This window comes from Paraprevotella clara YIT 11840 (assembly GCF_000233955.1).
Classification (GTDB): domain Bacteria; phylum Bacteroidota; class Bacteroidia; order Bacteroidales; family Bacteroidaceae; genus Paraprevotella; species Paraprevotella clara.
In genome coordinates this window covers 57672-155403 of record NZ_JH376581.1, presented here as the reverse complement: position 1 = coordinate 155403, position 97732 = coordinate 57672, and the positions used below count along the sequence as shown (strand labels likewise).

Annotated in this window: 65 protein-coding genes, 2 tRNA genes and 1 pseudogene (1 of these 68 running past the window's edge); 30 read left to right on the top strand and 38 right to left on the bottom strand. The window is 46.8% G+C overall.

Annotated elements, in window-relative coordinates; translation table 11 throughout:
• Positions 1-455 precede the first annotated feature (455 nt).
• Genes HMPREF9441_RS02265 through HMPREF9441_RS02250 form a run of 4 tightly spaced genes read right to left on the bottom strand, consistent with a single transcriptional unit; the run spans position 456 to position 5653 of the window.
• Positions 456-2033 (bottom strand): S41 family peptidase, encoded by a 1578-nt coding sequence (locus HMPREF9441_RS02265; protein ID WP_008617491.1) that lies wholly within the window; start codon positions 2031-2033, stop codon positions 456-458.
• Between the two features lie 22 nt (positions 2034-2055).
• Positions 2056-2514 carry a pantetheine-phosphate adenylyltransferase gene (gene coaD, locus HMPREF9441_RS02260; RefSeq protein WP_008617490.1) on the bottom strand — a complete coding sequence of 153 codons (459 nt, stop codon included), beginning with the start codon at positions 2512-2514 and terminating at the stop codon, positions 2056-2058.
• Between the two features lie 10 nt (positions 2515-2524).
• Complete coding sequence (locus HMPREF9441_RS02255) at positions 2525-4492, bottom strand: DNA topoisomerase IV subunit B (protein ID WP_008617489.1); 1968 nt, start codon at positions 4490-4492, stop codon at positions 2525-2527.
• Positions 4493-4501: 9 nt separating this feature from the next.
• Complete coding sequence (locus tag HMPREF9441_RS02250) at positions 4502-5653, bottom strand: hypothetical protein (RefSeq protein ID WP_008617488.1); 1152 nt, start codon at positions 5651-5653, stop codon at positions 4502-4504.
• A 205-nt stretch (positions 5654-5858) separates the two neighbouring features.
• Between HMPREF9441_RS02250 and HMPREF9441_RS02245 the strand changes: the two genes are divergently transcribed.
• Positions 5859-7013 (top strand): OmpA family protein, encoded by a 1155-nt coding sequence (locus HMPREF9441_RS02245; RefSeq protein ID WP_244949575.1) that lies wholly within the window; start codon positions 5859-5861, stop codon positions 7011-7013.
• A gap of 50 nt (positions 7014-7063) precedes the next feature.
• Here the strand turns inward: HMPREF9441_RS02245 and HMPREF9441_RS02240 are convergent, their stop codons facing one another.
• The 4 genes from HMPREF9441_RS02240 to HMPREF9441_RS02215 form a co-directional block, all read right to left on the bottom strand.
• The gene (locus HMPREF9441_RS02240) at positions 7064-8272 is read right to left on the bottom strand and encodes a THUMP-like domain-containing protein (RefSeq protein ID WP_008617486.1); all 1209 of its coding nucleotides are present in this window, start codon (positions 8270-8272) and stop codon (positions 7064-7066) included.
• A gap of 5 nt (positions 8273-8277) precedes the next feature.
• Positions 8278-8952 (bottom strand): M15 family metallopeptidase, encoded by a 675-nt coding sequence (locus tag HMPREF9441_RS02235; protein WP_008617485.1) that lies wholly within the window; start codon positions 8950-8952, stop codon positions 8278-8280.
• 676 nt (positions 8953-9628) lie between these two features.
• Positions 9629-11386, bottom strand: a complete 1758-nt coding sequence (locus HMPREF9441_RS02220) for a 1-deoxy-D-xylulose-5-phosphate synthase (RefSeq protein WP_008617481.1) — start codon at positions 11384-11386, stop codon at positions 9629-9631.
• Positions 11387-11525: 139 nt separating this feature from the next.
• Positions 11526-13469, bottom strand: a complete 1944-nt coding sequence (locus HMPREF9441_RS02215) for an alkyl/aryl-sulfatase (protein ID WP_008617479.1) — start codon at positions 13467-13469, stop codon at positions 11526-11528.
• Between the two features lie 138 nt (positions 13470-13607).
• Here HMPREF9441_RS02215 and HMPREF9441_RS02210 point away from each other — a divergent pair, with 138 nt between their 5' ends.
• Entirely contained in the window at positions 13608-14459 is an 852-nt protein-coding gene (locus tag HMPREF9441_RS02210) for a helix-turn-helix domain-containing protein (RefSeq protein WP_244949574.1), read from the top strand.
• 281 nt (positions 14460-14740) lie between these two features.
• A complete protein-coding gene (locus HMPREF9441_RS02205) occupies positions 14741-17089 on the top strand; it encodes a TlpA family protein disulfide reductase (protein ID WP_244949573.1) in 2349 nt (782 codons plus the stop codon).
• Between the two features lie 121 nt (positions 17090-17210).
• Here HMPREF9441_RS02205 and HMPREF9441_RS02200 read toward each other — a convergent pair whose 3' ends face one another.
• From HMPREF9441_RS02200 to HMPREF9441_RS02185, 4 genes are all read right to left on the bottom strand, one after another.
• Positions 17211-20336 carry a fibronectin type III domain-containing protein gene (locus HMPREF9441_RS02200; protein WP_008617475.1) on the bottom strand — a complete coding sequence of 1042 codons (3126 nt, stop codon included), beginning with the start codon at positions 20334-20336 and terminating at the stop codon, positions 17211-17213.
• A 416-nt stretch (positions 20337-20752) separates the two neighbouring features.
• Complete coding sequence (locus HMPREF9441_RS02195; RefSeq protein WP_008617472.1) at positions 20753-21277, bottom strand: hypothetical protein; 525 nt, start codon at positions 21275-21277, stop codon at positions 20753-20755.
• On the bottom strand, positions 21240-21974 hold the full coding sequence (locus HMPREF9441_RS02190) for an ImmA/IrrE family metallo-endopeptidase (RefSeq protein ID WP_008617471.1): 735 nt from the start codon (positions 21972-21974) through the stop codon (positions 21240-21242). The genes HMPREF9441_RS02195 and HMPREF9441_RS02190 overlap by 38 nt, the downstream gene beginning before the upstream one ends.
• Positions 21961-22314, bottom strand: a complete 354-nt coding sequence (locus tag HMPREF9441_RS02185; protein WP_008617470.1) for a helix-turn-helix domain-containing protein — start codon at positions 22312-22314, stop codon at positions 21961-21963. Before HMPREF9441_RS02185 ends, HMPREF9441_RS02190 begins: the two co-directional genes overlap by 14 nt.
• Positions 22315-22587: 273 nt before the next feature.
• Here HMPREF9441_RS02185 and HMPREF9441_RS02180 point away from each other — a divergent pair, with 273 nt between their 5' ends.
• Positions 22588-23811 (top strand): site-specific integrase, encoded by a 1224-nt coding sequence (locus HMPREF9441_RS02180; RefSeq protein WP_008617469.1) that lies wholly within the window; start codon positions 22588-22590, stop codon positions 23809-23811.
• Between the two features lie 224 nt (positions 23812-24035).
• Positions 24036-24527 (top strand): hypothetical protein, encoded by a 492-nt coding sequence (locus HMPREF9441_RS02175; protein ID WP_172634903.1) that lies wholly within the window; start codon positions 24036-24038, stop codon positions 24525-24527.
• Positions 24528-24536: 9 nt separating this feature from the next.
• On the opposite strand, the gene HMPREF9441_RS02170 is transcribed toward HMPREF9441_RS02175, so the two are convergent.
• From HMPREF9441_RS02170 to HMPREF9441_RS02160, 3 genes are all read right to left on the bottom strand, one after another.
• Entirely contained in the window at positions 24537-25619 is a 1083-nt protein-coding gene (locus tag HMPREF9441_RS02170; protein ID WP_008617467.1) for a competence protein CoiA family protein, read from the bottom strand.
• The gene (locus HMPREF9441_RS02165) at positions 25619-26050 is read right to left on the bottom strand and encodes a hypothetical protein (protein ID WP_244949572.1); all 432 of its coding nucleotides are present in this window, start codon (positions 26048-26050) and stop codon (positions 25619-25621) included. Before HMPREF9441_RS02165 ends, HMPREF9441_RS02170 begins: the two co-directional genes overlap by 1 nt.
• 550 nt (positions 26051-26600) lie before the next feature.
• Positions 26601-26674, bottom strand: a tRNA-Ile gene (locus HMPREF9441_RS02160).
• Between the two features lie 170 nt (positions 26675-26844).
• Between HMPREF9441_RS02160 and HMPREF9441_RS02155 the strand changes: the two genes are divergently transcribed.
• Genes HMPREF9441_RS02155 through HMPREF9441_RS02140 form a run of 4 tightly spaced genes read left to right on the top strand, consistent with a single transcriptional unit; the run spans position 26845 to position 31855 of the window.
• Entirely contained in the window at positions 26845-29469 is a 2625-nt protein-coding gene (locus HMPREF9441_RS02155) for a calcium-translocating P-type ATPase, PMCA-type (RefSeq protein WP_008617465.1), read from the top strand.
• 1 nt (position 29470) lies between these two features.
• Positions 29471-30082 (top strand): HAD family hydrolase, encoded by a 612-nt coding sequence (locus tag HMPREF9441_RS02150; protein WP_008617455.1) that lies wholly within the window; start codon positions 29471-29473, stop codon positions 30080-30082.
• A gap of 12 nt (positions 30083-30094) precedes the next feature.
• Entirely contained in the window at positions 30095-31039 is a 945-nt protein-coding gene (gene ribF, locus HMPREF9441_RS02145; protein WP_008617454.1) for a riboflavin biosynthesis protein RibF, read from the top strand.
• An 18-nt stretch (positions 31040-31057) separates the two neighbouring features.
• Positions 31058-31855, top strand: a complete 798-nt coding sequence (locus HMPREF9441_RS02140; protein ID WP_008617452.1) for a CPBP family intramembrane glutamic endopeptidase — start codon at positions 31058-31060, stop codon at positions 31853-31855.
• Positions 31856-31911: 56 nt separating this feature from the next.
• Here HMPREF9441_RS02140 and HMPREF9441_RS02135 read toward each other — a convergent pair whose 3' ends face one another.
• From HMPREF9441_RS02135 to HMPREF9441_RS02085, 11 genes are all read right to left on the bottom strand, one after another.
• Positions 31912-32409 (bottom strand): M48 family metallopeptidase, encoded by a 498-nt coding sequence (locus tag HMPREF9441_RS02135; protein ID WP_008617450.1) that lies wholly within the window; start codon positions 32407-32409, stop codon positions 31912-31914.
• A 112-nt stretch (positions 32410-32521) separates the two neighbouring features.
• Positions 32522-33556 (bottom strand): glycoside hydrolase family 43 protein, encoded by a 1035-nt coding sequence (locus HMPREF9441_RS02130; protein ID WP_008617448.1) that lies wholly within the window; start codon positions 33554-33556, stop codon positions 32522-32524.
• 235 nt (positions 33557-33791) lie between these two features.
• Positions 33792-34289 carry a DUF4252 domain-containing protein gene (locus HMPREF9441_RS02125; RefSeq protein ID WP_008617446.1) on the bottom strand — a complete coding sequence of 166 codons (498 nt, stop codon included), beginning with the start codon at positions 34287-34289 and terminating at the stop codon, positions 33792-33794.
• A 1-nt stretch (position 34290) separates the two neighbouring features.
• A complete protein-coding gene (locus tag HMPREF9441_RS02120; RefSeq protein ID WP_008617445.1) occupies positions 34291-34806 on the bottom strand; it encodes a hypothetical protein in 516 nt (171 codons plus the stop codon).
• On the bottom strand, positions 34796-35305 hold the full coding sequence (locus HMPREF9441_RS02115; RefSeq protein WP_008617444.1) for an RNA polymerase sigma factor: 510 nt from the start codon (positions 35303-35305) through the stop codon (positions 34796-34798). Before HMPREF9441_RS02115 ends, HMPREF9441_RS02120 begins: the two co-directional genes overlap by 11 nt.
• Before the next feature lie 81 nt (positions 35306-35386).
• On the bottom strand, positions 35387-36160 hold the full coding sequence (gene argB / locus HMPREF9441_RS02110) for an acetylglutamate kinase (protein WP_039864803.1): 774 nt from the start codon (positions 36158-36160) through the stop codon (positions 35387-35389).
• A gap of 2 nt (positions 36161-36162) precedes the next feature.
• Positions 36163-38055: a biosynthetic arginine decarboxylase gene (speA, locus tag HMPREF9441_RS02105; protein WP_008617442.1), complete on the bottom strand. Its 1893-nt coding sequence runs from the start codon at positions 38053-38055 to the stop codon at positions 36163-36165.
• 8 nt (positions 38056-38063) lie between these two features.
• Positions 38064-38591 carry a shikimate kinase gene (locus tag HMPREF9441_RS02100; RefSeq protein WP_008617441.1) on the bottom strand — a complete coding sequence of 176 codons (528 nt, stop codon included), beginning with the start codon at positions 38589-38591 and terminating at the stop codon, positions 38064-38066.
• The gene (gene topA / locus HMPREF9441_RS02095) at positions 38588-40936 is read right to left on the bottom strand and encodes a type I DNA topoisomerase (protein WP_008617440.1); all 2349 of its coding nucleotides are present in this window, start codon (positions 40934-40936) and stop codon (positions 38588-38590) included. The genes HMPREF9441_RS02100 and topA overlap by 4 nt, the downstream gene beginning before the upstream one ends.
• 124 nt (positions 40937-41060) lie before the next feature.
• Positions 41061-41591 (bottom strand): NUDIX domain-containing protein, encoded by a 531-nt coding sequence (locus HMPREF9441_RS02090; RefSeq protein WP_244949571.1) that lies wholly within the window; start codon positions 41589-41591, stop codon positions 41061-41063.
• 284 nt (positions 41592-41875) lie between these two features.
• On the bottom strand, positions 41876-42178 hold the full coding sequence (locus HMPREF9441_RS02085) for a hypothetical protein (RefSeq protein WP_008617432.1): 303 nt from the start codon (positions 42176-42178) through the stop codon (positions 41876-41878).
• Positions 42179-42340: 162 nt separating this feature from the next.
• Here HMPREF9441_RS02085 and HMPREF9441_RS02080 point away from each other — a divergent pair, with 162 nt between their 5' ends.
• The 4 genes from HMPREF9441_RS02080 (at position 42341) to HMPREF9441_RS02065 (ending at position 49637) form a co-directional block, all read left to right on the top strand.
• Positions 42341-44023, top strand: coding sequence for a hypothetical protein (locus HMPREF9441_RS02080; RefSeq protein WP_244949570.1), 1683 nt, complete (start codon positions 42341-42343; stop codon positions 44021-44023).
• 75 nt (positions 44024-44098) lie between these two features.
• Complete coding sequence (locus tag HMPREF9441_RS02075; RefSeq protein WP_008617429.1) at positions 44099-45562, top strand: hypothetical protein; 1464 nt, start codon at positions 44099-44101, stop codon at positions 45560-45562.
• Between the two features lie 162 nt (positions 45563-45724).
• Positions 45725-48418: a TonB-dependent receptor gene (locus tag HMPREF9441_RS02070; protein ID WP_008617428.1), complete on the top strand. Its 2694-nt coding sequence runs from the start codon at positions 45725-45727 to the stop codon at positions 48416-48418.
• Between the two features lie 52 nt (positions 48419-48470).
• Positions 48471-49637, top strand: coding sequence for a hypothetical protein (locus HMPREF9441_RS02065; RefSeq protein WP_008617427.1), 1167 nt, complete (start codon positions 48471-48473; stop codon positions 49635-49637).
• Positions 49638-49724: 87 nt separating this feature from the next.
• Here HMPREF9441_RS02065 and HMPREF9441_RS02060 read toward each other — a convergent pair whose 3' ends face one another.
• Positions 49725-50945, bottom strand: a complete 1221-nt coding sequence (locus HMPREF9441_RS02060) for a DUF4861 domain-containing protein (protein ID WP_244949569.1) — start codon at positions 50943-50945, stop codon at positions 49725-49727.
• 12 nt (positions 50946-50957) lie between these two features.
• A complete protein-coding gene (locus tag HMPREF9441_RS02055; RefSeq protein ID WP_008617424.1) occupies positions 50958-52379 on the bottom strand; it encodes a glycoside hydrolase family 88/105 protein in 1422 nt (473 codons plus the stop codon).
• Between the two features lie 192 nt (positions 52380-52571).
• Here HMPREF9441_RS02055 and HMPREF9441_RS02050 point away from each other — a divergent pair, with 192 nt between their 5' ends.
• From HMPREF9441_RS02050 to HMPREF9441_RS02020, 7 genes and pseudogenes are all read left to right on the top strand, one after another.
• The gene (locus HMPREF9441_RS02050) at positions 52572-55196 is read left to right on the top strand and encodes an exo-rhamnogalacturonan lyase family protein (protein ID WP_008617423.1); all 2625 of its coding nucleotides are present in this window, start codon (positions 52572-52574) and stop codon (positions 55194-55196) included.
• A 34-nt stretch (positions 55197-55230) separates the two neighbouring features.
• Positions 55231-55677, top strand: a complete 447-nt coding sequence (locus tag HMPREF9441_RS02045; protein ID WP_008617420.1) for a LexA family protein — start codon at positions 55231-55233, stop codon at positions 55675-55677.
• Positions 55674-56954 carry a Y-family DNA polymerase gene (locus HMPREF9441_RS02040; RefSeq protein ID WP_008617419.1) on the top strand — a complete coding sequence of 427 codons (1281 nt, stop codon included), beginning with the start codon at positions 55674-55676 and terminating at the stop codon, positions 56952-56954. The genes HMPREF9441_RS02045 and HMPREF9441_RS02040 overlap by 4 nt, the downstream gene beginning before the upstream one ends.
• Before the next feature lie 152 nt (positions 56955-57106).
• Positions 57107-58564 (top strand): PI-PLC domain-containing protein, encoded by a 1458-nt coding sequence (locus HMPREF9441_RS02035; protein ID WP_244949568.1) that lies wholly within the window; start codon positions 57107-57109, stop codon positions 58562-58564.
• 1482 nt (positions 58565-60046) lie between these two features.
• Positions 60047-62971, top strand: a complete 2925-nt coding sequence (locus HMPREF9441_RS02030) for an N-6 DNA methylase (protein ID WP_244949567.1) — start codon at positions 60047-60049, stop codon at positions 62969-62971.
• 2 nt (positions 62972-62973) lie between these two features.
• A complete protein-coding gene (locus HMPREF9441_RS02025) occupies positions 62974-63756 on the top strand; it encodes a hypothetical protein (RefSeq protein ID WP_229057256.1) in 783 nt (260 codons plus the stop codon).
• A gap of 2 nt (positions 63757-63758) precedes the next feature.
• Positions 63759-64785, top strand: a pseudogene (locus tag HMPREF9441_RS02020) (virulence RhuM family protein).
• 383 nt (positions 64786-65168) lie between these two features.
• Here HMPREF9441_RS02020 and HMPREF9441_RS02015 read toward each other — a convergent pair.
• The 6 genes from HMPREF9441_RS02015 to HMPREF9441_RS01990 all read right to left on the bottom strand — a co-directional run bounded on the left by HMPREF9441_RS02015 (position 65169) and on the right by HMPREF9441_RS01990 (position 71037).
• Positions 65169-65639, bottom strand: a complete 471-nt coding sequence (locus tag HMPREF9441_RS02015) for a type II toxin-antitoxin system HicB family antitoxin (RefSeq protein WP_008617397.1) — start codon at positions 65637-65639, stop codon at positions 65169-65171.
• Between the two features lie 21 nt (positions 65640-65660).
• Positions 65661-65846, bottom strand: a complete 186-nt coding sequence (locus HMPREF9441_RS02010; protein WP_008617395.1) for a type II toxin-antitoxin system HicA family toxin — start codon at positions 65844-65846, stop codon at positions 65661-65663.
• Positions 65847-66241: 395 nt separating this feature from the next.
• Positions 66242-66323, bottom strand: a tRNA-Leu gene (locus tag HMPREF9441_RS02005).
• 45 nt (positions 66324-66368) lie between these two features.
• Positions 66369-67385, bottom strand: coding sequence for a S41 family peptidase (locus HMPREF9441_RS02000; RefSeq protein WP_039864795.1), 1017 nt, complete (start codon positions 67383-67385; stop codon positions 66369-66371).
• A 12-nt stretch (positions 67386-67397) separates the two neighbouring features.
• Positions 67398-68300 (bottom strand): DUF3316 domain-containing protein, encoded by a 903-nt coding sequence (locus HMPREF9441_RS01995; protein ID WP_008617391.1) that lies wholly within the window; start codon positions 68298-68300, stop codon positions 67398-67400.
• A 1-nt stretch (position 68301) separates the two neighbouring features.
• On the bottom strand, positions 68302-71037 hold the full coding sequence (locus HMPREF9441_RS01990) for a DNA gyrase/topoisomerase IV subunit A (protein WP_008617390.1): 2736 nt from the start codon (positions 71035-71037) through the stop codon (positions 68302-68304).
• 101 nt (positions 71038-71138) lie between these two features.
• Between HMPREF9441_RS01990 and HMPREF9441_RS01985 the strand changes: the two genes are divergently transcribed.
• Entirely contained in the window at positions 71139-72680 is a 1542-nt protein-coding gene (locus HMPREF9441_RS01985; protein WP_008617389.1) for a glycine--tRNA ligase, read from the top strand.
• Positions 72681-72705: 25 nt separating this feature from the next.
• The gene (locus HMPREF9441_RS01980) at positions 72706-73368 is read left to right on the top strand and encodes an FKBP-type peptidyl-prolyl cis-trans isomerase (protein WP_008617387.1); all 663 of its coding nucleotides are present in this window, start codon (positions 72706-72708) and stop codon (positions 73366-73368) included.
• A gap of 95 nt (positions 73369-73463) precedes the next feature.
• On the opposite strand, the gene HMPREF9441_RS01975 is transcribed toward HMPREF9441_RS01980, so the two are convergent.
• The 4 genes from HMPREF9441_RS01975 to HMPREF9441_RS01960 all read right to left on the bottom strand — a co-directional run bounded on the left by HMPREF9441_RS01975 (position 73464) and on the right by HMPREF9441_RS01960 (position 81377).
• Complete coding sequence (locus HMPREF9441_RS01975) at positions 73464-75590, bottom strand: hypothetical protein (protein WP_008617385.1); 2127 nt, start codon at positions 75588-75590, stop codon at positions 73464-73466.
• A gap of 71 nt (positions 75591-75661) precedes the next feature.
• The gene (locus HMPREF9441_RS19155) at positions 75662-78367 is read right to left on the bottom strand and encodes an FN3 associated domain-containing protein (RefSeq protein ID WP_008617383.1); all 2706 of its coding nucleotides are present in this window, start codon (positions 78365-78367) and stop codon (positions 75662-75664) included.
• 122 nt (positions 78368-78489) lie between these two features.
• Positions 78490-79923, bottom strand: coding sequence for a family 43 glycosylhydrolase (locus tag HMPREF9441_RS01965; RefSeq protein ID WP_008617382.1), 1434 nt, complete (start codon positions 79921-79923; stop codon positions 78490-78492).
• A 14-nt stretch (positions 79924-79937) separates the two neighbouring features.
• Entirely contained in the window at positions 79938-81377 is a 1440-nt protein-coding gene (locus HMPREF9441_RS01960) for a carbohydrate-binding protein (protein ID WP_008617377.1), read from the bottom strand.
• 414 nt (positions 81378-81791) lie between these two features.
• Between HMPREF9441_RS01960 and HMPREF9441_RS01955 the strand changes: the two genes are divergently transcribed.
• From HMPREF9441_RS01955 to HMPREF9441_RS01920, 8 genes are all read left to right on the top strand, one after another.
• Entirely contained in the window at positions 81792-85892 is a 4101-nt protein-coding gene (locus HMPREF9441_RS01955; protein WP_008617375.1) for a hybrid sensor histidine kinase/response regulator transcription factor, read from the top strand.
• 286 nt (positions 85893-86178) lie between these two features.
• On the top strand, positions 86179-89157 hold the full coding sequence (locus HMPREF9441_RS01950) for a SusC/RagA family TonB-linked outer membrane protein (RefSeq protein ID WP_253270808.1): 2979 nt from the start codon (positions 86179-86181) through the stop codon (positions 89155-89157).
• An 18-nt stretch (positions 89158-89175) separates the two neighbouring features.
• Entirely contained in the window at positions 89176-90741 is a 1566-nt protein-coding gene (locus tag HMPREF9441_RS01945; RefSeq protein WP_008617372.1) for a RagB/SusD family nutrient uptake outer membrane protein, read from the top strand.
• A gap of 57 nt (positions 90742-90798) precedes the next feature.
• Complete coding sequence (locus HMPREF9441_RS01940) at positions 90799-91605, top strand: hypothetical protein (RefSeq protein ID WP_008617371.1); 807 nt, start codon at positions 90799-90801, stop codon at positions 91603-91605.
• Positions 91595-92638 carry a DUF5007 domain-containing protein gene (locus tag HMPREF9441_RS01935; RefSeq protein ID WP_253270807.1) on the top strand — a complete coding sequence of 348 codons (1044 nt, stop codon included), beginning with the start codon at positions 91595-91597 and terminating at the stop codon, positions 92636-92638. The genes HMPREF9441_RS01940 and HMPREF9441_RS01935 overlap by 11 nt, the downstream gene beginning before the upstream one ends.
• Before the next feature lie 21 nt (positions 92639-92659).
• On the top strand, positions 92660-95854 hold the full coding sequence (locus tag HMPREF9441_RS01930; RefSeq protein ID WP_008617369.1) for a SusC/RagA family TonB-linked outer membrane protein: 3195 nt from the start codon (positions 92660-92662) through the stop codon (positions 95852-95854).
• Positions 95855-95880: 26 nt separating this feature from the next.
• Positions 95881-97425, top strand: a complete 1545-nt coding sequence (locus HMPREF9441_RS01925) for a RagB/SusD family nutrient uptake outer membrane protein (protein WP_244949564.1) — start codon at positions 95881-95883, stop codon at positions 97423-97425.
• A gap of 18 nt (positions 97426-97443) precedes the next feature.
• A protein-coding gene (locus HMPREF9441_RS01920; protein ID WP_008617367.1) for a fasciclin domain-containing protein crosses the window boundary here: on the top strand, positions 97444-97732 show its 5' end (the start). Its footprint extends 479 nt past the window's final position; the window shows 289 of its 768 coding nt (coding positions 1-289); it begins with the start codon at positions 97444-97446; the stop codon falls past the right edge of the window.

Sequence of the window (97732 nt, the reverse complement as noted above, 5' to 3'; positions counted from 1 at the left end):
TGGAAAGAAAGTTTCGGTGAAGTTTTGATAAGGTGTCCCTCGTGACGGGACAAAGATTAGCCTCCGCAAGAAGCTGCGTTTGCAAGCCTTTTTTGTGGGGGCTTTTATTACATTTGCTCCTCCTGCGTGTCGGCATTCTCCCCCTCCAAGAGTTTTGTAAAAAGGTCTTTCATCTTTCAGGTCGCATGTCAACTGATTGTCATATAATGGATTATGGAATGAAGGATGTTTCAGGCATCTTTCAGAATTCTTTCATGGCGGAAAGCGATAAAAAGTTCTCAGCCGAACGATTTGTCAATCTCAGCCGAATGATTTTGCGTTCTGCGCCAAACGAAATGAAGCATGGCTGAAGGATACCTGAAGCATCCTTCAGCCTGTAATGTTAATATTATGAAGGACTTATCATACAAACTGAAAGATGAAAGCCCTTTTTTACAAAACTCTTTTGTCGGGTATTATCGTTCAAGCAGTTCGATAGCCTTTTTCACGAATGGATTCTCTTCGTACATGACGGCGAAGTATTCCGACATATCCCAGATGTCCCGTGCAATCAAGGCTTTCATCTGAAGTTTCAGTTCCGGTAATGTCTTTTGCAGTTCTTCCTCGTCTTTGGGCTTCACGCCGACTTTTTCACCTTCTGCGAGCACCAGGTCGATGAGTTCCTGGGGTGTTTCAAAACGGGTTTTGAATTTGTCGAATGAAGCGTATTCGCGCCGGATCTTCTTACGGTATTTATCAATAAACTTGAGGTCGGCGTTGACGATGGCACCTTTGGCCGTCAGTTCGCGATGGAACTTGGTGTATCGTGTCGTATCCAACGGTATGAAATAGTCCGGCATGATGCCTCCTCCTCCATAGACGGTACGTCCTTTGCGCAAAGTCTTATATTTTAAGGAGTCGGGGAAGTGGATGCTGTCTGCGTTGGTCAGTTCGCCATGGTTGTAACGTTCGATGACGTCCATGTTATACTTCATCTTATCCCCCATGGTGTAGGGCTTTTGGATGCAGCGTCCGCTCGGGGTATAATAACGTGCCACGGTCAGCCGGATCATAGAGCCGTCGGGCAAGACGAAAGGTTTTTGTACCAGACCTTTGCCAAACGTGCGGCGACCTACCACCAAACCGCGGTCTTGGTCTTGGATGGCTCCCGTAACGATTTCGGAGGCCGAGGCTGAATATTCATCCACCAATACGATGATTCTTCCTTCGCGGAACAATCCCGGGCCTTGGGCGCGGAATTCTTTATAGGGAGTGCGTAATCCTTTGGTGTAGACAATCAAATCGTTTTTGGGCAGGAACTCACTGGCTATACCCGTCGCGGCATCCATATATCCGCCGCCGTTCTGCTGCAAATCCAGTATCAAGTCCTTCATGCCTTGGTCTTGCAAGTCCTTGATGGCTTTCTTCACTTCATCATGGCTCGTGCTACCGAAACTGGACAGACGGATAAGTCCCACGGTAGGGGTTACCATGAAAGCCGCATCTACGGTAGATACAGGAATCTTGTCTCGCGTGACGATGAATTCCAATCGGTCTTTGATACCGTTCCGCACCACACCCAATTTTACTTTTGTGTCTCTCGGGCCGCGCAACCTGCGCATGATTTCCTCACGGCTCATCTTCACACCGGCAATGGCTGTGTCGTTCACGCTGACGATGCGGTCGCCTGCCAGGATGCCCACCTTTTCCGACGGTCCTTTGGCCACGGGCTGAATGACGACAAGCGTGTCTTCCAGCATGTTGAATTGTACGCCGATACCGTCGAAATTACCTTGCAACGGTTCGTTCATTTTCTTGGTCTCCTCGGCGTTGGTATAAGAGGAGTGCGGGTCCAGTTTGGAGAGCATCCCGTTGATAGCGTCCTCCGTCAGTTTCACTTCGTCTACACTGTCCACGTACAGGCTGCTGATGGCCAACTGGGCCATGGAGAGTTTACGCATGGACTGTTCCATTTCCGACATGTTCCCTTTCCGTTGTGCCGGAGCTGTCCACGGAAGGCAGAAGAGCAAGGCTGCCCAAAGAGTTTTTTTCATGATGTTTGTGCTGAGTTGTTGTTTATTCGTATTCCAGCCCTTCCGGGATATAAGGCGAGATGTCCTTCCCGAAGTGCATAAGTTCTTTCACCATCGTGGAACTGATGAACGCCCATTCCGGTTCTGTGAACAGGATTATAGTCTCCACGCCTGTCAACCGTCGGTTCAGGTCGGCTATGTTCATTTCATATTCATAATCCTTGATGGAGCGTATGCCGCGCAGGATGAAGCGGGCGTGATGGCGGGCTGCGAAATCTACGGTCAAGTCCGAGTAACCCTCCACCTGGATACGTTCGTCCCCGGCAAAAAGCTTGCGCAGGGCGGCAATGCGCTTTTCCGTACTTTGTTCCATACGCTTGTATTCATTGATGCCCACGCCGATAATGATGCGGTCGAAGAGCGTAAGTCCCCGTCGTAGCAGAGATTCGTGTCCTTTGGTAAAGGGATCGAAACTACCGGGGAATATGGCTATTTTTTCCATTGATGAATCTTTATATAGCGGTTTCTGCGGTTTCGTCTTCTTCCGCACGGTCTTCCTCAATGACCAGATTGTTGATAATGAAGTTTTGTCGTTCCATGGTATTCTTGCCCATGTAATATTCCAATAGCTCTTTCACTTGGTCGCTCTTATGCAACGACACTTGTTCCAGACGGATGTCCGGACCGATGAAGTGTTTGAATTCGTCGGGAGAGATTTCCCCAAGCCCTTTGAAACGGGTGATTTCCGGGTCGGGACCTAAGGCTTCGATGGCCGCCACACGCTCCTCGTCGGAATAGCAATAGCGGGTGATGAAGTCCGATTTGGCAGCCTTGGCTTCTTCTTCCAGTTCCTTCAGTTTTTGCTTGCCGATTTTGTTTTTGCGGTTGCGTACGCGGAAGAGGGGAGTCTGGAGAATATATACGTGTCCTTTCTTAATGAGTTCGGGGAAGAACTGGAGAAAGAAAGTAATCATCAGCAGGCGGATGTGCATGCCGTCCACGTCGGCATCGGTAGCCACGATGACTTTGTTATAGCGTAGCCCGTCCAGTCCGTCTTCGATGTTCAGGGCGGCTTGCAGGAGGTTGAACTCCTCGTTTTCGTACACCACCTTCTTCGTGAGGCCGAAACAGTTCAACGGCTTGCCGCGCAGACTGAATACCGCTTGGGTCGTCACGTCGCGGCTCTTGGTGATACTGCCGCTGGCCGAGTCGCCTTCGGTGATGAAGATGCTGCTATCCTCCTTCAAGTCGCCTTTGGCATCGTTTAGGTGGATGCGGCAGTCGCGTAGCTTGCGGTTGTGCAGATTAGCCTTTTTGGCCCGTTCGCGTGCCAGTTTCGTCACGCCGGCGATGGCTTTGCGTTCCTTTTCGTTTTCGGTGATTTTCTGTATGATAATGTCGGCGATGTCCGTATTCTTGTGCAGATAGTTGTCCACCTGTTCTTTGACGAAGTCGCCCACGAACTTGTCTATGCTGATTCCGCCGTCGGGTATGGTGGTCAGCGACCCTAATTTGATTTTCGTCTGGCTTTCGAAGAGCGGTTCTTCGATGTTGATGGCGATGGCCGCCACCAGTCCGTTACGGATGTCGCCGTAATCGAAGTTCTTGCCCGAGAAATCTTTGATGGTCTCGGCAATGTGTTTCTTGAAGGCACTTTGGTGCGTGCCCCCTTGGGTCGTATGCTGTCCGTTGACGAACGAATAATATTCCTCCCCGTATTGTCCCGTGTGGGTAAAGGCTATTTCTATGTCTTCCCCTTTCAGGTGGATGATAGGATAGAGCCCGTCGTTGGTCATATTGTCGTTCAACAGGTCTACCAGACCGTTGCGGGAATGGATGCGGCGTCCGTTGAACATGATGGTCAGTCCCGTGTTCAGGTACGTATAGTTGCGCAACATCGTTTCGATGAATTCGGTACGGAACGTATAGTTCTTGAACAAAGCACTGTCCGGTTCGAAATAGATGAAAGTTCCGTTTTCGTCGGCTGTCGGTTCCGTTGATTCGCCGGTCAGGATTCCGCGTTCGAAAGTGGCCCGGCGCATTTCGCCGTCGCGATGGCTTCGCACTTCGAAGTGCGAGCTGAGCGCGTTGACCGCTTTTACACCCACTCCGTTCAGTCCCACGCTCTTCTTGAATGCCTTGGAGTCGTATTTGCCGCCCGTGTTGAGCATGCTCACCGCTTCGATGAGTTTGCCCAAAGGAATACCGCGGCCATAGTCGCGTACGCTGACCCGCAAGTTGTCCTCTACGGTGATTTCTATCCGTCGGCCGGCGTTCATTTTGAACTCGTCGATGCTGTTGTCTATCACTTCCTTCAAAAGCACGTAGATACCGTCTTCGGCATGAGAACCGTCGCCCAGCTTTCCGATGTACATGCCCGGACGGGTACGGATATGTTCCATGTCCGACAAGTGGCGGATGTGGTCTTCGGTATATTCGGTAAGTATCGGTGCTTCGTTTGGTTTCTCTTCTTCTGCCATAGTGTGTTTCTATTTAAGTGACTTCTGATAGCAACGTCTGTGTTTATGTACCTCTGCGTCTAAGTAAGCCCATTGCCCCTGGCTTTTTTCGTTGGTCTCCAGTTGCGGATGCGTTTCGCCGAACTTAAAGCCCATCTGCTGGCAAATGGGGATGAGGTCGGCGAAGAGCATGGCATTGACCCCTTTGTTCTGATATTCCGGAAGGACGGCCACGAGCAACAAATCTATGATGTCCGAATGCTTGAAGAACAGCGCCTTGACCAAATGGTACCAACCGAAGGGGAACAGGCGGCTCTTGGCTTTCTGTAAAGCATGCGAGAGGGAAGGCATACCCACCCCCATGGCTATGATGCGTCCTTCGGCATCTTCTACGACCGTGACCAGCCGCATGTCTACGAGCGGAAGGTAAGTGTTGACGTATTGGGCAATTTGCCGCTCGTTCATCTCGGAATAACCGTACAGCGGGGCGTATGCTTTGTTGACTACGTTGAAAATCTTGGGTCCCCATCCTCCCCTGCGTATTTCGCGGGCGCTTTTGAATTTGCGTACGTGAAGGTTGTAGCGTTTGGCGCTCATTTCCGCCACGCGGAAATATTTGTCCATGTGTGCCTGATGACCGCGGTCGGGTACGCGTATCTTGCGTTCCACCCAGTCCACTTCTTTCGTATACCCCAAACGTTCCATGTGTGTCGGGTAATAAGGGTAGTTATACGTGGTGGACATCGTGCTCAACTGGTCATAGCCGCCGGTGAGCATGCCTTCCGGATCCATGTCCGTAAACCCTAAAGGCCCTACCAGCTTGTCGCATCCGTGGGCACGTCCCCAGGCTTCCACCGTGTCCATCAGGGCGCGGCTCACTTCCGGGTCGTCCGTGAAGTCGATCCAACCGAAACGGGCGTTGTTCGTCCCCCATGTCTGATTGGCCTTATGGTTGATGATGGCAGCCACGCGCCCCACGATTTTTCCTTCGCGCAGAGCCAGGAAATAATCCACGTCGCAGAAATCGAAGGCTGCGTTTTTCTGCGGGTTGAACGTGTCGAGCGTGTCTTCCAAAAAGTCGGGCACGGCGTACGGACAGTCCTTGTACAGTTCGTAGTTGAAGCGTATGAACGCTTTCAACTCACGGCGAGTCGATATTTTTTTAATGGTTACAGCAGACATGTCATATATGTAAAATGGTCAATAAATTGCGGCGATGCACAAACGTGCAAATATAGCCTTTTTTTTATTAACAGTTGAGTAAAATGCTCCGCTTTTCGCTTATCCTCCCTTTTTTTTAAGAAAAAGTTAAAAAAGATTGTTAGCTTCTCGTATTTATCTTATATTTGTGAACTTAATCCAAGTTGAATCATAAAAATATAGACTGATGAGAAAGATAAGATGTATGCTCGCGGTTATGGCTATGGCCATAGGCACGGGAGTGGCTTATGCCGGAGAAGGAAACAGTGAGAAAGATTATCGTCCGTATCCGCACATGTTCTTCGGGTTGAACGGGGGCGCGCAAGTGTCTTTTACTCATTATGATTTCAGCAAGTTGATCACACCGAGTTACGGCGTTTCGTTCGGTGCTTATTTCAATCCGGTCATCGGGGCACGTTTGCATGTGAGCGGTTATGAAAACAAAGGCGGCATCAAGTCTTTGAATGAAACTTACGATTTCAATACGGTGACGGGTAGTGCGGACTTGCTGTTGAACGTGACCAACATGTTCCGTAGCGATAAAGATCGTGTCTTTAATCTTATTCTTCTTGGAGGTGTAGGGTTGGCAGGCGCATGGGACAATGACGATTTCCACGCGTTGGCTGCCAAAGCAGCCGAAAACTATCCGATGGCATGGCAGGACCGTAGGCTTTCGCATAATGTGCGGTTGGGAATGCAGCTCGATTTCAATATCGCCAAACATTTCGGACTGAATCTGGAATTGGCCGCTAATAACAGAGCCGACCGTATCAATTCTAAAACGACCGACCGAAATGACTGGGCTGCCACAGCTTCTTTAGGTCTGATTTTCAAGTTCGGGCAGAAGAAGACCGAGAAGATGGCGGAAGAGCCGGTTCCGGTGGCAGAGGAATGGGCTACGCGTACGGATACCGTTTGGTATGACGACATCACGTATAGGGACGTGCCCGAAAAAGTCATTTATGAGGACAATATTTACTATAAAATCCGTTTGAGCGAACCGGATCCGGCTTCAAAGATTCAGAAGATAGCCGATTTCGTCAAGGCGCATAAGAATTGCAGCGTGCAGGTAACCGCTTATGCAGATAAAGCCACGGGAACACCGGAGTTGAATATGCAATATTCCAAGGAACGGGCGGAGAAAGTCGTTGCGGCATTGGTGAAGGCCGGTGTGAGCCGATCTGTCATTACTTCCGAATATAAGGGCGACACCGTGCAACCGTTTGCCGAGAACGACAAGAACCGTGTAGCTATCGTAAAAGTCACGGGTGAGGGTGTGAAGAAGGAACAAGTGAAGACGAAGAAATACAGATTGGAAGAGACCCGTTACAGGGTAAAGTAACAGAGTAATTTTTTTCATGAGGAAGGGGTCGGCTGTGAAGCCGGCCTTTTTTATTGGGGTTCCGCTTTCCGGCACCGGAGCAGCACATGCCGTCCGTCGGCCAACGTCGTGGCGAAGAGGTAAGCGTTGCCTCCTTCTCTCAGTTTGAGGCGTTTGCGGAGCCCGGCTACGGTGTCCGGAAAGTTACGGACGGTCAGATTGGCTTGTCCGAGGCCGTTTAAAAGTCTTTTCAGTTCCTTTTTGCCGAACCCGCAGCAATCCTCTATGGCAAACGTCCGCCCGGGAAAATCCCTGCAGGAATGGTCTGAGGTATACAAATGGGAATTGGGATGCAGTTTCCGCAGGCCGTAACGTGTGGCCAGGCTGCGGAATCCGCCGCACTTCATCACGGAAGCATTCGGCTCGTAGAGAAATCGGCCCGGCGTGTCCGAATAAGTGCATGCGGCCTCCTCCTCTTCAGTCAAGGTGAACGTGAAGGTGGGGTCTTCCGTGCCGAGGTTGACGCAATGGCACGCTGTCTTTTCCGGCTTTTGCCGTGTCACGACCAACAGCAGTTCCTTGCATTCCCCTTGTACGCTGACAGCGTGGACTTCGGCCACGTGTGCCAAGGTGCGCAGGGCCGTCCGGATGTCCAGCATGGGGGAGAGCTTGATGAGGCTGAAAGCCGCCTTGCGGCGGATGGCTTCTTGGAGGATGGATAAATTCGGCTCGCAGTCTTCTATGGCCACCGTCTTGCGCCCGGCGGTGTCGCGTCGTGCGGGGTCGACGAAGCAACAGGCGGCGTCGGGCCATTCGTCCGGCGAAAGGGAAGAGTCGGTTTCCCGGATTTCCGCTTGTGCCAGTCCCAACGTTTTGAAGTTATGTGCTGCGATACGGCACAATTCCGGTTGGCGTTCCATGTAGACAGCCCGGTCGAACAGTGGAGCCAGAAAACTGAAATCGATGCCGAAACCTCCGGTCAGGTCCATCAGGGTATGGGGAGCCTCCGTGCCGTTGTTGTCCAACAAGCGTTTTACGAGGGCTTGTTTGTACCTTGCCGTCTGTTCCGAAGAACATTGTTCCATCGGGAGACGGGGCGGATACAGTATCCCGTCTCGTTCCGCCCATGAGGGGAGTTTGCGCCTTGCCGTCTGCCAACCCTCGATTTGTTGCAAGGCCATGCGCAGGTCTACGTTCTCCGAGGCCGGTTTCAGGGCCAGTCGGCGTACGTCCTCCTCCCGATGTGTCCGGATGAAGTCTTGTGTCTTTTCGTCCAGCATGTGTTTTACGGGATGGGTTTATAATGCGCTTTGGCTTCGGCGCGCGTGATGAAATTGAAATGCCACCATTCCGTGCGCAGGGCTTTGAACCCGGCTTGGCGCATGACCTGGCGCAGCAGTTCGCGGTTGCGCCGGGCTTCCGGCGTGAGTTTGCCCAGCTTTACCATTTCCGCCTCGTTGTCGATATGGGCCAACTTCCCTAAATAATCTATTTTCGTGCCCATGGGCAGCGTGTCGCCTTTCGCGTCGCAGAGCGTGAGGTCCACGGCCATACCGTAATTATGCAATCCCCCGCCGTTTTTGGGATTGCTCACGTAGATATTCTTCGGTGTTCCGGCCACTACGTTCCACATTTTTTGCTGGATGTGCATCGGGCGGGCTGCATCGTACACTTTCAGGCTCAGTTCAGGGTGGGAGGCTTTCAGGATTTTTTGGGCCTTGGCCAGAGCGCGTGCGGCTTTCGGGTGCAGGTAAGCTTCATGCAGGTCGGTGTAAAGCACCCGTCCCGTGAAGTTGTCCGCCCGTGCGTACATCAGGCTCACGCGTATCGTGCTGTCCATGCTGCGGACATCCACGAAGCCCGACCGTTCCATGGCTTGCGCCGTCCGTCCCGGAGTTTGAGCACAGGCGGTACTTCCGGCTAAAAAGCATGCTAAAAGGATATATGGAGTGAACGTCATATTTATGGGGTTGTCATTTTGTACCGCAAAGATACGGATTATGCCTTAATCATGGGGCGAATCAACGGGGTTTTTGCTTGCTTTTTGTCAATTTTATCCTTGTCGTTTTATGGCTTCCGGAAGTTTTGTCGGCTCATGGAACGGTCTGTTTTTCACACAATCTCCATTCTTCTGCTTCTATTGCGCATTTCCGGTTTTTAATCTCAGCCGAACTGAAAATCGTTTGGCTGAAAGAGATTTATCGTTTGGCGCAGGGCGGTGGGGAGTTGTCGATATTTGGTGCCGGAAATGCCCGTCCGGCGGCGGATAGAAAGGCTTTAAATACCTTGTAAATCTCTATTTGTAGAGAAAAGACGTACCTGAATGGAATAACAGAAAGAAAGGAAAATGTTTGCAAGGATGACGCGCCCGGGAGTTTCTTCCGCATGGTGCGGGGAGGCGGGAAACGAAATGGCAGCCGAACGGGGAAACGGCTTTCTTTCCGGGTTTCCCTGACGGCGCGAGAATCGCTTGAAATCTTCCACGGCGGATTTTCCCCGGAATACGCGCCGCATTTCGGATGGAAATGACAAAATGTCATCCGCCCCGTGAGGAGGTTCACGGGGCGGAGTAGCAGGTTTTCGGTATGGTAAACGGGGCATACGCGCAGTTGATGTTCCGTTTTACCGTATGGAGTTTATAGCTGCGCGAGAATGTCTTCGGTAATCTGTTCCGCCGTCAGGTGGTTGTCGCGGAGGAATGCCGCCACGTCGAAGCGGTCTACGAACTCTTTGCGGGCACCGAAGTTGAGTACTTTCATGGGGCTTGTGCCGTAGTAGCGGGCGATTTTCTCACCGAATCCGCCGTCCTGTATGCCGTCTTCTAACGTGGCCACGAGGGCGTGGTCGGTTTTCAGTGTGTCTAATAAGGTGTCGTCCGTTCCGGTGATATAACGCGGGTTGACGAGAGTGGCTTCTATACCGACTTTTTCCTTCAGGATATGTGCGACGGATTCGCCTAACGGGAAGAAGGAACCCAAAGCGAGCAGGGCTACTTTTGTTCCCTTCTTTACCATTTCATAGCGGTTCAATTCGCTGTAATCCGTGGCTATTTCCCGGTCGGCATGCGTCAGTCCGAGTGCCGGTACGCGGATGGCTACGGGGTGGCTGTCTTGCCGCAGGCTCCATTCCAGCATGGCGAAGTATTCTTCCTTGCAGGTCGGGGCAAGATAGACCATGTTGGGAATGTTACTGATGAGAGGGATGTCGAAGAAACAGAGGTGCGTCACGTCGTTCATGGTCGAGAGCGAACCCCAAAAGACGAGCAGCGTGGCCGGGTTGTTGTTGATGCAGAGGTCTTGCGAAAGTTGGTCGTAAGCCCGTTGGATGAACGAGCTGCATACGCCGAATACCGGTTTTCCTCCTGCCTTGGCGATGCCGGAAGCCAAAGCGACGGCGTGTTCCTCGGCGATACCCACGTCCACGAACTGCCGTCCGGCTGCCAACCGTCTGTCTTCGGTGAATCCCATGATGGTGGGTGTTCCTGCCGTGATGCCTACCACGCGGCGGTCTTCTTTCATCTTCGCCAACAGGTAGTCGGCAGTTAGCGTGCCGTAGTCTTCTCCGTCGTCGGACTTGTGTTTGGGTTCGCCGGTCGCGATGTCGAACGGAGCGCAGTAGTGCCATGGCTCCTTGTGTTCTTCGGCCGGGCGGTATCCCTTGCCTTTCAGGGTGTTGATGTGTACCACGACGGGGTGGTCGATGTCTTTCACCTTTTGGAATGCCGAGATGAGGCTTCCGATGTCGTTGCCTTGGTCTACGTACAGGTAATCCAGTCCCATGGCCTTGAAGAAGTTGCAAGGGCATGTGCCTTGGCTTTCACGCAGCTCCTGCAGGTTGCGGTACAGGCCTCCGTGGTTTTCGGCGATGGACATCTGGTTGTCGTTGACCACGATGATGAAGTTCGTGTCCAATTCTCCTGCGTAGTCCAATCCCTCGAAAGCTTCTCCGCCGCTCAGCGAACCGTCTCCGATGACAGCAATGACATTGCCTTTTTCGCCTTTCAGGTCACGGCCTTTGGCCAGTCCTCCGGCCAGGCTGACCGAGGTGGAGGTATGGCCGATGACGAAATGGTCGTGTGCGCTTTCCGACGGCTCGGAGTAGCCCGACACGTCGTCGTATTTTTCCGGATCGAGATAAGCCTCTTTCCGTCCGGTCAGCATCTTGTGGGGATAGCTTTGGTGGGACACGTCGAAGACAATCTTGTCTTCCGGCGAGTTGAACACGTAATGCAGGGCGATGGTGGCTTCCACCATGCCGAAGTTCGGACCGAAATGGCCGCCGTGGTTGCTCAGGCGGTGCAACAATGCTTCGCGCATTTCTCCGCTCAGCAGGTTGAGTTCTTCCAGAGACAATTTTTTCACATCTTCCGGAGAGTTGATGTTTTCTAATACCATAAACAGATAAATTTGTCGTTTTGAAATGATGGTGCAAAGATACGCGGTTTTACCGGGAAGCCTGCTATCCGGATTACAGGTTTTTTTACCTGGATTACGGATAGTGGCCTTCTTCTGTCTATAGGTTGGAATATCCGGCTTATGGTATTACGATATTGAAGTTCGGATGGGCAGTTTCTACGCACGATGTCAATATGTCGATAGTTTCTTTGCACCCGTTTGCCGAAGCTTTCTGATCTTGGCATAACTCTTTCAGGTTAGTTGCGCCGAAGAACAGGCTGACGAAATCCTTTTTTGAGAGGGTCAGGTCAAGTGGGGCATCTTTCTCGTGACGGTTTAGCCTATGGTTTAGTACGCTGTTTTTCAGGATGAGTGAGGCATCTTCTCCTGTATCGCTGAAATGTAAGTTCAAGACAACTTCTTTCCCTTCAGCTTTATTCTTGTTGATTTGTATGGCACAAAAGTCGAACAGCGTCTCAGTATCCATTTGCGAGATGGTCTGATAGTTGGTCAGTACCGGGGTGTAAGGCTTTTCATTGCGGGTCAAGTCTTTGGCTCCGGTCAGGTAGAAGTTGCGCCACGGTCCACTTTCAGCCTGATAGCCCAACTGCATATAAGTGTCGGCCAGAAGCTTCCTGGCTGCCCGGTTTTCCGGTTCAGCAAAAACAAGGTGGTCTAAGAGAGTGGCTACCCATCGGTATTCTCCTGCCCGATATCCTTTTTCCGCCATTTCCATCACATGTGCAGCTCCTCCCAATGCTTCTACATACTTCTTTCCCAGTTCGGTGGGAGGCAGTGGGTTCAAGTGAGCCGGGTTACCGTCGAACCATCCGAAATACATTTGGTATTGCGATTTTACGTTGTGGCTCACCGTGCCGTAGTAGCCCCGGCAATGGAACAGGCTGTCCAAAGAGGTTGGGAGCTTCACGGCCTCGGCTATTTCTTCGGGCGTGTATCCTTGGTTGGCCAGATGCAGGGTCTGGTCGTGCAGGTAACGGTATAAGTCCCTTTGGGCTTCGAGATAAGGCAGGATGCGCTTATTGCCCCACATGGGCCAATGATGGCTGGAGAATACAACGTCGGTGTGTGCCCCATAGCGGGTAATCACTTGGTCGATGTATTTACTCCACAAAAGGCCGTTCCGTACTTTGGCCCCTCGTAGGGTTAACAAGTTGTGCATGGTGTGGGTCATGTCTTCTGCCGTGCAGAAGGCTTTCAGTTGAGGAAAGTAAATCATGATTTCTACAGGGGCTTCTGATTCAGGTGCAGAAACAAACTCCATTTGTAGTCCGTCGATGGTACGCGTTTCTCCTGTTTGCGAAATTTCATCTGTAGGGTGAGGAAGGGTTTTCTTCCCTTTTGCCAAGGTCTGTCCCAGTCCCGTACCGATAAAGCCTTGCGCATCGGGTGTCAATTGCAAGCCGTACATATAGGTGGCTCTTCTTGCCATGGCTGGGCCTGCCATGATATTTTCGTTTTGTGCGGCTTTCAGGAAACCTTTGGGTGCGATGATCTCAAAATCTTTATTGGGTGCGCCCTGGCGGATGGCCTGTAATCCTCCATAATGGTCGCTGTGGGGATGGGTGAGGATAACGGCGCGTATAGGAAAGTTGCCCACATGTTTCTTGATAAGGTCATATCCTGCCTTGGCAGACTCTTCTACTGTTAAAACATCGATGACAATCCAACCGCTGTCGGTGCGTACGAATGACATGTTAGCCAGATCGAAACCTCTGATTTGGTAAACCTTGCCGGGTATGACTTCAAACAGGCCGTGGATACTATTGAGTTGTGATTGCCGCCATAAACTTGGGTTGGCTGTGGCGGGACTGTCGTTCTGGAGGAACTCCCAATCCTTGAGGGGATATGATGTCTTACCGTTTGCCATGAAGATATTGGGTGTGTCGCTGGTGACAATGAACCCGCGTCGTGCATCTTCGAAATCCTGCCGGTTGGCAAAATTCAAGGTTTCCTGTACCGTTTGGTTAGCTTTGGCTGTGTAGGGAGTGGCTGCTGTCTGGGCAAAAAGAGAGACAGGCATGCACATGAGGCTCCATGTAAAATTGAAAAAATGTTTTCTCATTGTCTGGTTCTTTAAATAAAGTACAAAGAAAGATAAACTTGTGGCGGATGGCAATGTCTATTTCGGCCTTTTATTTGTATTTTTGTACGATTCCTAAAAGGAATAGGCCTATAAAAGGTTTTATACATGGCTTTTTGTATGAATAGAGGTGATTATACTTATGAGAAGGTTTTGGAGGGTTTCGGAAAGGAGAAGGCTCCTTTTATCATTTGGCGCGAGGAAGATTTGTTCGTTTTGCGCCCCTATCCGGTGAAGACGAAGTTTTGGGGCTTTTTCTTTTGTGTAGAAGGGCATATGGAAATTGAAATCAATTTGCGTCACCGCCTCTTCGATGCCGGGAAGATTCTTTGCTTGGCAGCGAATTATGCCGTACGGATTGTGTCGAGAAGCGAAGATTTCCGTTGTACGGGTATCTTGTTTTCGGAAGAATACTGGAAGAAAGCAGTGCTTCGCGATTATTTTTTGGGGCGGCTATCCGTACGGAGTGCTATCGTACCCATGGGAGATAAGATACAGGAAGCTTTTTCTTGTGTGCGTCGTTTGCTCCAGATTTACATGTCACTGCCCGAAGGAAACGGAAAAGAAGAAGGTGTGCGCCATTTGGTGGTCAGTGTTTTATATTTGATAGAAGAGGCATGTAGGGAATATAAAGAGACCGAAAATCCGGTCTCGCGTAACGAGCAGTTGATGTGGAGGTTTCTTGAACTGGTCTACAAGGAATATAAGTGTCACCGCCGTGTGGCTTATTATGCCGGCAGATTGTCGGTCACGCCGCGTTATCTGACCACAGTCTTGCGGCAGGTCGGTGGTCGTACGGCTTCACGTTGGATTGAAGAGTACGTGGTTCTTGAGGCTCAGGTTTTGTTGCGCAACTCAACCATGACAATAAAGGATATTGCTTACGGACTGCATTTTAACGATCCGTCTATTTTTTCCAAATACTTTACCCGCGTGGCCGGGATGTCTCCCGAGGCCTATCGGGCTTCATGAGGATGCCTTTGGCAAGACTGATTGTTGGTGCGTCGCTTCAGATAATGGCGTGCCGGAATCATCGTGCCGTTTACATTTCTGATGCCCGTATTCCGTCTGTAGGCGTTGGTTTTAGGGAGAGCGGCAGCTTGGTGGTACGTGGTTTTTCTGTTACGCGGATTACGGAATGGAAATCTTAAAAAAACAAAACGTGCCGGCTTTTCCCGACGCATGGCTTTGCCGGGCTTTGGGATATGTGTAAATTTATGCCGGTTAATTTAGATAATTCCATGATGAAACACATGAAACTGAAACTTATTGCATTGTTGTGGGTTACGTTTGCCGTGGTCTGTACTTGGGCAAGCGATTCCGTGGTTTGGCACCATCCCGTGGTGGGCTATACCCATTCTATTGTAGAGGTAACCAAGGTGGTGCTCCATGCAGACCGCACGGAAGTGTCGTGCCATGTACATTACCCTTCAGGTTATTGGATTCAAATCCTGCGCACGACGGAATTGCAAGCGGATGGCCGGAACTTTCCCGTGAGGAATGCCTCGGGCATTCCCCTTGGGGAACGGTACACGATGCCTGAGAGCGATGAAGTGGACTTTACGTTGACATTCGATGCCGTACCGCTTGGGACGGTAAAGATGAATCTGGTAGAACCGGACGGATGGGCGGTTTACAATATCCGTCCGGAGGATTATCGGCCCGAAGGGATAGAGGACACCTATTGGCGCGATGTGTGTACGGGAGATTGGTTTGTCGGCTTTTCCGGCGACGGCGTGATATACGACGGCAAGGTTTGGGACGTGGTGAGCCGAGAGGAGCGGAGAGACGGGCGTGGCCAATGGGTGATTGCCTATGGCGGAGAGCAGCTCGCTGTGGAGGTGGGCAAAGAAAAACGCGGCACGCGTCGCATCACCGTGGGCAAGGAACCGGCCGTGGAGTGCAGCCTGATTACGGGGGCGGCGTTGCCTGACTATCCCGTGGAAGACCTGCGGGAGGGGTTTAAGGACAACGGTTACCGTGCGGACGACAGCGTGACCATCGTGGGCTGGATGAAGGACATGCCTGCCGAGGCGTGGGAGAAAGGGCGAAGCGTGGAAATATTACGCAACAACATCTTTACGGACAAACAGGAATCCTTTGTGGCAGCCATGGATTCGACCGGGCGTTTCTCTGTGCGCGTGCCGTTGGTCAACACGTCGGAAATCTATATCGACATAGGGCGGAAGGGTGTCAACACGGTGGTGGAGCCGGGGGAGACTTATTTCCTGTTGCACGATTTCTCCACCGGCCATGTGCTTTTCATGGGAGAAGATGTCCGGTTTCAAAACGAATTGCAGACGCATCCTCCTTTGTACGTGGATGGTTATCTCCGGAAAGGGCAAGGGACGGTCGATGAATTCCGGACACAGATGGAGGAAAAGTACCGGCATGCGGTAGAGGAACTGTCACGGCGCGTGGGGGAGCATCCCAACCTTTCGCGGCGTTACCGTTACTTTATGGAATCTTTTGCTTTGACAGGGTTGGGCCGTTCGATGATGCAGGCGCGGTTTGCGGTGCCCGATTGGCAGTTGCCCGAAGATTACGTGGACTTTGTCCGGACAAAAGTCTGGCAGCGTCCTCCCAAACCCTATACGCTTTGCCAGAATTTTGGCATATTGATGAGGGATTATATAGGCCATTCCTCAAAGGCGAAAGACAAGGCGAGGGGCAATGCCGTATTCAATGCCTTCAAGCGTTTGCGGCAGCAAGGTGAAATCTCGATGACGGAGGAGGAGGCAAACACCGTGGAGGCTTATCGGTTGGCCATTAAGGAACTACAAGAAAAACTGAATGTGGAGCCGTCGGATTCGTTGCGTCAACGAATGGTGGTGGAGTTTGGGAAAAGTGATTTGGGGCAACGTTTCATATCGCTCTTCAAACGTTTCGAGGACGTTTTGAACGAGGAGGTATTGGCGGATAACATAGATTTCTGGAAAGAAAACGCGGAATCGGCGGGGTGCGACAGTATCCTATGCCAAATCCATTTAGCCCGGAATCTTTACAGGCAGATTGATAACATACGGAAACCCTTACCGGACAGGATGATGGCAAAGGCCGAACGGGAAATCAGGCTTGAGGGCGGATGGGATATCGTCAGCAGGGAACAGGAGAAGTACGTGGCTATCCAAAACAGGGACTTGTCCGGAGTGGGCAGTCTGAAGTCGGCAGAAGACGTGAAGGACGTGACCGGTGGCGAGGCATTGTTGCGCAAGCTCACGGAGCCTTATCGCGGCAAACTCGTGTTGCTCGACATTTGGGGCACTTGGTGCGGCCCGTGCAAGGAAGCCTTGTCCCATTCGCATGAACTGTTCGAGCGGATGCGTCCCTACGGCGTGGTGTTCCTTTACTTGGCCAACCGCTCTGCGGAAGATTCGTGGAAGAACGTCATCAAACAATACGACGTGCTGGGCGACAATGTGGTGCATTATAACCTGCCGGACGACCAACAACGAGCCATAGAACAATATTTGGGCGTGAACAGTTTTCCTTCCTATCGTCTTATCGGTGTAGACGGTCATGTGCTCGACGTAAATGCAGACCCTCGTAATCTGGACGCGTTAGAGGGGCTGGTAAAGCGGTTGGTTCTACCCGAGCAATAATCCGGTACAGACTACCGAAGGACAGTCGTAAAAACGAACAGAAAGGAAGTGCCGGAAGAGAGGCTATCAAGCCGAGGCTTCCGGCACTTCCTTTTTGGGGAAATGATATTTCCGTGTGGGATTATTCCTTGATGACTTTGTGTACGATGCAGTTGTCCGTCCCGTTGTGGAATTTGAAGATGTAAATTCCGGCAGGCAGGTCGGCGAAGTCGATAGTGCAGTTGCCTTCCGTCAAAGTCGTGCGACGCACACGGTTTCCGGCCAAGTTGAAGATGTCGGCTGTTTCATAGGTGTTACCTTCGATATGCAGTGAGCCGTTAGCATTGGGATAGAAGAGTAGTGGTCCGTCTTCATTTTTAGCTTGTCTGATGCTTGTGCCGTCCTTTATGGTGAACTGGATTCTCGGGGAAACTTCGTCATAGGAATCGTTAATGAACAGGGCGCTGAAATAGTTTCCGGGTTCGAGCGTACCGGCTTTGATGCTCACGGTTCCTTCCGTGGCTCCGTAAGTGTAATAGAAGCCGTCAAGCTCGTCCACGTTGGGGTCTTTGCCATCTTTGTAGACACCTACCCAATCTTTCGGTGTACCCGGACCGTCCTTGTAGTGGATGAGAATTGCTTCATCGGTGGAGAATTCCGTCTTGTCGGTAGACAGCGAAGATATGTCTTTGCCTACAGAGAAATAAACTCGTTCACGCGGTTCGAAGTACTGTCCCAAGGTGAAGTAATTCAAGAAATAATATCCTTTGGGCAGATCTTTCGCCAAAGTGAGTGTGCCTTCGGTGTTTCCGCCGAGGTAATCCCATGAATCGGATGTATCGGATGTACCGGGAACTTCTCCCCGCTTATAGATGCCGATCCAGTCGTTCTTCAAACCTGGTGCGTTGGAGTAGGTCACCACGATGTCTTCACCTTCTTCGAATTCGCTCTTTTCCAGACTGATTTGCGGTTCGGGACCGACATAAAACGGGATTCTTTCGCTGATTTCCGTATATCCCTCATCTTCAAATAGCACGGCATAGTATTCGTTGGTTTCGTCGATGGTGAAATTCATTGAACCGGATTGAGCCGGGGTATATTTCCATTTGTACGAAAGAACGGAATGCGGTTCTTCTCCTTTGCGGTAGATGCCGATCCATGCGTTTTGACCTTCAGGAGCATATTTGTAGTCGATGGTAATGGCTTCTCCTGGTGTTACGCTTGTGTCCGTTATGGAAATGGAAGGTTTACCTGCTATACTTCCTTCTACGGTGAACTGTCTGGTGTCCGACCATTCCGACCATTCCATATTGGTATCGCGGTATCTCATCCTTACGTAATAGGTACCGTTTATCAGTTTGTTTTTCTCAATGGTAAGTTGGGTGATGTCTATATTTTCATTGAGGTCAATGGGGATGTGTAAGGGTTTCCCCGTAGAACCGTAAAGGTCTTCGACGTCGCGTACCTTGTTGTATTCTATGGTAGAAAAGTCTTGGTTGAGTGAGAATTGGTATTGTACGCTATTTAGTTGTTCATTCGTAGTGGTTTTATATGGACTTCCTTTGAACGTATAAGGCAGGGTGATGATCTCTTCTGTTATTTCCTTGATTTCCGGCTTTTCCGGAGCAGCTTTACCCAAAGTACGACTGAAGGAGTCAATTAGAATATTGTCCACTACCAGTTCCTTGTTACCGATGGCATAGCACTCCGCCTTCATTTCTTTTTTATCAAAATCAAACTCCAGAATCTGGTAGCCCCAATAGTCAATGGTTTTTTGTACGTCGTCGTAGTCTTGTTCGGAAGACATGCCCCACATTTGATCCCAAGAGGCAGCACCGTTAATGATATGATATAGCGGATAATCGGTCAACTGCCCCCTATGGTACAAATGGTGGTGACCTCCGTAGTTCAGTACGTGCTTCGGAGTCTCGGACAGAATGGGTATGATTTCATTTCTAACCCATGCCGAGATGTCACCAACGTATTGCTCAGCTTGGATAGGCCGATGGTTTACACTGATAATGAAGTCTACAGAATCGTCTTTTTTGGCAGCATCTACAATTTTTCTCACCCATTCTTTTTGGGCGTCGCCGGTATGTTCAGTGGACAAAACAACGAAAAGGATACGGCCGGCTTGGTAAGCGTAATAGTTTTCTGTTCCACTGCTGATACCTTGGTAGGTAAGGTTCTCATAGTGGTAATGTGCGGCATATCTCTGCATACCCGGGTCGTTGTAAGTTTCATGGTTTCCCACGGCTGTCATGATGGGGAGATAAGGTGACATGAGTTGCGATTTGAACAGGTGTATCTGTTCGTATTGGTCCAATGTACCTACGTCCACTTGGTCGCCGATATTCATAATCATGTTGATGTTTTCGGTAAGGTCGCCATATTTTTCTTCGATCTTACGTTGTGCTGCTTTCATTAGCCACTCATATCCGCTTCGGCTTTTGATTTGGTGATCGCCCATTAACAGAATGCGCATGGGTTCATGGCTTTTGGGGGTCGGCATGGTGCGGAAATGGCATACTTCGCTTTTCTTGTTGTCACTGATAGCTTGGTAATAGTACACCGTGTTGGGTTGCAGGCCGGTGAGGCGGATGGAGTTCCAATAATATGGGAAACCGTCTTCTGAAAGATTGTCAATGCTACCCTCTAAGGTCTGCGTCAGTTGGTCTTTTGAAGTTCCGTAAATGACTTTAGGGGTGTTTTCGAAAGAGGTTTTCCAGCTAATCCAGATGGCGGTATCTTCCGCGCTTTGGAGGTAAGGTTTCGTCATGTCGGCGTAGCTGCCGGTTTTAGGCTCCACGGTCAGCCGGTGTGCCACGACTTGTCCACAGGCGTTTTCACCTTCGGCCGGTGTGTAGTAAATGTCAGCTTCGGAGTAATCTTTTCCTCCTATATTTATTGTCTCTCCCGGAGCAATGGTGTGATCTTGTATGCTTTGCACGTAGCGGCAGAATTTTATAGGAGCCTCCAAGGTATCTTTGTGTTCATCGGTAAACGTTCTTATCAGGCGGACCGGGCTGTCTTGTGATAGAAAGGAAGATGAAATTTCGACGGAAGGTGTTCCTTGTCCCGATACGACTTTGCAACCGATAGGAGCCGTCCAATCATAACGGGCGACAGTTTCATTCTTGGGAGCCTCGAACGTGGATGTCTCATTGATTTTCATGACAGGGTTGCCTTCTATGCGGTCGGCTTGTGCCTGGGCATATCCGCAAATTGCTAACGAAAGCAACGGAAGTGTCAGCATTCTCTTTTTCATTCTTTTTTCTTTTAAAGTTTATGTTATCAAGTTTTGATGCAACAAAAATAGAGTAAACTTATTAAGAGCCAGTTGCGTTGCTTTTACATTCTTTTTGCAGGGTAGAAATACATCTGATTTCACGTAGAATCTTCGTAAACAGCGCCGTGCGACGGGCTTGTGAAGTAATATAGTTGAAATAAAAAACGGCTTACGAATATCTTTCGTAAGCCGTTGATTTTTATAGTGGACCAGTCTGGGCTTGAACCAGGGATTTCCAGATTATGAGTCGCAAATAATTGATTTTCAGTAATTTGCTCTTCATTTCTTTTCAGGCTCATACTCCTTGATTTCCAAGCCTAAAGGTAGTATTTCTTTTTCAAATAATCTCTCTTGTTTTCTTCTATTTTCTTAAGATGTGTGCAAATTGTGTGCAATTAGATTTGCACGGTACATGTATATTGGGTTATGTCAATAATAGGAAGTTTGCTTCCTGCATCATTTACAGCTTGCATAAATTCAGTACATTCTTGTTGTGTCATTTTCTTTCTGCAATAAGCGTAATATAGAAAATCAAGAGTTGTTAAATAAGTTATGCAGTTCTTTGAACAGTAGTCCTTTATATCTCTTAAATTACTACTCCCCAATACATCTTTATTGTCCCTACAATATACCATACAGGCACTCTCTCCCTTTCCCAATACTCGTTGCAATGAAAAATATTCTTTTATTGATTCTCCTTTTGGAGCAAATGTTTCTTGTTTCAATTTTGGAAAATGGTGAAGATAGTTGTCTATGAATTTTTTCGTTTTATTATTCTTTGAAACTTCATTGTAAACCACATCCAATACTATATACTCATATTCGGGGAATATATCCGGTAATAATGAAAAGTTACCCGCTTCTATAAAATGGATAATCACATCAGCATCGAGTACTATTTTCGTTTTCTTGTGTCCCATTGATACTTATTTTACTGAGTAATTCCATATAATGGCTCTCTGAAATTTTTTCTTTATCGAATAAACTACGTGCCTTTTCTCCAAAATCACCGATAACTAACCCTTCATTTGCAGGTTCGTATAGAGCAATGTCATATCCGAAACATCTTGCAGAGTGTTTTACTCCTATTTCTGCAAGCCGGGAACGTGTATTTTCAGTTATGAGGCCAATGTTTAATAATCGATACAGCAGAGCTGAACGAGAAACAGAAAAATAGTGTTCGAGCTTTAAAATCGTTGCTATGGAAATGTTTCTGGTATTTAGTTCAGCTTCCGGTATTAACTGGCAAATTCCAGCTTCTGGCATTAATAAGGAAGAAGCAAACATATCTGCGTACTGTTCCACTTTATTTTTGCTGTGTCCTGGATTGCATTTATGTGGAGTCGGTTTTTCTTCTATAAATAAGTGGTATAATTCGTGGGCAATCGTAAAATGTTGTCTTCCTCGTGGTTGGTTAGAATTGATAAGCATAAAACGGTGTCCGGAATTATCCTTTAAACACATACCAGAAAAATTTTCAGACAGAGGTCTGAAAATAGTAAGTACGTTTAACTTTAGAAGCAGACTCTTCAATGTAATAGGCTCGGACGAGCTAAGCCCATTATCTGCGCGAAACTCTGAAACTTGTCTTTCTATAATAAATTTATTCAACTTCATTTTGGGCTATTCGTTCCATTTTAAGGTATGATTTCACAACATCCTTGAAATTGGCTATTTCTTTCAAATCGTCATCTTCTAAATCGGAAATTCTGAAAGCCGTAGCCAAAATCTCATTATCTGCTTGGACATTATCTTCAAACAGAATAAAAGGCTCACAACCAAATAGGTTTGATAGTTTTTCTAAAATATCATACGGAACTTCCCTTGTGCCTCCTTCATAATTACTATATGCAGAACGCTCAATCCCAATGGATTTAGCTATCTGCTCTTGCGTAAAACCGGATAACTCTCTAATTTTCTTTAGATTTTCTCCAATAATTTGATTAATCGTTTTCATGAGTGTTCTCCTTTAATTTCTGTGGCAAAATTACCTATAAGTTATTATATATACAAATATTGCCACAATAAGTTTGCTTATTTATAGTTATTTAGATGATTTCCTAAATAGATACACCTGAATGATGTTTTAACTTGTTCAGATAACATTTAAATCATTCAAAACCAATATTCAAAAGGCTTCAAAACGTTTTGAAACCGTTTATATTTCCCTTAAAAAATGGATATATAGATTATTGCAAGCAATTCCGCTTACATGTAATTACTAAAAATCATGTTCAATTATTCTAAAGATGGTGTCGTAGTTTCTACGGTACTGGATGCACGTACAATCAACAAGGAGGGTAAATATCCTGTTAAAATCAAGGTTTATTATCAGAAGAAGCCCAAATATTATTCCATTGGTATTTGTATGACAAAAGAAGAATGGAATAAGCTGCCGGATAATAAATCGTTTGAAAACAGAAAAATCAAACAAGCCATTGAAAGCAGTTTTTCTTTAGTCCGGATGAGTGTTGAAGCATTGGTAGAAAAGGGAACATTCTCTTTCAATACGCTCAATTTACGTTTGGGAAAAGCAACCGGAGACACTCTAAATAATGCCATAAGAGCAAAAATTGAGGAATTGAAAAGCGAAGATAGAATCGGAACAATGCAATTCTTCAAATGCACTTTAGTTATGGTTGAAGAAGTTGGAGGTAAAGATATTCCGTTCAGTGCCATTACCGTTGAATGGTTGCAGAAATGCGAGAAACTTTGGTCAAAGGCAAGAAGCGTTTCTACAATCGGTATGCACATGAGGAATATTCGTACTTTGATGAATGAAGCAAAGAGAGCTGGAGTTATCAAAGAGTCGCAATACCCATTTGGAAAAGGTTTGTTTGAGATAAAGACCGGTATTGGAAGAAAGAAAGGCTTGACAAAGAAACAGTTGAAAGCTATTTTCGATTATAAGAGCGAAAATGAAACGACTAATAGGTATAAAGACCTTTGGATATTCATTTACTTGTGTAACGGTATCAATCCGACAGACATGCTGAAACTAAAGTTCTCGGATATTGTGGACGGTGAGATATGCTTTGTGAGGCAGAAAACCGAACGTACAACAAAAAACAGAAAAGAGATACGAGCAACTATTTCAGTACAAATGCAGGCTGTCATTGATAAATGGGGGAATAAACCTCTGCCTGATAATTATATATTTCCATATATGAAAGGGAATGAAACGGCAATCGAAGCTAAGGCCATAACTCGTGGCATAGTGAAACGAATAAACAAGCGTATGAAGTTGATAGGTGAAGAATTGGGAATCGGCAACATTACCACATACACCGCAAGACACTCATACGCAACCGTATTGAAACGAAGCGGAGTCAATATCTCGTATATAAGCGAATCTTTGGGGCATACCGACCTAAGAACTACAGAGACATATCTGGCGAGCTTCGAGAAAGAAGAGCGAACTAAGAATACCAACCTTTTGACTTCGTTCTTGTAGCCTATATAGCTTATATGAGCAGTTTTTTCTCCTTGCCCGGTAATACCTACTCATTAGGATAACCGAGCTTTCTTTATGCTAAATTACCGGTGCGAGGGCTTAAATCTGATTAAGAATATAGTTAAAAAACCTTTTCCTTTTATATTCCGGCAAAAAAGTGGATATATGTATTAACCGAAAATTCAATGACTCGGGGAATTATTAATATCAAAATAAATAAAGTTATGACACGTAAGAAGAGAACCCAAGAAGAACAACCTTTGACTACTGAGGTTGTAGGAGCTAAAAAGAAATCTCCAAAGAAAAAGAAAGCAGTAGAAGAAAAGCCTGTTATTGTTCAAGAACAGGAAGCGAGCGTAAACGAGCCTATTACCCAAGAAGAAGCTGCGGAGAATACTCCAGAGAAAAGAGAGTATTCCATTGACGAGCTTATCGATATGTTAGGGCCGGATATTGAGTGTGAGGATGAAGTAGAGGTTGAAGATACTTCTTTATCAGAGAAAGAAGATAACGGGGAAGATATATTTGCCGCTTTGGATGATTGGAACGAAGATGACGATGAAGAAGAAATTTCAGATGAAATCATTGATATGTTTGATAAAACACTTGAAGCGAAAGGACTCGGTGACGTTTACTTTGAGCGGTTGGAAAGGAAACTCAAAGAACATGAGGAAGCTCAAAAGGAACGTGAACTTTATATTGATGAAGTACTATAATAAATAATATCATACATTTTTTTGGGCATCCAACACCTCTCCTTTCCAAACATCTACGTGATTCTCTTTCATATAATCATTGAAATCCGAAATTACACGCTGTATCATTTCCCTATCCTCTCCAAACATTATACATTTCGAAGCATCATTATCCTTACAATATTTGGGATTGCCACATTTCTTGTATAGTTTACAAAAGTTATCACCTGTCCAATCACTCGATTGCCATCTACATATCTGACAATCTTTCTTGAGATATCCATCCAGATAAGCTTTTACTTTGCCTACCGTATATAGTCCACCGCTATTAAGGAAATACGGAATACAATCATCGTATGGCATACTTATCTCATAAATACCTCGATGGGATAGGTTGTAATTTCTGCACGTATATCTCTCCTTGTCCACGAAACTTTTCAGAGTAGGATATAACATGTATTTTTGAAAAGGTTGTATAAAATCATCTTTCTTGAAAGTTTTGCGCTTGAAATTATACAACCGCACCATGTTTCCTTCCGTTATTTGAGTGGAATTTATGATATGCAGTATGTCTTCTTCCGACTGAATATGAAATTCAATGATGCGAATGCCTGAATCTTTCTTTTCTTGACTACACTCATGTGTCACAAAGATTTCTATAAATATGGGAGAATTCGGTTTGCCTTCACTCTCACAAAACAAATCAGCAACAAAACCCTCATATCCTCGTTCTTGGGTACATTTTGAATAATATTCTTTTAGATTGTACCGAATAGTTGTCTTACCCGTACAATACTCATCCATACGGAATATGCAGTTATCATATTTACTACATTTCTTGTAGGCATCCATTTCCAAAATAATGCTTTCTTTTTGGTTAAACCAATTCATTATCATCTTTTCGGCAATGGAATGCAAATAGCTATCGTAAGAACATTTATCTGTTTTGTGGGCAAAGTGCCATTGACGGATATTGCCACGCTTGGCTATCATTTCGTTATGGCAATGCGGACAGAAATACCGTTGCTCGCATGAACTATCGGTATTATGAATGTCAATGATGTCGTTATTAACATCAAGAGCAAAATGTTGGTATCTTTGAGAATGTTGCATCAATATACGCCTTCTTTTTCCCTGATTACGCCAATATTATCGTCCGTCAGTTCTGTCTTTGTGACGAGTATTTGGTTGAAATTCGGTTTCCCTACTTGTATCTGCCCATTAGAGAAAACATATAAAAAAGCATTTTTAAGCGTCTTCTTATAAATAGATTTACCATCCCTATCAACAACTTTCACTTTAACCCTATACTTGTCCGTTATAAAATAATCAGGCGTTATTGATTTGAAAGAGATTGTTACATTCTCATACATTTTCCCCTCAATGTCAAGAACTGCAACTTTACGAATGACCTCCATGTCTGTCAATGGCTTGGTGGTTTCAGGTTCATTTTGAGCAAATGCGAAAGTGGCTGTGAGGAACATGGTTATCAGAAATACAAACTTTCCCAATTCACGAACTCCTTTAAGATTCATTACTCCCATATTTTTCTTGTTTTTGGTTACAAAAAAAGCGCAGACAATCGCCATACGCTTCACGGTTCACCACAAACTATCATCAAATATTGGATGTCTGCGCCCGTATGGGTGCAGTCCCAATATTGATTATATGCTCTTTTTACTTGCGGTGGTGATTGTGAAGCTATTGAGCAATATGTCTTGGACATAGGTTTCCCCAATCCGAATACAAAAGTATAAAATTTTACTGAAAGACAGAAGGAAATATCCGAATTCAAGCTCCAATGTATCAACTTTATAACGCTTTATCTCTATATTAGCCTACGAATTGGTTTATTCTTTGTTTCCAACGACTTACCAATATATTTAATGGGAAATCCTGTTTTCAACTTGAAGTGTGCATTATGTTTCGCAATATCAAGTCCACAATAGGATAAAAATCGATAAAAATTCTCTGCAATCCAATGAAATTTCAGAAGGTCACTTTTATAAAGTTTCGCTTTAAAAAGGTCACCTGAAGGTCACCGACAAAAGAAAAAGCACCTACAAAATCTTTGTAAGTGCTTGATTTTCTTCGTGGACCAGCCTGGGCTTGAACCAGGGACCTCCAGATTATGAGTCTGTTGCTCTAACCAACTGAGCTACAAGTCCGAAACAACTTCTTTTTGAAATTGCAGTGCAAAAGTAATATGATTTATTGAGATATGCAAACAATAAAGGTAAAAAATGGAGGGAAAAGCTTTCAATATTGCCGGAACTATTGTATTTTCGCATCGTGGAATGATGTATGAAACAGAAATCGCATATAATTTAAGGTAAAGATGAGTACAAAAGAGACTGATTGGTTGAGTGTCGGTTTGAACGACCGGCAAGTAGAAGAGAGACGTGCCCGTCATGGGAGTAACGAACTGACCCCGCCGAAACGCCCTTCAATGTGGAGGCTTTATTTGGAGAAATTTCAGGACCCCGTAATACGGATATTGTTGGTAGCCGCCTTGTTGTCTTTTGTAGTCGCTTTTGTGGAAAATGAATTTGCAGAAACCATCGGAATCGTGTGTGCCATATTGTTGGCTACAGGCATCGGCTTTTATTTTGAGTACGATGCCGCCCGTAAATTCGATGTGTTGAATGCTTTGGGGAGCGAGGCTTTTGTACGGGTTGTACGGAACGGACAGGTGTGTGAAGTTCCGCGTAAGGAGCTTGTGGTGGGAGACATCATCATGTTGGAAACTGGAGACGAGATACCTGCCGATGCCGAGTTGTTGAAGGCTGAAAGTTTGCAGGTGAATGAATCGAATCTGACGGGAGAGCCGGTTACGCGGAAAAGTACGAGCCATTCGGATTTTGATAAAAATGCCCCGTATGCCACGAATCGATTGATGCGCGGCACGACCATTGTAGAGGGGAGTGCTACGGCTCGTGTGATAGCTGTGGGCGACCATACGGAGATTGGTCAGGTAGCTCGTGAAGCGACGGTGCTGACCGGTGAGAAGACCCCATTGAACAAGCAGTTGGATCGTTTGGCCGGTTTCATTAGTAAGATAGGCTATACCGTGGCGTTCCTTACGTTTACGATATTTACGGTACATGGTTTGATGGAATATGTCCCCAAGGTCGATGTGTGGGGGAGTGAGAACTATTGGCATGTGTTTGGGATGGTGCTGAATAATTTCATGATGGCTGTGACGTTGATTGTCATGGCTGTTCCCGAGGGATTGCCGATGGCTGTGACGTTAAGTCTGGCATTGAATATGCGCCGTATGCTGAAAACCAATAACTTGGTACGTAAGATGCATGCTTGCGAGACGATGGGGGCCATTACGGTGATTTGTACGGACAAGACAGGGACACTGACACAAAATCGCATGACCGTGTCGCAAATGCTGATGCAAGATGAGGATTCGGCACTCTTGGATGAAGCTATCGCGTGCAATACGACTGCCTTTTTAAATGAATCCCGTACGGAGGGGTTGGGAAATCCCACGGAAGTGGCTTTGTTGCTTTGGATGCAAGGGCGCGGTTCGGATTATATGAAGGTGCGCCAAGGAGCGGAAGAAGTGGCTCGTCTGCCTTTCTCTTCAGAGCGGAAATATATGGCTACGATAGTGGATTCCTCCGTGTTGGGACGAAAGGTTGTATATGTGAAAGGGGCGCCCGAAATCGTTTTGGGACTTTGCCGGGGGGTATCGGAAGAGCAAATTGCCGGGTATCATGCCCGGCTGAAAGACTGGCAGATGCACGCGCAGCGTACTTTGTTGTTGGCCTACAAGGAAGTGGCGGATACGGATGCCGATTGTGCGGCTTTGGTACAATCCGGCGGATTGACCTTGTTGGGCTTGGCGGCTATTAGTGATCCTGTGCGCCCGGAAGTGCCTCAGGCCGTGGAGAACTGCTTGAAGGCCGGGGTGCAAATCAAGGTCGTGACGGGCGACAGCACGGGTACCGCTGTGGAAATAGCCCGTCAAATCGGTTTGTGGAAAGAAGGAGACGACGAAAAGAAGAATTGCATGCGGGGTGTTGACTTTGCTGCGTTGAGCGACGAAGAAGCCCTGCAACGTATCAAGGATTTGAAGGTGATGAGCCGTGCCCGTCCGTTGGACAAGCAACGGTTGGTGAAGTTGTTGCAGACGGAGGGGGAAGTCGTGGCTGTGACCGGCGACGGGACGAACGATGCTCCGGCGTTGAACTTTGCCCAAGTCGGTCTGTCGATGGGGTCGGGGACTTCGGTAGCCAAGGAAGCCAGTGACATTACATTGCTTGACGATTCGTTCCGTAGCATCGTCACGGCTGTCATGTGGGGACGATCGTTGTATAAGAATATCCAACGTTTTGTCATGTTCCAGTTGACTATTAATTTCACCGCTTTGCTGGTCGTGCTTATCGGCGCGTTCATGGGGACGACTCTTCCGTTGACCGTTACCCAAATGTTGTGGGTGAATATCATCATGGATACTTTTGCGGCTTTGGCTTTGGCTTCGTTACCGGCCGACCCGAACGTGATGAACGAGAAGCCGCGTCCTGTAGGGCAATTCATCATCACACGTCCGATATGGACGTCGATACTGGGCTATGGGACAGCTTTTGTCGTGTTCTTGTTGGCCATGCTCCTCCGTATAGAAATCACCGGAGGAATGGATGTATATGATTTGACCCTGTTTTTCACATTCTTTGTCTTGTTGCAGTTCTGGAATTTGTTGAATGCAAAGACTTATTCTACGACAGATTCGGCTTTCAAACATCTTTCCCGGTGTGCCGGCGTGTTGACTGTATTATGCCTTATCCTCTGTGGTCAGTGGCTGATTGTACAGTTCGGCGGACCGGTATTTCGCACTGTACCTTTGGCGGCCAGGGACTGGGGGATATTGCTTGCTGTAAGCTCTCTTGTATTATGGGTCGGAGAGGCAGGCCGTCTCTTTAAACGGCTTTGCCGGAAAAAAGCAGAATGAAATGGATAAACGGATAAAAAATATTATTTTCGATTTCGGCGGTATTATCGTGGATTTGGACAAGCAGGCAGCGGTTCATGCTTTTGAGGCGTTGGGCTTTGAAGCCCACGCTTATATCAATGATTATGTGCAGGACGGGGTGTTTGCCTTGATGGAAACCGGAGAGATGTCACCGGATGAGTTTTGCACTTATGTGCGGAAGAAAGTCGGGGCGGATGTGAAAGATGAAGAAATCTTTCGGGCTTGGAATAAGATGTTGGTCGGGATTCCGGCTCGTCGCATGCAAACCATCCGTAATCTGCGGACGGATTACCGCACTTATATGCTCAGTAATACGAATGCCATGCACTGGGCATATTCATGCCGTGAATTGATGGCTTCTACTGGGTTGGAGATGGAAGATTGTTTCGACCGCATATTCCTGTCCTTCCAGATGCATTTGGCCAAACCGGACGAACGGATATTCCGTAAGGTGTTGGCCGAAGCCGGGTTGAAGCCGGAAGAGACATTGTTTGTCGATGACTCTTCCGAAAATTGCAGGACGGCAGAGAGTTTGGGTATACAGGTGTTCCATTCCCGACAGCCGGAAGATTGGTTCAGTTTGTTGGAGTAATGATGAAGGAGAATGAAGTTTATCACGCTTACTGACCCCTTACCTTATCAGGCTTGTGTCGCCACGATTGGTTTTTTCGACGGCGTGCACCGGGGGCATCGCTTTTTGATACGGCAGTTGACCCGTTATGCCGCCGGGCACGATTTGGCTTCCTTGCTGATCACTTTCCGTACGCATCCGCGTCAGGTCATGCAAGCCGCTTATCAGCCTCAGTTGCTGACCACATATGATGAGAAATGCGAGCAGTTGACTACGACGGGAGCGGATTATTGCCTGACGTTGGATTTCACCACGGCATTGGCAGCTTTGTCAGCTCGTCGCTTTATGGTTGAAATACTGAAAGAGAAGTTATCTGTAAAGGTCCTGATTATCGGATACGACCATCGTTTCGGACATGACCGTTCGGAGGGATTTGCGGAATATGTGGAATATGGACGGGAATTGGGGATGGAAGTCGTTCGTGCGGACGCCTTTGCCATGAGCGAGGTGAATGTAAGTTCGTCTATGGTCAGGGCTTGTCTGGCCGAAGGCGAGGTAGGAATGGCGGCACGTTGCCTGACCCGTCCGTACGAAATTACGGGACGTGTGGTTCATGGTTTCCACGTAGGGCATGAACTGGGCTTTCCTACGGCGAATATACAGGTTGAGGATGCACAGAAACTGATTCCTAAAAACGGCGTATATGCTGTTTGGGTCAAAGGAGGAACAGGAGGAGAGGAACACGTTTGGGGAGGGATGTTGAATATCGGTCTTCGGCCCACGATGGAAAACGGCGAGAATCGCACCATAGAAGTACATTTGTTGGATTTTGCCGGAGATTTGTACGGTTGTTGCTTGACGTTGAGTTTCGTCAGGCGTTTAAGAGATGAAAAGAAGTTCAGGAATAAAGGGGATTTGGTTCATCAGCTTCGCGAGGATGAGGCTATGGTGAGAATGATTTTAAACAAGGAGCAATAGCTTGGAAAGGAGATTGGTATGAAACGTACGGTTTGTTTGGTGATTATTTTTTTGTTGGCCCAGGTTTTGTCTTCCTTGGCAGTCTTGTTCTTTTTCAATCTTTCGGATCTGCTTCACGAAGGACGTTTGGATGTGAATGCATTGGCATCTTCTCCATCGGCCTTGGGGATTTCTCTGTTATTAAACGGGGCTGTGGTATGGTCGGTGATGACTTTGTTGAGATGGACAGACCGTAAAAGTTTCCGTTTCAGGCAAATAAAATGGCCTGTATACGCCGTCGTGGTTTTATGGATGTTGCCCGTCATATTTGTTGTGAACTTGTTATTGGAGACTTTGACATTAGAAGACTTGAATAAAGATGTATTTGCCACGCTTGTGTATAACCCTTGGGGGGTCTTGGCCATCGTCTTGGTCGGGCCTTTTACCGAAGAACTGGTGTTCCGGATGGGAATCCAGCGGCATCTTATCCGGTACAGGATGCGTCCGTGGATGGCCATTTTGCTTTCAGCCTTGATATTCGGAGCCGTACATGGCAATCCGGCACAAATACCGGGAGCCGTAGTTTTTGGTTGGGTTTTGGGTTGGTTGTACTGGCGGTCGGGTACGATTTGGATTCCGGTGGTGGCACATGTCTTCAATAATTTTGTGGGTGTTGCCATGCTTTGGTGTACGGGAGATACGGATACGACTTTGGTGGAGTTGTGCGGTGGTGCCGGCGCAGCTTCCGTTTGGGCTTTGGCAGCTGCGGTTTGCGGATATGTAGGTTACCGTTATTTAGATAAGGTGCTTGGGGTAGAGGGTGAGTCGGGACAGTAAAAAACGTGTGGGAGAACGTAAGGGATGCAGAGGCTCTCTGCCGTCTCGATGTTATCTTATCGGAATGGAGACGGGTAGTGGCGCAACTCATTTCTGAGTGTGCCGGATTGCTGTTGGGTCACTCTGTCCATTAAAGTCCAAAAGCGGGGACCGTGGTTCATCTCTTGGGTGTGGCAAAGCTCGTGGAGCAGTACGTAATCGGATAACCGGAGGGGGAGAATCATCAGGTATAGCGACAGGTTGATATGTCCTTTGCTGGAGCAACTTCCCCAACGTGTACGGGCAGAATTGATGCTGAGCCGGGTGTAATGGAATCCGTGACGGGAAGCCAATTCCTGAATCCGTGGCGGTAGTATGGCCTTGGCTTGCTTGCGCAATGCCTCCGTGACGACTTTGAAAAGCCAAGGTTGCAAATGTTCGAAATCCGTTTGCGGAGGATAGATGATTTCCACGCGGTGGGGAGTATGCTGGATGAAAAAGTCCTGCCGTTGTCCCTCCGTGAATGTGAGAGTCAGTTGGTCGGTAGTTATCTTAAAATTACCGTCTATCATCATTTTGTTGTGGGTTTGTCATGAAGATATATCACGATTCCAAAATCCCCGCCATACGGTTCTTGCGGTAAGAAACGTGGCGGGGAAGTCGGGTATTTAATATGTGTAATCTTGCCTATTTCTTTTTGAATACATCCAGATTCCATTCGGCATGCCATGGAATCGTAATTTTGTTGGTTTGCTTGTCAATCATCATAGGCAACCAGATGTAACGGCTGTCTTGCAGGTCTTTCTTTTTCCACATGTCGAAGCATGCTATGAAAGCGTTCTTCTTGCCCTGCACGGGGATAACGAAAGTGCTTTGTCCGTAGAATGTCTTTTCGGCATCCGGTCCAGTACAAGGGTCTCCCAATACCGTCCACTCTCCCATGATAGAGTCGGCCACTGCCAACTCGGCACTGTTGGGATCCCAACCGGTACAACCGCTGGAAAGCATATAATACTTGTTTCCGTGTTTGAAGACGGCAGGTGCCTCCCTTGCCATACCAACGAAACGGCGTACATATTTTCCGTCCGGTTTGGTGTAATCTTCAGTCAGCCGGTTGATGTGCATGGTCTGGTTTTCTTCTGACGAAGAGAACTGGTAGGCAGTTCCGTCATCGTCCACGAATACGGTTTGGTCACGGCTCATCGTACCGTTCGGGCGGAATCCGTTCAGATACTTAAACGGGCCTGTCGGTGAATCGGCGATGGCTACACCAGCCTCCGCTTTACTGTAGTCCGGACTGTCTATGTGCATCCACATGACAAACTTCTTGGTCTTTTTGTTGTAAACCACCTTAGGACGTTCGAGTACCTGCGTCGGGTGGATGTCGCTGTTCGGATCGTCGGTAATGGCTTTCAGGGCCACTCCTTCGAACTTCCAATTCAGTAAGTCCTTACTGGAGTAGCAACTTACACCGGTTACGTCTGTGCGATAGCGCTCCCAAGTTGCATCAGAGGGCAGGACGGTCTTACCGACCTTGTATTCACCGTACCAATAGTACATACCTTTATGGTATAAGATACCGCCTCCATGAGCGTTGATGGGGTTGCCTTCCGTGTCGTTCCAAACTTCTTTGGGACGGAAGAACTCATTTTTTTGTGCCTGAATGTGTACTGTTCCCAATGCACATACGGCCACTGCAGCAATTACAATTCTTCTTAACATAATATAATGGCCAGGTTTATAAAATTAGAATTCGCTTCAAAGATAGTATAATCTTGAGTAAAAATCAAGGTTTAGGCATGCAAAAACCGTAAAAATGAAAAAGGGCCACCTCCACAGGCAACCCTTTTCGTCGTTAGTATGTTATGAAAAAATTTGAGAGAATTGAAACTTCACAGTTTCATTGCGTTTTATTAAGCACTAACTTGTTTATATAGAAAAAGCATAAAATGTTCCATTAATCTTGTTTGAGTTTCCCCGATGAAAGTATTTTCATGAACCGGTCATCCATATCTCCTGTAAGATTGACGATGGTCAGTGTTTTCTCATCCGGATTCAGATTCAGCACGACCAGTTCCCGTATCACTTCATCGTGTTTGCGGACAAAGACTTTATTGTTTTGCCCGGGTTGGTTTTCTACCAACGGGGAAAATCTGTTTTTGTTCTTTTCTATGAGCTGTTCGGCTTCACGGAAGAGCTTCTCGCTTTGCTTTGTCGCCGTGATGATACGGGCACTTTTCAGTTTGGAAAGGAGATATTCCGGAACCTCTTCATCTCTGTCTCCATTCGGGGCCGTCATGGTGTCCATGAGTTTCTCCATCATTATCGGACTGACGGTCTGGCATTGTATATCACCGTCTTCCTTGGCACACTGTTCCATGAACTTAGACGCAAAGTCCTGCCCCCACACGTGGATAGAACATGCTATTAACAATAAGCAAAGAACGCGTTTCATTTTATTGTTCTTTTTGTGTCTCTTTAGGCTGCATTTGCAGGAGAGAATCCTGTTTGGATGCTTCGCTCAGGCTTTGCGACACCATTTGTAAGGCATCGGATATCTGATTGTAAGCCATTTCCGGATCATTGTACGAATCCTGATAGTTCTCGTAGTTGTAGTCGTTCTCCACAGTGGCTTCACGGCGGAAAGAACTTTGTGCGGCATTGCCTAACGTGAGGATGATGGCTACGGATGCAGCGGCTTTGTAGAGAGGCATCATCCGGCGTACCCACGTGATTCTACGTGCTTTCACCGGTTCGTCCTTCTCTATGTGCGCCATGATTCTTGCGTCAAAATCCTCACCCAATTTCACGTCCTGCCACATCTTTTCGCTTACAAAGAGAGGCTTGTAAGGCATGAGATGGCTCGGTATATGGGTTTGGTTGAAGAAGGTTTTCAGTATGGCTTCTTCTTCCAAGGAGGTTTCGCATTGCCAATAGCGTTCCAGAAGTTGTTCTATGTACTTATAGTCCATATCCTTGTATTTCTGTGTACTTTTGTTTGATTCGTTGTCTGGCACGGAACAGATAGACTTTCACTTGTTCTTCGCTCAGATTCAGAATTGCTGCAATCTCTTTATAGCTTTTGCCTTCTATTTCTCTCAGTTGGACGATGTCCTGTTGGGTTTGGGGCAATTCTTTCAACAGTTTTTGAAGAAGTCCAAGCCCTTCACGAGCCGTCAGGCTATCGTATGGAGTGGAAGTATCGGGGCGGCTATGCAGGCTTTCGTCCAAGGCGACATGCTGCGCTTCTTTTTTTTCGCTTCTGTCCAAGGAGAGGTGCCTGCAAATGGTCAGACAATAAGCTTCGATAGAGGTCAGTTGCGGCCATTCATCGCGCTTGTCCCACACCCTTATCAGTGTTTCTTGAACGATGTCTTCCGCTTCTGCCGTGTCGAACGTGATACGAAGAGCCAACCGATAGAGTTTGTCTTTCAGGGGCAATATATCGTTCCGAAAACTGATTTCTTTCATCTCTCTGTAATAATGACGGGCGAGTGCCTGAAAAGTTACACTCACCCGCCATTTTTTTTGAAATATTTTTTTCGTCTTATCCTATCTCTCTATAACTGTGCCGGATACGCCGTCGATAGCTGTGGCCAAAGTGATAATGACTTTGCTTACTCCGGCATGGATGGCCTCAAATGAGTTTTCCAATTTCGGAATCATTCCCCCTTGTATGATGCCTTCCTCCACGTAACGTTTAAATTCGCTTTCGTTGATATGAGGAATGAGGCTGTCATCGTCTTCTGCATCTCTCAATACGCCTTTCTTTTCAAAACAGTACATCAGGGTGACATCGAACACATCGGCCATGGCTTTGGCGGTTTCCCCGGCAATGGTGTCGGCATTGGTGTTCAGGATATGTCCCTGCCCGTCGTGCGTCAAGGGAGCCATGACGGGCACGATGCCTTTACGAATCAGGTCGGCTAAAAGCGTACCGTTTACTGCGTCTACGTCTCCTACGAAACCGTAGTCCACATCCTTTACCGGACGTTTGTGAGAACGTATCACGTCCATGTCGGCACCGGTCAAGCCTAAGGCGTTGACACCTTGTGCCTGAAGGCGTACCACGATGTTTTTGTTGACAAGTCCGCCATACACCATGGTGACCACATTCAGCATGTCTGCGTCCGTGACGCGGCGACCGTTGATCATTTGGCTTTCTATTCCTAATTGGGCTGCGACTTTGGTGGCGGAACGTCCTCCGCCATGTACCAATATCTTATGGCCTTCAACGGCCGTGAAAGCTGCCAGCAGTTGGTGGAGCGAGTCTTCTTCCTCTACGATTTTGCCGCCCACTTTGATGATGGTGAGTTTCTCTTTCATGTTCATTCCAAATAAGTATAACCATAAAGTCCCGAGCGGTAGTTGTTCAGGAACTCTTTACCCTCTTCGAGCGAAATCTTTCCGCTTTGGATGGATTTGGACACCCATATTTCGAGGCGGCGAACCAGTTTCTTCGGTTCATACTGCACGTATTCCAACACCTCGGCTACGGTTTCGCCGTCGATGATTTGGTCGATGGTATATCCTTTGTCCGTCACGGAAACATGTACGGCATTGGTGTCGCCGAACAGGTTGTGCATGTCGCCCAATATTTCTTGATAGGCACCGACCAGGAACACGGCGAGGTAATAGTTTTCGCTTTTCTTCAACGTATGCACCGGCAGGCTGTGGGAGATATGGCTGTTGGTCACGAAGTTGGCGATTTTTCCGTCCGAATCGCAGGTGATATCCTGTATCGTGGCGTGCGTGTTCGGACGTTCGTCCAGCCGCTGTATCGGCATGATGGGGAAGAGTTGGTCTATGGCCCATGTGTCCGGCAGGCTTTGGAACAGCGAGAAATTGCAGAAATACTTGTCGGCCAATAGTTTGTCGAGCGTCATAAGCTCTTCCGGTATATGTTTCTGGGTTTGTGCCAAAAGGTTGACTTCACGTGTGACGCTCCAATACATGCTTTCGATGTCGGCACGTGTCCGTAAGTCTACGATGCCGTGGCTGAACAGGTCCAGTGATTCTTCTCTGATTTGTTGGGCGTCGTGCCAGTCTTCCAGAAGGGTACGCGGGTTCAGGTTGTCCCAAATCTCATACATGTCCTTTACCAGTTGGTGAGCTTCCGGCGAAGGCTCGAAATTCTCGTCCATACGGGGAAGAGAGGCCGTTTCCAGCACTTGCATGATGAGCACCGAATGGTGGGCAGACAGCGACCGACCGCTTTCCGTAATCAGGTTCGGATGCGGGAGATTGTTTTTATTGGCAGCGTCGACGAAAGTATAGATACAGTCGTTCACATATTCCTGAATGGAGTAGTTCACAGAACTTTCGCTATTGCTGGAGCGTGTACCGTCGTAGTCTACTCCCAGTCCGCCGCCGCAATCCACAAACTCCACATCATAACCCAGATGATGGAGTTGGATGTAAAACTGCGAAGCTTCGCGCAGGGCGGTCTGTATGCGGCGTATCTTGGTAATCTGGCTGCCGATGTGGAAATGGATAAGTTTCAGGCAGTCTTTCATACCTTTGGCTTCCAACATGTCGAGTGCTTCCAGCAGTTCACTGGACGTCAGACCGAACTTGCTGGCATCTCCGCCGCTTTCTTCCCATTTCCCGCTGCCGGACGAAGCCAATTTGATACGGATACCGATATTGGGTCTTACGTTGAGTTTCTGGGCAACCTCGTAGATGGTGTTCAGCTCGTTGAGTTTCTCTACCACCAGGAAGATGCGTTTGCCCATCTTTTGGGCCAATAAAGCCAGTTCTATGTAATTATGGTCTTTGTAACCGTTGCAGATGATGGGAGAGGCTGAGTCGGTATTGACAGCGATGACCGCATGCAGTTCCGGTTTGGAACCGGCTTCCAGTCCCAAGTTGAATTTCTTGCCATGGCTGATGACCTCTTCTACCACGGGACGTATTTGGTTGACCTTAATGGGATAAATGATGAAATTCTCTCCTTTGTAGTCATATTCCTTGGCAGCCTTCTCGAAGCAATTGCTGGTTTTCTCGATACGGTTGTCCAGAATGTCGGGAAACCGTACCAATACGGGAGCCGACATGTCCCGAATGGCCAATTCGTCCATCAGTTCCCTTAAATCGACTTTTACGCTATCCTTTCTCGGGGTTACGTAAACGTGCCCTTTTTCGTTGATTCCAAAATAGTTGACTCCCCATCCGTTGATGTTGTACAATTCTTCGGAGTCTTCAATACGCCATTTTCTCATTACGTTCTTTATAGGTTTAATAGTTCACGAAGCAAACGGACGGAGTCCTTTATTTTATCGTAGTTCTCTAATAAGCTGACATCTAATGTATATTGTGCCCGGCTGTAAAAGGGTTCGCGTATCGCGAGGGAATCCCGGATATATTGTTTCATCTCATCCTCCGTTTTGTCTTTCAACAGAGGACGTTCCACCTTTCCCATCTTCAGATGCTGGAACAGCACGTCGGGAGAAGCTTTCAGGTATACCGTTTGTGCCTGCCGGTTCATGTATTCCATGTTGTCGAAAAAGCAAGGTGTTCCCCCACCGCAGGAAATAATGACATTCTCGAACTCGGCTACCTCGTGCAGGATTTTCTGTTCGATCTCACGGAATCCGTTTTCTCCGTTTTCCGCGAATATTTGGGGGATGGTCCGGCGGTAGCGTTCTTCGATATACCAGTCTAAATCATAAAACGGGAGAGCCAGGCTTTGGGACAATGCCTTTCCCACGGTCGTCTTTCCGGCTCCCATGTAACCGATTAAGATGATACGTGTCATTTTTTCTTGCTATAAGTTCTTTTACGTGCCGTCGTTTTAGGTTTCTCGTCTTGTTCCTTGACCACGGTCATGCACTCCTCCAGTGTTAGTTCTTTGGCACGTTCTGCCAGAGTCTTCGGCAATCGGTAATTATTGCCTTTGTAGGCGATGTAAGGGCCGTAGCGTCCGTTGAGTACTTCCAATTCCGGCTCTTCTTCAAATTTTCTCAAATGGCGTTCCACTTCGGCCTGTCGTTTTTCGATGATGAGTTTGATGGCCTCTTGGAGGGTGACGCTCATCGGGTCGCTGCCTTTGGGGAGCGAGACATATTTCTTGTTGTGCAAGACGTAAGGGCCGAAACGTCCGGTACCGATGGATACGGTCGTGTTTTCAAAAGTGCCGAGGTCGCGAGGAAGTTTGAACAGTTCGAGGGCTTCTTCCAGAGTGATGGTTTCCAGGCTTTGCCCGTTCTTCATCTGGGCGAACCTCGGTTTCTCCTCATCCTCGGCCGTTCCGATTTGCACCACCGGGCCGAAACGCCCGATTTTGACAAATACAGGCTTTCCGCTTTGCGGGTCCGTGCCCAACAAACGTTCGCCCACTTTATGCTCGGATTTGGCATTGAGGGTTTTTTCCACCTCCGGTTCGAAGTCGCCGTAGAAGTCTTTCATCATTTGCGTCCATTCCGTTTTTCCTTCTGCGATGTCGTCGAACTTCTTTTCCACCTCGGCCGTGAAGTTATAATCCATGATTTCGGGGAAATATTGTAAAAGGAAGTCGTTGACCACCGTCCCCACATCTGTCGGAACCAACTTGCCCCTTTCGGCTCCGATGACGGTTTGTTTGGCTTGTTGGCTGATGGTGTCTCCTTTCAATGTAAGGATAACCAGTTCCTTTTCTTCTCCTCCCTTGTCTCCTTTGGTCACGTATTCGCGTTGTTGTATGGTACTGATGGTAGGAGCGTAAGTAGAAGGGCGCCCGATGCCCAATTCTTCCAGTTTTTTAACCAGGCTGGCTTCGTTGTAGCGTGGAGGGTGTTGGGTGAACCGTTGCAGGGCTTGTATCTCTTTTCGTTCCAGTTGCTGTCCGGTCTCCATCGGGGGGAGCAGGTTGCCTTCCGCCGTCTCGTTCTCCGAGTCTTCGTCGAAACTTTCCCGATATACCTTCAGGAAACCGTCGAATTTGATGACTTCTCCTGTGGCGACGAAAGCGGCGTCTTGTCCGCTTATCTGGATGGTAGCGGTAGTTTTTTCTATTTCAGCATCGGCCATTTGGGAAGCGACCGTACGTTTCCATATCAAGTCGTACAGACGGCGTTCCTGTGGCGTACCCTCTATTTCCGTCTGGTCCATATAGGTAGGGCGGATGGCCTCGTGGGCTTCCTGCGCTCCTTTCGTTTTGGTATGGAATTGGCGGCTCTTGACGTAACGTTCGCCCATGAGTTCTTTGATGACTGCCGTGCTGGCATTGATGCACAGCGAAGACAAATTGACAGAGTCCGTACGCATGTAGGTGATGCGCCCGGATTCATAAAGGCGTTGGGCTATCATCATAGTTTGCGCCACGGTAAAACCGAGTTTGTGGGCCGCTTCCTGTTGCAGCGTAGAAGTGGTGAACGGAGCCGCCGGCATGCGTTTTTGCGGTCGTGTGGCGATGTCGCGGATGGTAAAGGCCGCGCCTTTGCAGCTTTCCAGGAAACGAGTGGCTTCCTCCTTGTTTTTGAAACGTTGGTTCAGTTCGGCCTTGATTTCCGTGCCTTCCTTGCTATTGGCAGGCGTGAAAAGGGCTACTACGCGATAACTTTCTTCGCTTTTGAACTGTTGGATTTCCCGTTCGCGTTCCACAATCAGGCGTACGGCCACGCTTTGCACGCGTCCGGCAGAAAGCGCGGGTTTTACTTTCTTCCAAAGCACCGGAGAGAGTTTGAAACCCACGATACGGTCGAGCACCCGCCGTGCCTGTTGGGCGTTTACCAGATTGAGGTCGATGTCCCTCGGGTGTTCGATGGCTTGCAGGATGGCAGGTTTGGTGATTTCGTGGAACACGATACGTTTGGTTTGTTCCGGTTTCAGGCCGAGCACTTCATACAAATGCCATGAGATAGCCTCTCCTTCACGGTCCTCATCGGAAGCCAGCCAGACGGTTCCGGCATTTTTGGCTTCCGCTTTCAGTTCGTTCACCAGTTTGGTCTTTTCGGAAGGTATCTCATATTGCGGTGCGAAGTTCGTCGTGTCGATGCTGAACTCTTTTTTCTTTAAGTCACGGATGTGCCCGTAACTGGATAATACTTTGTAGTCTGCTCCCAAAAACTTTTCGATGGTTTTGGCTTTGGCAGGAGACTCCACGATCACCAAATTTTTCTGCATGGTCTGTACCTTTATAAAATTTCGGCAGCAAAAGTAGAAAAAAAAGATAGATTACACCTTATATATAACAATTTTTTTGAATAAATGGAGCCGTACGCGCTGTGTCTCCCTTGGGGAGAGGGGATTAGGGCCATTGTGCCAACAGCTTTTCGATGCCTTTTCTCACGGATGCCAGGCCGAAGTCTTCCGGGCGCAATTCTTTCACGGGAATCCACAACAGTTCGGCTGCGTCGTCCATGGCATGAGCCAGGCTACTGTCTGCCACCGTACAGCGGAAGAAACAATCTACGGTATGTACCAGAAATCCGGAATACAGGTAAGTGTTGGGCAGGGAAAACAGGAATTCCGTGCGGGTTACTTCCAACCCGGTTTCTTCTTTTACTTCCCGTGCCACTCCTTCCTCGCTGCTCTCGAAACAGTCCGAGAATCCGCCGGGCAGGTCGAGCGTGCCTTTGGCCGGTTCCTTTCCCCTGCGGCAGACCAACAGTTCCTGTCGTTCGTTCAGGATGACCGCGACAGTGGCTGCACTGGGGTTGAAATAGTAAACGAAGCCGCAGTCTTCGCATTGTTTCGATTTTTCGTTATGCTCCACGAAGCGCGGTGAGCCGCATTTCGGGCAGAAGTGGAATTGTGCGAAAGGATGTTCGTGCATCATGATGACAGTCTGTTTTTTTAAGTTTATTTTCTCTTGGATTGCAAAGCTACGGAATAAATCCGGAAAGCAGGCTTCGTATTGGGTTAATTTTAATATCCCAAAAGCATGAAATATAAATGGGGCAGTAGAAATATAGTGGGAATTAGGGAACAGTAGGCAATCAATGGGGATATTGTCCTTTAGGATGGACATATTTACACCGGGATTTTACAAAAAAGATCCTTCATCTTTCAGGTTACATGGTAATCCGTTCATAATATTGATGTTACAGGCTGAAGGGCGTTTCAGGCATCCTTCAGCCAGGCTTCATTTCGTTTGGCGCAGAACTGAAAAACGTTCGCCTGAGATTGAAAAATCATTCGGCTGAGATTGAATTTTCGTTTGGTACAGGACTTTTTACCGCTTTCTGCAATGAAAGGAAACTGAAAGATGGCCTTTCTGTCCTTCATTCCATAACATGCTATTTGATAGGTGGTTGGCATGCCGCCTGAAAGATGAAGGCTCTTTTCTGAAAAACCTTGGGAGGGGAAGCATGCGAGGTGTGGAGGCATCTCGGCTAATGGCTTATGGTGGTAATGAATGTTCATGACATTGCAGATGAGGGGCTACAAAAAAATAATGATATTGAAAAAGTATCTTCTGTATTTATTTGTGCCTTTTATTCCAAAAAGTTGTTATCTTTGGATTGTTTGTAAAATAGGTCGTATTTTAATGTAAGATATTACAAATAATTGATGGAGGGAGGAGATATGAAGTGTATTTTAAGTATTTTGGGTTTGTTGTTTTCCTTGTCTTCTACGGCTATAGGGCAGACAGAAGAAACCTATAAAGTAACGTATGTGGACAGTGTGGGGAACAATTATAGTGCATACGCACCCCAACCGTTGGTAGAAACTGTAGTGGAAGGGGAGACTTATGAACTGAGGTCGAGGCAGGGGAACATTTTGGCAACCGTGCCCGTAAGCCCGTATATGACTATCGGGGTGGAACATTGTCTTATGATGGCTATGGATGTATGGGAAGAACAACTGAATATTAAGGAGCCTGTTCGATTTAAGGTTACGTTTAATGAAAATATGTCGCTGGACGTGGAAATACAAACCACGGTGGAATATGCGTTGGACAGAAATAGAAACTGTGCACCATTAAATTTACTCAACCAGATAGAGTTCCAAAGAAAGGACGAAGTTACTACTATAGATATTAATGCTTATGTTTATTGGAATTCCTCTTGGGCTAATGAGTTGGAGTTCGGTTATGATAACCTGACCACAGCTTTGACGAGGCATTTGGCTCATATATTAGGGTTTGGTACTTCTATCGTACAAAGTGGTACGGGAATAAATTTTGCAAATCCTAATACAGCTTCTTTGTTTGATAATCTCATTGTAAATGCCGACAATCTGTCATTGGGTTCTTTGGCTGGTTTTGGTTCTTCCGAAGCCATTGAGGCATTCCTTGTGCAAGACTTGTATCTTAATCTTCCGGGTGGTAAACAGAGATTGTACAGCAATTCACAGGGATTCGTCCTCTATCGGAGTGGATGCTATTTCTCTTTAGAGAAAGACAATTTGATGAATTATCCTTATCAGGACAAAACCAAACTTTTGCCCATAAATCCGGAAACGCTTGATGCCCTTTCCGCGATAGGATGGGAGGTGAAGCCCCATGAACTTTCCCTCGATGGCAGCAGTCTGGATACTTATGGTTACGGGAGTGTTTATCAAGGACACATATTCAAGGCTTCCGGTCAAGATGGAACCCCTATCACTAATGCTCGATGGAAATACCAGCTTTACAATAATCATAGTGGGGCGTATGTAGACCAAGCCCAAGGTACGGGAGGAAGTTTTACCATCCCGTCTACCCTAAAAGGGGATGAATATTTGGATAAATTCCAGTGTCAACAGGGGAGGGTCATATGCGAAACAAACGATGGAGCCTCAGTAAGCTATCCCGTTTTTCTGGATGCCCATCCCCTTGTGTTGGGCTATCAAATCGCTAATGTGCAGGATGCGGAAAATCCGTATTATTTCAGTTTTGATATTACTCTTAGTTATGTAGGGAGTGACAATGGGGTGTTGACTGTATGTAATGAAGGTGGGGCTGCCATGTTATTTGACATCAAAGGTTCTGGTCAAACTACAATACATGTACCCAATGCGTTTAAATATAGTCAATTATGGATTGATGTTAGCTTGGACAATAATTATGGTTCCGGAACGAAACGTTTCTACTATGATTATGATAGTAATCTGTCAAAAAGGGAAATAGGAATTGATTTTCCGGACGTACAGGAAAACGTTGAGATTTTCACTTTGCACGGTGTGAGGTTGTATGGAATCTCAAGTATGGATGAGCTGCCAAGGGGAATATATATTATCAGAAAAAACGATAAACTGAAGGGAAGCAAGATATATGTGGTGAAATAAAGTTCTTTTTCCTTAATATGTAGAGGTGTGAATGTGGCATTCTGATGTTTTTTTCGTAGATTTGTCCGTAATATTATGTTGGAGATTCATGGAAAGATACACGACCGTTATACCCTGGAATTCAAGGTGGGGTATTCGCGCTACAGTCCTTCGGCTGCGGTGAGCGACTTCATGATGGATACGTGGATCTTCATTCCCGATTCCCTTTATATCAACGCCAAAACGTATCCCAAAAGTAATTTCTACCGGGACTTCCGGGCTTTGGTGCGCCTGATTACGCCGGTTTATACGTTAGAGGAGGTGGCCGACGAAGAAGCCCTGCCTTTGTCGCGGTTGCTGATGTGTTGTCGCGAATTGGCGGAGGAGCCTTCGGAAGAGCATGAAAAAACGTATGAACACCAGATAAAGATGTTCGGCAGTATCACGCGTAGTGCTTTGCGTACGGCAGCCGTCGGACTTTATCGCGAAACGGAAGTGAACGCGTTCAGGGTTCGTCTGGACGGCATTGTGCTTTTGTTGGCGCGCATTATGGCTGCTTATCGGGAGATACCCCGTAAAGCCGGTTTAGACCGTGTGGCTTTCGAGTTGCGGTCGCGTTACGATTTGGGAGAGGAGTATCTGTGCCGTATGGTTAACATGCATTTGTTCCGCGTCATGGAATATGCACGCGAGCATTTTCCGAAGGATTATACCCGTGTGGTGGCGGCTGCGGCAACCTATATAGATGGGGATTTGGCTTACCAGCGAGAGCGGGGATTTCTGTTGCCGGAGGAAGGCAACAGTGATAATAACCGTAATTTCCTGCACAGGGCCGGGCAACTGAAGAAGTACATCGAGAGCGATTTGTATATATTGGCAGACAAGAAAAGCAACACTTTCGTCCTTCAGCAAGTGTTTTTCATGTTGGCGGCCGGGCTGAGCATGGTTTTTGCCACGGTCGTTTCTTTTTCCTTCCAGCAGACCTACGGGAATTTCACCATGCCGCTTTTCATTGCATTGGTGGTGAGTTATATGTTCAAAGACCGCATCAAGGACCTGATGCATTATTGGTTCGCCAACAAGTTGGGCAGTAAGTTCTACGACTATAAAATCAAACTGGTGATGCACGGAGAGCCGGTGGGATGGGGAAAGGAAGGATGTGATTTTGTAAACGAAGAAAAATTGCCGCTCGAAGTGCGTGCGCAGCGTGGCCGTGTGTCGGAGTTGGAGGCCGGTCATTGTGCTTTGCGGGAGACGGTCATCGTGTACCGCCGCCGTATTTCCATATTGGATAAGCAGTTGAAACTTTTGAGTCATTACCCGTTGCAAGGGTTTAATGATATCATCCGCATCAACCTGCGGGATTTCTTGCGGCGGATGGACAGTCCTCATGTCCCGGTTTATATGAATGAAGGGAAAGGAGAGTTTCACACGCAGGCAGCCGAGAAGGTTTATTATGTCCATTTCGTCATGCGTTATCGTTATCAGGGCAAGACCGGTTATCGCAGGTTTCGGATCACACTGACCCGAAGGGGAATCAAGGGTTTGATGGAGTGGTGAAGATTCGCATCCTGAAATGATTTGTAAGATTCGGATACGAAGTTGTTTCGCGTACATTAAGAACATGTTACGATGAGGTATTGTCTCAGAAGATTCATCTTTTTGTAAGCTTTTTGAAATGTAATGTGCCTACTTTTGCAGCGAACAAAAAGAGGCATAAGAATGAGTTTATCGAAAAAGTGTAATTTGACTGTAGCGTTGATGACCGCCGTCGTGGCGGTAGCCCAGGCAGGCGACATCAAGGGCGTGGTCATCGACAAGGAAATGAACGAACCGCTGATGGGGGCTTCCGTGCGCATCGCCGGTACGCGCATCGGCACTACGGCCGACATCAATGGAAATTTTCATTTGCGTGGATTGAAGAAGGGAACCTATACCTTGGAGGTTTCATACGTTTCGTTTTTCCCCCAGAAACTGACGTTGCAGGTCCCGGTCAAGGGTGATGTGGCCGTGAAGGTCGAGATGTCTACTGATGACAAACAACTGAACGAAGTGACCGTTACCGCGCGCAAGAACTTGGAGTTGGAGCGTGCCTTGCTGGCTGAACGCCAGAACGCGGTGCTTTCCATTGAAAACCTTGGCGCAAGCGAAATGTCTATCAAAGGTATTTCCAACGTACAAGAAGGAGTGAAAAAACTTACCGGTATCTCCATCGCCGAAGCCGGCCAGTTGATTGTGCGCGGTTTGGGTGACCGCTACAGTTCCACCACGCTCAATGGGCTTCCCATCGCTTCACCCAACCCGGATAACAAACTGATACCGTTGGACATCTTTCCTTCCTCCGCCGTGCAGAACATCACGGTAAGCAAGGTGTACGAGGCCAGTGCGTTTGCCGACTATTCCGGTGCCCATGTGGACATCAGTACCAAAGAGGGCGGCACGAAGGATTTTTTCAACGTATCCTTCGGTACCGGCGGTAAGGTGGGGACGGTCTTTGGCGACTTCTATCAGATGGATAGGGCGAATACGATGTTCAAGACTCCTTCTATGGACCGGAAGGCCATGGATTTGCCGCTTTCCGATTACCGGCAGTACAGTCGCAATCATAATATCTTCCCCACCACATTCGAAGTGAATAAGTCTTCTGCTCTACCCGACTTGAACGGTAGTTTCGGTTTCGGCCGCACTTTCCGGTTGGGGCGCAACAAGATGGATGTGTTGGCTACTTTCGGTATTGATACCGACAACGAAAGTCTGGATAATGCTTATGTCCGCACTTTCGAGGCGTCAGGTACGGAGATGAGCCGTTTTGATTACGATTCTTTTATCCAAACGCTCAAGATGGCCGGTTTGGCCAGTGTGGGCTATTCGTTCCGCAAGGCAGACCGTGTGGGCTTTTCGGCCTTTTATGCCCGTAATGCGGTGGACAGCTATATGGCGCGTCAAGGGCATGACGAGGAAGGCATCCGCTTGAAAGGCAGTAACCAAAACAGCCATGTGTATGAATTGCAGAATTACCAGTTGGCTGGGCACCACGTGTTGGGCAAGTGGGATACGGATTGGAGCGGTTCGTATAGCAAGACTTCCAGTGAGGAACCCGATCGTCGTCAGGTGATGTTCCGGCAGATGTCCGACGGTACTTGGGATTTGTTCAAGCTCAATGCTCAGGAAACCATGCGCTATTTCGGCAAGTTGGACGAGGACGAATGGGTGGGTGACGTACAGGCGCAGTGCCGCTTTTCCGATGAAAACAAGTTGAGGTTCGGTGCGGCCTTGCGTGACAAGACGAGGGATTTTACCTGCACGAGCTTCTATTATAACTTGAAAGAGATGGAATCTCTTAATGTGACCGACATCTATCATACCGACGGTTACTTGAACTTCGAGAACGTGCAGAACGGTAGCATTACCATCAACCGCAGCCATCAGAAACGCAATGAGTACTCAGCCGGTAGCCGCATCTGGGCCGGTTTCATCGAGGCCGACTATTATCCGGTGAAGGCCTTGCTGGTGAACTTGGGCGTACGTATGGAAAGCACGCGTCAGTGGGTGAAATACTATAACGACGGCGGCATGGAGATGCGGCGCGACCTGAACACCGATGAGTTTTTCCCGGCCTTGAATCTTAAGTACACGTTCGACAAGAAAAACAGCTTGCGTCTGGCGGCTTCGCGTACGGTGACACGGCCTTCATTTGTCGAGATGGCTCCTTTCCTTTATCAGGAGTCTTATGGCGGCACCCAAGTACGTGGTAATGAAAACTTGGACAACGGTTACAACTACAACATAGACTTACGTTATGAGTTCTTTCGTCCGTCGTCCACCGACATGGTGGCCGTCACGGCCTACTACAAGTATTTGGACAGTCCTATCGAGCGTACGCAAACAACGTCCGGCGGAGCCATGATGCATTCTTTCCAGAACGCGTCCGACGGTTTGGCAGCAGGGGTTGAAGTGGAAGCACGCAAGGAAATAGTGAAAGACTTGAAAGCGGGAATCAACGCGTCCTACATGTACACCAACGTAAACCTTCCGGAAGGTGGGGTTTACACCAATGCCGAACGTCCGCTGCAAGGTGCGTCGCCCTACCTGATGAATGCCGACCTCACCTATTCGCCTAAGTTCGGAAAGGAAAGCCAGCTCACCGTGGCCTTGCTCTACAACTTGCAAGGCGAGCGCATACAGGCTGTGGGTATACAGGGTATCGGCGATGTGAAGCAACTCACTCTCCATACGTTGGATTTCAATGCCAATATGAAGTTCAACGCTCATTGGAGCGTGAAGTTCTCGGCCAAGAATCTTTTGAATACCGATGTGGTGTTCCGTCAGGAGATACCGAGTAAGAATACCGAGGTGGAAGTGGAGCGCTTTAACGAAGGTGTGGGGTTGAGCTTCGGAGTGACGTATACATTATAAAAGTAGTAAAAGCATAAATTAATTCAATTCAAAACTTTAAAAAGAGAGAAAGATGAAAACAAATTTCATGAAAGTTTCCACGTGGGCTATGGCTCTGTGCGCTTCTATGGCTGTGTTTACGGCTTGTAATGACGACGAGAACGGAACTACACCGCCTCCCGCTCCGAGTGTTGAAAACCTGGGCGGCATCGTGACGGAAAACATGACCCTCACGGCCAATACGGAGTACAAACTGACCAGTCAGTTGCAGGTAAAGGCGCCCGCCGTACTTACCATCGAAGAAGGTGTGAAGATAACGGCAGCCGACAGCGAAGATCCTATTTACATCCTGATCGAGCAAGGAGCCAAAATCAATGCAGTGGGCACAGTAGAAAATCCTATCGTGATGACGGCCGAAAATAAGACTGCCGGTGGTTGGGGCGGTTTGCACATCTGCGGTTATGCTCCCACCAATGCGGGTTCGGGCTTTTCTGAAATCGGTAATGCCGCTTATGGCGGCAATGATGCCAATGATAATTCCGGTGTGTTGAAGTATATACGTTTGGAATATACGGGTTTTGCTCTGGATGACGAACACGAGTCCAACGGCATTTCTTTCTACGGTGTGGGTGCCGGAACTCAGGTGTCGTATGTGCAGACTTACGTAGGTGCCGATGACGGTTTGGAGTTCTTTGGCGGTACGGTGAATGTAGACCATTGCGTAGTAGTGGATTGCACGGACGATAGTTTCGACTGGACAGAAGGTTGGAGCGGCACGGCTACCAACCTTGTGGCTTACCAGACCGATGCTTCCTGCGACTGTTTGATTGAAGCCGACAACAACGGCGACAATTTCGACGCAACTCCGGTGGCTCACCCCACTTTGCGCAACCTTTATTTGGTGGGCAACGGCAGCAGCGAGAACAAGCGCGGCATCCGTTTGCGTGCCGGTACACGGGCTAATATCGACGGCGCGAAGGTAGCGGGCAAGCCCAATCCGCTCACTATTGAAACGACGCAGACCGACGATGCTTTGGCCAACGGTACTTCCGTGTTGAAAAATGTACAGATTGCAGGCGTGTTGAAGAACGACGTGACGGGTGGAAAATATCTTTCGGCCAATTTCCTCGCTGGACAAGGCAATGCTGAAAACGCCCAGATAGCCACGACGTGGGACGATGTGGCCGGTGATTTGTCTTTCGCTTGGTTGAATGACGCTTGGGTGACGGCCGTCCAATAAGCAATATCTTTATTTTAAAAGACAATCCCTCGGAATGCACAGTGGTGCAACCGGGGGATTGTTTCGGTTTTTCCGTATGCCTTTTGTTTATCGGATACTGACGGTGCACGGGTTGTCTAATTCGGTTTTCCACAGACGCAAGTGATCGAACCATGCTTTGCTGTTCTTGAAACCGTCTTTTTCACGCCGGGCACACACGGTGATGTAGTAACGGATATGCTTGTCGGCATCGGTACCTAATAGGGTGAGGTAATTGAACTCGTCTTCTTTTATTTCCTTGCGGCAGGCTTTGTCGGTATACAGTCCCAGGCCGACCCATTCGTCATGTTCCGGTGCACTTTTTTCCGGGACATTGTTCCCCCAACTGCCGCAAAGGCCGTTTTCCTGCATGAAGCCGGTGGAGTGGCGTTCCAATTTTTGTATGCCCGTGCAGAAGGTCGCATCCGGCGAAGCGCCGTCGATGCGGATGTCCACCTCCACGTCGCGGTGTCCGGTATAGAGTGTGTAGCGTTGGGTCATGTGCAACGTTTGTCCGTGGTATATCCATCCGCCGTCGGCTACTTCCACTACGGTACGTACCGGTCCGTTGGCCAGGATGGTCTGCCTGCGCCAAGCCACGGTGTCGATGTAGCAGGGTTTGTCGTTTTGGTAACCCCGGAACGAACCTGCGCCCACAGACTGTCCGGCCCAGAGGATGTCACAACCGTATCCTTGTGCCAGTTGTTCGGGCGTGGTGTAGAATCCGGTGCTGTCCATCTCCAACCGGTAGGAGGTTTTGCCGTACAGGTCGATGCTTTGCCGGTTGTCCATGTAGATGCGGAACGCTGCCAACCGGCTTTCGAAAACCGCACCGTGCCCATAGATACTGTTGTACATGTCCAACAGATCGGCATTGCCGGGATAGGTGATGGATTTCACTTCCGGGTGCTTTCCTTTCTCGTCGTGCAGTTTCAAGTAAGCGCGTGTTTCGCGAGGGTAGCTTCGGGGAGCGTCCGCATCGGACAGCGTGATGTGGTACACGGCTTCACCTTGCGCCGGGATGTCGGCCGTGAAGGCGAGTTCGTCGGCTCGGAAGTCGCCGTTCAGGTCGTCCGCTTGCGAAGGGATTTCCCGTCCGTCGCAGACGACTTTGGCAGACCGTACATGCAGGCCGTCGGCGTGGCGGTGCAGGTCGACCACCACCGGATAGGCTTTGCGTGCCATCCTCGTGGGATTGGATATGCGTACTTCCCGTATGATTTCACGGGCTTGTCCCGTTCCTGCGCAGGACAAGCCTATCAGGAACCAGGCTGATAATGGGAGTCTCATGGCCATATCTGTTTATTCTACGGCTTCTCCTTGCCCGTCTTCGGTGAGGTAGAAGAGCGGAGAAGGGTTTGTTTGTTTCACCTTATAATAATGTAAACCGCTGTCGTTCGTGCGCGGATACCAATGGCCGAGCAAACGTATCATTTCTGCGCCGGCCCAGATGACGGGACCGTAACCGTGGGCAGCCTGATAGTTGGCCGGACGGTAGTAGTAGAACGCTGGATCAAATCCCATTCCTGTACCCACGCAAGTACCGTCCACTTGCCCGCCCTCCTTGATTTGCGTACTGACGGCATGCCATCCGAGTTGCGCCACCGGGCCGTAAGTGATGCCTTCTATCCATCCTTTGTTGATGGCGTGGGCGATGCAATATACATAAATGGCCGTGGCTGAGGTTTCTAAGTAGGAATCGCTGCGGTCCACAAGCTGATGCCAGAAACCTTCCGAACTTTGGTAAGCCGCCAACCCCTTGATGTGGCGGCGCAGTTGTTCGAGCAGGAACGGGCGGTCGGGATGGTCTTCGGGTAGGGCGTCGAGCAGTTCGCAGTTGGTCAGTATGGCCCATCCGTTGGCACGTGCCCAATGGAAGGTGGGATGCTGCGCCAGTCCTTCCACGTAGCCGTGACGGTAAAGCCCCTTTTCCGGGACAAACATGCGGTCGATGAACTGTCGGCTGACCTTGGCCGCCTCGTTGAAATATCTTGTAGATTCCTCCTTTTTATAAATGCCACGATAAGCCAAAGAAGGGACTCCCATGAACATGTCGTCCAACCAGATGGTGTTGTGTTGCGGGCGGTGGCGTGCGAATGTGCCGTCGGGCAGGCGGTATTGTCCGTGTTCGATGAAAGCGAAATAATTTTCTATCAGGTCGGACAGCGGCAAGGACGGGTCGGCGATACGCGCCTTCATCATGGCACAACACATGGCTCCGGCATCGTCCAATGCTTTCGGGTGCAGGATTTGTTCCATCTGTGCGTCGGTATCTTTGTATTGTTCGTAAAGCTTGCGGAATCCCGGAGCGACTTCGGCCAGGAATTTGAAACGGCGGACGACGTAATCCTTGTATCGGTCATCTCCCGTCACTTCGGCGGCATCCAGCAATGCCTGATAAGTCACGCCCCATTCATAGCTCCCGATGCGGAACGCGCCCCGGTCGAGTGTGGCGCCGTGGGGAATGTGCCGGTAGTCGGTCACTTCTTTGCCGTTGGCGTCCAATACGCGTACGGGAGTATGCTGCTCAATGTAGGCGAATACCCAGTCGATGTCCGTCTTGACTTGTTCAGCGGTCAGGTCGCCGTAGGGTACTTTGTATTCCGGTCGGAGCAGGTGCAACGGAGTCGTCATGTCGTTGATTTCGGTTTCCTGCGCCGTGACGGAGTGACCGAGGGCCAGGATGCCTGCGGCAAGGAGGCAGGTTTTGCAGATGGTTTTCATGCGTTTCGTTTATAAAATCAGGTTAATAATCAGGGCAGGCTTGCTGTAAAGGCACAAGCAACCCAAATGCAAAATTAGGAATAAATCCATAACGGGAAAGGGCAATCCCACAGATTTTTTGAATTTATTTTCCGGGAAAATTGGATATTACGGAAGTTATGCTGAATTTTGCATGTAGATAATCGTAAAATCATGAAAAACCTGATTTCAATTTTGTGCATGGGGCTGTCCATGCTTTCCATGGGACTTTATGGTAAAAACGGCGTGTCGGGCGACTTGCGTTGGGTCGGTACGCGCCCTCCGACGGATTGTCCGGTCAGTTTGGGCATTCCGTTCCTGAAAGGGGAACTGGAGGCCGACGGCCGGGTGGTGTTAAATGACTGGGACGGCGCGGACATCCCGTCGGACTGTTGGCCGTTGGCTTATTGGCCGGATGGGTCAGTCAAGTGGCTCGGAGTGGCTGCGGTGGTGCCCGGAGAGGCGGAGGGCGTCCGTTTCGAGACCGCCGGAAAAAAGCATAAAGCGGAAAACCGTTCCGGGGCAAAAGTACGGGTGGACGAGGCTGGCTCTTTCTTCCGGGTGTCCACAGGCAAGGTGGAGGCTTATGTTCCCAAACGGGGCAGTTGTCTGCTCGACAGCCTCCGTTGCGAAGGGAGAACGGTAGGCGGACAGGCTGCTTTGCTGTGCTCCACGCAGGACCATCCGTCGGCTGGAGGAGAGGCGGTACTGCATTTTACCGACTATCGCGGACAAGTGGAACGCGTCACGGTGGAACGTGCGGGGGATGTCCGGGCATTGGTGCGGATAGAAGGCCGTTATGCGAACGATGCCACGGGACGAAAATGGCTTCCGTTCACCGTACGCTTTTATTTTTATGCCGGGAGCGAACAAATCAAGATGGTACATTCCTTTGTGTTCGACGGCGATATGGACCGTGATTTCATCCGTAGCTTGGGTATCCGTTTCGAGGTTCCCATGCGCGAGGAGGTCTATAACCGCCACGTGGCCTTTGCTACAGCCGATGGCGGGGTATGGGCGGAACCGGTGCAGCCTTTGAACGGGAGGCGCATCCTGACATTGGACGGGGACAAAGGTTGGCAGGGGAGGCAGATGCGTGGCGAACGCATACCGGCCTACGAGAAGTTCGATACCAAGAACCGTCATCTTCTCGACCATTGGGCGGTGTGGAACGGTTTCCGTTTGAGCCAGACGACGGCCGACGCTTTTTCTATCCGTAAACGTACGCATGCCGACCGTCCGTGGATAGGGACTTTCTCGGGAACCCGTGCGCCGGGTTATGTATTTGCCGGAGACGTAAGCGGCGGATTGGGCGTGGCTCTGAAAGATTTTTGGCAATCCTATCCCACGGCTTTGCAGGTGGACAATGCTGCTGCCCGGAATGCCCATCTGACCGTATGGATGTGGAGTCCCGATGCGGAACCGATGGACTTGCGTCATTACGACGATGTGGCGCACGATTTGGAGGCCAGTTATGAGGACGTGCAGGAAGGGATGAGCACGCCCTACGGCGTAGCGCGTACTCACACGCTGACTCTCGTTCCGTCTGTGGCTTATGGGGGAAAGGAGACGGTAGCCCGGACGGCGGCCATGTTAGCCGAAGACGCCCCCTTGTTGTGCACACCGGAATACCTCCACGCCAAGCATGCCTTCGGGGTGTGGAGCCTGCCCGACCGGAGCAACCCGAAGCGGGCACGGGTGGAGGACCGTCTGGAAGACTATTTGGACTATTACGTGAAGGCTGTCGATCAGCATCGCTGGTACGGTTTCTGGAACTACGGCGACTTTATGCACACTTACGATTCCGTGCGTCATACATGGCGGTATGACGTGGGCGGGTACGCATGGGACAACACGGAACTGGCCTCCAATATGTGGTTGTGGTACAGTTTCCTGCGCACCGGCCGCGCCGACCTTTGGCGGATGGCAGTGGCCATGAGCCGCCACACGACGGAATGCGACGTGTACCATCTCGGACCTTTTGCCGGATTGGGGTCGCGTCACAACGTGAGCCATTGGGGCTGTGGAGCGAAGGAGGCGCGCATCAGCCAAGCGGCGTGGAACCGTTTCTATTATTATCTGACCACGGACGAGCGCAGCGGTGACCTGATGACAGAAGTGCGCGATGCCGAACAGAAACTTTACGACATCGATCCGATGAGGCTGGCTCTGCCGCGTGAGAAGTATCCCTGTACGGCACCGGCACGTCTGCGCGTCGGGCCCGACTGGTTGGCTTACGTCGGAAACTGGATGACGGAATGGGAACGGACGGGCAACACGACTTACCGCGACAAAATCATTGCTGGCATGAAAAGCATCGCGGCCTTGCCCTACGGCATCTTTACTGGGCCGGGCGTATTGGGCTTCGACCCTGCCACGGGTGTGTTGAGCTACGAGGGAGACCCCGATTTACAGCGCACTGAACATTTGATTACCATCATGGGCGGTTTCCAAGTGATGAACGAGCTGATGGAAATGATAGACTTGCCGGAATGGAACCGCACGTGGCTCACCTTTGCCAGGGAATACAAGGAGAAGGCGCGCACGATTACGCACAATCCTTTCCCTGTGACGCGCCTTACGGCTTATGCCGCTGTTAAAACGGGGAACAGGGAACTGGCTGCCGAGGCTTGGGATGAATTGTGGCACGTGTGGCACAATGACAAACCTTTCACGGTGCGTCGTGTGGAGGTGCCCGAAGTTCCAGCACCGGTGGACGAGAATCCCGTGGTGTGTACTAACGATGCGGCCACATGGAGTCTGGCCGCCATCTACATGCAGGAAGTCATTCCCGAATAGCTAAAAGCAGCCTTTTTTGTCGTATCTTTGCCGTATGGATGAGATGAAACTAAAAATAAGTCCGGTCGACTTGTCGGTACCACGGGCTCTTCCTTATTCCGAGGAGGGGGTAAGAGCCGGATTTCCCTCTCCGGCGCAGGATTACATGTCGGGCGGCATCGACTTGAATAAGGAGTTGGTGCGACATCGGGAGACGACGTTCTATGCCCGGGTGTCCGGTCATTCCATGTCTGGTGCCGGCATCGAGGATGGCGACCTTGTGGTGGTGGACAAGTCTCTTGAGGCCCGGACGGGAGACTATGTGGTGGCTTGTATCGACGGGGAGTTCACCCTCAAACAGTTCCGGATCGATGCGGCAAACCGTTGCGCTTGGCTGCTTCCCGCCAATGAAGAGTTCCAACCGATAAAGATTACGGGAGAAAATGATTTCAGGGTTTGGGGGGTGGTGACTTACGTCATTAAAAAACTGTATAAAGGATGAAGGGCGCGGTGTTCGGGTTGGTGGACTGCAACAATTTCTTTGTGTCGTGCGAACGGGTGTTCCGTCCGGATTTGCGGGACAAGCCTGTAGTGGTGCTTTCCAACAACGACGGATGTGTCATTGCGCGGAGTAATGAGAGTAAGGCTTTGGGCATCCGGATGGGAGAACCGTTTTTCAAGGTGCGTGACGTGGTGGCTCGGCATGGGGTGGCGGTGTTCTCCAGTAACTTTGCACTTTATGGCGACATGAGTCGGCGTGTGATGTCTTTGCTTTCGGCTTATACGCCACGGTTGGACATTTACAGTGTGGATGAGGCCGTACTTGACCTGACAGGGATGGGGGATGCGGAGTTTTTGCGCGGGTACGGCCGGGACATTGTGCGCAAGATTGGAAAAGGCGTGGGGATACCCGTGTCGTTGGGGGTAGCCGGGACCAAGACATTGGCCAAGATGGCTAGCAAATACGCCAAACGTTATCCGGCATACGAGGGAGTGTGCCTGATAGATACGGAGGAGAAGCGCGAGAAGGCATTGAGAAGGTTTGCGGTCGGTGATGTGTGGGGGATAGGGCGTCGCATGCAAAAGGCTCTGGAATATCATGGTATCCGTACGGCGTGGGATTTTGTGTGCCGTTCCGAAGGATGGGTACGCCATGAATTTTCCGTGGCCGGAGTCCGCACGTGGCGTGAGTTGCAGGGCGAGAGTTGCATTGCTTTGGACGACCTGCCTTATAAAAAAAGCATTTGCATGAGCCGCAGTTTTCCCGGACATGGACTGTCCGAATGGCATGTCTTGGAAGAGGCCGTGGCTTGTTTTGCTTCGGAGTGTGCCCGTAAGCTGCGCGAACAGGGCACTTGTTGCGGACAGGTCACGGTGTTTGCTTATACCAGCCGTTTCCGGACGGATGTTCCCGGCAATATGGTCCATCAACAGGTACGTATGCCTGTACCGACACAGGATACGGCCGAAATTGTACATGCGGCTTTGGAAGCGTTGCGGTTGCATGCGTATGACGGGCATTTCGATTACAAGAAAGCCGGCGTTATCGTTTGGGATTTGTCGCCGCGTGAAGCGGTCCAGACGGATTTGTTTGATAAGTTGGATCGTGGAAGGCGTAGGGCGTTGATACGGGCTGTTGACGAGATAAACCGTAAGAACGGGCATAACGCGGTGAAAGTGGCAGCATTGGGGACCGGACAGAAATATGCTTCGGAAAGGCAATACGTTTCGCGACGTTATACAACGAATCTGGATGAGGTCTTGGTGGTGAAAGTGTGAGAGCTTCAGTTTACCTTTTTGTGTTATTTTATGCTAAAATGAGCTTTTGCCCCGTTTTTTTCTCCTGATTTTCATTCTGATATTGGATACATTTGCTTCCTTTGTAAGAGGAAGAAAAACAATTTTTAGGAACCTTTTAAATTTTAAGAATCATGAGAAACGTTTACTTTACTTCATTACTGATGCTTTGCATGAGTGTCCATGTGAAAGCCGGAGATTGGATGAAACGTCTGCCGGACAACCTTTTTGTATCCCAAGTTTCTATTCCCGGAACGCATGATGCCGCTACGGGAAATGGGGTTACTTTGGCTTCCTACTCTCAATGTCAAGATATAGATGTGGCCACGCAGTGGTCTATCGGAATCCGTGCTTTCGATTTCCGTCCGAAAGTTAAAGGCGATTATCTGAATATCAACCATGGGATTGCTGTGACCAATCTTCGTTTCGACGATGCCTTGTACCTGTTGCGGGATTCGTTGAAGGAGCATCCATCCGAATTTGCGGTGATCCATTGTTTGTATGCCTCCGGTTACGATAGTGACAAAACCAAATACGAAACCATGTTGCGCGAATTATTGTCGCGTGAGGATTTGAAGGACTATTTCGTTCCGTTCCGGCGGGACTTGACGGTGGGGGATATGCGGGGAAAGATCTTGCTGTTGAGCCGTGACCAATATGCCGGCAAACCGATAACAGGCGGTTTTTTCCAAAGTTGGTGCGGTTGGTTGGACTGGAATGCACAGTCTTCTTGCAGTATCATAGGGGAGAGCGCGGCATCGGATTATAAATCTCCTTTGTGGGTGCAGGATTATGCCAATACGAAAGATAGCGAAGGAGGTGTGGCCAAGAAGGTAAGCGCGGTAACCGAGATGCTGGAGCATAGTACGAAACATGTGACAAAAGACGAGTCGGACGTGGTGTGGGTGTTTAACTTTGCATCGGCTTATCCCGGGTCGATATCCATGGCGAATGGCTATCGTGAGAATGCGACCTACACGAATGCGGCTATTATAGAGTATTTGCAGACGCATGAAGCGGGGCCTACGGGAGTTATTCTGATGGATTATTGTGTGGACAGGAGTCCTAACGAGGTGGATGGAAAGTACCTGACGCGTGGGCGCGAGTTGGTGGATACCTTGATTGCCAACAATTACAAATGGTTGGAACGTAGAAATAAGACGGTGTACGACAAGGCTTTGGAACGGATAGACAAGCTTTATGAGCAGTTGCAGGAGGCTCAAGAGAGTATTGCAACCGAATGTGCGGACGTGGCCGCCGAATTTGAGGATGAATTGGCTGCGGCAAAGGACGTTATCGATCAACAAAAATATGAGATCGACAGTTTATATGCCGGATGGCTGTTCACGGAAAGTTATACGGTCGATTATATCGGGACTTATAGGATTATAAGGCAAATCGAGAAAGATGCGGAGAAAGCTCAGGCTGAATTTGATGAGGCATCGGGCATTCATGCGGTACAGGCTGAGTATATAGGAAACGATTGTCAGATATTCTCACTCACCGGCGAACGTTTGGATGCTCTTCGTCGTGGTACGGTCTGCATCGTGAAGTTCCCAGACGGTAAGGTGCGGAAGGTCGTTTGTAAATAAGGCTGCTCCCGGTATTGGGCATAGGCGAGCCGGATTGGGCTTACGGAAGTCAAGCCGGTTGGTAAATAAGGAGGATACACTTGAATGGCAGAAGCCGTATGAAGGTATCCTCCTTCTTCATTCTCTCCCTACCAAGGTTTTTCCAAAAACACCTTTCATCTTTCAGGATGTATGGTAAATGGCTTTCATATAATGTGTTACGGAATGAAGGATAAGGAGTCCATCTTTCAGCTTCCTTTCATTGCGGAAGGCGGTAAAAAGTTCTCAGCCGAACGATAAATCATTCTCAGCCAAACGATTTTCCGTTCTCAGTCGAACGATTTATCGTTCGCCGCAGAACGAAATGAAGCATAGCTGAAGGATGTTTGGAACATCTTTCAGCTTGTAACTACAAGGTAATAAGAGACTTGTCATACAGCCTGAAAGATGAAAGGTGTTTTTGGGAAAACTCTGGTAGGGAGGAGAGAGGCTTTTGATGTCCATAAAAAAGAAATCCTGACCACCTCATCAAGAAGTGTTCAGGATTCTTTTTCTGTGCGCCTGATAGGCTTGAAGAAGATGAGATATTTTATATCGATGAGGATTATAACGGATTCAGTAGCTACGAATTTATTCCTGATGAAGAAATAGAAAGCATTTATGAGTATTGTAAGGAACATCAAGAACTGAAAAATGAGATAAAAGAATTTCATCGGTTAAGGCAAGTAAAAGATGTTCTTAGTATAACATTTGATATATCTTCTGTTGCTAAAACCTATAAAGAATAATCATATCAACAAACAATCCTGTTGATATGGTGATACAGGGTTTATTCCTCTTTCAGAGGAAAGCGGAGCAATCATTTCCGTTTACAAAGGCAAAGTAAGCACGGGGCTTTCTGTCGGCTTCAAGGTCAGGCGGCTATGCAGTTAGGGGAACAATCTCCACCCTCATTCTTCGGGTAGTATTCTTCCCCTAAACCTTGCTTCCGACCGCCCCATGCAAGAAAAGCCTTTGAAAACGGAAACGACCGCTCCGCCACCCTCCGACCGAAAGGGAAAAATAATATATGGGGAGTTAGGGTTGGGCAAGTACAGGAAATATAGCCACAGTTCTGCACACTCTGCAATGAGGGTACAGTGTGTTCATTTAGTCAAGTCGGTATAATGAAGATATTGATTATAGCAAGGAGGGTTATACCGCTATTTCCGTATATGTTCACCCGAACATGGCAAGGTATGTTTTGAGTAACTCAAAACCTTTCGGGAGTAACCCGAAAGTGTGTCCGCAGGAGCACAGCAAGATGTCTTTTCTGCCGCTCAAAAAGATTTGAGCAGCCCGAAAAGCCTTGCCGTCCATGCGGACAATCTCACCTCCAAAGTCGGTAGATTAATTTTTTAGGGAAAAAGATGGTTAGCTATAACCTATAAGCTAAATAAAAGTAGTACTTTTGCATATTGGGATATTATATATAATTTTGATTGTAAAAGACATATGAATACAATGCCATTAGAAGCTGATACACGGAATCTTATTGATACCGCTTTAACTAATTTAGGATGGAAGTTAAACGGAAAAGATAAGAATGTTTTCTTTGAGCAGCCCAAAACAGAAGCAGAACGCAAATCTCTCGGAGGCAAACGTCCTGATTATGTGTTGTACTCAAATGAGAGTGATAGACCATTAATTGTTATTGAGGCCAAAAAGAAAGGCACTCGCCTTGATGCAGCAATGGAGCAAGGCATTAGTTATGCCCGTGCAATTAATGCTCCACTTGTATTTGCTACAGATGGTGTCTTTTGTAAAGCATATCATACAGAAGCCAATAGAGTTCCTATTTTAAATGGGGAAGAAATAGACGAGTTTATCAGAGAAACTCTTGCGTTGCGGTATTTGACAACTTATGAGGTAAATACCGTAAGTCCCAAGGTTCAATATGATAGAAAAGAGCTAATCCGCATATTTGATGAAGCAAACAATATGTTACGAGGGGAAGGATTGCGTGCTGGTATCGAACGTTTTGGTGAGTTTGCAAATATACTATTTCTAAAACTGATTAGTGAAAGCGAACAAATCAAAAGAGAAAGTGGTATCAAAACGCTTTTTGATGCAACAGCATGTAGTTGGGATAGCATTAAAAATATTCCTTTTACAACTCGCATTGACTATATAAATAAAACGGTTTATGAAAAACTAAATTCATTATATAATACTGATATATTTACTCCCTTACAGATTCGAGATGCAAGTATCTTGAAAGAAATAATGGATAAGCTTGACCCACTAACGCTTACAGATGTGGATAGTGATGTAAAGGGAGATGCCTTTGAGTATTTTTTGAAAGCTTCAACTGCAACTAAAAATGACTTAGGAGAATATTTCACTCCACGCCACATTGTAAAAACAATGGTACGTTTGGTTAATCCCCAAATTGGGGAAACCATATATGACCCATTTTGTGGTACAGGTGGATTCTTAATAGAAAGTTTTCGCTATATATACAATAATATGGCGAGAACCGAAGCCAATATAAAGATGTTGCGGGAGCATACGGTTTATGGCAATGAAATTACTAATACTGCACGCATAACCAAAATGAATATGATTTTGGCAGGTGATGGGCATAGCAATATCAATATGCGTGATAGTTTGGCAAATCCTATAGACGGGAAAGCTACATATAGAGATAATGATGGAAGTGAGTATCATTACGGATATGATATAGTCCTTGCAAATATGCCTTATTCTCAAAAAACTAAACATGGAGAATTGTATGACTTGCCAAGTACAAATGGTGATAGTATTTGTGTACAACATTGTATGAAAGCAATAAATAGCACATCTCCTAATGGTAGAATGGCTTTGGTAGTTCCTGAAGGCTTTCTTTTTAGAAAGGATTTAACGAGAACACGTGAATACCTCTTGGAAAATTGCCAATTACAAAGTATTATTTCATTACCTCAGGGAGTATTCTTGCCATATACAGGTGTTAAAACAGATATTATATATGCAACCAAAGTAAATCAAAAGATAAAGAAATCAGAGAAGAAAAAAGAATTTTGGTACTTTGATGTCAAAAGTGACGGATATACTTTAGATAATCATCGTCGTAAATTAGATACGCCAAGTGATTTAGCTAAATATGAGGAGTTTCGTAAATTAGATGAGGATCAATCTACAGAAATGACTAATGTAGGATTTGAGATAATTCCATTGGATAAAGTGTGTAGCAATTCTTTTATATTGGCAGGAAACAGGTATCGAATCTCTCCAAATATTACTTCAAAATATGAAATTGTTGATTTTTCTGATATTGCAACAATAACAAGGGGAGTAAATTATCAAAGAGCGCAACAGACAACATATAAAACATCTAATATTATACTTCCCGCAGATAATATCACATTATCAGGAGAATTAGAGGTTATAAAAGAAATATATATAGATCAATCTATTATTCTTGCTCCAGAAAAACAATTAAGGCAAGGCGATATCTTTATATGTATGTCAAGTGGTAGTAAGGAGCATGTAGGAAAGGTTGCTTTTATTGATCAGGATACGAAGTATTATGCTGGAGGTTTTATGGGAATTATTAGAACAAGCACATCACGTTGCCTTCCACAATATCTATTTTTCTATTTGCTGAAATCTTTAAAATACAGAGAGGAGATTAAACTATTAACACAAGGTGCTAATATCAATAATATAAGTAGTACGATTAATTCCATAAAAATCCCATTGCCTTCTGTTGAAGTTCAACAAAAGATTGTTGACGAACTTGACGGATATAGAAAAATTATTTTCGGTGCTCAATCTATTGTGTCAAACTATGAGCCACATTTGCCAAAGTTTAAGACTGGTAATATTGTAAAGCTTTCAGATATTTGTGAGATAAATCGTTTTTCTGTAAATCCAGAACGAGAATACGGAGAAGAATCATTTACTTATATTGATATTTCTTCTGTTACTAGCGGTACAGGCAAAGTTGATACATCTCAAAAAATAAAAGGGAAGGATGCTCCTAGTAGAGCAAGACGAGGAATGAACAAGGGAGATATATTAATGTCAACCGTTCGTCCGAACCTAAAGGCTTTCAGTTATGTTGATTTTGACACTAAAGGCTTTGTTGCTTCAACAGGCTTTGCTGTTTTGACCCCCAAAAATGTGAACGGAAAGTATCTACTGTATGCGTTATTGGATGACTTTGTTGGTAACCAACTAAGCGATGCAATGAGTAAAGCAATGTATCCAAGCGTAAACAAATCCGATTTGGAAAATTTGGATATTATTTGTCCTTCTATTGAAGAACAAAATGAAGCAGTCATCCAAATTGAAAGAGAATTATCATTCATAAAGTCATCAGAAGAAATTGTTTCTATTTTCACAAAAAAAATAGAACAAAAAATTAACGAAGTTTGGGGTGAATGATTATGGTAGAAGAAATTGACTACACAGAAGTCCCATATTTGCAGGAAATATTGAATTATCTTCCAATCAATCCAGATGATGAAGAAGATATAAATAGCTATGTCAATAATGTAACTAATTTAATTGCCGTAAATTACAAATATGAGCAGTATCAATTTGCCTATTTTGGTGTTCATCTGCTTTATATGACTTACATTTATTGTACGGCATGGCAAATTAGTCAAATTATCCCTGACAGATATCAAGATGTAATTGTTTTTGCACGTCCATATAGTGGCAGAGAGAAAGACTTGAAGATAGAAGATGCTAATTCAATATTTGCATATAGTTTATTACCGGAAAAAGATATCGCAAAACTTTTTAAGATTATATGTTTGGATAAATCTCAAATTGCAAATGTTAGTGATTTAGTAGATGCACGTAACGATATGGCACATGCATCAGGAAAATTCAATATTCTTACAGAAGATGGTTATGATGCAAAAGTCAGTAGTATATTGTCTTCAATGAAAAATATTCATAAGTGTATGAATGAATCAATACGAAAATGGTATTCTGAAATCTTAATAAGTTTTTGTGCAGGAGAATTTTCAGATTATAAAGAAGCGCGAGATTTATTGACAGAATATATGATTCAGAGTTTTAAATTATCAGTAAATGAATTGTTAGTTTGTAATGAAATGAGTGTAAGTGGTTTAATAACTCAACATCGCGGATATCAAACCAAACTTAAGCATTTTAAGAAAACTATCGCAGATTATTGCCAAGAGATGGGATATATTTAATCATGTGTAAAAAACTTCAAATACATAATAGTACTGTAGAATTCCTTATATTTCAATTAGAAAGTAAAGAAGAAGGAATAGAGGTTTTATATCAAGACGAAACACTTTGGCTTACTCAAGATGCCATAGCTACATTATTTGATAAAGGGCGTTCAACAATTGCAGAACATTTGCAAAACATTTTTCAAAGCCTAGAATTACAAGAAGATTCAGTCTGTCGGAAATTCCGACGAACTGCTGCTGACGGAAAAAGTTATGCTACTAAATATTATAATTTAGATGCAGTCATTTCTGTCGGTTATAGAGCCAATTCTGTACGTGCTACCCAATTCCGGCAATGGTGCACTTATGTTCTCCGACAATTTGCCATACGCGGTTATGTGATTGACAAGAAACGAATGGAAAACGGAACATTCATCAATGAGGATTATTTCGAACATTTACTTGCGGAAATAAGAGAGATTCGATTGAGTGAACGCCGCTTTTATCAAAAGTTGACTGATATTTATGCAACAAGTATTGATTATAATCGAGATGCTCCAACAACTAGAATGTTTTTCAAGAAGGTGCAAAATAAAATGCACTATGCTGTTCATGGGCATATTGCAGCAGAACTGATTGTAGAACGAGCCAATGCAGAAAAAGAGCATATGGGACTTACTTCTTGGGAGAAAGCCCCTAACGGCAAGATTGTAAAAACAGATGTCTCAATAGCTAAGAACTATTTAAAAGAAACAGAATTGGAGTCAATGGGAAGAATAGTCAATGCTTTTCTTGATTTAGCGGAAGACAGAGCAAAGCGTCATATTCCTATGACTATGGAAGATTGGGCTGCTCGTATCGACAAGTTCTTGGATAGTGATGACAGACCCATACTAGTTGACATCGGTACAATATCTGCAGAACAAGCTAAGTTATATTGCAGAAACCGAGTTTGAGAAATATCGCATTATCCAAGATAAGTTGTTTCAATCAGATTTTGATCATTGGGGGACAAACAATTTGCTTGATTTTGATAAGGAAGAATAAATGCAAAGGTTATGGCTGTATTAAAAAAAATAATCATACCTTTGCAATCAAGAGTTATTTGACAGCATAGCACCGCAAACCGCTGAAATTAGCACGGTTTCCAACTCGTTACCGCTGTTTTTCAAATACTCCGTTAAATGTTTATTCCTCAAACAGTTGTATCAAACCGCTGAAAATCTAAAATAATAAATCTACAATATAGTCTACATGACTTGACGTCATGCCCTTTTTCTCAAATAAAAAAGCTATTCCTTTTATTTAAGTCTTAAGGTGCTGTAAATATGCTGTTGGGTTGCTGTTCAAAAAAAGAACCCCGAACCAATTAAGGAACGGGGTTTCATTGTCTTAATTAAACGGTCACGCTTCACAGCGGTACACTATCTTTAGAAAGTAGCTGCGGACAGTTCTTTAGATATACGTTCCACCGCTACCCTTATCTTATCGTATTGCTTTTGTCCGGCTGTTGTCACACCGGAAGTGTATTGCCTCATCAATGAAGCGTTGATGCCTGCCAACTCCGCAACCTTAGTAACATTCAGGAATGAGAAATAGTTGAAAAAGGATTGCATATCATATTTGTAGGAAAACTCCAGTTCCGGAACTTCCTTGCCCTCTTCTGCCTGCATTTCCTTTATTTCCTCATACGCTTTCATCATATCCTCTTTGGCGGATTCTGCCGTATCTCCATATCCAGCCAACCCGAAGCCGGGTAAATCTTCCTCAACAAAGCATGAGTAATACCCATCGCTCGCTTTTTCCATGATAACAGTTACTTTCATATCCATTTCTTTAAAATAGGAGTACGGCACTATTACCGTACCCCATTGCCTCAACAAAAACAATCTTTCAACCATGAAGCGCAAAAGGTTGGGGGATTACTCCCCCAAAAGAACCTTTCTTGCTTTACGTTCCATTCCGGTAGGTACTTCTTGTTTGCCATGCCTTGACAAAGCAAATTTGTTTTCCGTTTTAGGACTATACCAAATATCATGATTAGCCCCATGCCTAAGAACGTAACAACCTGCTGCGGTCAATTCCGCAAAAAACTGATTGTACTTCATAATGTAAAAGACCGTTTATTTATTAAGACAGTGCAAATATAGCGTTTTTGCTATAAACCACCAAATAAAAACATAACTATTTTGCTATATTCATAAAAACTCATATCTCCATTGGTACAAGGTTGGTCTACCTTTCACGGGGTGGGTCATGGTGGCCCAATCTTTCACGGATGGCGGTTTGGCCATCCGTTTTTTCATGGCAAACTCCCATCCTATCTAAGGGAGATTTCCTCTATTTGAATTTGACGAGATAGGCATCTGAAAGAATATCCCATTTCCCTATTGAAACGCCCAAAAAGGTAGATAGTTTGAATCTGTAGGCAATATGTAGGTAGGATATCTATAAATAAATCCTCTAAACTACTTTTAATTAGCAGATTAGAGGATTTGATTAGTGCGCCTGATAGGACTCGAACCTACACGCCGCGAAGCACCAGATCCTAAGTCTGGCGTGTCTACCAATTTCACCACAGGCGCGGTAAGACGGCTGCAAAGATAGAAAGATTTATCGGCTTGGCCAAATTATCGTTTCAGAAATTCTCGGGCGGCTTCTATCATCGTATCTTTGTTGCGTGCCAGGTCTTCTTGTGTGAGCGATACGCAAGTGTCCGGTTTGATACCGAACTCGATTTGGTTCATTCCGGCATCGTACATCGGACAGGCGGAGAAGCGGACAGACCATCCGTTGGGGAGTTCGGAAGAAAAGGGGAGACCGGAACCGCCGCCTGTGCGGTCGCCCATAATGGTGACCAAGGGGCATTCCTTCATATCGCGTACGAACGTATTGGTGGCACTATAACATGAACGGTTGGTCAGCACGACGACTTTCTTTTGCCAGCGTATGCCTTTCGACGGTTCGATGTATTCGGCTTCGGGGGACGAAAAATCATTGTGTCCCGTTCCGGTTTTATGGGCGATGTAGCCTACCAGTCGTTTTTCGTTGGTGAACCGTTCGGCCAATCGTTCGGCGTAGGTCAGCGTGCCGCCGGAATTGTTGCGTACGTCCACAATCAGTCCGTTGCACAAGCGCAGATAATACATGACTTCATCCAGATTGCCTTCACCGATGCCGGAGCTGAAGCTTCCATAATATATATAACCGATGTTGTCGTCGAGAATCTTGTAATACATGCCGGCGGCGATGCGGTAGTCCGTACCCAAATAAACTTGATGGATGCTGTCGTTGAAATTACTTGGGTAGTCCTCATGCCAGCTCCAGTAACGGCCAACGTCGGCTGCGGAATAGAGGTTGACGTGGCCGTCGCGAAGTTCGGACAGCATGTCGCACAAGACTTCGAATAGTTGGGCGGAAGTCATTCCGTCATGTACGCGCGGACGGTATTTGGCATATACCTCGTTCCATGGCAGACATCCTTCCTGCGCCTTGTAGTCGTGGAAACAGTATTGGGTGTCGATAATGCGCCAAAGCGTCTCGAAATTATTGACCGGCGTGTTGTCCGGCTCTTTTTCACGAATGCAACTCGGGCAGAAAAGCAGGGCGAGAATGGCGCAGAATATAAAAAAGATGTAATGTTTCATACCGATGGTGGGTTACAGGATAAATGGGCGGTGTTGCGGCTCTTTGCGTTTGACGAAGCTGAAATGCTTCACGTAGCCTATCATGAAACTATGGTTCCAGATATGGCTGCGCAGTCCGTTCACACGACTTTGGCGGATGTCGCACAAATAGCCGGCCCGGAACGTAAATCCCGCAATGGGAAAGTCCAATGTCAGGAAATGGCGCATGGACGGTGCGTTGCCCGGATAAGTAAAGCATACGTTGCGGTCGTAGTTGCCTAATGACATCTCATAGTAAGACTGTCCGTAGCGTGGGGAGAACATGGCTCCGACGAGCGGCAGGCTGGTTTGGTAGCGGGCGGTGAAAGGTACTTTGCGGATATGGAACGGGTAGACGGCCATCAAGGATGCGTCTATGTCGATGTCAGCCTTGGCCTGTACCGGATTGTTGGAATTACGGTTGTTGTAAATCGCTCCCAGTCCGGCATGGACTTCTCCTCCGGCCATCAGCCGCAACCGTCCGCCTACGACCCAGTTGTAATGCCAACCGATGGAATAATTTATCTTGCCCCCCAGTTCGTCGGAGTTTCCGGCCCGGTTGGAGGTATAACAAAAAAATCCGTCGAGGATACTTTGTGTCGTGATGCGTCCGTCTAACCAGTGGGTTTTACGTAAGGTCTCATGCAGAATGCTCAGGTGGGGCCCGGTATAAGTGGAGGGAGACAGGTAAGTCTCGTATAGGCTTGTGCGTCCCGCGCCGAAGAGTGTGGCGTGTGTCGTATAGCGGTTTTCCGGAAGGGGGGCGGCATCTTGGGCTTGGCATGGCCTGATGCCAAGAAATGTCCCTATGGCTAATAAGAAAATGAGTGCCCGCTTCCTGACGGAGCGGGACATTCGGAACGAAACGGTTGTATAGGCCGGTAAGAGGTGAGACATATTATTCGTCTTCAAAAAGTTTCATTTGCCCGGTAAGCTCATCCATGATGTCGCTTTGGCTTTTACCGGCATCCGGATCCAGATTCTCCTTTTCTGTGTCTTTTTCTTCCGTTTCTTCCGCCACTGCTTCTTCTGTTTCCGGTTCCGGGCGGCGTATGGGTTCCAGTTCGGTAATGGTTTCCGTATCGAACGTAGTGAGCCGTTTGCCTTTCGCTTTGAAACTCTTTACGCCGATGAAACTTTCTGCATCAATTTCCTGCGGGTCGCGGAAACTGTCGTGCCCGCCGAACGTGATTTGCAACCTTGGATAGGCTTCGTCCGTGAGCAAGACGAAGCGGCTGTCTTTGTTTTCTCCCATGAAACTTTGGGGCTTGGTACTCGGTTCGAACGCAAAACGCTTGACGTAGGGATAACTTTGCTGGTCGGCATCGTAGAGAACGGCACACCATATCTTGTCCGGTGAGAACTTTTCGATACGGAGTATGCCCGGTTCATAATGGTTGTTTACGTCGAAATTGGTTGTGTAGAACTCTCCGCTTTTCAGGATGACCAAAATCAGGTCTTCGCTGTGGAACTCACCCAGATATTCTCCCCGCTCATCGTAATTCAGGCGGTTGACATCATGGTCGAACCATACTTTGCGCCCGCCCAAGGTAGAACCGCCGTGGGATTTCAGGCCGATACGCTGTATCTCGTTTTTGCTTAAAATGTTACCCATACTTTGGCGACCTTTGATAGTCACAGTGCTGAAATCCTTTTCCACAAATATCTTTTTGAGTTTCAGGGCGGGTTTCAGGGTAATTTTGATGACCTCCGCTTCTCCGTTCGGATTGGCAGTGAAGTAGACGACGCGTGAAAAGGGTTTGCCTTGCGTCAGGTCGTATTCACGGTCGCGGGTGATGGACGTCACATTGAAACGTTTGATGTAGTAGAAACCGTCCTTGCCGTCCCGGTAGGCTACGTTGTAAATCGTCCGTTTGTCGTTGCGTTTGAACACTGCGGCATGGATGATTTCGGCTTTTTTCTTTTCCGCCTTGCTTCTTTCCGTTTCGCCCACGAACGTTTTGTCGCTGATACGGATGACTTTATAAGTTCCGTCGCGGTAGAAAATGATGGCATCGTCGAGGTCGGAACAGTTGGCAATGAATTCGTCCTTTTTGAGCGATGTGCCGATAAAGCCCTCTTCGCGGTTGATGTACAGTTTCTCGTTGGCTTCCACCACCTTGGTAGCTACGATCGTATCGAAATTGCGCAGTTCGGTATGACGCGGATGCTCATCGCCGTATTTGGCTTTCAGCATACGGAACCAGTTGCAGGTGACTTCTACCATGTTGTCCAAGTCGCGGTCGATGCGTGCAATCTCATCTTTCATCCGGGCGATGGCGTCGTTGGCCTTGTCTTTATTGAATTTCAGGATTCGGGCCATTTTGATGTCCATCAGTTTGAGGATATCGTCTTGGGTCACTTCCCTTATCATCTGCGGATAGAAAGGCGTGAGCCGTTCGTCGATGTGTGCGCAGGCCGCGTCCATATCTTTGGCCTGTTCGAAGTTGCGGTCTTTGTAAATCCGCTCTTCGATGAATATCTTTTCGAGCGAGGCGAAATGCAGGCTTTCTTGAAGCTCTCCTTTCCGGATGAGCAATTCCTTGCGGAGCAGTCCGAGCGTGTTGTCCACTGAGCGTTTCAGCACTTCGCTGACGGTCAGGAAGCAAGGCTTCTTGTCGTCGATGACACAGCAGTTGGGCGAGATACTGACTTCGCAGTCGGTAAAGGCATAGAGGGCATCCAATGCCTTGTCCGAACTTACGCCCGGCGTCAGGTGCACTAAGATTTCCACTTCGGCAGCCGTGTTGTCCTCTACCTTGCGTACTTTGATTTTGCCTTTTTCGATGGCTTTCAGGATGGAGTCGATCAGGGTTGTAGTAGTCTTTCCGTAAGGAATCTCACGGATGGCCAGCGTCTTGTTGTCTATCTTGGTGATTTTGGCACGTACTTTCACTACGCCCCCTCGTCCGCCGTCGTTATACTTGCTTACGTCGATACTTCCTCCAGTCAGGAAATCCGGATAAAGTTGAAACGGTTCGTCATGCAGGTAGTTTACGGCGGCATCGCATATCTCGTTTAAATTGTGCGGCAGGATTTTGGAAGACAAACCTACGGCAATGCCTTCCACGCCTTGAGCCAACAGCAGCGGGAACTTGACCGGGAGCGTCACCGGTTCCTTGTTCCGGCCATCGTATGAAAGTTTCCATTCCGTGGTTTTGGGGTTGAACACCACATCGAGGGCGAATTTGGAGAGCCGGGCCTCGATATAACGTGGGGCAGCCGCCGAGTCGCCGGTAAGGATGTTGCCCCAGTTTCCTTGGCAGTCTATGAGCAAATCCTTCTGTCCCAACTGTACCAAGGCATCCCCGATGGAAGCGTCTCCGTGCGGATGGAATTGCATGGTATGTCCCACGATGTTGGCCACCTTGTTGTAGCGCCCGTCGTCCATACGCTTCATGGAGTGCAGGATGCGGCGTTGTACCGGTTTGAAACCGTCATTGATGTGGGGCACGGCCCGTTCGAGAATCACGTAAGAGGCATAATCCAGAAACCAATTCTGATACATTCCGCTCAGGTGGTGCGTGATGCTGTCGTGAGGACTTGTTTCCGGTTGGTAATTGGAGTGTGCGTCATTTTCCTCTTCCGGGCTTCCCGTAGTCAGGTCTGTCAACTCGTCTTTGTCTTCGCTCATATTTATGTCGATTATATATCTATTTTAACGCAAAAATAACATTTTAATGAAAAAAAAGGCGTACTTTTGCGAAAGATTTATCAATATTTTACGAATAGAGTATGGCTCAGGAAGATGTATTCAAGAAAATAGTGTCACATTGTAAGGAATACGGTTTCGTGTTTCCTTCAAGCGACATCTATGACGGATTGGGTGCCGTGTATGATTACGGTCAGAACGGTGTGGAGTTGAAAAATAACATCAAGCAATATTGGTGGCAGAGCATGGTGTTGCTGCACGAGAACATCGTAGGTATCGATGCCGCCATCTTCATGCACCCTACGACGTGGAAGGCCAGCGGACACGTGGACGCGTTCAACGACCCTTTGATTGACAACCGCGACAGCAAGAAGCGTTATCGTGCAGATGTATTGATTGAAGACCAGATTGCCAAGTACGAGGAAAAGATAAACAAAGAAATAGCCAAGGCGGCCAAGAAGTTCGGGGATAGCTTTGATGAGCAGAAGTTCCGCGAAACCAATCCCCGCGTGTTGGAACATCAGCAGAAACGCGATGCGTTGCACCAGCGTTACAGTGATGCGATGAATGCGAGCGACCTGAATGAACTGAAACAGATCATATTGGATGAGGGTATCGTGTGCCCCATCAGCGGCACGCACAACTGGACCGACGTCCGCCAGTTCAATTTGATGTTCAAGACCGAGGTTGGTTCTACGGCTGAAGGTTCTTCCACTATTTACCTGCGTCCGGAAACCGCCCAAGGCATCTTCGTGAACTACCTGAACGTGCAGAAGACGGGGCGTATGAAACTGCCTTTCGGTATCGCACAGATCGGCAAGGCGTTCCGCAACGAAATCGTGGCCCGTCAGTTTATTTTCCGTATGCGCGAGTTCGAGCAAATGGAGATGCAGTACTTCGTGAAGCCCGGCACGGAGCTTCAATGGTTCGAGACGTGGAAGAAGACCCGTATGGCTTGGCATCAGGCATTGGGTTTCGGAGCGGAAAACTACCGTTTCCACGACCATGAGAAACTGGCGCACTATGCCAATGCGGCCAGTGACATCGAGTTCCACATGCCTTTCGGTTTCAAGGAAGTGGAAGGTATCCATAGCCGTACGAATTTTGATTTGAGCCAACATGCCAAGTATTCGGGCAAGAAGATAGAATATTTCGACCCCGAAACGAACGAAAGCTATACGCCGTACGTCATCGAGACCTCTATCGGAGTGGACCGTATGTTCCTTTCCATCATGTGCCACAGCTATGAGGAAGAGAAACTGGAAAACGGGGAAACTCGCGTGGTACTCAAATTACCGGAGGCATTGGCACCGGTAAAACTGGCCGTCATGCCGTTGGTAAAGAAAGACGGTCTGCCGGAGAAAGCGCACGAAATCATCAGCAACCTGCGTTTCCATTTCAACTGCAAATACGATGAGAAGGATTCTATCGGCAAGCGTTACCGCCGTCAGGATGCCATCGGTACGCCGTATTGCGTGACAGTGGATTACGATACGTTGAAAGACAATACCGTGACGTTGCGTCACCGCGACACGATGGAGCAGAAGCGGGTGAACATTGCCGACTTGCAAGGTATCATCGAAGACCGTGTGAGCATCACTTCGTTGCTGAAAAAGATTATGTAACCCTGCCTAAAAAAGACAGACATTAATGAAAAAAGGTTTATTGTATCTGGCAGTCGTCATCTTCTCCGTGTGTACCTTGGGGGCTTGCAAGGAGGAAGACGATACGTATGATGCTTATGCGAATTGGCCTGCCCGTAATGCCGAGTATTTTGCTCAAATCGCTGCCGAAGCCCGTGATTCCATTGCCCGGGCAAAGGGACAGTATGGCGAACGTTGGGAAGAACATTGCAACTGGCGCATGTTCAAATCGACGACCAAGTCGCAGAATGCGGCCGGGGCGTTGACCGATTCGATTTGTGTATATATTGAACAGCGGGGTGCGGGGACGGAAAGTCCGACATGGTCCGACACGGTCCGTGTCAATTACCGGGGCTATCTGATGCCTACCCAAAATATGGTAAACGGAGAATGGGTGGAAGAGCGTAAGGTGTTCTCCCAGTCTTTCATGGGTGAACTGGACAATCAGATTGCCGTGCCGGCCAAGATGGGAGTATCGAGTGCCGTAGCCGGATTTGCCACGGCTTTGCAATACATGCACAAAGGTGATGTCTGGTGGGTATATATACCGTCTGAACTGGCTTACGGAAGTCAGTCTACAGGTTCGGTGCTGCCTTATTCCACGTTAACGTTTTATGCCAATCTGGTAGAGTATTACGAACCGGGAGAGGACGTTCCGGACTGGAAATAGAAAGTATGTTGAAATATATAATCCTTATAAACGAATGACACAGCAGATAAGATAAACCAAATTCTTCCTCTATTGTGTCATTCGTTTTTTTCAAATCAAAGTCCCTTGTTCACCAATAGGTAGTGTACTAATGCCCAGTCTTGATCATTGGCATATTCGTCATAGAATTGTGCTTTTATTCCGTTTACTTCGTGTGGATAAACATAGGCACAGGAGGCTTTGCCATCTTCGAAGAATAGACAGAGGTTGTTACGGACTATTTCTTCTGCACGTTGTTGATAAGCAGCCTTCCCCGTGCATTGGGCATAAAGATGAAAGACTTCGGCCGTAATCGTACTCCAATAGTGCGGCATCGTATCGCCAAAGAGTTCCCGTTTGCCGAACCAGTAACCATCCCAATGGCGAATGCTGATGTCATGGAGATAATAGCTAGGTTGACAACCGTTAAAGGCTTCCAATACTGGTAATTGTCGTTGGGCTTCGTCGAAGTATTTTCGGATACCTGTTTCAATGTATAGTTGTAGGAGGAATTGTAGGGCGGGAGCCACAATGCTTTGTTCGTAGTTCACTTCATGTTTAGGGTAATTCATTCCGTTTTTAACGAAGACATCGCCGCTTTTGATAAATTCGTCTTTAAGATGCTCATACTCATTTGTCATACCGGCTTTTTTCAGTGATTGCAGTCCCAGACACACCGGAATATTAATGGCATAAAAACCGTAACCGAACTGCCGGAACATGGAACATAAGGTTTGGTAGCCATCGATAGCATATTGTTTATTGCCTGTCACTTTATACATTTGGAAATATAGTTCGGCTACCCACATGTAATTGTATCCCCTGTTCCGTCCTTTTTGGTCAACACTGGAATAGGTCGTATAATCTTCCGTTTGTAGGCGTTCACGAACAAAATGGACATATTTTAGAAGTGATTCTTTCAGTTCGGGTTTATGGGTTAACAAGTATTGTTTTGCCAATAAAATACCCATTCCGAGGCGTTCTGCTCCTTCATCGCGGTCTACCGGGTTGCAGTTCGGAGTGTCATTCTTATAAATACGGTTAGCTTCGTTATCGTATACCATATAAGCACCGTATCGCATATCGTTTGTATCGTTCATTTGCTGGTGCGTACGGATGAACTCCGTGCGTTTCTCTATTAATTTATCGAAAGAAGAATGTACCAGACAGTCGGCATGCGTACGTCGGCCATTGTTGTACAGGATTTCAAAGCGGACTTCCCCCGGTTGTTCCATGATGGCTTCTGCCTTCCAGACACGGCCTTTTTGTTTTATCTTTATGGGTTTACCGTTTTTCAGAAGTTTGACATCTTTCAGTGGATACTGGCTACGGAGTTCGATTTCGGCTTTTTCTCCTTTTTCAAACATGTATTTGTTGCATGACATCCATACACTTCCTTGCTGAAGCAATTTGTTTTTAAAATCTTCATTTCCGAGATGTGGAAAGAGAGACCATTGGATGGAATAGGAACTTCCGGATTGAAGTAACGTATCAGGTAAATTGAGTGCTATGACTCCACGAGTATGAGAGTTTCCTTTATCTATGCCTCGTTCCAAGATATCGTAACTTTTGATACTTCCTTCGGTTAATACCAGTCCGAGATGTGGCGCTGTACCACCCATGCGCAGCGCATTGACGTATGCTGCACTTTCACCGTCCCAAATATGGGCATGGGTACGTGAATGAATACAAGTCGTTGCATCGGGGTAATTGTCGTTAAAAGGAGTATAGATACCGATATCGCTGATTCGTGTACATGTCTGGCCGGTATTGGTAAAGGTGTAACGCTCGGTTAATCGGTCATGGTCCAGTGAACGTTTCACATCTATTCGTATGTTTCCCACCCGATAGACCTGTGTTTGCTCAAAAGAGGATATTTTTTTATCCCACGGAGTATAAGATGTGGGAGATGTGGAAACAGGCTTTTTCCATTCGTATTTTACTTTTTTATTTTCACTCTCAAGGGTGAGATATCCCAGCCCCCAACCGTATTTTTCGGTTATCCAAGGATATTGGCTACCATCCGTTTGGAGTATCCAATTCATATTTTGAGGATCGTGGTCGAGGATAAGCTGGTTTATAGCGCCTGTTTGGGTATTGATTTTGATATGAATACCGTGTTCGTCAGCTTGGACGGAAGGATTGACTGACAGTACACATAAAACGACTGCCATGTATGGCTTATAAAAATATTTGTTCATCATGCTTATGTTTTGTTAAAAATGAATGGAGAGTGTGTTATAGACACACTCTCTTTGTCCTATTTGGATAGGATTTATTCTACGGGCATACCGTATGCGGTGAGCTCATAGACACCATCGGCCCAGGTGGCCGGATTATTGTTATGCACATTGATGATTCTCAGTACCGTTAACCTGAGGTATCTGTAAGCCGACGAGTCCGTGACAGGGAGTATCTGGAAACCTACTTGCCAGTTGTCCGTTCCGTCTACCAAGGTTTGAAAGTGTTCGCCGTCCACACTCCCTTCGATCGTGTATTTATATGCCGTTTCCGAGCCGTTGACCAATTTGGTTGACAAGTTGAGCTCCGATATCTTGGCCTTTTTTTGCATATCTATGGTCAGGACATACGGGTACGTACTGTTCTGGAAGTAAACGGAAGAATTCATGTCGGCTCCGTCCGTGATGCAGGATGCCGTATGAGGATTGGCACCAACCGTGGTGGTAGAGACCAGTGCGTTAAGCGTAAGGTTCCTGCCGTTTTGTACGGGGACAATGCCGTATGAGTCATGAAATTCGATATAACGGTAATAATCCATGGAAGCATAGCCTTTGTTGAATTTGGCTACGGATATTCTCGGGAAATTCCCGTCCGGGTCTTTATGGTGGTACTGGGCGCCCCAATGGTAGCTCCACACGCCGAATGTTTCGTGGTTTGTGCCTCTTCTTTGGATATTGTTGAACTGTGCCCCGAAAGTAGAGTTGTTACCGATTTCCCGTAATGAAGTCCATACCCCACCCAAATTTTCCGCCGAGGCATACATGGCCTGGCTGGGATACCATCCGGACGCTTTGGAACTGAAGAAATAGTATTCTCCGTCTTTTTTGATGATGGATGGGGTCTCGCGATGTTGCCCTTTACATATCGTATTGACCAGTTCTACCGGTTTGGTCCATGTCTCGTCCAGTTTGTAGATGTGGATATCGCTGTTCATATTGGTGGCAGACAAGAGGTATCCGCTACCGTCGTCATCCACGAATAACGATTGGTCTCTGGAATCGTAACCTAAAGGTCGTTCCATCGTACCGACCTCGATACCGCCTTTCGGGGTTATCTGCGCCAAGAATATTTTAGCTGCGGTATATCCGCCTTGATCTTCATAATGGGCGGACAATACGACTTTACGGGTCTTTTCGTTGTAACGGAATCCTATACCCTCGAAATTTACATTGGGATAGAAAGCTATCTCGCGTGGACTGTTCCAACTTCCTTCCTTTCCTGTTGTGGAATAAGATTCTGACAGCAACCAACCGTCTTTTTCCTGTCCATCTACAGTTTTTTTCTTCCGTTCCAGCCGGTAAGAGAAATAAAGGTCTCCTATTTTCATCCCGGAGATGCCACCTTCTCTATTTTTCAGATATTGACCGTTGCGGTTGTCGTACACGTCGCAATCTTGTGAAGGGCTGAAAGGCATGGCCGACTGCGATTCCGATGTGGCTATCTTTCGACCCTCTTTGTAGCCTTCTACATGATAGGTATAATTTTCCCCTAAAGACAACCCGTAATCATCGTAGGTGTCTCCCCGGGTCTCCCCAATCAAGGTTCCGTTTCGAAATATTTTGTACACGTCTGCGTCATTTCTTTGCATCCAGTTGATTTTTACGTTCTTCACTTCGTTTTCGCCGATTAACTTGAATGGGGTGGCAGTGACGGCCCATGTACTGATGGCAAAATCTGCCGAGACTATTTTACTGGCGCCTTCCGCATTGTAAGCAATGGCGTTGACTCTTGTCGTTTTGTCGATCGTGAACGGAGCAATATATTTATGGCTGTTTTTGTCCGGTTGGCTGCCATCGAGCGTATAGTAAATTTCGGCAGAAGGGTCCTTGTGTTTTAATTCTACGGTTTGGCTATCCCACGAACCGCCGTCCCAGGAAATGATGGGTGTTTCTAAGTTGGCACTGATTTGCTCTACGGAAATCAGGCTGATATTGCCGTTTTCCCATTCTTTTCCGCCTATCTTGTTACTTTCGTAGGTGAAAGTTGTGGGGTGCGTCAATTTCAGATCGTGAGTTACCCATACGGCTGGGTGTATCTTGTCTTCGGATACGTTGGTAGACAGTTGCTGGGTGTTGACAATCTTTTGATCTACTCTGAGATAACTGGTGAAGTTTAATTTGATAATCGGAACGTGTGCGACTCTGATTCTGTATACTCCCGGTTGTAAGGTCAGTTTGTAGGTCAGTCCTTCGTCTTTATCTTTACCGTCGCTGAGGAATGAGGTTGCCCAGTCATCCCCATTTCCGGCTGTGACATATACCTTCTGGTCCTCATATTGTTCGCGTTCCACATATCCCCATTGGTCAGTGCCCGAATGGAATTTACGGTCCGGGGCGTCATTCAGTAAAGCCTCGCCACGCAGGGACTTGGCAGCTTCGAATATTTGGGAGGAATGAGGGGCGACACGGCCTGCGTCGATAAGGTAAACCAAGTTCTCCGGCAAAGTCCATACGGCGGCAGTTACTGGTATTTTTGTACCTTTTCGGTCTGCTTCGCCTTTTACGACCGTCTTGTCGAATGGGGTATTGAACTGGTTCTTATTGGTTTTGTCCCATTTTACCGGCAGGCTGTCCGAACCGAGTTGAATGCTCGATGGCAATGCGGGAAGTTGGTTGACCACAGTACCTATGACCACGGTTTCTCCCTTGGTGTCATCGGGGGAGGCCATGCCCTGTAAAGGGGGACATAACAGGAACGTTACTATAATATAGTTCCTCATCCATGATTTTTTGAGTGTCATTTGATAAATATTTAACGGTTTGTAATTTGATTGCTTGTCTCTTTAAAGAAAGTAAGTGCGAGGCCGTCACGGATACGCACTTAACAACATTAACCTAATTTCAAGTGTTTTTATTGAATAGTTTAAGATGCCCTGTATGAATATTTGTCTGAATCGAAGTAAACTCCGAAATAGTGAGGTTCTCCGTTTTCCGTGAGGTATAAAGGAGTTCCTTCGAAAGTATTATTGCCCGAAACAGAGATGAACTTCTGGTCCTGCATGCTTTGTATGCGATAGAATCCGTCTGCTTGTCGGATGAATTTCCACTTTTGACTGTTGCCGTCTGTAGCTTCGGCATTCAGGCGTAAGGAACCGAACGTGTTGGTCAGGAGCTTGCCGCTTTTGGTGTCTTTTAACTTATACACGTCCGGACTTTCGGTTTGCAAGAATACAAAGTTCAGGTTGATTTCGTCGTTGTCGTCAGCGAGGGTGAAACCGTTCGCAGGTTTGGACACGAGCCGGTCTGCCTGTTGTTCCAATAAGGCGTAAGTGTTTCCCGGCACGATTTCCGCAGCTTGTTTATAGCGGTACATTTTGTCGAAGATACTCAAGTCCCATTGGTCGTACCAGCGGACGACAGGATAACCCGAACGCATGCTGACCGGTAACCAGACATGAGTGGAATGTTCCACATCGTTGGGATTCCAACGGTCGCCCATATAGATGAATGCATCTTTTTTGCCTTCCAACTGGAAGACGTAACACGGTTGCGTACGGTAACTTATTTGTTTCATCTTGTCGATGGCAAAATTGCCGTTGCGTTGCCATTCGCCCATGAGGTTGTCCGTGTAGGCGCGCCGTCCCGGGTTGGGAGCCCAGCCGGTGCAACCCGAAAACAGACCGAAATACCGGTTGTTCCATTTGAAGACGGCTGCCGCTTCGCATTTCTGCCCTTTCAACACTTGCTGATTTGTGCCTTCCGGCTCCAGATAGTCTTCACGCAGGAGGGCGATGTTCGTGTTGGTGTTCATTTCGGTGGAACAGATATGGTAAGCTTTTCCGTCGCTGTCCACGAATAATGTTTGGTCGCGCGATTCGTTTCCGTTCGGTCTGAACGTCTTGTAGAGCGTGTAAGGACCGGTGATTCGGTCGCTCGTGGCTACGCATACCCGTGCGGCACCATAGTCGCTGCTCGATTTTTCCCAATGGCTCCACATCACCCACTTTTGGGTCTTCGGGTTGTATATGACTTTCGGGCGTTCAAAGAGGCGGCCTTGTGAGATGTCGTTCAAGTCTTCACGGGGTTGGCCGTCGGTTTTCAATGCCAGTCCGATACGTTTCCAGTTGTAGAGGTCTGTGGAAGAATAGCAACTGACACCGTTCGATTCGAATTTCGTACGATCCTCGCCAAACCAATAGTATGTGCCATTGTGGAACACTACGCAGCCTCCGTGGGCATTGATGGGGGCGTTTTCAGTGTCGTTCCATACTTCGCCCGGATGGAATTGGGCAAGTTGTGCCGGACAGTGGGTATGCCATGTCCACAAACCTACGATGAACAAAAACAGTTTCTTCATGCTTCGTTTGCAGGTTAGTTGATATTTACCGTAATTTCAGGAGATGCCGGAGCGTATGCCCCGGTGGTATCGAATGTGAAGTATTCCACCTTGGCATTATGGTTGATGAAGCCGATTTTGGGGGTATATTGGCGTGATACTCCGGTCAGTTTTACGTTGTCTATCTCGAACGGGCTTCTGTGTTCGCCCCATTTTCCGGATTCGGTCTGGAAGACGACACGGATTTGACGGCAATCGGGAGAGGTGGTATAGTCCAAAGAGTAAGTCTCCCATGAATCGCTGGCAATTTCCACCTTGGTTCTTTTCTCACGGTCTTGCATTTCTTCAATAAACATAGTGGCGGCTAAGGTTCCCTCTTTTTCCCGGATTCCGCCTTTGGCCAGTGCCGTGAGCGTGTAGGTTTCATTCGGCGCCACGTCGACAATTTGGTTGATATTGCCGTTGCCCCAACCGTTGGCCCACATATAGGGTACGATTTTGGCGATGTGATTGTCCACGTCGACCGTGTTGTCTATTTCTTCCGGGAGGATAAACTGTTGGCTGCACCAATAGTCGTGTATGTCTATATACCAGCCTTCTATGCTTTTGGCCACGTCTTCTGCATTTTTAATACCGAAAACTTCGAATTCCCCTTCGAATCCCGGATTCTTCAGCAGGTTTTCCTTTAGTTCTCCATTGCCGGTGGCAAAGTCGGGTTGCAATCCGTAGTCGTGCAGACGTACTGTGTCCACGGCTATGCCGTCGCGATAGAAGAACGCGCGGTTGTCCGGCATTACGGCAATTCTATAGGTATGTGCTTTGCCATCGTTGTTGTAGAATTTGCCTCGTCCTCCGGTTACGTTGGTCGACGGGTTTGTGAAACCGTCCGCTTTGGAAGTAGAATGGAATAAACCGAAAGCGGTGGAAGAGACATAACTTTTAAAGCCGTTGCCTTGGGAATCGATGGCGAAAGGATAAAATTCATCTCCATCCGTAGGTGTCGCCACCTTGAATTCTATCGTGTATCCGTCGGCAGACGGATTGAATGCTTTTTCAAAATTTTCCTCTTCGCCTCCTTGGTAGGTGGGAGTGGCGGATAAGTCTTTGACAGGGAGTGCTTTTCCGGCTCCTTTGACAGCGACATAATAACGGGTGTCACCGCTGCGAAGGATTACCTTCCCTGTGGTTTGTTGTTTGGAACTTATCAGTTTCACGGTCACTGTACCCTTGCTGTTAGGAGAAAGTTCGCGGGGAGAAACCTCAAATCCGTTTGTTGCAGAAATCAGGATGGGTTCGTCCGAACGCAGATTTCTGGAATCTACGGTGAACGACGCAGTCTCTCCATATCCGTGAATGGCGATTTCCGACGGGGCGGCTGTGGCGTTCTTTTTCGACTTGGCATTGAGCGTAAGCGGGCAGTACACCATGGTCATTCCCACTACAGCAGCTATGACTTTTACATAATTTCTTTTCATATTCTATTTTTTTTAATCATACATATACAACATCTGGTAAAGCATTATTCTGAAAACATCTTTTATACCTGGCAAAACTTTACCTGTTTCTTTCACTCTTGCTTTTTTCTGATGCAAAATTCATAAAAAATAAAATGAGTAAGGGACGATTTTTATTCAGATTAGGACAAAATTCAATCTAATATCGTCTGAGGAAGATTATAGTTCAATAAAGGCAAAAATGGTTCACTTATGTGGGGTGAAAACCGTGTTCCTCATAGTCGAAAATCAGTTGCCGCAGATTGAAAAATCGTTTGGCTGAGAACGAAAAATCGTTTGGCGCAGAAAATAAAAGGAGAAAAAAGAACTGTGAAAGACAGCATATAGCTATATTTTATTATTTTTGCATGCGAAAAAACAGATTGATTAGACACCATGAAAAAAAGGAGTGTGGTTTTTCTCATTTCGTTTTTACTGTATACGGCTTGGGCTTGCGGGAGTTTATTGGATAAGATTTCAGTGAAACCGTTTCCTTTGTTGGGACAGTTGCCTTCCAATAAGGTGTATTGTATGTATCAGGACCAGGAAGGAGTACTTTGGTTGGGCACTACCGACGGGTTGTGTCGCTACGATGGCTACGGGCTTCATGTCTTTCGCTCTTCTCCAATGTATCCTACACTTTTGCCTCATAACGACATCCGGGAAATTACCGAGACACGGGATGGAAAATTACTCATCGGTACGCAGAAAGGAATGTGTGCGTGGGATAAGAGGACCAATCGGTTCATTTCTTTTACGGATTCTTTGTTGACGAATTATGAAATACGCTCCATCGTGACCGACGATGAGGGGTATATCTGGGTCGGTTCATATAAGAAATTGGTACGGCTTAGTCCGGATTTGTCTGAGGTCAAGTCTTACGATTCAAGCCTTCCCGTGACCAGCGTGAACATGGTGTATAAAGATGAGGCCGGTACGGTTTGGGCCGGTTTCTGGCAAAGCGGGTTGTACCGTTATAACCGGACGACGGATCGTTTCGAGCGTATGCCCCGATTGGGGTTATACGACAATCCTTTTCGTATGTTGCAAGACAGGCAAGGAAGGTATTGGCTTTCTACATGGGGAGAAGGACTGTTCAGGATGGAGGTGGACGACAAGAATGCCATTCATTATGTCAGCGAGTCTCTGTCGGGCGAGAACGAAGACGAGGTTCAGAATTTGAAGTATGCTTTTTGTTTGTTCGAAGACAGTCACTGGGGATATTTGTGGATGCTCGGTTATTATGGTTTGACCATCGCCCGGATTGAAAACGGGCATTTGGTAGCTATACCGTCGGACAAGTTGGCCACCCAGACGAATAATCTGTTTAATCGGATTTGTGCCGATAGAGAGGGGAATATTTGGATTTCTGCAGCCGGGGACGGAGCTTATCAGTTGATTGTCAATGACAGCCGAATCTCTAATTACTCTTTGCCTGTATGGCAAGACAAAACGGGAAGGCTTAGTCCTATCGTCCGGGGGATATTCAAGAATAACGCGGAGCTGTTTTGGATTAATTACGACCGTATCGGTTTGGGGTGGTATACCCCTAGCGATAATTCTCTGTTCTTTTGCCGTGACCTGGAGTCTACGGATGATTTAGGGGATTTGGGAGATATTTCTACGTTCTTTTCACCTTCTTCGCAGAAAGAAGAGGTTTGGGTGGGAGCTAAATTTGCACCTAAAATTTATGTATTTTTAACACAGAGGGGGGGGGTAAAATTGCCCACTCTAAAGAAGGTTCTAGATCTTAAAAGTATAGGTGCGGGAGTTCCTTTATCAATTAAAGAGGATTCGCTTGGGAATATATGGGTTGCGACGGATTATGGTCTCGTGGTTTGTCGTACAGACCGCGATAAATTGGCCGTAATAAAAGTGGATATCCATGATATTTCATCCATGGAGATTGATACGCGAGGAGCTATTTGGCTGGGGACCCACGGGCACGGACTTTATCGGATTGTTCCGGAATATCGTCGGGGCGAGGTCGTGAAATATACGGTTATGCATTTTAATGCGCATAACAGCACATTGCTTTCAGATAATATAGAGACCCTTTGTTCCGATGTGCACCGTCGGAAAATATGGATTGGCACGACGGAGGGATATGTGCAGGCTTGGGATATAGCGACGAACAAGGCGAAAGATTATTCTCCATTATTTTATAGTTATATCAATGCTTCTATTTACGACATTATTACGGGTAAAGAGGGGCATATATGGGTCTCTACGGCTAAAAATGTGATAGAATTCAGTCCGGATAATGAGGTGATAAAGTCATACGCCGGACTGGACGATACCGGAATACATTCTTTTGAGCGGAATGCCTGTTTCTATTATGATGGTGTCTATTATTATGGTAGAGACGGAGGAATTACCGGTTTCAAGGGGACGTCTGATTTGGCAGGAAAGGCACAGGCTGTGGATGTGGATATCACGGATGTGAGGGTTTCAGGAAAATCAATCTTGGACGGAGGCTTTTCTGAAGAGGGATTGTTGGATATACAGTCGCGGAAACTTGTATTGGGGGCGGACGCTCATGATATTGAAATTGATTTTTCGACTTTGAACTATTCTTCTCCCAGGCAAGTACTGTATGCCTATCGGATTAAGGGCGTAAACAACGACTGGGTATATACCGGAAATAATCTGCCTCGTGCCTATTATAACAAATTGCCCAAGGGAGAGAGTATATTGGAACTGCGTGCCACGGACAGTGAAGGGAGGTGGAGTGCGAAGACGGTTTCCTATTTGATAGAACGTAAACCGGCTTTTTATGAGACGTGGTGGGCGTATGTGGTATATGTGTTCCTTTGCGGGATACTTGCATATTGTTGTTACCGATGGGCAGTCTACCGTGTCAGGTTGCGCAACGAATTGAAGATTATTCAAATAGAAAAGGAAAAGAGCGAGGAACTGACACAGGCTAAGTTACGCTATTTCACAAATATATCTCATGATTTCCTTACGCCCATCACAATCATATCCTGTTTGATTGACGATATGGTCATGACGTATAAAAACAGAATTCCCCAGTTGGATAAAATGAGAAGCAGCCTGCGCCAATTGAAACATTTGATTCAGCAAGTGCTTGACTTCCGAAAGATTGAGAATGGGAAAATGAGCCTTCAGGTGTCCGAGGGAGATATTTCAGTCTTTATAGAAGATTTATGCCGGATGAACTTTTCCGTGCTGATGGACAAGAAGCATATCTCTTTTGCCGTTGTGGCGGAGAAGCCCCATATTTCGGCTTGCTTTGACCGGGATATACTGGAGAAAGTTTTGTATAATTTGTTGTTTAATGCTTATAAATATACGAATGAAGGCGGTGAAATCACTGTTTCTCTTTCTGTGGTGGAAAATGACGGTGTACGTTCAGCATTGATTCGGGTCAAAGATACCGGTGTGGGCATTCCTCTTGAAAAACAGCCTTTTGTATTCAATCGTTTTTATACTGCTACGACGGACACGGCGGCAGAAGCAAACGGGATAGGGCTGTCTCTGGTAAAAGAGTTGCTTGAGATTCATCACGGACGGATTGCATTGGAGAGTACGGTCGGTAAGGGGACTGAATTTTCAGTTCTTTTGCCGATGGAGAAATCTGCTTATTTGCCGGAAGAATTTGCTCCTCAGGAAGATATGTCGGCGGTGGAAGAGCTTGAACTTCCTCACGAAGAAAATATTGTGGGCTATTCCGTATTAGAGAAGACTGAACCGCAAAAGGAAGTGGACGGTTGTATGTTGCTGGTGGACGACAATGTGGACTTATTGGATGTAATGTGCCGTGTTTTCTCGCACCGCCATAAAGTCCTGTTGGCACACGATGGTATAGAAGCTGTTGCCGTGATTGAGAATAACGCTGTGGATGTGATTATCAGTGACGTGATGATGCCGAATATGGATGGTCTTGAACTGTGTCGCCATTTGAAGGCCGATATTAATACGAGCCACATTCCGGTGATTTTATTGACGGCAAAAAACGCTCCGGAAGACAGAATAGAGTGTTATAAGGCCGGATGTGACGGTTATGTGGCTAAACCGTTCGAGCTGAGAGTGCTTGAAGCCAGAGTGGAAAGTTTCTTGGAACATAAGCGTTGTGCCCAAAGAGACTTTAAGGAAGAGCGGGAAGTGAGGACTGCCATGTTGAAAATGTCAGCTCTGGATCAGAAGTTTCTGGATAAGGTAATTTCGATTATAGAGCATAATATGAAGAAGGCGATAGATATAGATGTGAACACGATAGCCCGCGAGGTGGGAATGTCCAAATCATCTTTTTATCGTAAGATAAAGCTTATCACGGATCTTTCGCCCGTAGAGTTTGTGAAAAATATCCGGCTGAAGCATGCATACGAACTTTTAGAAAAGGGGGAGACATCATTGGAGTCCGTTGCTTATTCCACCGGATTTTCCAGTGCGAAGTATTTTTCCACCTGTTTTAAGGAACAGTTCGGAATCACCCCGACGGAATTTTTACGTAGGCGTGAACTGGATGTCTGACGGGGAGGACTTGGTTTTATCAAATATTAGGGATTACTGTTTGTCTTAAAGGCGATACGCATCTCTCTATTCGTTTCCGAATGAAACTGATAGGGAGGTTTTTGTATTATTTTGATAATAAATGCTTTATATGTGGTTTCTGAATCAAAAATATCTTTGATTGAATGATTTTTATCTTTGGATTTCTCTAATTTGGTCTAAAAACGGGTTAACTTGGTTGAATATTGTACTGCATTCTTTTAATATACCTTTATTTTTGCACCATGTCGAATTAACTAAAATTTGTATGAAAAACAAAAGAAAAGGAAGACGATACAGTCGAATCACCTATCCGTTTTGTGCGGTATATTGTTTTTCCATGCTGTATGCTGGAAGTGCATACTGCATGAACTATAGGTACCCTTTGTCACAATCGGATGCAGGCAGTAGTGTGACATCTTATCGAAAAGAAGCCTTGAGGAATGATACCTTACTGAAGGACGGTACGAAAAAGAGAGAAAAACAGGATTTTCTTCAGGAAGCCCAAAAACCGTGTAAGGCCTTGGGGCTACCGGACTCGGTCGACATGATGGGAGTCTACCGGTCACCGTACATTTCTCTTCAACAAAATTTAAAAGGACAAGTGCCCGGATTGTACATACAGGAGCCGAGTGGGGAACCCGGAACGCAGCAAGCCATGTTTTTGCGCGGAACGTCCGTTCCTTTGTTCTCGAAAGTCGATGCGATGTCTACTCAGCCGGCTGTATACGTCAACGGGGTTCCTATCATAGAAAACCGGGCTTATTCATATAGTATAAAGAATAATGACGTGAATCCTTTGGGGACAGCCACTAATCTTCTGGCCGGTTTGCATTTGGCCAATATAGAGTCGATAGAAGTTATAAAAGACCCTTACGAGCTGGCTAAGTTAGGCCCGTTGGCAGCTAACGGAGCCATTTGGATTGTGACCCGGGACGGATACAGGGGAGGACCGAATGTTACGGTAGATGCCAGTTTAACGGCATCTATGGCCTCCAACGGGGATGTGCGGATGACGAATGCAAACGATGAGCGGAATTTCCGTGCCGGATTTTACCCCGAAGGTACGGATTTGGACCGTTATCTTCCTGCTTATTTGAAAGATAGAACCGATCCTATGTTTTTCGGAGTACCGGGTTGGGCCGAGGATTATTATAACACTCCCCAGTTGCAATATAACGTGAATGCGTCTGTCGCCGGCGGTAAAGGTATTGCCAATTATTTGTTCGCTATTGGGACGGCTACCAATGAGGGTATGGCGGATAATACAGACTATTCGAAATACAATATTGATTTCTATTTGAACATGATGCCCGTAAAAGGCTTGACGGTAAGTACGATCCTGCAAGCCACGAAAGCATCACGTTCGCGGAACAATACGTTAAGGGATCGTTATGCGGAGATGGAATATTTCCCGTCCTTGTCTACGCCGTTGCCTCCGACTCAGTCCGGAAGTGGCACTTATCTTTCTTACTTGGATGATTCGAAGGATGACAATGACAATATTGCATTGAATGGTAGTCTGGCTTTAAATTACCTTTGGCGTGCTTTACGTGCCGGAGTATCTGTAAAATTTGATTATGAGACGGATGTACGTAATGCTTTTTGGCCTACGACTGTCATTGAGTCTATGAACTTTACATCAAATTATTCGGCCTATAATCGACGGTTTATCGGGGATTTTTATCTGGGATATGATATAGATTTCACGAAAGGGCATAAGCTTTCTTTTGATTTGAAGGGAGCTATGGAGGAAGATCGTTTTCATTATAATTATACCAGAGGATATGATGGGAACGATGATATGCATAAAAGTACTTCAGGAGGAGGATATAAAGTAACCAACTTTTTGGATCAGGAAGTATTGCATTTTATGAATTCCTCATTGAATGTAGGCTATCGGTGGAGAGACTATTTATCGGCAGGTGTGATGTTTCGCTATGACGGGGTTACTTCCGTACACCCGAACCATAAGTGGCTTTTTACTCCGGCTGCAAACTTAAATTGGAATTTGAAGCATTCTTTGATGGAAAATATCAGTTGGATTTCCGATCTTGCCTTGTTTGGTTCGTGGGCACGAATCGGCCGTTACCTCCCGTCCGACCGTTACGGAATGGGGCCTCAATCTACATCAGAGAATATCGGTTGGAGTGGGTCATGGATTTCCGGTTCGTATAATCAATATGCCACGGCTACTCGCCCTTATACCTTTGGATGGATAGGTTTTGGGGTAGAATGGCCTTATGCTGATAAGGCAGAATGGGGTATACGTTCTAAGTGGTTGAAGAACAGGTTGTCTGCAGATGTTTCTTTTTACTCTAATAGGGATAAAAATCTGCTCGTAAAATTGCCTGTGGCTCATGAATATGGGTATGACGGACAATATAAACAAGGTATGGAGATTACAAACCGCGGTGTGGAGTTGTCGTTGGCCGGAGTTTTAGTGAATCAGCCTAATGACGGATGGCAATGGTCTGTCGCCGCAAATTTTGCTTTCAATCATAATGAATTGTCTTCTCTTCCAGATGGGCTTCAACAGGCAGAAACGGATGGAAGGTTGTTGAAAGTGGGTGAAGCCGTTGACCGTTTTTATGTTCTGGAAAACAACGGAATCTATCAATCCGATGCAGAAGTACCTGTAAAAGACGGACGGAAGATGACGGTGAACGGGGTGGAACTGAAGGCCGGCGACCCGAAATGGGTAGATAAGAATGGCGATAATAAGATAACGGATGAAGACAAAGTCCTGAAAGGCCATTCTTTGCCGAAATATACAGGTGGATTCTCTACCCAATTAAAATTCAAACGTTTTGATTTAGGTGCTTCATTCTTCTTTGCCGCCGGTCATTCTGCGATGAATTACAGGGCTTATCAACAGTATGATTTTGCGACGCTTGACAGGGGGGACAATTTGGCCGGTGCGAAAGAAATCTTTTTTTGGCAGAGCGGAAATGTACCGATGGATTACCCGCGTTACAACGTATTGAGTGGGGTACATCCTTACCGGGCTGATCAGGATTTGTATTTGGAAAAGGTTTCTTACTTGAAGTTGCGGTCTGTTACTTTGGGGTATTCTGTTCCTACGGCAAAACATAGCGTGTATGTGTATGTGTCAGGAAATAATCTGTTTACTGTTACTAATTTTAGCGGCGATGATCCCGAATTGGTGGATTTTGACGGATATTATCGGGGTTATGGCATGGGGATACCTCGCTCCGTCACGTTGGGAGTTCGTTGTAGTTTTTAATCTTTCAAAAAGAAACAGATGAAAAAGATAGTTTTTTATATTAGAGATTTCTTTTGTGGCCTATGTATGGCTATAGCGGCTTGTGGGATGTTTTCTTGCAGTGATTTTTTAGACGAAGAATCTCATCATGCCTTGCCGGATACCCAGAATTGGAAAACTTTGGAAGATGCCCGTTCCGGTTTGATGGGAGTATATGGCTTGATGCGTGCGGCTTTGGCTGATAATAATACCCAGTGGGTTTGTGGAGAATTACGTTTGGGGGATTTCCATACCGATAGCCGGGATGATTTGGATGCCATCATACATAATGATTTGAACCGCAATCTGTCTTTAGTGAATCATGTAGCCGACTGGCGACGGTTTTATGCCGTAGTGAATGCTGCTTCTGTTTATATGGAGCATGTGGAAGCCATTGTTGGGCAAGACATGGCTTACTCGGAACAGAATCTGAAGTGGGATGTAGCCCAAGCTCGTGCATTGCGTGCATTGGCTTATTTCTATATGGCTCGGATTTGGGGCGATGTGCCTTTGGTGACTTCATCTTATGACAACGGTTCGTTTCCCCAAATAGGAAAATCTCCTTCTTCCTCAGTTTTACTATATGCTAAAAATGAACTGTTGGCTGCCGCTGAAGAACTTCCTTTCCAATTCGGGAGTGACAATAATCAGTATTATCGCCAAAGTCCGTCTTTTTGGCAAGGGAAACTGCTGAACAAGTTATCCGTTTATGCTATTTTGGCACATTTGTCAGCCTGGACAGGACATTATGCGGATGCTGAGACTTATTCCGCTTATGTGTTGGATAATTACACTCAAATAGGTATCGGTGAGGAACAAATTTGTCTGGATGTGGAGAATGTCGTTTCCGAGACAGGACTGTTTTGTGGTAGTACGACGACTTATGCACCCTATCGTCTGGTTGCCTTTAATTTTGTTTATAAAGACAATATGGATATGACGCAAAGCGGACATCTGGAACAGTGGACATTATGTAAACCGTACGTTCAGAAGTTATATCCGGATTTATATGTGATGAAGGATTCGTTGGCAGTCATATATGGAGATTTTAAGGATGTGCGGTTTGGTATGGATACGATAACGCATAAGTATCAGTCGACCTATTTTGATATGAACGTTTCAAAGCCTGTTTTCAAAAAGATAAATGTCGTGCAGAACGGGGCAGGAAAGGATGGCGATTTTGCCGTATTCGGTTCCTCTATTCTTTTTTCTCGGATGGAGGATATGATGCTGCTACATGTGGAGGCTTTGGCCGCTATCAACAGGGGGGATGAAGCCATTCAGGAATTGAATGAGTTCCGGAAGTACCGTGGGCTGGCTTCTTTGTCTTTCAAGAAGGATTTCGGAAGTGATATCCGCAAACTGATAAATAATATTTTTGAAGAACGGCGTAGGGAATTGATTGGAGAAGGACATCGGTGGTATGATCTGGTCAGGAGACAGAAAATACTCAAAGATAATCCGCAGCTTCTTGACTTGATAAGTAATGGAGGCATTTACTGGCCTGTATCCGAAGAAGTCATCAAGCAAAATAGTTTAATTCATCAAAATCCGTATTGGGAATAATTGAATCTGCTTTGAGCGAGTTATAATGGGTATGAATTTTAAAGTACGATAAATATCATGAAACAAATACTTTTGAAAAATGTGATTTTATTCATGGCCGTATGCGGGCTGTTTTCTTGTCAGGAATATGAGATAGGAGAAGTACCGACGACAAAGGCGGCTACGGAAACTTATGCGGGAACGTTGTATGCTTATCTTGCGGATAAGGATGCTCACCCACAAGTGACTTTCGATTCTCTTCTTTTTTTGATAGACAGTCTTCCCGGATTGAAAGATTCTTTGGAACGTCATGTGCCGATGACGGTGTTTGCCATTCCGGATCCTTGCTTTGAAAAGGCTTTGTATGCCCTGAACCGATATCGTAGTTCCTATGAGTTGGGAGATGAGTTGTCTCTAAAAGATTTCTTGATAGAACCCTTTACAGTTTGGGATACGATTATCAATCAAATTACGACAGAAGAATTTGATACGATTGTTGTGGCACGGAATTATGACTATCGCAGGCTATTGGATTCTTTGGTTTGTTCCTATTGTTTTGATGGGGAATATACGATGCAGAATATCAGCGAAGTCGGTGGGGCTGTAGAACCTGTTGCTTTGACTTTTGGACACCAGATGCGTATGGAGGCTGGGCGAATTTCTGCTTCCGGAGCGGAAGAACTGGGGTCGCGCTACATGCGTTTGGTGGAGACTTCCGGTTCAAAGGTTACTACGCAATGGGTTAATGCGGAGGTTGAGACATTCAATCTGGCCACTTCCAACGCTTGGGTGCATATTTTATCGAAGGAGCATGAGTTCGGTTTTAATAATTTTGAACAGTTGTTTTATAATTATGGAAATGAAAAGAAAAAAGTTGAAGAATAAAGTTTGTTGGTATATGGGAGTTGTTGTGGTGGGGGTGTTGCAACAGTCCTGTGTAGATAAGTTTGTTCCGGAGAGTTTGGATGCATTCGATAAAGATGCCGGCTTTACGACCACGCTTTATCGCCCGGTGTTGGGACGGAATAATTTGATTTCTGAAAACTTTAGTCCCGGCAATTCTACGCAACCCCTGACTTTTTCGATAACCCGTGTGGTGCGTAAGGATGGAAGCGAAGCACCGGAGTTGACGGAAGAGTTTCCGGTCAGAGTCTGGCATACACCTTATCTGGGAACGGAAACTTCATTGGAAGAGATTGAAGCCAAAAGAGGTTATGAGAACAGAAGCCTGTTGCAGGTGCGCGAACATTCCGGCGAATTGATTTTGTGGGCAAATGCTTTGTCTTCTTTCGTAAAATGTGCACCGGACAGTGGTTATGTCTTTGATATACGAGTGACGAATTCCGGTGGTTGGAAGGATTATACCGGATTGCGGTTGATTCCGTATCGTGAACGGGATTATGAACCTACTAATATGGATGAAACGACTGGTATCGTGACTGAAGATTACGTGCACCCCACGAGCGTGAGCCGGATGTATAAGGTGGGGGAAAGTTCCTTGTTCGGGTTAATGGATCCAGAAGATATCAATGTTTTTTTTCGACGTGACGTAGAGAACGGGTCAAAGGAATATACGCTGACTTTCCGGTTTATGACAAAAGATTATCAGCCGATTTCTCCCCGTAAGTTTTCCGGAACGGATTGGGGACATTTGGTGCATGGCTTCGACATGGAGATGACAGATGAATATGTCCGGTATAAGGTTGCCTATCCCATTCCTTTGAATGATATACCGACCGAATATACCAATAAGGATGGAGACAAGGCTCACGTCGTATTCCGTTACGACCGTCTTATGAATGGTACGCAACGCGTCGCTTCATCGATGTCATTTGATTTTTCCATATATAAAGAAGGGCATTGGGAGATTATTTTCGTCTTTTCCGGTGGAGATCCGGAGTTCAGAGACAATTATTAATGATATAACAAAGTTCGAAAAATGAAGAAAATATATATCGTAGTCTTGATATGCATGTTCCCATTATTTGCTGCCGTGGGTTACGCGCAGGTTGTGGAAATCACAGGACATGTATATGAAAGAATCGGGAATGGGAAAGAGCCGATTCCCGGTGTAACCGTAGTCGTACGAGATGGTTCGGGCAAGAAAGGGCGCGGTGCTTTGACCGGAATGGATGGGGCGTTTAAAGTGAATGCAGATAAAAAATCCACACTGGTGTTTTCTTATATGGGGTTTCGTACCGTAGAAATGAAAGTGGATAAGGCTTCCAAGAATATGAATGTCTTTATGGAAGAGAGTGTGAATGCCATGGACGAAACTGTTGTCGTGGCCTATCAGGCTCAAACACGGGCTGATGTCGGTGCCGCTGTTACGGTGGTTAAGGCAAAGGACCTGCCGCCGGCTCCTGTTGCGAATGTGATGGAGTTGTTGCAAGGGCGTGTCGCGGGTTTGAATGTGCAGCAGAATAACGGCGCACCTGGTTCTATCGGAACCTACACGATTCGGGGTATATCCAATATTTCGGTAGAAGAATCGGGTGGGGATTATATTCTGGGGTCTTCGGCTCCTTTGTTTGTGATTGACGGGATTCCGCAGGAAGATGTCGGAGATTATGATGCCAATGGGTTGCTGGCCGGTTCCGGAGTCAGCCCTTTGTCCAGTTTGCCTTTCGAGGATATTGAGGATATTACGGTATTGAAAGATGCGGCAGCTACGGCACAGTATGGTTCGCGTGGTGCATACGGTGTGATTGTGATTACGACTAAGAGGGGGCATGCTTCCAAACCGGAAATAGACTTTTCCATGGACATGAAGGTGAATATTCCTCCCCGTTTGAGGGATGTGTTGGTGGGACGATGGGAACGCCTGTCCCGTATCGACCAAATTCTTCAGAATGATACCTCCCGTTGGAACGGTTATTACGATGTGAATGAAAACCAGGCTTTGACCGACAGCTTGAACCCGTATTATAACAATAATATGGACTGGCAGGGAAATTTTTACCGTAGAACGGTGAACCAGACGTATAATTTGGCTGTACGAGGTGGAGATTCGAAGTTCAATTATAAGATAAACGGAAACTATTATTCGGAGAATGGTATCATCCAAAACACGGATTTCAACCGTTATGGCCTCCGTACCAATATGGGTTATTCTCCGACGGACAAATTCAATATGTATGTCAGTGTGAATGCAACTTTGGGTATCACGGGTTCCGGTAGCGGAAATGCGCTCCAACAGAAAGGTGTGGCCAGTGGTGCTTCTGCATCCTCATTGCTTCCGCCTCCTTCCATGTACTCGGCTTCCAATGCGGCTTTAGGCGCGATGATGGTGAAACAGAATACGACGAGCGTATCTTATGATGCAAGCATGAGTATGACATATCGTCTGCCTTGGAATATCAGTTGGAACTTGGTAGCGGGTTATACTTATAACAATACGGAGAATGAGAAATTCACTCCGGGGATATTGAATAACAATATGGCTCAGTTGTATGGATTGAGTAAATACAGCGACAGGTTGTATGGGCGGACCAGTTTGAGCTACTACGGGGAATATGGCATATTGAAATACGGTTTGACAGTAACGGGAGAAATCAGTTCGAATCGAAGCAATGGAAATGAAGTCACCCAGACGGGTTTACCCAATGACCATTTGTGGGGGCCTATAGGCTCATATTCTTCGACCGGTTCGGCTTATACTTCTTCAGAAGACAATACCGTGTCTTTCAATATTGCGCCCAGTATAGGATTTAAGAACCTGTCGGGGGGAAAAGACAAATATGTCATTACGCCGACTATCCGTCCGGAAGCCAATTCAGCATACGGTCGAGGGGTGAAATGGCAAGTGAACCCCGGAGTAAGCTTGCGTTGGAATTTTGATGAAGAAAAATTCTTTAAAAAACTAAATTGGTATTGGGTGGATTATGGGGCAATCCGTGCGTCTTGGGGACGGGTCGTAAAATATGCCGCTTCGAAATATGATGTATGGGGAACCTATTTATTAGGGGAGGACACCTATAACGGTGCCACGGTGATTCCCATAGACTTTGCCAATATGCCGAACAATAATATTGACCCGATTACTACAACCCAATGGAATGTGGGTTTTGATTTCGGTCTATGGAACAACCGTTTGACTTTTCAAGGGGACTGGTATTATAAGCAGGTCGACAATCAGTTGAGTTCTATCGAGGAACCGGATCATAATGCTTTTGATAAAGTGCCGACAACCGAAGTCAGTTTGGTCAACCATGGTCTCGAATTGTGCTTTGTGGTTCGTCCTTTCCGTCCCAAAAGCAATTGGAGCATGGACTGGATGGTCAATTTTGCGATCAATAAGGATATTATGACCAAATTGCCGGATGAAGCACGGCAAATTATCAATTCCAATGCTCAAGTCGTGAATAAACTGGGAATCAACACGATGTCCAATTATCTGTATATTTATAAAGGAGTGTACGCTACGGACGAGGATGTTCCGGTCGACCCGGCTACGGGGCGTAGGTTGAGAGTTGGAGGAAACAATATATCCGCAGACAACCCTAATGCTTATTTCAAGGCTGGCGATCCGATATGGGTGGATTTGAACGGAGATTATATTATCGATGAAAAGGATAAGGCGATTGTGGGAAATTCGCAGCCGCGTGTCAACGGAGGTATGTCTATCAATTTACGCTACAAAAACTTGTCTTTGTTTACGAGTGTCTCGTTTTTGTTGCGTCGTGATATCATCAATAAGGTGTTGGCAGACAATTTTAAATCGTTTAATAATCCCAATGTGTCTAGAGATGGGTTGCAAGGAAGTGCTGCATTGGCTCCCATCGGGGCTTATAATTTCTGGACACCCACCAATGTCCATGCGGACTATCCTAACCCTTATGATTACCAGCATTCCAGTGTGATCGACCCCTTCCGGGCAGACCAGACCTTATTTATGGAAGATGGATCGTATTTTAAGATCAATGGGATTACCCTTTCGTATTCCTTGCCTAAAAAATGGACGGATTACATTCGTATTCGCTATGCAAGTATCCGTATGAATTTGTCGAATATATATACGTTCTCGAAGTATTCCGGTATCAATCCGGAGAATGTGAACAGTCTCGGTTGGGATATATCGGGCGGTTATCCCAATGCGCGTACGTTCTCCATAGGACTGAGTATAGGTTTGTAAGCATGTACATATAAATATAAATGGATATGAAAATACAATTCAAGATAAAATCAACAATGGTGGCCGCGCTGTGTTCTGCCGTATTTTTCAGCAGTTGCGGCTTGATGGATACCACGAGCGATGAGAAACTGTCGGGGGATGAAATGTGGGACGGTGCTACGACGGAACGCGTCAACGGTTTTGTGAACAGTATGTACACGGAATTCAGGGCTGCTGCTATGCAGAAGGCTTGCTACATCCTTTATTCAGGCGACTTGCGCTGTGCTCCGATAGAATCCTATAGTAGCGGCGAGAACTACATAACCGATTTGGCGAATAATGACTTGAACGGCTTACGTGAACATTATTCCGGGGACGGGAATGTGCAGGCAGATGGTATCATGTCGTGGCGGGAATTTTATAAAGTCATTCAGTCGGCCAATATCCTGATTGCAGAAATCGGGCGTACTTCCGTACCTAAAACCGAGGCTGAAGCCTTTAAGGCCGAAGCCGTGTTCATGCGTAGCCTGGCTTATTTCTTCTTGGTCCGTAATTTCGGGGATGTGCCGTATTATACTGATGCCTACCATCAGGAACCTTTGCCACGTACCAATATGGTGACGGTATTGCAGGCCATTGCTTCGGATTTGAACCAGATTTTGGTTGACGACCCGGATGCCGCTTATTTACCTTGGGCACAAGTTAGTCTGGATAAGAAAGCGATAAGAGGATCCCGAGGTGCCGTCTTGGCTTTGCTGATGCATGTGAATATGTGGTTGGCAGGGTTTGATGAGAGCCATAAAACGTCCTATTATGAGGCCGTAGTGAATTATGGAGAGCAATTGGTGAACCAGAACGGCGGAACATATACTCTGCTCCCTCTGAGCCAGACCAACACGATTTTCCGTGGAGGTTCGAGCGAAGGCATTTTTGAGATTGCACAGAACCCGAGTTATATTTCCGGGAACGAGGTCTTTGAATTTAAGGCGGTTTTTGCCAATGAAGTCATGTGTTCCGTGTACAGTCCTGCTAAGTCTACTCCTAATTTGTGTTACACTTACGATTTCCTTACTAAAATATATCCTCCGTCGGAGACTGATGATAGGGTTGATGCCTGGTTCGATGAAAATATTTATTCCACATTGGATGGAGCCCCTAAGGAAATCCTGAAGTTTGAGAATCCGGATATTTACAATGATGGTGGATCACTTACGGCCAATGCGGGCAACCAGGTCGTGTTCCGTCTGGCTGATGCCATATTGTTGTATGCTGAGGCTTTGGCGGATTTGGGAACGAATGACGGGAAAGCGTGCGAGTTGTTGAACCGTATACGGACGCGTGCCGGTGCTTCTACCTTGTCGCTTTCCGGCGAAGACCTGAAAGATGCCATTTATTGGGAGCGTGTACGTGAATTGATGGGAGAAGGGCATTATTTCTATGATTTGGTACGTACGGGGAAGGTTTGCGATAATAATTATTGTTATCATCCCGTAACGCGTAGTGAATTCCGAGAAGGCGCCTGGACCTGGCCTATCAGCAAAACGGCACAGGAGAACAACACGCTCATCACATTGAATAACTATTGGGAATAATTTAAAGAATGAATCATTATGAAATATTTGTGGAAAGGAATTATGGCAGTAGTCTTGACGGTTTGCATTGTCAACTGCCAGAATGAGGATTATCTCCAGGATGGTGGCAAGCATAATCCTTATTACAACGGAACAGTACTGGAATATTTGAACCAGCATCCCGATAAGCATTATTTTTCGGAACTGACCGACTTGATACATTATGCTGGTTTGGACTCTGTGTTGCAAAATGAAGAAATCACATTTTTTGCCCCGACGGACTTTTCGATTGAAAAATCCATGGATTATCTGAACGAGCAACTGTATT

Excerpts from the sequence above, each read along its gene's own strand:
- HMPREF9441_RS02255 (WP_008617489.1), bottom strand. The coding sequence starts at position 4,492 with ATGGCAGAAGAAGAGAAACCAAACGAAGCACCGATACTTACCGAATAT.
- HMPREF9441_RS02025 (WP_229057256.1), top strand. The coding sequence starts at position 62,974 with ATGGTAGAAGAAATTGACTACACAGAAGTCCCATATTTGCAGGAAATA.
- speA (WP_008617442.1), bottom strand. The coding sequence starts at position 38,055 with ATGAGAAAATGGCGTATTGAAGACTCCGAAGAATTGTACAACATCAAC.
- HMPREF9441_RS01930 (WP_008617369.1), top strand. The coding sequence starts at position 92,660 with ATGAAGAAAATATATATCGTAGTCTTGATATGCATGTTCCCATTATTT.
- HMPREF9441_RS02210 (WP_244949574.1), top strand. The coding sequence starts at position 13,608 with ATGAATAGAGGTGATTATACTTATGAGAAGGTTTTGGAGGGTTTCGGA.
- HMPREF9441_RS02195 (WP_008617472.1), bottom strand. The coding sequence starts at position 21,277 with ATGGGACACAAGAAAACGAAAATAGTACTCGATGCTGATGTGATTATC.
- HMPREF9441_RS19155 (WP_008617383.1), bottom strand. The coding sequence starts at position 78,367 with ATGACACTCAAAAAATCATGGATGAGGAACTATATTATAGTAACGTTC.
- HMPREF9441_RS02240 (WP_008617486.1), bottom strand. The coding sequence starts at position 8,272 with ATGCTGGACGAAAAGACACAAGACTTCATCCGGACACATCGGGAGGAG.
- HMPREF9441_RS02120 (WP_008617445.1), bottom strand. The coding sequence starts at position 34,806 with ATGGACTATAAGTACATAGAACAACTTCTGGAACGCTATTGGCAATGC.
- HMPREF9441_RS01960 (WP_008617377.1), bottom strand. The coding sequence starts at position 81,377 with ATGAAAAGAAATTATGTAAAAGTCATAGCTGCTGTAGTGGGAATGACC.
- HMPREF9441_RS01925 (WP_244949564.1), top strand. The coding sequence starts at position 95,881 with ATGAAAATACAATTCAAGATAAAATCAACAATGGTGGCCGCGCTGTGT.
- HMPREF9441_RS02060 (WP_244949569.1), bottom strand. The coding sequence starts at position 50,945 with ATGAGACTCCCATTATCAGCCTGGTTCCTGATAGGCTTGTCCTGCGCA.
- coaD (WP_008617490.1), bottom strand. The coding sequence starts at position 2,514 with ATGGAAAAAATAGCCATATTCCCCGGTAGTTTCGATCCCTTTACCAAA.
- HMPREF9441_RS02185 (WP_008617470.1), bottom strand. The coding sequence starts at position 22,314 with ATGAAAACGATTAATCAAATTATTGGAGAAAATCTAAAGAAAATTAGA.
- HMPREF9441_RS02040 (WP_008617419.1), top strand. The coding sequence starts at position 55,674 with ATGAAGGGCGCGGTGTTCGGGTTGGTGGACTGCAACAATTTCTTTGTG.
- HMPREF9441_RS02080 (WP_244949570.1), top strand. The coding sequence starts at position 42,341 with ATGAAGTGTATTTTAAGTATTTTGGGTTTGTTGTTTTCCTTGTCTTCT.
- HMPREF9441_RS02070 (WP_008617428.1), top strand. The coding sequence starts at position 45,725 with ATGAGTTTATCGAAAAAGTGTAATTTGACTGTAGCGTTGATGACCGCC.
- HMPREF9441_RS01990 (WP_008617390.1), bottom strand. The coding sequence starts at position 71,037 with ATGAGCGAAGACAAAGACGAGTTGACAGACCTGACTACGGGAAGCCCG.
- HMPREF9441_RS02180 (WP_008617469.1), top strand. The coding sequence starts at position 22,588 with ATGTTCAATTATTCTAAAGATGGTGTCGTAGTTTCTACGGTACTGGAT.
- HMPREF9441_RS02205 (WP_244949573.1), top strand. The coding sequence starts at position 14,741 with ATGAAACTGAAACTTATTGCATTGTTGTGGGTTACGTTTGCCGTGGTC.
- HMPREF9441_RS02125 (WP_008617446.1), bottom strand. The coding sequence starts at position 34,289 with ATGAAACGCGTTCTTTGCTTATTGTTAATAGCATGTTCTATCCACGTG.
- HMPREF9441_RS02265 (WP_008617491.1), bottom strand. The coding sequence starts at position 2,033 with ATGAAAAAAACTCTTTGGGCAGCCTTGCTCTTCTGCCTTCCGTGGACA.
- HMPREF9441_RS01995 (WP_008617391.1), bottom strand. The coding sequence starts at position 68,300 with ATGTCTCACCTCTTACCGGCCTATACAACCGTTTCGTTCCGAATGTCC.
- HMPREF9441_RS02250 (WP_008617488.1), bottom strand. The coding sequence starts at position 5,653 with ATGTCTGCTGTAACCATTAAAAAAATATCGACTCGCCGTGAGTTGAAA.
- HMPREF9441_RS01940 (WP_008617371.1), top strand. The coding sequence starts at position 90,799 with ATGAAACAAATACTTTTGAAAAATGTGATTTTATTCATGGCCGTATGC.
- HMPREF9441_RS02135 (WP_008617450.1), bottom strand. The coding sequence starts at position 32,409 with ATGATGATAGACGGTAATTTTAAGATAACTACCGACCAACTGACTCTC.
- HMPREF9441_RS02085 (WP_008617432.1), bottom strand. The coding sequence starts at position 42,178 with ATGAACATTCATTACCACCATAAGCCATTAGCCGAGATGCCTCCACAC.
- HMPREF9441_RS01975 (WP_008617385.1), bottom strand. The coding sequence starts at position 75,590 with ATGATGAACAAATATTTTTATAAGCCATACATGGCAGTCGTTTTATGT.
- HMPREF9441_RS02015 (WP_008617397.1), bottom strand. The coding sequence starts at position 65,639 with ATGGTTGAAAGATTGTTTTTGTTGAGGCAATGGGGTACGGTAATAGTG.
- HMPREF9441_RS02215 (WP_008617479.1), bottom strand. The coding sequence starts at position 13,469 with ATGAGAAAACATTTTTTCAATTTTACATGGAGCCTCATGTGCATGCCT.
- HMPREF9441_RS02165 (WP_244949572.1), bottom strand. The coding sequence starts at position 26,050 with ATGGGAGTAATGAATCTTAAAGGAGTTCGTGAATTGGGAAAGTTTGTA.
- HMPREF9441_RS02155 (WP_008617465.1), top strand. The coding sequence starts at position 26,845 with ATGAGTACAAAAGAGACTGATTGGTTGAGTGTCGGTTTGAACGACCGG.
- HMPREF9441_RS02190 (WP_008617471.1), bottom strand. The coding sequence starts at position 21,974 with ATGAAGTTGAATAAATTTATTATAGAAAGACAAGTTTCAGAGTTTCGC.
- HMPREF9441_RS02130 (WP_008617448.1), bottom strand. The coding sequence starts at position 33,556 with ATGTTAAGAAGAATTGTAATTGCTGCAGTGGCCGTATGTGCATTGGGA.
- HMPREF9441_RS01985 (WP_008617389.1), top strand. The coding sequence starts at position 71,139 with ATGGCTCAGGAAGATGTATTCAAGAAAATAGTGTCACATTGTAAGGAA.
- ribF (WP_008617454.1), top strand. The coding sequence starts at position 30,095 with ATGAAGTTTATCACGCTTACTGACCCCTTACCTTATCAGGCTTGTGTC.
- HMPREF9441_RS02170 (WP_008617467.1), bottom strand. The coding sequence starts at position 25,619 with ATGCAACATTCTCAAAGATACCAACATTTTGCTCTTGATGTTAATAAC.
- argB (WP_039864803.1), bottom strand. The coding sequence starts at position 36,160 with ATGAAAGAGAAACTCACCATCATCAAAGTGGGCGGCAAAATCGTAGAG.
- HMPREF9441_RS02220 (WP_008617481.1), bottom strand. The coding sequence starts at position 11,386 with ATGGTATTAGAAAACATCAACTCTCCGGAAGATGTGAAAAAATTGTCT.
- HMPREF9441_RS01965 (WP_008617382.1), bottom strand. The coding sequence starts at position 79,923 with ATGAAGAAACTGTTTTTGTTCATCGTAGGTTTGTGGACATGGCATACC.
- HMPREF9441_RS01950 (WP_253270808.1), top strand. The coding sequence starts at position 86,179 with ATGAAAAACAAAAGAAAAGGAAGACGATACAGTCGAATCACCTATCCG.
- HMPREF9441_RS02000 (WP_039864795.1), bottom strand. The coding sequence starts at position 67,385 with ATGAAACATTACATCTTTTTTATATTCTGCGCCATTCTCGCCCTGCTT.
- HMPREF9441_RS02150 (WP_008617455.1), top strand. The coding sequence starts at position 29,471 with ATGGATAAACGGATAAAAAATATTATTTTCGATTTCGGCGGTATTATC.
- HMPREF9441_RS02050 (WP_008617423.1), top strand. The coding sequence starts at position 52,572 with ATGAAAAACCTGATTTCAATTTTGTGCATGGGGCTGTCCATGCTTTCC.
- HMPREF9441_RS02030 (WP_244949567.1), top strand. The coding sequence starts at position 60,047 with ATGCCATTAGAAGCTGATACACGGAATCTTATTGATACCGCTTTAACT.
- HMPREF9441_RS02200 (WP_008617475.1), bottom strand. The coding sequence starts at position 20,336 with ATGAAAAAGAGAATGCTGACACTTCCGTTGCTTTCGTTAGCAATTTGC.
- HMPREF9441_RS02175 (WP_172634903.1), top strand. The coding sequence starts at position 24,036 with ATGACACGTAAGAAGAGAACCCAAGAAGAACAACCTTTGACTACTGAG.
- HMPREF9441_RS02045 (WP_008617420.1), top strand. The coding sequence starts at position 55,231 with ATGGATGAGATGAAACTAAAAATAAGTCCGGTCGACTTGTCGGTACCA.
- HMPREF9441_RS01980 (WP_008617387.1), top strand. The coding sequence starts at position 72,706 with ATGAAAAAAGGTTTATTGTATCTGGCAGTCGTCATCTTCTCCGTGTGT.
- HMPREF9441_RS02065 (WP_008617427.1), top strand. The coding sequence starts at position 48,471 with ATGAAAACAAATTTCATGAAAGTTTCCACGTGGGCTATGGCTCTGTGC.
- HMPREF9441_RS02235 (WP_008617485.1), bottom strand. The coding sequence starts at position 8,952 with ATGACGTTCACTCCATATATCCTTTTAGCATGCTTTTTAGCCGGAAGT.
- HMPREF9441_RS02055 (WP_008617424.1), bottom strand. The coding sequence starts at position 52,379 with ATGAAAACCATCTGCAAAACCTGCCTCCTTGCCGCAGGCATCCTGGCC.
- HMPREF9441_RS02100 (WP_008617441.1), bottom strand. The coding sequence starts at position 38,591 with ATGACACGTATCATCTTAATCGGTTACATGGGAGCCGGAAAGACGACC.
- topA (WP_008617440.1), bottom strand. The coding sequence starts at position 40,936 with ATGCAGAAAAATTTGGTGATCGTGGAGTCTCCTGCCAAAGCCAAAACC.
- HMPREF9441_RS02090 (WP_244949571.1), bottom strand. The coding sequence starts at position 41,591 with ATGATGCACGAACATCCTTTCGCACAATTCCACTTCTGCCCGAAATGC.
- HMPREF9441_RS02115 (WP_008617444.1), bottom strand. The coding sequence starts at position 35,305 with ATGAAAGAAATCAGTTTTCGGAACGATATATTGCCCCTGAAAGACAAA.
- HMPREF9441_RS02035 (WP_244949568.1), top strand. The coding sequence starts at position 57,107 with ATGAGAAACGTTTACTTTACTTCATTACTGATGCTTTGCATGAGTGTC.
- HMPREF9441_RS01945 (WP_008617372.1), top strand. The coding sequence starts at position 89,176 with ATGAAAAAGATAGTTTTTTATATTAGAGATTTCTTTTGTGGCCTATGT.
- HMPREF9441_RS02010 (WP_008617395.1), bottom strand. The coding sequence starts at position 65,846 with ATGAAGTACAATCAGTTTTTTGCGGAATTGACCGCAGCAGGTTGTTAC.
- HMPREF9441_RS02245 (WP_244949575.1), top strand. The coding sequence starts at position 5,859 with ATGAGAAAGATAAGATGTATGCTCGCGGTTATGGCTATGGCCATAGGC.
- HMPREF9441_RS01955 (WP_008617375.1), top strand. The coding sequence starts at position 81,792 with ATGAAAAAAAGGAGTGTGGTTTTTCTCATTTCGTTTTTACTGTATACG.
- HMPREF9441_RS02140 (WP_008617452.1), top strand. The coding sequence starts at position 31,058 with ATGAAACGTACGGTTTGTTTGGTGATTATTTTTTTGTTGGCCCAGGTT.
- HMPREF9441_RS02075 (WP_008617429.1), top strand. The coding sequence starts at position 44,099 with ATGTTGGAGATTCATGGAAAGATACACGACCGTTATACCCTGGAATTC.